This window comes from Terrabacter sp. Soil811 (genome assembly GCF_001429655.1).
In the GTDB taxonomy this organism is placed as follows: Bacteria; Actinomycetota; Actinomycetes; order Actinomycetales; family Dermatophilaceae; genus Terrabacter.
Window position 1 is genome coordinate 963,093 of sequence record NZ_LMSX01000001.1, and the last position, 115,040, is coordinate 1,078,132.

Annotated in this window: 101 protein-coding genes and 1 pseudogene (2 of these 102 cut by a window edge); 49 read left to right on the plus strand and 53 right to left on the minus strand. The window is 72.5% G+C overall.

Annotated elements, in window-relative coordinates:
* The 7 genes from ASH01_RS04515 to ASH01_RS04545 all read left to right on the plus strand — a co-directional run.
* On the plus strand, positions 1-1,283 hold the 3' portion of the coding sequence (locus ASH01_RS04515) for a M24 family metallopeptidase (protein WP_235509523.1). 148 nt of this gene lie to the left of the window's left edge; only the last 1,283 of its 1,431 coding nucleotides appear in the window; the start codon falls outside the window, past its left edge; the stop codon is at positions 1,281-1,283.
* Complete coding sequence (locus ASH01_RS04520) at positions 1,280-2,344, plus strand: thiamine pyrophosphate-dependent dehydrogenase E1 component subunit alpha (protein WP_056771817.1); 1,065 nt, start codon at positions 1,280-1,282, stop codon at positions 2,342-2,344. The genes ASH01_RS04515 and ASH01_RS04520 overlap by 4 nt, the downstream gene beginning before the upstream one ends.
* Positions 2,332-3,309 (plus strand): alpha-ketoacid dehydrogenase subunit beta, encoded by a 978-nt coding sequence (locus tag ASH01_RS04525; RefSeq protein WP_056771820.1) that lies wholly within the window; start codon positions 2,332-2,334, stop codon positions 3,307-3,309. The genes ASH01_RS04520 and ASH01_RS04525 overlap by 13 nt, the downstream gene beginning before the upstream one ends.
* Before the next feature lie 95 nt (positions 3,310-3,404).
* Positions 3,405-4,103 (plus strand): E3 binding domain-containing protein, encoded by a 699-nt coding sequence (locus ASH01_RS04530; RefSeq protein WP_056771823.1) that lies wholly within the window; start codon positions 3,405-3,407, stop codon positions 4,101-4,103.
* Positions 4,100-5,314, plus strand: coding sequence for a metabolite traffic protein EboE (eboE, locus tag ASH01_RS04535; protein ID WP_056771825.1), 1,215 nt, complete (start codon positions 4,100-4,102; stop codon positions 5,312-5,314). The genes ASH01_RS04530 and eboE overlap by 4 nt, the downstream gene beginning before the upstream one ends.
* Positions 5,311-6,330, plus strand: coding sequence for an alpha-hydroxy acid oxidase (locus ASH01_RS04540; protein WP_056771829.1), 1,020 nt, complete (start codon positions 5,311-5,313; stop codon positions 6,328-6,330). The genes eboE and ASH01_RS04540 overlap by 4 nt, the downstream gene beginning before the upstream one ends.
* Positions 6,331-6,413: 83 nt before the next feature.
* Entirely contained in the window at positions 6,414-7,910 is a 1,497-nt protein-coding gene (locus ASH01_RS04545; protein ID WP_056771831.1) for an NAD-dependent succinate-semialdehyde dehydrogenase, read from the plus strand.
* A gap of 22 nt (positions 7,911-7,932) precedes the next feature.
* On the opposite strand, the gene ASH01_RS23830 is transcribed toward ASH01_RS04545, so the two are convergent.
* Positions 7,933-8,061 carry a hypothetical protein gene (locus ASH01_RS23830; RefSeq protein WP_268807394.1) on the minus strand — a complete coding sequence of 43 codons (129 nt, stop codon included), beginning with the start codon at positions 8,059-8,061 and terminating at the stop codon, positions 7,933-7,935.
* Positions 8,062-8,082: 21 nt separating this feature from the next.
* Complete coding sequence (locus ASH01_RS04550; protein WP_082619392.1) at positions 8,083-11,829, minus strand: S8 family peptidase; 3,747 nt, start codon at positions 11,827-11,829, stop codon at positions 8,083-8,085.
* 232 nt (positions 11,830-12,061) lie between these two features.
* Between ASH01_RS04550 and ASH01_RS04555 the strand changes: the two genes are divergently transcribed.
* From ASH01_RS04555 to ASH01_RS04565, 3 genes are all read left to right on the plus strand, one after another.
* Positions 12,062-13,048, plus strand: a complete 987-nt coding sequence (locus ASH01_RS04555) for a helix-turn-helix domain-containing protein (protein ID WP_056771839.1) — start codon at positions 12,062-12,064, stop codon at positions 13,046-13,048.
* 117 nt (positions 13,049-13,165) lie between these two features.
* Positions 13,166-15,358, plus strand: a complete 2,193-nt coding sequence (locus ASH01_RS04560; RefSeq protein WP_056771842.1) for a glycosyltransferase — start codon at positions 13,166-13,168, stop codon at positions 15,356-15,358.
* On the plus strand, positions 15,355-16,695 hold the full coding sequence (locus ASH01_RS04565; protein WP_056771845.1) for a nucleotide disphospho-sugar-binding domain-containing protein: 1,341 nt from the start codon (positions 15,355-15,357) through the stop codon (positions 16,693-16,695). The genes ASH01_RS04560 and ASH01_RS04565 overlap by 4 nt, the downstream gene beginning before the upstream one ends.
* Positions 16,696-16,772: 77 nt before the next feature.
* On the opposite strand, the gene ASH01_RS04570 is transcribed toward ASH01_RS04565, so the two are convergent.
* From ASH01_RS04570 to ASH01_RS04615, 10 genes are all read right to left on the minus strand, one after another.
* Positions 16,773-18,083, minus strand: a complete 1,311-nt coding sequence (locus tag ASH01_RS04570) for a guanine deaminase (protein WP_056771848.1) — start codon at positions 18,081-18,083, stop codon at positions 16,773-16,775.
* Positions 18,080-18,913, minus strand: a complete 834-nt coding sequence (gene xdhC / locus ASH01_RS04575; protein ID WP_056771852.1) for a xanthine dehydrogenase accessory protein XdhC — start codon at positions 18,911-18,913, stop codon at positions 18,080-18,082. Before xdhC ends, ASH01_RS04570 begins: the two co-directional genes overlap by 4 nt.
* Before the next feature lies 1 nt (position 18,914).
* Positions 18,915-21,386, minus strand: a complete 2,472-nt coding sequence (gene xdhB, locus ASH01_RS04580) for a xanthine dehydrogenase molybdopterin binding subunit (RefSeq protein ID WP_056771856.1) — start codon at positions 21,384-21,386, stop codon at positions 18,915-18,917.
* On the minus strand, positions 21,383-22,849 hold the full coding sequence (locus ASH01_RS04585; RefSeq protein ID WP_056771859.1) for a xanthine dehydrogenase small subunit: 1,467 nt from the start codon (positions 22,847-22,849) through the stop codon (positions 21,383-21,385). Before ASH01_RS04585 ends, xdhB begins: the two co-directional genes overlap by 4 nt.
* Before the next feature lie 54 nt (positions 22,850-22,903).
* Positions 22,904-23,518 (minus strand): GTP cyclohydrolase II, encoded by a 615-nt coding sequence (locus ASH01_RS04590; protein WP_200961757.1) that lies wholly within the window; start codon positions 23,516-23,518, stop codon positions 22,904-22,906.
* A 68-nt stretch (positions 23,519-23,586) separates the two neighbouring features.
* Positions 23,587-24,282: a RibD family protein gene (locus ASH01_RS04595; protein WP_082619394.1), complete on the minus strand. Its 696-nt coding sequence runs from the start codon at positions 24,280-24,282 to the stop codon at positions 23,587-23,589.
* Positions 24,275-25,258 carry a lysylphosphatidylglycerol synthase transmembrane domain-containing protein gene (locus ASH01_RS04600; RefSeq protein ID WP_056771862.1) on the minus strand — a complete coding sequence of 328 codons (984 nt, stop codon included), beginning with the start codon at positions 25,256-25,258 and terminating at the stop codon, positions 24,275-24,277. The genes ASH01_RS04595 and ASH01_RS04600 overlap by 8 nt, the downstream gene beginning before the upstream one ends.
* 83 nt (positions 25,259-25,341) lie before the next feature.
* Complete coding sequence (locus ASH01_RS04605) at positions 25,342-26,403, minus strand: glycosyltransferase family 4 protein (RefSeq protein WP_082619395.1); 1,062 nt, start codon at positions 26,401-26,403, stop codon at positions 25,342-25,344.
* A complete protein-coding gene (locus ASH01_RS04610) occupies positions 26,391-26,789 on the minus strand; it encodes a 6-pyruvoyl trahydropterin synthase family protein (protein ID WP_056771865.1) in 399 nt (132 codons plus the stop codon). Before ASH01_RS04610 ends, ASH01_RS04605 begins: the two co-directional genes overlap by 13 nt.
* Positions 26,790-26,800: 11 nt before the next feature.
* On the minus strand, positions 26,801-27,793 hold the full coding sequence (locus ASH01_RS04615; protein ID WP_056771868.1) for a zinc-binding alcohol dehydrogenase: 993 nt from the start codon (positions 27,791-27,793) through the stop codon (positions 26,801-26,803).
* A 92-nt stretch (positions 27,794-27,885) separates the two neighbouring features.
* Here ASH01_RS04615 and ASH01_RS04620 point away from each other — a divergent pair, with 92 nt between their 5' ends.
* The 4 genes from ASH01_RS04620 to ASH01_RS04635 all read left to right on the plus strand — a co-directional run bounded on the left by ASH01_RS04620 (position 27,886) and on the right by ASH01_RS04635 (position 32,121).
* A complete protein-coding gene (locus ASH01_RS04620) occupies positions 27,886-28,680 on the plus strand; it encodes a CDP-alcohol phosphatidyltransferase family protein (RefSeq protein ID WP_235509524.1) in 795 nt (264 codons plus the stop codon).
* Positions 28,677-30,347 carry a hypothetical protein gene (locus tag ASH01_RS04625; RefSeq protein ID WP_056771874.1) on the plus strand — a complete coding sequence of 557 codons (1,671 nt, stop codon included), beginning with the start codon at positions 28,677-28,679 and terminating at the stop codon, positions 30,345-30,347. The genes ASH01_RS04620 and ASH01_RS04625 overlap by 4 nt, the downstream gene beginning before the upstream one ends.
* 96 nt (positions 30,348-30,443) lie before the next feature.
* Entirely contained in the window at positions 30,444-30,833 is a 390-nt protein-coding gene (locus ASH01_RS04630) for a hypothetical protein (protein ID WP_056771876.1), read from the plus strand.
* A gap of 94 nt (positions 30,834-30,927) precedes the next feature.
* The gene (locus ASH01_RS04635; RefSeq protein WP_156415413.1) at positions 30,928-32,121 is read left to right on the plus strand and encodes a hypothetical protein; all 1,194 of its coding nucleotides are present in this window, start codon (positions 30,928-30,930) and stop codon (positions 32,119-32,121) included.
* Here ASH01_RS04635 and ASH01_RS04640 read toward each other — a convergent pair.
* The 9 genes from ASH01_RS04640 to ASH01_RS04680 all read right to left on the minus strand — a co-directional run bounded on the left by ASH01_RS04640 (position 32,096) and on the right by ASH01_RS04680 (position 43,283).
* The gene (locus ASH01_RS04640) at positions 32,096-33,928 is read right to left on the minus strand and encodes a sensor histidine kinase (protein WP_156415415.1); all 1,833 of its coding nucleotides are present in this window, start codon (positions 33,926-33,928) and stop codon (positions 32,096-32,098) included. The two genes, ASH01_RS04635 and ASH01_RS04640, sit on opposite strands and share 26 nt — an antisense overlap.
* Positions 33,929-33,952: 24 nt before the next feature.
* Positions 33,953-36,427 (minus strand): sensor histidine kinase, encoded by a 2,475-nt coding sequence (locus ASH01_RS04645; protein WP_056771885.1) that lies wholly within the window; start codon positions 36,425-36,427, stop codon positions 33,953-33,955.
* 166 nt (positions 36,428-36,593) lie between these two features.
* The gene (locus ASH01_RS04650) at positions 36,594-37,007 is read right to left on the minus strand and encodes a nitroreductase family deazaflavin-dependent oxidoreductase (RefSeq protein ID WP_056771887.1); all 414 of its coding nucleotides are present in this window, start codon (positions 37,005-37,007) and stop codon (positions 36,594-36,596) included.
* 81 nt (positions 37,008-37,088) lie between these two features.
* Positions 37,089-38,258: an acyl-CoA dehydrogenase family protein gene (locus tag ASH01_RS04655; protein ID WP_056771890.1), complete on the minus strand. Its 1,170-nt coding sequence runs from the start codon at positions 38,256-38,258 to the stop codon at positions 37,089-37,091.
* A 75-nt stretch (positions 38,259-38,333) separates the two neighbouring features.
* Positions 38,334-39,554, minus strand: a complete 1,221-nt coding sequence (locus ASH01_RS04660) for an acyl-CoA dehydrogenase family protein (RefSeq protein ID WP_056771893.1) — start codon at positions 39,552-39,554, stop codon at positions 38,334-38,336.
* Positions 39,555-39,556: 2 nt separating this feature from the next.
* Positions 39,557-40,603: a phosphotransferase family protein gene (locus ASH01_RS04665; protein ID WP_056771896.1), complete on the minus strand. Its 1,047-nt coding sequence runs from the start codon at positions 40,601-40,603 to the stop codon at positions 39,557-39,559.
* 1 nt (position 40,604) lies between these two features.
* Positions 40,605-41,375 carry a 3-oxoacyl-ACP reductase FabG gene (fabG, locus tag ASH01_RS04670; RefSeq protein ID WP_056771899.1) on the minus strand — a complete coding sequence of 257 codons (771 nt, stop codon included), beginning with the start codon at positions 41,373-41,375 and terminating at the stop codon, positions 40,605-40,607.
* Positions 41,372-42,157 carry an SDR family NAD(P)-dependent oxidoreductase gene (locus tag ASH01_RS04675; protein WP_056771901.1) on the minus strand — a complete coding sequence of 262 codons (786 nt, stop codon included), beginning with the start codon at positions 42,155-42,157 and terminating at the stop codon, positions 41,372-41,374. Before ASH01_RS04675 ends, fabG begins: the two co-directional genes overlap by 4 nt.
* A gap of 115 nt (positions 42,158-42,272) precedes the next feature.
* Complete coding sequence (locus tag ASH01_RS04680; protein ID WP_082619397.1) at positions 42,273-43,283, minus strand: alpha/beta hydrolase; 1,011 nt, start codon at positions 43,281-43,283, stop codon at positions 42,273-42,275.
* Between the two features lie 112 nt (positions 43,284-43,395).
* Between ASH01_RS04680 and ASH01_RS04685 the strand changes: the two genes are divergently transcribed.
* The 13 genes from ASH01_RS04685 (at position 43,396) to ASH01_RS04745 (ending at position 61,533) form a co-directional block, all read left to right on the plus strand.
* Positions 43,396-44,973 carry an ATP-dependent DNA ligase gene (locus ASH01_RS04685; protein ID WP_056771903.1) on the plus strand — a complete coding sequence of 526 codons (1,578 nt, stop codon included), beginning with the start codon at positions 43,396-43,398 and terminating at the stop codon, positions 44,971-44,973.
* A gap of 154 nt (positions 44,974-45,127) precedes the next feature.
* A complete protein-coding gene (locus tag ASH01_RS04690; RefSeq protein ID WP_235508508.1) occupies positions 45,128-46,939 on the plus strand; it encodes a glycoside hydrolase family 3 protein in 1,812 nt (603 codons plus the stop codon).
* A gap of 26 nt (positions 46,940-46,965) precedes the next feature.
* Positions 46,966-48,288, plus strand: a complete 1,323-nt coding sequence (locus ASH01_RS04695; RefSeq protein WP_056771909.1) for an exo-beta-N-acetylmuramidase NamZ family protein — start codon at positions 46,966-46,968, stop codon at positions 48,286-48,288.
* A gap of 55 nt (positions 48,289-48,343) precedes the next feature.
* Complete coding sequence (locus ASH01_RS04700; protein WP_056771911.1) at positions 48,344-50,086, plus strand: serine hydrolase; 1,743 nt, start codon at positions 48,344-48,346, stop codon at positions 50,084-50,086.
* Positions 50,087-50,090: 4 nt separating this feature from the next.
* Positions 50,091-50,990 (plus strand): MurR/RpiR family transcriptional regulator, encoded by a 900-nt coding sequence (locus ASH01_RS04705; protein WP_020142469.1) that lies wholly within the window; start codon positions 50,091-50,093, stop codon positions 50,988-50,990.
* Between the two features lie 209 nt (positions 50,991-51,199).
* Positions 51,200-52,141 (plus strand): N-acetylmuramic acid 6-phosphate etherase, encoded by a 942-nt coding sequence (locus ASH01_RS04710; protein ID WP_056771914.1) that lies wholly within the window; start codon positions 51,200-51,202, stop codon positions 52,139-52,141.
* A gap of 68 nt (positions 52,142-52,209) precedes the next feature.
* Entirely contained in the window at positions 52,210-53,529 is a 1,320-nt protein-coding gene (locus ASH01_RS04715) for an ABC transporter substrate-binding protein (RefSeq protein ID WP_056771917.1), read from the plus strand.
* A 10-nt stretch (positions 53,530-53,539) separates the two neighbouring features.
* Positions 53,540-54,439, plus strand: a complete 900-nt coding sequence (locus ASH01_RS04720) for a carbohydrate ABC transporter permease (RefSeq protein WP_056771918.1) — start codon at positions 53,540-53,542, stop codon at positions 54,437-54,439.
* Positions 54,436-55,344 carry a carbohydrate ABC transporter permease gene (locus ASH01_RS04725; RefSeq protein WP_056771920.1) on the plus strand — a complete coding sequence of 303 codons (909 nt, stop codon included), beginning with the start codon at positions 54,436-54,438 and terminating at the stop codon, positions 55,342-55,344. The genes ASH01_RS04720 and ASH01_RS04725 overlap by 4 nt, the downstream gene beginning before the upstream one ends.
* 13 nt (positions 55,345-55,357) lie before the next feature.
* Positions 55,358-56,311, plus strand: coding sequence for a BadF/BadG/BcrA/BcrD ATPase family protein (locus ASH01_RS04730; protein WP_056771923.1), 954 nt, complete (start codon positions 55,358-55,360; stop codon positions 56,309-56,311).
* Between the two features lie 171 nt (positions 56,312-56,482).
* The gene (locus tag ASH01_RS04735; RefSeq protein ID WP_156415417.1) at positions 56,483-58,969 is read left to right on the plus strand and encodes a glycoside hydrolase domain-containing protein; all 2,487 of its coding nucleotides are present in this window, start codon (positions 56,483-56,485) and stop codon (positions 58,967-58,969) included.
* 149 nt (positions 58,970-59,118) lie between these two features.
* The gene (locus ASH01_RS04740; RefSeq protein WP_056771929.1) at positions 59,119-60,888 is read left to right on the plus strand and encodes an alpha-amylase family glycosyl hydrolase; all 1,770 of its coding nucleotides are present in this window, start codon (positions 59,119-59,121) and stop codon (positions 60,886-60,888) included.
* A 93-nt stretch (positions 60,889-60,981) separates the two neighbouring features.
* The gene (locus ASH01_RS04745; RefSeq protein ID WP_056771931.1) at positions 60,982-61,533 is read left to right on the plus strand and encodes a DM13 domain-containing protein; all 552 of its coding nucleotides are present in this window, start codon (positions 60,982-60,984) and stop codon (positions 61,531-61,533) included.
* Between the two features lie 169 nt (positions 61,534-61,702).
* On the opposite strand, the gene ASH01_RS04750 is transcribed toward ASH01_RS04745, so the two are convergent.
* Entirely contained in the window at positions 61,703-62,971 is a 1,269-nt protein-coding gene (locus ASH01_RS04750) for an NAD(P)/FAD-dependent oxidoreductase (RefSeq protein WP_056771934.1), read from the minus strand.
* 141 nt (positions 62,972-63,112) lie between these two features.
* On the opposite strand from ASH01_RS04750, the gene ASH01_RS04755 reads away from it, so the two are divergent.
* Both ASH01_RS04755 and ASH01_RS04760 read left to right on the plus strand, forming a co-directional pair.
* On the plus strand, positions 63,113-64,747 hold the full coding sequence (locus tag ASH01_RS04755; protein WP_235509525.1) for a PucR family transcriptional regulator: 1,635 nt from the start codon (positions 63,113-63,115) through the stop codon (positions 64,745-64,747).
* Positions 64,748-64,775: 28 nt separating this feature from the next.
* A complete protein-coding gene (locus ASH01_RS04760; protein ID WP_056771937.1) occupies positions 64,776-65,459 on the plus strand; it encodes a nucleotidyltransferase domain-containing protein in 684 nt (227 codons plus the stop codon).
* On the opposite strand, the gene ASH01_RS04765 is transcribed toward ASH01_RS04760, so the two are convergent.
* The gene (locus ASH01_RS04765) at positions 65,456-65,899 is read right to left on the minus strand and encodes a VOC family protein (protein ID WP_056771939.1); all 444 of its coding nucleotides are present in this window, start codon (positions 65,897-65,899) and stop codon (positions 65,456-65,458) included. The genes ASH01_RS04760 and ASH01_RS04765 overlap by 4 nt on opposite strands.
* Before the next feature lie 137 nt (positions 65,900-66,036).
* Between ASH01_RS04765 and ASH01_RS04770 the strand changes: the two genes are divergently transcribed.
* The gene (locus ASH01_RS04770) at positions 66,037-66,504 is read left to right on the plus strand and encodes a hypothetical protein (RefSeq protein WP_056771943.1); all 468 of its coding nucleotides are present in this window, start codon (positions 66,037-66,039) and stop codon (positions 66,502-66,504) included.
* Between the two features lie 99 nt (positions 66,505-66,603).
* Here ASH01_RS04770 and ASH01_RS22365 read toward each other — a convergent pair whose 3' ends face one another.
* Positions 66,604-66,795: a BldC family transcriptional regulator gene (locus tag ASH01_RS22365; RefSeq protein WP_045191048.1), complete on the minus strand. Its 192-nt coding sequence runs from the start codon at positions 66,793-66,795 to the stop codon at positions 66,604-66,606.
* Between the two features lie 443 nt (positions 66,796-67,238).
* Between ASH01_RS22365 and ASH01_RS04775 the strand changes: the two genes are divergently transcribed.
* Positions 67,239-67,433 (plus strand): DUF3073 domain-containing protein, encoded by a 195-nt coding sequence (locus tag ASH01_RS04775; protein ID WP_020142456.1) that lies wholly within the window; start codon positions 67,239-67,241, stop codon positions 67,431-67,433.
* Positions 67,434-67,686: 253 nt separating this feature from the next.
* Here the strand turns inward: ASH01_RS04775 and purM are convergent, their stop codons facing one another.
* From purM to ASH01_RS04810, 7 genes are all read right to left on the minus strand, one after another.
* Positions 67,687-68,817: a phosphoribosylformylglycinamidine cyclo-ligase gene (purM, locus tag ASH01_RS04780; protein WP_056771946.1), complete on the minus strand. Its 1,131-nt coding sequence runs from the start codon at positions 68,815-68,817 to the stop codon at positions 67,687-67,689.
* Positions 68,818-68,886: 69 nt separating this feature from the next.
* On the minus strand, positions 68,887-70,449 hold the full coding sequence (gene purF / locus ASH01_RS04785; protein WP_056771949.1) for an amidophosphoribosyltransferase: 1,563 nt from the start codon (positions 70,447-70,449) through the stop codon (positions 68,887-68,889).
* A gap of 42 nt (positions 70,450-70,491) precedes the next feature.
* Positions 70,492-71,052 (minus strand): RNA 2',3'-cyclic phosphodiesterase, encoded by a 561-nt coding sequence (gene thpR / locus ASH01_RS04790; protein ID WP_056771952.1) that lies wholly within the window; start codon positions 71,050-71,052, stop codon positions 70,492-70,494.
* Positions 71,049-72,251, minus strand: a complete 1,203-nt coding sequence (locus ASH01_RS04795; protein ID WP_327191901.1) for a CaiB/BaiF CoA transferase family protein — start codon at positions 72,249-72,251, stop codon at positions 71,049-71,051. Before ASH01_RS04795 ends, thpR begins: the two co-directional genes overlap by 4 nt.
* Entirely contained in the window at positions 72,248-72,496 is a 249-nt protein-coding gene (locus tag ASH01_RS04800) for a hypothetical protein (protein WP_056771955.1), read from the minus strand. The genes ASH01_RS04795 and ASH01_RS04800 overlap by 4 nt, the downstream gene beginning before the upstream one ends.
* The gene (locus ASH01_RS04805) at positions 72,493-72,873 is read right to left on the minus strand and encodes a sterol carrier family protein (RefSeq protein ID WP_056771958.1); all 381 of its coding nucleotides are present in this window, start codon (positions 72,871-72,873) and stop codon (positions 72,493-72,495) included. The genes ASH01_RS04800 and ASH01_RS04805 overlap by 4 nt, the downstream gene beginning before the upstream one ends.
* A 43-nt stretch (positions 72,874-72,916) precedes the next feature.
* Positions 72,917-73,798, minus strand: a complete 882-nt coding sequence (locus ASH01_RS04810) for an LLM class flavin-dependent oxidoreductase (RefSeq protein ID WP_056771960.1) — start codon at positions 73,796-73,798, stop codon at positions 72,917-72,919.
* Positions 73,799-73,886: 88 nt separating this feature from the next.
* On the opposite strand from ASH01_RS04810, the gene ASH01_RS04815 reads away from it, so the two are divergent.
* Together ASH01_RS04815 and ASH01_RS04820 are read left to right on the plus strand one after the other, a co-directional pair.
* Positions 73,887-74,312, plus strand: a complete 426-nt coding sequence (locus ASH01_RS04815) for a VOC family protein (protein ID WP_056771963.1) — start codon at positions 73,887-73,889, stop codon at positions 74,310-74,312.
* Between the two features lie 111 nt (positions 74,313-74,423).
* The gene (locus tag ASH01_RS04820) at positions 74,424-75,242 is read left to right on the plus strand and encodes a spermidine synthase (RefSeq protein ID WP_327191902.1); all 819 of its coding nucleotides are present in this window, start codon (positions 74,424-74,426) and stop codon (positions 75,240-75,242) included.
* Between the two features lie 18 nt (positions 75,243-75,260).
* Here the strand turns inward: ASH01_RS04820 and purL are convergent, their stop codons facing one another.
* The 5 genes and pseudogenes from purL to ASH01_RS04845 form a co-directional block, all read right to left on the minus strand.
* The gene (gene purL, locus ASH01_RS04825) at positions 75,261-77,561 is read right to left on the minus strand and encodes a phosphoribosylformylglycinamidine synthase subunit PurL (protein ID WP_056771965.1); all 2,301 of its coding nucleotides are present in this window, start codon (positions 77,559-77,561) and stop codon (positions 75,261-75,263) included.
* Positions 77,558-78,253 carry a phosphoribosylformylglycinamidine synthase subunit PurQ gene (purQ, locus tag ASH01_RS04830; protein ID WP_056771968.1) on the minus strand — a complete coding sequence of 232 codons (696 nt, stop codon included), beginning with the start codon at positions 78,251-78,253 and terminating at the stop codon, positions 77,558-77,560. Before purQ ends, purL begins: the two co-directional genes overlap by 4 nt.
* A gap of 89 nt (positions 78,254-78,342) precedes the next feature.
* Positions 78,343-78,591, minus strand: a pseudogene (gene purS / locus ASH01_RS04835) (phosphoribosylformylglycinamidine synthase subunit PurS); the annotation flags it as partial.
* Positions 78,592-78,685: 94 nt separating this feature from the next.
* Positions 78,686-79,315, minus strand: a complete 630-nt coding sequence (locus ASH01_RS04840) for a hypothetical protein (protein WP_056772723.1) — start codon at positions 79,313-79,315, stop codon at positions 78,686-78,688.
* Between the two features lie 129 nt (positions 79,316-79,444).
* A complete protein-coding gene (locus tag ASH01_RS04845; RefSeq protein WP_056771974.1) occupies positions 79,445-80,014 on the minus strand; it encodes a GNAT family N-acetyltransferase in 570 nt (189 codons plus the stop codon).
* A 120-nt stretch (positions 80,015-80,134) separates the two neighbouring features.
* Between ASH01_RS04845 and ASH01_RS04850 the strand changes: the two genes are divergently transcribed.
* Positions 80,135-81,895, plus strand: a complete 1,761-nt coding sequence (locus ASH01_RS04850) for an HNH endonuclease (protein WP_056771977.1) — start codon at positions 80,135-80,137, stop codon at positions 81,893-81,895.
* Positions 81,896-81,899: 4 nt separating this feature from the next.
* On the opposite strand, the gene ASH01_RS04855 is transcribed toward ASH01_RS04850, so the two are convergent.
* The 4 genes from ASH01_RS04855 to purD are packed head-to-tail and all read right to left on the minus strand — an operon-like array spanning position 81,900 to position 85,299.
* Positions 81,900-82,364 carry a GNAT family N-acetyltransferase gene (locus tag ASH01_RS04855; RefSeq protein ID WP_156415419.1) on the minus strand — a complete coding sequence of 155 codons (465 nt, stop codon included), beginning with the start codon at positions 82,362-82,364 and terminating at the stop codon, positions 81,900-81,902.
* A gap of 23 nt (positions 82,365-82,387) precedes the next feature.
* A complete protein-coding gene (locus ASH01_RS04860; protein WP_056771980.1) occupies positions 82,388-83,293 on the minus strand; it encodes a phosphoribosylaminoimidazolesuccinocarboxamide synthase in 906 nt (301 codons plus the stop codon).
* A gap of 56 nt (positions 83,294-83,349) precedes the next feature.
* Positions 83,350-83,985, minus strand: a complete 636-nt coding sequence (locus tag ASH01_RS04865) for an RNA polymerase sigma factor (RefSeq protein WP_235509526.1) — start codon at positions 83,983-83,985, stop codon at positions 83,350-83,352.
* A 36-nt stretch (positions 83,986-84,021) separates the two neighbouring features.
* The gene (gene purD, locus ASH01_RS04870) at positions 84,022-85,299 is read right to left on the minus strand and encodes a phosphoribosylamine--glycine ligase (protein ID WP_056772728.1); all 1,278 of its coding nucleotides are present in this window, start codon (positions 85,297-85,299) and stop codon (positions 84,022-84,024) included.
* On the opposite strand from purD, the gene ASH01_RS22370 reads away from it, so the two are divergent.
* Positions 85,214-85,714 carry a mycothiol transferase gene (locus ASH01_RS22370; protein ID WP_082619432.1) on the plus strand — a complete coding sequence of 167 codons (501 nt, stop codon included), beginning with the start codon at positions 85,214-85,216 and terminating at the stop codon, positions 85,712-85,714. The two genes, purD and ASH01_RS22370, sit on opposite strands and share 86 nt — an antisense overlap.
* Positions 85,715-85,723: 9 nt before the next feature.
* On the opposite strand, the gene ASH01_RS04880 is transcribed toward ASH01_RS22370, so the two are convergent.
* Positions 85,724-86,356 (minus strand): GNAT family N-acetyltransferase, encoded by a 633-nt coding sequence (locus ASH01_RS04880; RefSeq protein WP_056771986.1) that lies wholly within the window; start codon positions 86,354-86,356, stop codon positions 85,724-85,726.
* A gap of 59 nt (positions 86,357-86,415) precedes the next feature.
* On the opposite strand from ASH01_RS04880, the gene ASH01_RS04885 reads away from it, so the two are divergent.
* Positions 86,416-88,734: a HelD family protein gene (locus ASH01_RS04885; protein ID WP_235509527.1), complete on the plus strand. Its 2,319-nt coding sequence runs from the start codon at positions 86,416-86,418 to the stop codon at positions 88,732-88,734.
* A 581-nt stretch (positions 88,735-89,315) separates the two neighbouring features.
* Complete coding sequence (locus ASH01_RS04890; RefSeq protein ID WP_056771991.1) at positions 89,316-90,893, plus strand: M4 family metallopeptidase; 1,578 nt, start codon at positions 89,316-89,318, stop codon at positions 90,891-90,893.
* Between the two features lie 65 nt (positions 90,894-90,958).
* On the opposite strand, the gene lysS is transcribed toward ASH01_RS04890, so the two are convergent.
* The 7 genes from lysS to ASH01_RS04925 all read right to left on the minus strand — a co-directional run bounded on the left by lysS (position 90,959) and on the right by ASH01_RS04925 (position 98,396).
* Positions 90,959-92,746 (minus strand): lysine--tRNA ligase, encoded by a 1,788-nt coding sequence (gene lysS, locus ASH01_RS04895; RefSeq protein WP_056771994.1) that lies wholly within the window; start codon positions 92,744-92,746, stop codon positions 90,959-90,961.
* Positions 92,747-92,805: 59 nt separating this feature from the next.
* Entirely contained in the window at positions 92,806-94,116 is a 1,311-nt protein-coding gene (locus tag ASH01_RS04900; protein ID WP_056771996.1) for an adenylosuccinate synthase, read from the minus strand.
* A gap of 268 nt (positions 94,117-94,384) precedes the next feature.
* Complete coding sequence (locus ASH01_RS04905) at positions 94,385-95,188, minus strand: Cof-type HAD-IIB family hydrolase (protein ID WP_056771999.1); 804 nt, start codon at positions 95,186-95,188, stop codon at positions 94,385-94,387.
* Positions 95,189-95,213: 25 nt separating this feature from the next.
* Entirely contained in the window at positions 95,214-95,621 is a 408-nt protein-coding gene (locus tag ASH01_RS04910) for a DUF3151 domain-containing protein (RefSeq protein WP_056751827.1), read from the minus strand.
* The gene (gene fbaA / locus ASH01_RS04915) at positions 95,618-96,646 is read right to left on the minus strand and encodes a class II fructose-bisphosphate aldolase (protein ID WP_056772002.1); all 1,029 of its coding nucleotides are present in this window, start codon (positions 96,644-96,646) and stop codon (positions 95,618-95,620) included. The genes ASH01_RS04910 and fbaA overlap by 4 nt, the downstream gene beginning before the upstream one ends.
* Positions 96,647-96,748: 102 nt before the next feature.
* Entirely contained in the window at positions 96,749-97,537 is a 789-nt protein-coding gene (locus ASH01_RS04920; protein WP_156415423.1) for a hypothetical protein, read from the minus strand.
* Between the two features lie 13 nt (positions 97,538-97,550).
* A complete protein-coding gene (locus ASH01_RS04925; RefSeq protein WP_156415425.1) occupies positions 97,551-98,396 on the minus strand; it encodes a GNAT family N-acetyltransferase in 846 nt (281 codons plus the stop codon).
* A 29-nt stretch (positions 98,397-98,425) separates the two neighbouring features.
* Between ASH01_RS04925 and ASH01_RS04930 the strand changes: the two genes are divergently transcribed.
* The gene (locus tag ASH01_RS04930; RefSeq protein WP_056772009.1) at positions 98,426-99,838 is read left to right on the plus strand and encodes an NAD(P)/FAD-dependent oxidoreductase; all 1,413 of its coding nucleotides are present in this window, start codon (positions 98,426-98,428) and stop codon (positions 99,836-99,838) included.
* 15 nt (positions 99,839-99,853) lie between these two features.
* Here the strand turns inward: ASH01_RS04930 and ASH01_RS04935 are convergent, their stop codons facing one another.
* Entirely contained in the window at positions 99,854-100,981 is a 1,128-nt protein-coding gene (locus ASH01_RS04935; RefSeq protein WP_056772012.1) for a M24 family metallopeptidase, read from the minus strand.
* Between the two features lie 79 nt (positions 100,982-101,060).
* Here ASH01_RS04935 and ASH01_RS04940 point away from each other — a divergent pair, with 79 nt between their 5' ends.
* Genes ASH01_RS04940 through ASH01_RS04955 form a run of 4 tightly spaced genes read left to right on the plus strand, consistent with a single transcriptional unit; the run spans position 101,061 to position 105,359 of the window.
* Positions 101,061-102,449 (plus strand): sensor histidine kinase, encoded by a 1,389-nt coding sequence (locus ASH01_RS04940; protein WP_056772015.1) that lies wholly within the window; start codon positions 101,061-101,063, stop codon positions 102,447-102,449.
* On the plus strand, positions 102,446-103,150 hold the full coding sequence (locus ASH01_RS04945; RefSeq protein ID WP_056772019.1) for a response regulator transcription factor: 705 nt from the start codon (positions 102,446-102,448) through the stop codon (positions 103,148-103,150). Before ASH01_RS04940 ends, ASH01_RS04945 begins: the two co-directional genes overlap by 4 nt.
* Positions 103,151-103,185: 35 nt before the next feature.
* Positions 103,186-104,112 carry an ABC transporter ATP-binding protein gene (locus tag ASH01_RS04950; RefSeq protein ID WP_056772023.1) on the plus strand — a complete coding sequence of 309 codons (927 nt, stop codon included), beginning with the start codon at positions 103,186-103,188 and terminating at the stop codon, positions 104,110-104,112.
* Complete coding sequence (locus ASH01_RS04955; protein WP_056772026.1) at positions 104,109-105,359, plus strand: ABC transporter permease; 1,251 nt, start codon at positions 104,109-104,111, stop codon at positions 105,357-105,359. The genes ASH01_RS04950 and ASH01_RS04955 overlap by 4 nt, the downstream gene beginning before the upstream one ends.
* A 2-nt stretch (positions 105,360-105,361) precedes the next feature.
* On the opposite strand, the gene ASH01_RS04960 is transcribed toward ASH01_RS04955, so the two are convergent.
* Positions 105,362-106,630 (minus strand): MFS transporter, encoded by a 1,269-nt coding sequence (locus tag ASH01_RS04960; protein ID WP_056772030.1) that lies wholly within the window; start codon positions 106,628-106,630, stop codon positions 105,362-105,364.
* 214 nt (positions 106,631-106,844) lie between these two features.
* Positions 106,845-108,017 carry a citrate/2-methylcitrate synthase gene (locus tag ASH01_RS04965; RefSeq protein WP_056772033.1) on the minus strand — a complete coding sequence of 391 codons (1,173 nt, stop codon included), beginning with the start codon at positions 108,015-108,017 and terminating at the stop codon, positions 106,845-106,847.
* Positions 108,018-108,135: 118 nt separating this feature from the next.
* Here ASH01_RS04965 and ASH01_RS04970 point away from each other — a divergent pair, with 118 nt between their 5' ends.
* Complete coding sequence (locus ASH01_RS04970; protein ID WP_056772036.1) at positions 108,136-109,314, plus strand: citrate/2-methylcitrate synthase; 1,179 nt, start codon at positions 108,136-108,138, stop codon at positions 109,312-109,314.
* A 1-nt stretch (position 109,315) separates the two neighbouring features.
* Here the strand turns inward: ASH01_RS04970 and ASH01_RS04975 are convergent, their stop codons facing one another.
* Positions 109,316-109,984 carry a TrmH family RNA methyltransferase gene (locus ASH01_RS04975; RefSeq protein WP_056772038.1) on the minus strand — a complete coding sequence of 223 codons (669 nt, stop codon included), beginning with the start codon at positions 109,982-109,984 and terminating at the stop codon, positions 109,316-109,318.
* A gap of 176 nt (positions 109,985-110,160) precedes the next feature.
* Here ASH01_RS04975 and ASH01_RS04980 point away from each other — a divergent pair, with 176 nt between their 5' ends.
* The 4 genes from ASH01_RS04980 (at position 110,161) to ASH01_RS04995 (ending at position 113,727) form a co-directional block, all read left to right on the plus strand.
* Complete coding sequence (locus ASH01_RS04980) at positions 110,161-111,075, plus strand: SPFH domain-containing protein (RefSeq protein WP_235508512.1); 915 nt, start codon at positions 110,161-110,163, stop codon at positions 111,073-111,075.
* Positions 111,072-111,698: a hypothetical protein gene (locus tag ASH01_RS04985; protein WP_056772040.1), complete on the plus strand. Its 627-nt coding sequence runs from the start codon at positions 111,072-111,074 to the stop codon at positions 111,696-111,698. The genes ASH01_RS04980 and ASH01_RS04985 overlap by 4 nt, the downstream gene beginning before the upstream one ends.
* A 258-nt stretch (positions 111,699-111,956) precedes the next feature.
* Entirely contained in the window at positions 111,957-112,685 is a 729-nt protein-coding gene (locus tag ASH01_RS04990) for a DedA family protein (RefSeq protein ID WP_056772041.1), read from the plus strand.
* Between the two features lie 91 nt (positions 112,686-112,776).
* Complete coding sequence (locus tag ASH01_RS04995; protein ID WP_056772044.1) at positions 112,777-113,727, plus strand: TIGR03086 family metal-binding protein; 951 nt, start codon at positions 112,777-112,779, stop codon at positions 113,725-113,727.
* A 19-nt stretch (positions 113,728-113,746) separates the two neighbouring features.
* Here the strand turns inward: ASH01_RS04995 and ASH01_RS05000 are convergent, their stop codons facing one another.
* Positions 113,747-114,496, minus strand: coding sequence for a LemA family protein (locus tag ASH01_RS05000; protein ID WP_056772048.1), 750 nt, complete (start codon positions 114,494-114,496; stop codon positions 113,747-113,749).
* 143 nt (positions 114,497-114,639) lie between these two features.
* Here ASH01_RS05000 and ASH01_RS05005 point away from each other — a divergent pair, with 143 nt between their 5' ends.
* The gene (locus tag ASH01_RS05005) at positions 114,640-114,933 is read left to right on the plus strand and encodes a DUF1905 domain-containing protein (protein ID WP_056772051.1); all 294 of its coding nucleotides are present in this window, start codon (positions 114,640-114,642) and stop codon (positions 114,931-114,933) included.
* Positions 114,930-115,040: the 5' end (the start) of a hypothetical protein gene (locus ASH01_RS05010; protein WP_056772053.1), read on the plus strand. Its footprint extends 570 nt past the window's final position; the window shows 111 of its 681 coding nt (coding positions 1-111); it begins with the start codon at positions 114,930-114,932; its stop codon lies off the right edge, out of view. The genes ASH01_RS05005 and ASH01_RS05010 overlap by 4 nt, the downstream gene beginning before the upstream one ends.

Below are 115,040 nucleotides of genomic sequence, written 5' to 3' on the forward strand. Positions count from 1 at the left end.
TCCGCTACATGACCGCGACCCACATCGGGACATGGGCGATGGACAAGATGATCCGTTTCGCCATTCTCCCCCGCGGGGGGGACCCCGTCCTGTGGGACTTCGGGTCGGCCGCCCGTCACCACCAGCTGCAGTCGACCTGGCTCGACGAGCCGCACGCGGCTGCGGGTCGGGGAGACCACTACGGCGCCCGCGCGGGCATCTCCACGCTGCGCGGCGCGATCTCCCCCGGGGCAGGGCGCGCCGCGGACGTGGCCGCCAAGGTCGCCCAGGTGATGCGCGACTTCGGGCTCGACGGCCAGGCCATCGGCGTCGACATCGTCGAGCCGCCGGTCCTCTTCGCGCTCGAGGCGGCGGGTTTCCACGTCGTCGACGGACAGCAGGTCTTCCTCGAGGCGAGGCGGATCAAGACCGGGGACGAGATCGGCCTGCTCACGCAGGCAGCGTCGATGGTGGACGCTGCCTACGAGAACCTCTACGAGTTCCTCCGTCCGGGCGTCCGTGAGAACGAGTGCGTCGGCCTGGTGAGCAAGACGCTCTACGACCTCGGTTCGGAGCATGTCGAGGGGGTCAATGCCATCTCGGGAGAACGGTGCTCACCGCACCCACACGTCTTCACCGACCGGCTGATCCGGCCCGGCGACCCGGCCTTCTTCGACATCCTGCACAGCCACATGGGCTACCGGACCTGCTACTACCGGACCTTCGCCGTGGGCAGCGCATCACGGGCTCAGCGCGACGCGTACACCATCTGTCGCGAGCTGATGGACCGGGCGATCGACATCGTCAAGCCCGGCGTGACGACGGCTGACGTCGTCGCCCTGTGGCCCACCGCGCAGGAGTTCGGCTTCGCCGACGAGGAGGCGGCCTTCGCGCTCCAGTACGGCCACGGCGTGGGCCTGTCGATCTGGGAGCGGCCGATCTTCAGTCGCCTCACCTCCTTCGACAGCCCGGAGACGCTGGAGGAGGGCATGGTCTTCGCCCTCGAGACCTACTGGCCAGCGGCCGACGGCTGGGGGGCGGCCCGGATCGAGGAGGAGGTCGTCGTGACCGCCACGGGCTGCGAGGTCATCACGAAGTTCCCTGCCGAGGAGCTGCTCGTGGCCGGCAAGCGCTACTTCACGACCGGCGGACACCTGCCGACGATGCGCGACAGCCAGTCCCACCTCAACCGCGCGCCGCGCGCCACCGACGCCGACTCCGACGCCGACTCCGACGCCGACTCCGACGCCGACGCCGACGCCAGCACGAGGAACAGCTCCACCCCGGCGGAGGTCGGCGCATGAGACTGCCCCTGGCGGAGCACCGTTACGGCGAGCACGGCGTCGTGCTCCCACCGGAGCGCAGCGACAGCAACGACGCCCTCGATGTCGACCTGGACACGCGGCGACAGCTCTACCGCTCGATGCGAGAGATGCGGACCTTCGAGAAGCGCGCCTACGACCTCTTCATGAAACAGCTGGTCAAGGGCACGAGCCACCTGTCGCTCGGCATGGAGGCGATCGCGGCGGGTTTCGGAGCCGCCATGCAGGAGGACGACTACACCTTCGCCACGTACCGCGGCCACGCACACACCCTCGCGAGGGGTGTGCCGATGACACCGGTGCTCGCCGAGCTGCTCGGACGGGCCAACGGCCTGATGGGAGGCAAGGGCGGTTCGATGCACCTCACGAGCGTCGAGCACGGGATGATGGGCTCCTACGCCATCATCGGGGCCCACCTGACGATCGCCAACGGAGCTGCGTGGTCCGCGCAGTACCGCGGGTCGGGCCAGGTGGCCGTCTGCTTCTTCGGCGACGGGACCACCAACATCGGCGCCTTCCACGAGGCCCTCAACTACGCCGCGGTGTACCGCCTGCCGGTCGTCTTCGTGTGCGAGAACAACCTCTACATGGAGTACACGTCCATCCGCGACATCACCGCCGTCGCGCACCCGGCGGCCGACCGGGCCGCGGCGTACGGACTCGAGTCGATCGTCGTCGACGGCAACGACGCCGACGCCGTCCACCTCGCCGCGCTCGAAGCCCTCGACCGGGCGCGCTCGGGCCGGGGCCCCTCGCTCGTCGAGGCCCTGACCTACCGCCACGGAGGGCACTCGCGCGCCGACCCCGGGAAGTACCGTCCCACCGGTGAGGTCGACGCCTGGAAGGCGTACGACCCACTCACGATCTACCGCGAGCGACTGGGGCGGCTCGGCGTGTCGGAAGCCGAGCTCGACGCCATGGACGCGACGGCTCTCGCGCTCGTCGATGCGGCCACCGAGGGAGCCATCGCCGGCGAGCTCCCCTCTCCCGAGAGCGCGTTCACCGATGTCTGGGCTGATGGAGGATGGTCATGGCGCAACTGAGCTACCGAGATGCCGTCGCGCGCGGCATCGCACAGGAGATGCGCCGCGACGAGCGGGTCGTCGTCGTCGGCGAGGACATCGCCGGGGCCGGCGGCGTCTTCAAGACGACGGTCGGCCTGCTCGACGAGTTCGGCCCGAAGCGGGTCATCGACACACCCATCAGTGAGCAGGCCATCCTCGGCGCGGCCATGGGCGCGGCGATGACCGGGCTACGACCGGTCGCGGAGATCATGTTCTCGGACTTCTTCGCCGTGTGCTGGGACATCGTGGTGAACCAGATCGCCAAGACGCGCTACATGACGGCGGGTCAGGTGACCATGCCGCTCGTCATCAAGACAGGCAACGGCGGAGGCCTGCGCTTCGGGGCCCAGCACTCGCAGTCGATCGAGAACTGGGCCATGGCCATCCCGGGGCTCAAGGTCGTGACGCCGTCGACCGCCGAGGACGTCGTCGGCCTGATGGCCGCGGCCATCCGGGACGACGACCCGGTGATCTTCTGCGAGCACAAGGGTCTGTATGCCGCCAAGGGCGAGGTGCCCGACGGCGAGATCATCGACACGCTCGGCACCGCCAAGGTGCGCCGCCCCGGTCGCGACGCGACCATCCTGGCGCTCGGCATGATGGTGCCGAGGGCGCTGGCCGCTGCGGAGGACCTGGCCACCCGCGGCATCGATGCCGAGGTCATCGACGTGCGCTCCCTCGTACCACTCGACACCCGGACGATCCTCGACTCGGTCGCCAGGACCGGCAGGCTCTTCACCGTCGAGGAGAACCCCCAGCTGCTCGGCTGGGGTGCCGAGATCGCGTCGCTCGTCGCCGACGAGGCGTTCTGGGACCTCGACGGACCGGTGCAGAGGATCACGACCCCGCACATCCCGCTGCCGTCCGCCGACTCCCTGGAGGACCTCGTCATGCCGTCCGCCGAGAGCGTCGCGAGGACCGTCGAGAAGGCGCTGCAGTCGTGAGCGTGCCGCCGTCGCTGGCGCCCTTCCTCCCCGGGGGTCGGCCGGCCCCTCGCGCTTCAGGTGGCCACCGCCCCCGGCAGGTGCACTCTCCCCGGGTGCGCCGTCTGGCGCACGACCGGGGCGTCCACGTCGGGGGACTCACCGGCACCGGTCCGCGCGGCCGGGTCACGACGGACGACGTGAACCGGGCGGCCTCGATGGCGGAGCTCCCGCTCGCCTCTCCGGTCGCCGCTTCCGGCACGGTGCGCGCTTGCTACACCGCGGTCACCGAGGCGGAGGTCACCCGTCTGACGACCTCACCTGACCTGCTCGCCTGCCTCGTCGAGTCGTCGGTCCGGACGGTCCGGTCCGTCCGCGCGGCGACGGCCGAGGTCGTCCGTACGACGGTGTCGGTGCACGGGCCGCCCGGGGGCGCGCCACGGACGGTCGTCAACGCCCACGACCTGGGAGTGCAGGGGATCCAGCGGGTCCTCGGAGCCGCAGACACACCCCTGAACGGCTCTGAGGGGCAGGCCTCCCGGCCCGAGCTGTCGGTCCACGACCTCCGGGGCACCGGCGTCCTGTTCGACGTCCCCGTGCTCGAGGACGGCGTGGTCGTCGCGCTCTCGTGCGGAGACGTCGTCGACCGGCCCACCGTCGTCGAGCTCCCCGACGGTGGACGCGGGATCGGGATCGGCTCCTTCGTGCACCTCGCTCTCACCGTCGACGAGCATCTGGCCGGTGCCAGCGCAGCCCGGCTGCTCGCCCAGGTGCGTCAGCGCCTCGAGGCCCACGAGAGCGGGAGGTCGTCGTGAACGCCCGCACCGAGCACCTCGCGTACTCCACCCTCGTGCACCCGGGCGACACCTGGCCGGAGATGCGCGACAGCCTCATGACCTACGCGCCGGCCGTGAAGCGGAGGGTGTCGCCCGACACGTCGTATGCCGTCTCGCTCCGTCTGTCCGCCTCGTCGGCGCAGACGCTGACCGACAACCCGGGCGAGCTGGAACGTCTGCGGGTCTGGCTGGGCGAGAACGACATGTACGTCTACACCGTCAATGCCTTCCCCTACGGCCCTTTCAAGGGTCGTGTCGTGATGGAGGAGGTGTACGAGCCCGACTGGTCGGATCCTGACCGGGTCCGCTACACCTGCCAGGTCGCCGACATCCTCGCCGAGGTCTGCCCGTCCCACGTGTCACCGTCCATCCAGACGTCGCCGCTCGCCTTCCGACCCAAGGTGCTGAAGACCGCGGACCGCGCCACGCTGACCGAGAACGTCCTCACCGTGGTGGCACACCTCGTCGACCTCGAGCGCAGGACGGGGCGGCGAGTCAAGCTCGCGCTGGAGCCGGAGCCTGCCTGCTTCCTCGAGACGACCCCGGAGACGGTGGACTGGTTCCGCGAGGACGTCTGGTCCTCGACCGGGACGGAAACCCTGTGCCGGCTCACGGGACTCCCCGTCAGCGAGGTCGCGGGGCTGGTCCGTCGCCACCTCGGCGTCGTCTTCGACATCTGCCACCAGTCCGTGCAGTTCGAGGACATCGCCCAGTCGCTGGAGCTGCTCTCCGAGGCCGGGGTCCCGGTCTTCAAGCTGCAGGCCGCAGCCGCGCTCCGCGTGCCGGACGTCACCGACTCCACCGTGGACGCCCTCGAGGCGTTCACGGACACGATCTACCTCAGCCAGACGACGGAGCGACGAGACGGGCGCCTCACGCGGTTTCTCCACCTCGCCGACGCCATCAGGGCCTGGCGCGCCGACCCCGCAGGGGGTCCTCGCGAGTGGCGGACGCACTTCCACGTACCGATCTTCCTCGAGGACCTGGACGGACTCAGCACGACGCGGGCCGGCATCGTGGCCGCGCTCGAGGTGCACGCCCGGACCCCGCTCTCGGACCACCTCGAGATCGAGACCTACACGTGGGACGTGCTGCCCGCGCACCTCAAGAACGGCGACATCGTCGACTACGTCTCGCGCGAGCTGGAGTGGATCCGCGCCGAGCTGGATCGGTTGGACGCGGGGCGATGATCGACCATGCCTCCCTGCGGGACCGGGCCGAGGCCGCCCTCCCGCGAGACGTGTTCGCCTACTTCGCCGCGGGCGCAGGGGACGAGACCACCCTCGCGCGGCAGGAGCGGGCCTGGGACGAGGTGCTGCTGCGGCCGAGGGTGCTGCGGGACGTGTCGGCGACCTCGGCGGCGTCTCAGGTGCTCGGACATCCGATCACCTCGCCCGTCCTCGTCGCCCCCACTGCCATGCACCGGCTGGCCCACCCCGAGGGTGAGGTCGGGGTCGCCCGGGCGGCCCGGGCGGCGGGCAGTCTCCTCGTGCTGTCGATGAGGTCGAGCACCCGGGTGGAGGCTGTCGCCGCCGCTGCCGGTCCCTTCTGGCAGCAGCTCTACGTGCTGCAGGACCGCGGCGTCACCGACGAGGTCGGCCGCCGTGCCGCCGCCGCCGGTGCGTTGGCTCTCGTGGTCACCGTCGACACCCCCCGCGTGGCTCGCAAGCGCGCCGGCCTCCCTGTCTCCCGTCCGAGCACCGGGATCATCGAGTCGCTCGACCACCGCCACGTCGCCGATCCACGGCTCATGCAGGCCGAGGACGTCGGCCCCCGCGATCTCGAACGACTCGCCGAGAACAGTGGGCTGCCCGTCGTGGCGAAGGGCGTGCTGACCGCGGAAGCCGCCCGGGACTGCGTGGCCGCCGGCGCTTCTGCGGTGGTCGTGTCGACGCACGGAGGGCGGCAGCTCGACGGGGTCGTCCCGGCGCCCCTGGCCCTTCCGGAGGTCGTCGAGGCCGTCGGCGACCAGGTGGAGGTCTACGTCGACGGGGGTGTCCGCACGGGATCGCACGTCCTCAAGGCGCTCGCCCTCGGAGCGCGAGCCGTGCTCATCGGACGACCGGTCATCTGGGCCCTCGCCACCGGCGGGTCCGACAGGGTGCGAGACCTTCTCGTCGACATGGCCTCGGAGGTCGAGGAGGCGCTTGCGCTCGCCGGCTGCCCGTCGTGCACCGACGTCGGGCCCGACCTCGTGCGCCGGTAGGACGAGCGGCGCTCCCGCACGGGCGTATGCCGTGCTGCGCTGCGCGAGCCGCCCTCCCTCTCCCCCACCTAGGAAGTGACGACATGACGACGACAGCGGTCACGGACCAGACCGAACGCGCTCTCTTGGCTCGGATCCCCACCGGGCTCTACATCGACGGCCGGTGGACCGAGGCTGCCGACGGTGGCCGGTTCGAGGTCGTCGACCCCTCCACCGAGACCGTCCTCGCCACCGTCGCCGACGCGCGACCCGACGACGGCGACCGCGCGCTCGCTGCGGCGCACGCCGCCCAGCCGTCATGGGGGCGCACTCCACCGCGCGACAGGGCCGAGATCCTCCGCCAGGCCTTCGAGCTCGTGACCATCCGCGCCGAGGACTTCGCGCTGACGATGACCCTCGAGATGGGCAAACCCCTCGCCGAGGCGCACGCCGAGGTCGGCTACGGGGCCGAGTTCCTCCGCTGGTTCAGCGAGGAGGCAACGCGGATCTCCGGCCGGTACTCCACGGCTCCCGACGGAGCCAACCGCCTCTTGGTCACGAGGCGACCGGTCGGGCCGTGCCTGTTCATCACACCGTGGAACTTCCCGCTCGCCATGGCGACCCGCAAGATCGCTCCGGCCATCGCCGCAGGCTGCACCATGGTCCTCAAGCCTGCCGAGCTGACCCCACTGAGCGCCCTGCTCCTCGCCGAGGTCCTCGAGGACGCCGGCCTGCCGCCGGGTGTCCTCAACGTCATCCCCACGACCGACCCGGGGTCGGTGAGCAGCCCGCTGCTGTCGGACGCGCGGCTGCGCAAGCTGTCGTTCACCGGCTCGACACCGGTGGGCCGGCGGCTCATCGCCGCCTCGGCCGACCAGGTGCTCCGGGTCTCGATGGAGCTCGGAGGCAATGCCCCCTTCATCGTCTTCGAGGACGCCGACCTCGACGCCGCCGTCGAGGGAGCGCTCGCCGCCAAGCTGCGCAACGGCGGTGAGGCCTGCGTCGCCGCCAACCGCTTCCTCGTGCACCGGAGTCTCGCCGACGAGTTCGGACAGGCCCTCGCAGCACGGATGTCCTCCGTCACGGTCGGTCGTGGCACCGACCCGGCCACACGCCTGGGTCCCCTCATCAACGCCGCGGCCGTCGCCAGGGTGGGCCGTCTCGTGGACGGAGCCGTCGCCGCGGGCGCCCGTCTCGCCCTCGGTGGCCGGGCACTCGACGGACCCGGCCACTTCTTCCCGCCCACTGTCCTCACCGACGTGCCAGCCGGCGCGGACATCCTCGACGAGGAGATCTTCGGGCCGGTCGCCTCGATCGTTCCCTTCGACACCGAGGACGAGGCCGTCCGCCTCGCGAACGCCACGCCGTTCGGACTCGTCTGCTACGTCTACACCCGCGACCTCGACCGAGGGCTCCGGATGGGCGAACGTCTGGAGACCGGGATGCTCGGCCTCAACACGGGCGTGGTGTCCAACCCGGCAGCTCCGTTCGGCGGCGTGAAGCAGTCCGGCCTCGGCCGCGAGGGAGGACGTGAAGGTATCGAGGAGTACCTCGAGACCTGCTACATCGGCGTGGCCGACCCGTTCGCTGCATTCGGATGAGGGTCGGTCCGCCGCCGCGCCCTCATTCCCCGGCGCGCGAGATGACCTCGGCCACGAGCCAGCCGGGTTCGTGGTCAACCTCCCAGCGGGCAGGTGCGCCGAGCCATGGGCGGATGCCGCCCACCTCCTGGGAGGGGACGGCATCCGCCATGTCGAGAAATCTGGCGCTTCGTCAGCGCACCGCGTAGGCCGACTTGACGACCTGCGTCACCGAAGCACCCTTGCTGTCGGTCACCTCGACTCGCGTGGTGACCGTCTTCCCGCTGGCACCCGTGTGGTCGACGACCGCGCTCCACGCCCCGGCGTTGCTGGACACCGCGGCGTCCGTCCACGTCGTGCCACCGTCGTAGGAGAAGGCGAACGTCGCCGAGACGATGTCACCAGGGGCGTAGCCGCCGTGACCGGTGACCCGGATCGGCAGCACCTGCCCCGCCGAGGCGCCGAGGGTCTTGCTGCCTTCCTCGGGCAGGCCGACCCGCGGGAAGAGCAGCGGGAGACCGACCGAGAACGTGTCGGGGTCGAGCGCGGAGCGGAAGCGCCACGTCGTCTTGACCTCGGTCGATCGGGCCCACTGACGCGCCGGGCTCCCGAACTTGCCGGTGTTCATCTCCAGCTCGTAGGCCGAGTCCTCGGCCGGCACCTCGAAGACGCCGTTGGGGGTGTAGCTGTAGCCGATCTCCTCGCCGTTGCGGCGCAGCGTGAGGTTGCCCTCGTCCCCGAAGCTGCCGGGGTTGGCCACGTGCCCGAAGTCGTCGCCCCACATCTGGGGGGCGAAGCCCATCAGGCCACCCTGCCGCTCGGCCGTCAGCTGCTCGAGGCCCTGGTCGTTCTTGATCGCAGCCGGGGCGACGATGCCGCCGTACCAGCTGTCGGTGCGGACGCTGCCGGACGGGTAGGTGCGCCAGGCCTCGGTCATCGCCTCTCCGAAGGGGAAGCTCGAGGTGAGGTAGTGCAGCCACTTCGTGCCGCCGTCGGTGTAGAACTCGGTGCGCTTGGTCGCGACGTGGACCGCCTCATAGGCGGAGACACCGAAGGTGACGCCGTTGTCACGACCGGCATAGACGTAGTCCAGGAGCGGCGTGTCGACACCCATGCCCTTGTAGTCCGCCTCCGTGCGGCCGAGCTTCTTGTCCTGGGCGACGAACGTCTTGTCGTCGGTCAGCGGGGTCGACTGGGTGAAGCCGAGGTTGTAGACGTACGGGCTGCTGGCCGTCGCCTTCCAGGAGAGCGTCAGCTGACCAACGGGGGCGGTGGCAAGGAGCGCCTGGAGCTGGTCGCCCTCGGCCATCGGAAGGGAGTAGGTCGCCACGCTGAGCGGCGTGAACCCGGCCACCGGCAGCCACTTGCCGGGAGCCGGAGCGTACGCGAGCAGGGCCCTGACACTGGCCGCGCGAGCCCGGTTGACCATCGACGGAGAGACGCCGGCGGTGCTGACCTTGACGAGCACGACCTTGCCCCCCACGCGGGCGGGGTCGAAGATCGAGCCGGTACCGCCGTCGACGAGACCCGCAGTGCCGACACCGTCGAGGCCCGGCGCCGCGTTCGGCGCCGCGATCGGGTGCAGCACCGGTCCTGCGACGACCGACAGGGACTCGACGGCAGGCGCGTAGCGGCGCGACCAGTCACCGAACTCCCAGGTGCCCTGCTGGGGGTTGCCCTGCACGTCGGCGTACACGGCGGTCGTCGTCGAGCCACTGCTGAGGGAGCCGGCGTGGATCCACGTGTCGTCCCACGTGCGGGAGAACGAGAGGACCGAGGCCTTGGGCTCACTGGGCCGGTCCGTCTTGACCGACAGCAGGTGCGCCTTCGTCGCGTCGAAGTCGACGGTCGTGTCGCCGGTGATCTTGATCTCCGGTCGGCCGAAGTAGGCGATGGAGCCGACGGTGTTCGGGGTCAGGTAGGTCGGGTCGGGGCTCCTGACGAAGCTCGACAGGAAGTAGGTGCCGGGACGCACCTGGAACGTCTGCTCCGCGGCGCCGTTGTTGAAGGCGCGCTGTGCCTTGATGGAGTCGATGTTGACCACGTCGACGCTCGAACCCAGGTTGGCGGGCTGACCGAGGCGGTCCTTCATCCGGACGGTGAGCCGCACCGTCTGGGGAGTGACGTACAGCGAGAAGGGCGTCGACACGTCGGCGCCGCCGGTGGCCAGGATGCGGCCCGTGACGTCGCCGTACTGCGCAGCCGCGAGCTTCGCGGTCGGGTCGACCTTCAGCGGGACCTTGACGGTGCCACCAGCGGGGATGGTCACCGACGACGCTCCGAGGACGGCCGGCGTCGACGTGACGGCGGAACCGTCGTCACCCGTGACACCGGCGACGGACAGCTTGAGAGTGACCGGCTGGTCGGTGACGTTGGTGTAGGGAAGGTCGATGGTCGTGACCTGGGCGCTCGTGTGCGGCCACGCGAACGTCCCGGCCTGCACCGGCATGGTGATCACCGGGGCCTTCGCCGCGGCGATCACATCCAGTCGACCCGCGCCCTGCGCGCGGACGTCACCGGGAACATCGGACTTCGCCGACGACACGAGGGCCGCCTTGAGCTGCTGCCCGGTCCAGGTCGGGTGCGTCTGCTTGACGATGGCGGCGGCACCGGCGACGTGCGGCGTCGCCATCGACGTGCCCGACATCGCGACGTACGCGTTGTCGCCCCGCCCGCCTGAGCGGGCGGCGGTGATGCCGACGCCCGGCGCCGAGATCTCCGGCTTGAGGGTGTGGTCGACCGCTGTGGGCCCGCGGCTGGAGAACCATGCCGGCACGTCCTGACGGTCCACGGCGCCCACCGTCAGCACGGCGGGAGCACAGCCGGGAGCCGAGACCGTGTTGTTCGCCGAGCCCGTGTTGCCCGCCGCAATGACGAAGAGGGTGGAGCTCGTGGTGGCGAGCTCCTGCGCAGCGGACGACATCGGGTCGTTGCAGGCGGCAGGTGCCCCATTACTCCCGAGGCTCATGGACACGACGTCGGCGCCCTGCGAGACCGCCCACTCCATGCCGCCGATGATCATCGAGTCGGAACCACCACCGTTGTCACCGAGCACCTTGCCGATGAGCAGCTGGGTCTCGGGCGCGACGCCCTTCTCGACGCCATCGCTCGCCGCGCCGGACCCGCCGACGGTGGAGGCGGTGTGCGTGCCGTGACCGTGCACGTCCGACAGCGCTCCACCCGCTGAGCCGGTGAAGTCCTTGGACGCCACGATCCGACCCTGCAGGTCAGGGTGCTCGGCGTCGGCGCCCGTGTCGAGGACGGCGACCTTGGTGCCGGCCCCCTTGAGGCCCTCTGCCCAGGCCTGGTCGGCGTTGACCTGCTTGGTCGACTGGTCGAGGGTGGCGTACGCCTTGGCGTCGAGCCAGATCTTCTCGATCTTGGCACCCGCCGCGGTGGACGGGTCCGTCGCGTCGGCGAAGAAGTGAGCGGCCTGCGCCTTGCCGGCCTTGAGCGCGATGCCGTCGATCGAGTGCAGCGTCTGGCCCTTCGCCGCGCCCTTCGGGGTGACCGGTGCCGAGCGGGCCCGGCTGAGGTCAGTGGTGTAGCGCGCGATGACCGGCACGCTGTCGGTGCTGGCGTCGTCGTAGCCCATGGCGACGAGCCCGGTCACGTTGAAGAGCTCCTCGTCCACCTTGCCCGAGGCCAGGGCGTCCACGGCATCGGCGGGATAGACGTAGACGTCCTTGCCGACCCGGCGCGTCTCGACAGAAGGCACGGTGCCGTCCTCGCGCGGCAGCACGGTGACGATCGGCGCGTTGGTGCCTGCCCCGGTGACGAGGACCTTGTCGCCCGTGATCAGGGTGACGGTCTTGGGGGCGTCGCTCGCCGCGTGGGAAGCGGACGATCCGACGATCGGGCGGGGTGTGGCACCTGAGTCCTGGCCGAAGGCCGAGGTGGGGGCGGCCGCGGTGGCGGCAACGATGGCAACCGTTGCCACCCCTAGGGTGTGACGCCAGATGGGGCGCATGCTGGTCCTCCGGGGAGTGTGGCGCGAGCCCGCTGTTCGGGTCACGCTGCGTGAGGGTGGCGCCCGGGGTGGGACTCCGGCGCCGCGAGCCACAGTGCCCGAGGAGCGAATCGTCGGGAAGAATGTGCGTGCGGCGGTTATGCGTCATGGCGCAGGTGCGCCACCCGCCCGAACGACGTAGGACGTACCGGAAGGAGCCGGCGTGGAAGCGCTTGCCGCGCTGGGCCTCGGCCCGGCGGAGTCCACGCTCTACCGCACGCTGGTCGGGCTGGGTGGCACGACCGTCGACGACCTCACCCATCGCTGCCAGCTCTCGAGCGCGGAGGTCGAGGAGAGTCTCGTCGGGCTGGAGCGCATGGGACTGGTGGCACAGTCGGCCGCCACGCCGGGCCGCTGGGTAGCGGCGCCACCGGGGATCGCGCTGCGCGCCCTCCTCAACGACCGCCGTCACGAGCTCGATCAGGCTGAGCTCGTGGCCGCACGGCTGGCGGAGGCGCACCGCACCGATGCTGCGGGGAGCGTTCACGATCTCGTCGAGGTGGTCGTCGGGGCCGGCGCGGTCGGACAGCGGTTCCACCAGCTGCAGCTGGGCGCCGTCGAGGAGGTCTGCGTCCTCGTCACCGACAACCCAACGGCCGTGACGGCGGCGGAGAACCAGGCCGAGGACATCGCGGCGGCCCGCGGCGTCCGGTACCGGGTCGTGCTCGAGCGCGACGTGCTGGAGCAGACGTCGCAGACCGAGCTGGTGGCGGTGATACGCCGCGACGAGGAGGTGCGGATCAGCGACCGTGTCCCGACCAAGCTCGTCATCGCCGACCGTCGCACCGCGATGGTGCCCCTTGACGCCGACTCCCCGGAGCCGGCGGCCCTCGTCATCCACTCGACCGGGCTCGTCCAGTCCCTCCTGTCGCTCTTCGACTTCGTCTGGCGCGAAGCCTGGCCGCTCAACTTCGTGTCTCCGGAGAGCGACGAGCTCGTGGAGACGGCCCCGGGTCCGGACGAGACCGACCTCCAGGTGCTCTCGCTCCTCATCGCCGGCGCCTCCGACGTCCTGGTCGCGCGGCAGCTCGACGTCGGGCTACGCACCGTCCAGCGCCGGGTCCGGTCGCTCATGGATGCCACCGGTGCCAACAGCCGCATCCAGCTGGGTTGGGCGGCACACGAGAAGGGCTGGCTCCGCCGACCGTAGCTCGACGGTCTCCGCCCCCGACCGCTGAGGCGGGTGCCGGTGCCGCCTGCTCGCCTGCTCGGCCAACGTTGGACAAGGGTTGTACATCTTTGCGATCGGACGCTTAAGGTCGGAGCCATGGACCCCCGCTCCGCGCTCGAGGCGGTCCGGACCGCTCCCACCCTCCTCGAAGCCATGCGGGCAGCGTCGACGCTCACCGATGTCACGGCGCAGGCGGACGGTGACGCCGTCCGTGACCTGATCTCGGCCACGCTCTCCGACGATCCCCTGACCGCCCTCGCCGCCGTCCACGCGCTCGGCGTCTGTGACGACCCCACCGCGGCACCAGCACTCGCACGCCTGGTGGCTGACGGGCGGCGCCACGTGGCGGAGCACGCGCTCGACGCGCTGCGGCACACGGCTCCCGTCGACGAGGCGCTGCCCCACCTCGTCAGCGCGAGCCGCGACGGCGGCTTCACTGGGATGCTGGCCCAGCGCACCCTCGAGAGCTGGGCGGTGCGGCAGCCGGACCGGGTGCGTGGTGCCGTGCTGACCCGCCTGGCGGCAACGGCCGACGACGACGGCCGCGCCAGACTGGCCGAGACACTGGGGCTGGTGCCCGGCGCAGCGACCACGACGGCGCTCGTGGCTCTCGCGGCAGACGACACCGAGGCGCTCCCGGTGCGCGCGGCCGCGACGGCCGCCCTCGGCGACGGACCCGCGGCCGACCACAGCGCCGAGGCGCTCCTCGTGTCGTTGGCCCGCACGGTCGGCCCTCTGGCCCAGACCGCCCGGCTCGCCCTCTTCGACCTGCGTCCGACCCCCGCACCGCCCGTGCCCGACGGGTTGACCGTCGTGCAGCTCTTCCTCCACTCCGACATCGACGGGCAGCTGCACCATTCCGGCCGGGGCGACACGGGCGGCATCGCCACGCTGCTCGTGCACCTCGGGGACGCCCTGCTGCGCGGCGAGCCCGCGATGGCTCGGGTCATCACCGTGTCGGGCGGCAGCCCCGAGCCGACCCAGTTCCCCTCAGGACGTCCGTCCGCCGCGCCCGGTGGCCACCTCGGCTCCTCGCTGCTCGCGAGGGGCCACCACTACGCCAAGGTGCCGCTGTCGGGTCCTGTGGGGGTGAGCCGTGCGTGGCCTGCGCGGGTCGCGGCGCGCCGCGGGATCCGGCGGGTCCTCCGGACCGCCGGTCGCGTCGACGCGATCCACCTGCGGATGGCCGACGTCGGGTCCATGGCCGCCGCAGAAGTGGCGGACGAGCTCGGCATCCCCGTCGTGCTGACCGTCGCGCCCGACCCCCAGGCCCTCATCGACGCGCGGGACCACGCCGGGACGTTGACCCGTGCCGGGTTCGACGAAGCCGATCTCGTGGAGCACCTGTGGTTCCGCGACCAGCTGCTGCGCGACCTCGCCGCGCGCGCCTCCCACCTCGTGCTCTTCCCGCGCCCACGGGTCGGCGACGACCTGCGGCGCTACCTCGGGATCGACATCGACGTGCAGCGAGACCGCCTCACCGTCGTCGGCGAGGGCATCGACGTGGCAGGTGTCGACCGCATCGTCGGCGAGACCCTCGATGGGTCGGGACGTCGCCGCGGGTCCGGCGTCGCATCCGCACTCGACGAGCTCGACACCCTCCTCGACACCCTCCCCGACGACCGCCGAGCCCTGCCGACCGTCGTGTCGGTCGGTCGGCTCAATCCCGTCAAAGGGATGGCGACCCTCGTGCGGGCCTGGCGCGACGACGCCCGGCTGCGCGAGCGCTGCAACCTGCTCGTCGTGGGCGGCGACCTCGACCACCCGAGCGACGAGGAGGCAGCCGAGCTGGCCCGGATCGACGCCGTCGTGCCTGCCGCCGAGGCGGCCGACCTGGGGCTGCTCGTGGCCGGGCACCGTCCCAACGCGACGACCATCGCGTGGCTCGCGCGGCTGCGCGGACGTCCGGGCGACACGGCGCCGCCCGGGGTCTACGTGAGCGCGAGCCTCAAGGAGGAGTTCGGCATCGCGATCCTCGAGGCGATGGCCGTCGGGCTCGTCGTCGTCGCACCAGACGGCGGGGGCCCGGCGACCTACGTCGCCCACGGGAAGACGGGCATCCTCGCCGACACGTCCAGTGCCGCCGGCCTCGCGGGCGCGACCCACGCCGCCCTCGACCTCGCAGCCGCACCGGCCGCCGACACCCGGAAGGCGCAGGCCCGGGACATGGTGCGCACGCGGTTCGGCATCGACACGATGGCCGCGTCGCTCGCCGGGGTCTACCGTGAGGTGGCGCCGCAGCGAGCGGGCGAGCCGCGCCTTTCCGACGCCGTGGAGGGAGCCTCGTGACGCTGCTCGTCATCAGCCCTGACTACGCCTCCCACCTCTACCCTCTCGCCACCCTCGCCACGGCCTGGCGTGATGCGGGTGAGCGCGTCGTCGTCGCCACCGGCACGGCCACCGATACCCTCGTCACCGCCTTCGGCTACGAGCGCGAGCACCTGCAGCTGGGACGCGGCTCGAACCCGGGCGTCATCCGGGCCGAGGAGCAACCGGCGGGCGAGGACGACTCGCTCCGTGGGTTCTTCGAGGCGACGCGGCTCGGCGCCGTCGAGACGCTGGCCTACCAGGCCCGGGCGCGCGGTGACGACCTCCTCTGGAACGCCGTGGGCGTGGCCCGGGCCGTGCACGACGTCGTCGACCGGGTGCGCCCGGACACGGTCGTCGTCGACCACCTCGCCTTCGGTGCGCGACTGGGTCTCGCCAGCAGGGGCACCAGCCACGCCGACGTCGTGCTGGGTCACCCGTCCGCTCTCACCGTCGGCGACGAGGTCTACGGCTACCCGCCTGCCTGGCCGCGTGCCTTCACGCCCGGGCCGGACGCGCTCGCCGAGCTGCGGCGCCTCTCGGAGCAGGTGCGCGACGACTTCACCGCGCAGTGGAACACCGCACTGGCGCAGCTGTCGCCGGGGGCCACGCCGAGCGTCGACGCCTTCGCCGAGACCGGCGACGTCCTCATGCTCAACTACCCCGCGGAACTGCACGACCACGACCGCACCGCCCTGCTCCCGCGCCACACCTTCCTCGGCTCCGCGGTGCGGGCCGAGGCCCCGGACGAGGAGGTCGAGGCGTGGCTCGGCCGCAGCGACCAGCCGGTCGTCTACGTCAGCCTCGGCAGCTTCCTCTCCGCCCGCTCCGACCTGCTCGCGACGATCGTCGAGGCGCTGCGCCCGCTGGACGTCCGCGTCGCCCTGGCCCACGGGTCGACGCCGCGTCCCCTGCTGGGTGCTCTCCCGGAGTCGTGGCTCGTACGCGAGATGCTCCCGCAGGTGACCCTGCTCGGTCACGCTTCCGTGGCCGTCTCGCACGGCGGCAACAACAGCGTCACCGAGTCACTGACAGCCGGCGTCCCCCTGCTCCTCCTCCCCCTCTCCACCGACCAGTTCGCCGGCGCCGCCGCCGTCGAGGTGCAGCGGCTGGGCGAGGTGCTCGACCCCAACCGCGCCGACGCCGCTGCGATCCGCTCGGCCGCCGAGCGCCTGATGGGTCCCGCGGACTCCGTGGACCGCGCGGGGCTACACCGGCTGGGTGCGTCGATGCGCGAGCATCCGGGCCCCCTTCGGGCCCGCGACGCACTGACGCGGCAGACCACGCCCGCAGGCGGGAGCGGTCCCGCAACGCTCTGAGCCTCACCCCGGCGCGTGGGGACGTCCACCCCGGCAGGTGGGGCGGCGGCATACACCCTCGGTCGGGCGGGGGCACGTCAGCGTGGGCGTGGGCTCCGCCACCGGCCGGCGGCGATCTGCTCGCCCCCGACCCACACGCCGCCGACGTCGGAGGTCGTCCCCAGCGCGAAGACCTTGGAGAGCGCGTCGTCGGGGGACGATGCGTTGTCGAGGCCCACGGCGAGCGGGTCGCCGGACTCGGGCAGCACCCAGACGGCGTCGAACTGCTTGCCGACCGAGAGGTCACCCACGTCGTCACCGAGCCCGAGCGCGTCGGCGCCCGCCCCGGTGCTGAGCCAGAGCAGGTGGGCCGAGGTCAGCAGCATCCCGTCCTGGCCGAGGAGCTGCTGGACGAAGTAGGCCTGCAGTCCCTCCTTGAACAGCGAGAAGCCGGTGCCGGCGCCGACGTCCGAGCCGAGGGCGACGCGAACCCCGGCCTCGACGTGACGACGGAGCGGGAAGAGCCCGCTGCCGAGCGCCGCGTTGCTCGTGGGACAGTGCGCCACGGCGGCGCCGCGCCCGGCGAGCGTGCTCAGCTCGCCATCGGTCGGGTGGACGTCGTGAGCGAGCACCGACCTCGGCGTGACGAGGCCGAAGCGGTCGTAGGTGTCCACGTAGGAGGCCCCGCCGAAGAGGGTGGCGACCTCGCTGATCTCGTGGAGGTTCTCGTTGAGGTGCGAGGTGAAGAGCGACCCCGGCACCTCGGCGAAGGTGGCGGCACAGGCCTCGAGCACCCCCTCGCTCGCCGAGAGGGAGAAGCGTGGTGTGACGGCGTAGCGCAGCCGGCCCTTGCCGTGCCAGCGGGCCGCGAGCTCGCGCGACTCGGCGTAGGCGCGCTCGGGGGTCGTGAGCAGCGGCTCGGGCAGCAGCCGGTCCGAGGTCACGAGGCCGGTCGCGACCCGCAGGCCCCAGTGGTCGGCCGCCTCGAACATCACGTCGACGGCCGGGGCCTGGTGGGCCCCGAAGACGAGTGCGGTCGTCGTCCCGGCGTCGACGAGCCCCGCCACGAAGTCACGGGCCACGCCCCGGGCGTGGTCGACGTCGGCGAGCCGCATCTCCTCCGGCAGGGCATAGCGGTCCAGCCAGTCGAGCAGCGGCAGGCCGAGCCCGCCGATGACGCGCACCTGGGGGAAGTGCACGTGCGTGTCGACGAGCCCCGGCAGGAGCAGACCCTCGCGCAGGTCGAGGACCGGCTCGTCGGGATGCTCCGCGCGCACCACGTCGAAGGGGCCGCGGGCCGTGATGACGCCGTCCCCGACGAGCAGCCCGCAGTCGTCGTCGGACCGGAGCATGCCTCCGGCGAAGGGGCTCGTCGGCGTGTCGAGGACGCGCACCCTGAAGATCGTCACGGACGGGTGCCCGGCGTCGGGCGCTCGAGCTGCCGCTCCCGCTCGAAGGCCGCGAGCAGGTCGACCGCGACCGCCACGGCGATGGTCGCCGGGCTCTTGCCGGCGAGCCCGGGCGCCCCGATCGGCGTCGTGATCCTGCCCAGGTCCTGCGCCGAATGGCCCTCTGCCGCAAGGCGTTGCTCGAAACGGCGCCACTTCACCGACGACCCGATGAGCCCGATCGAGCCCAGGTGCGAGCACCTCAGGGCGGCGTCGCACAGCGCGACGTCCTCGGCGTGGTCATGGGTCATGACGAGCACGTGCGTGCCGCGCGGGACCTGCCCGAGCACGAGCTCCGGCACGGGCGCGTGGTGGACGTGCACGCCGGCCACGGCGTCGGCGAGCCCCGCGAGTCGTCCCGCGGCCACGCGGTCGGCCCGGCCGTCGACGAGGTGCAGCTCGAGGTCGTGTCGGCTGAGGATGCGCGCCAGCTCGGCGCCGACGTGCCCCATCCCGAAGATCGCCACGGAGGGCACGACGGGCAGCGGCTCGAGCAGCAGCGACACCTCGCCACCGCAGCACTGCTGGCCGTGCTCGACCGGGGCGCGCTCGTTGAGCGCCAGGTCGAGCTGCTCGGGAGCGACCTCGCCCCGGGCGAGCATCGCGCGCGCCCGCTCGACGGCCGTCGCCTCGAGGTTGCCACCGCCGATGCTGCCCCACGCGTCGTCGGGCGAGACGACCATCTTGGCGCCAGGCTCGCGCGGGGCGTGGCCGCGGACGGCCGCGACCGTCACGAGCACGCCGGGGATCCGGTCCGCACGCAGCCGCTGGGCTGCCGAGAGCCAGTGCACGTCAGTCACCCCTCCCGGCGGCGACCTGCTCCGAGTGCGGGCGCAGCGGGTGCCCGTCGGGGTCCGCACGCTCGGGCGCGACGCCGACGCCCTGGCGCCCGCCCCGTACGACCGCCACCGTGTGCGGCGGCTGGCCGGCGCCTCGTGCCTGCTGGACGGCCCAGAAGACTGCCTCGGGTGTGGCCGGCGACGCGAGGTCGACCTGCGTGCCGGCGGGCCCGAACGCGGCGGCCGCCTGGCGCAGGGCCTCGCGGACGGAGATGGCGAGCATGAGCGGCGGCTCCCCGACGGCCTTGGACCCGTAGACGACGCCGTCCTCGGTGGCGCGCTCGAGCAGTGCGACGTTGAAGACCTCGGGCATCTCCGAGAAGCTCGGCAGCTTGTAGGTGCTCGCCGATGCCGTGGCGAGCCGGCCGCGTGTCGGGCCGGAGGACTCGTCCCACCGGAGGTCCTCGAGGGTGAGCCAGCCCGCACCCTGCACGAAGCCACCCTCGATCTGGCCGAGGTCGACGAGCGGAGAGAGCGAGTCACCCACGTCGTGCACGATGTCGACCCGGCGCAGCCGGTAGGCGCCGGTGAAGCCGTCGACCTCGACCTCGGCTGCCGCGGCGCCGTAGGAGAAGTACTTGAACGGCGAGCCCTGCATCCGGCTCGAGTCCCAGTGGAGTCCCTCGGTGCGGTAGAAGCCGGCCGCCCAGAGCTGGACCCGTTGGTAGTAGGCCTCACTCACGAGATCGGTCCAGGCCACCTCTGCTGCGCCTGTCGCCGCTCCCGACGCCGCTCGCGCGCACCCGTCCTCGAACCGCACGTCCTCGGCGGGGACGCCCAGCCGGGCGGCGGCCACGGCGCGGAGCCGCTCGAGGATCTGCTCACAGGCGTCCTTGACCGCTGCGCCGTTGAGGTCGGCCCCCGAGCTCGCCGCCGTCGCAGACGTGTTGGGCACCTTGTCGGTGCGCGTCGGCGCCAGCCGGACGAGCGACAGGGGGACGGCGAGCGACGTCGCGGCGACCTGCAGCATCTTCGTGTGCAGGCCCTGGCCCATCTCGGTCCCACCGTGCGTGATGAGGACCGAGCCGTCCTTGTAGACGTGCACGAGCGCCCCGGCCTGGTTGAAGGCGGTGAAGTTGAAGGAGATCCCGAACTTCACCGGCGTGACGGCCAGGGCCCGCTTCGTGTGCTCGTGGGACGCGTTGTACGCGGCGACTGCCGCCGAGCGCTCCGCGAGCTCGCCGGTCGTCAGCACCTGCTCCCAGCACGCGACGGCCCGCTCGGGGTGACGGACGACCTGACCGTACGGCGTGGCCTGGCCCTCCGCGTAGAAGTTGCGCCGCCGCAGCTCGACGGGATCGATCCCGAGCAGCGGGGCGCAGCGGCCGAGGACGTCCTCGATGACGAGCATCCCCTGGGGGCCGCCGAACCCGCGGAACGCCGTCTGGGACGTCTTGTGGGTCCGGGCGATCCGCCCGTCGACCCGGAGGTGGGGGATCCAGTACGCGTTGTCGACGTGACAGAGCGCCCGCGCCAGCACGGGCTCGGAGAGGTCGAGGCTCCAGCCGCCGTCGGAGGTCAGGGTGGCATCGAGCGCCTGGATGCGACCGTCAGCGTCGAACGCGGCGCGCCACTGCGCGTGGAAGCCGTGCCGCTTGCCCGTCATCGTCAGGTCCTGGGTCCGGGTGAGGCGCAGGCGCACCGGGCGCCCGGTCAGGACGGCTCCCAGCGCGGCGACGGCTGCGTAGCCGTGCGGCTGCATCTCCTTGCCGCCGAAGCCTCCTCCCATCCGCAGGCACTGGACCGTGACGGCGTGACTCGCCAGGCCCAGCACGTGCGCCACGATCTGCTGGGTCTCCGTCGGGTGCTGGGTGCTGCTCTGGACGAAGACCTGTCCGCCCTCGTCGACGTGGGCGAGCGAGCAGTGCGTCTCGAGGTAGAAGTGCTCCTGCCCGGCGAGGTCGAGCTCGCCGCTGAACACGTGCTCGGCCGCGACGAAGGCCTCGTCGACCTGCCCGCGCTCGAGCCGCGGCTGGCCGCCCTGGAAGCTGCCGGCCTCGATCGCCTCGCGGACGGTGACGACCGAGGGCAGCGGCTCGTAGTCCACCTCGACGGCCAGGGCCCCGAGCCGGGCCGCCTCGAGGGTGTCGGCCAGGACCCAGCACACGGCGTGACCGAAGAACATCACCTCGGACGGGAAGAGCGGCTCGTCGTGCTTGACGCCGGCGTCGTTGACGCCGGGCACGTCGGCAGCGGTGAGGACGCGGACGACGCCCGGAACCGTGAGTGCTGGGTCGGGGTCCAGCCGCGTCACGCGGGCGTGGGCGTGCGGTGCCTGGACGGGGTGGGCGTGCAGGACCCCAAGGGTCCGCACGCTGAGGTCATCGGTGTAGAGCGCGTCGCCGGTGACGTGAAGGGCGGCCGACTCGTGCGGGATCGGCTGTCCGACGACGGAATCCGCGGCCCGGCGCGACAGGGACGTCATGCGCCCACCCCGTCGGCAGACTGCTCGTTCGCATGGAGGCGAAGGAGTGAGGTCCCGAGCACCGCGATGCGGTAGGCCGCGCTGGCCCGGTGGTCGTCGAGCGGGGTGCCCTCCCCCCGCATCACCTCGGCGGCCGCCTGCACCGTCGCCGCGGTCCAGGCCCGGCCCTCCAGGGCTGCCTCGGTGGCGAGCGCCCTGACGGGGGTGGCCGCCACGCCGCCGAGACCGATGCGCGCCCGCCGGACGGAGCCGTCGACGACATCGAGGGCCACGGCGACGGCGACGCTGGAGATGTCGTCGTAGCGGCGCTTGGCGACCTTGTGGAAGGCCGTGGTCGGGCTGAGCGGCAGGGGGATCCGCACCGCACGGATCAGCTCGTCGGGGCGGCGCACGCTCTGCCGGTAACCGGTCCAGTAGTCGGCGAGCGGCACCTGCCGGTCCCCGTCCGGACTCGCCAGCACCATGACGGCCTCGAGCGCGAGCAGGGCGGGCGGCAGGTCACCGATCGGCGAGCCCGTGCCGAGGTTGCCGCCGAGGGTCGCCCCGTTGCGGATGAGCCGGGAGGCGAACTGGGGGAACACCTGGTCGAGCAGCGGGATCCGCCCGGCCAGCTCGCGCTCGACCTCGGTGAGGGTCAAAGCGGCGCCGATCTCGACGGCCTCGTCATCGACCTCGAGGCGGCGCAGCTCGGGCAGACGGTCGATGCCGATGACGAACGGCGCCCTGGTGCCACGGAGGTTGACGTCGACGCCCCAGTCGGTCGAGCCGGCGACGACCGCCGCGCCCGGATGTGCCGCGAGCAGCTCGAGCGCCTCGTCGAGGTCGGCTGCCCTGGCATAGGTGCCGGTCGCCCCCGAGAGTCGGGTCCCGACCGGAGGTGGCGGCGCGTCCGAGCGCCGCGAGGCGAGCGCGTCGTCGGCCGCCGGGGAGTCGAGCGCGAAGGCTGCGTCCCGGATCGGCCGGTAGCCGGTGCACCGGCACAGGTTGCCGGAGAGCGCCCCGAGCCGGAAGCCGTTGGGCCCCGACTCGTGCGCGTCCGCGTCGCTGCCCACACGGGCCGCGTCGTCCTGCCGGTCGGCCCGGTAGTACTCGGCAGCCATGGAGCAGACGAAACCGGGCGTGCAGTAGCCGCACTGCGACCCGCCTCGCACCGCCATCTCGTGCTGCACGGGGTGCAGGTGCTGGGGCGTCCCCAGTCCCTCGGCGGTGACGACCTCCTGGCCGTCCAACGAGGCGGCCGGCAGGAGGCAGGCGTTGACGGCCGTCCACTCGGTGCCCGACCCACCGTCGGGGCGGGCCACGAGCACCGCGCAGGCGCCACACTCCCCCTCGGCGCACCCCTCCTTGGCCCCGGTGAGCCCCTGCCCCCGCAGCCAGTCGAGGGCATTGGTCGCGGGGTCGGTGCCCGCCAGACCGCGCTCGGTGCCATTGACCGTCACCGAGAGGCGCTGCCCCGGCGTCATCCGAAAGTCCCGTCGTCCACGGACCCATGATGCACCGCCGGGTGCTGCGGTCAATCAGGGCTGGACGTTCAGGTCGAGGGTGTGCGCGCCACGCACGACCTTCGTCGCGAGGTAGTGGGCGTTCGCGTCAGACAGGTGGACGCCGGTCGGGACGCGACGGGCCACGGTGACCCCGAGCGCCCGCAGCTGATCCGCCTTGTCGGGGTTGTTGCTGAGCAGCTCGACGCGGCTCACGCCCAGCGCACCGAGCATCTGCGCCGCCACGGTGTAGTCCCGCTCGTCCTCGCCGTAGCCGAGCGCGACGTTCGCCTCGTAGGTGTCGAGGCCCGCGTCCTGGAGCACGTAGGCGTCGAGCTTCGGGTAGAGCCCGATGCCGCGGCCCTCCTGCCGCAGGTAGAGCAGGAACCCGCCGCTCGCGTCGAGGCGCTCGACCGACTCGCGCAGCTGGGCGCCGCAGTCGCACCGCCCGCTGCCGAAGACGTCACCGGTCAGGCACTCGCTGTGCAGCCGGGTCGGCGTCGGGTCACGGTCACAGGCCCCTGGACCGGGGGCGTCCGCACGGTTCCCGAGACCCAGCGCGACGTGCTCGCGCCCGTCGGCGAGACCGTCGAAGGTGAAGACGCGCGCCGTCGTCGCGAAACCGTCGGCGAAGGTGACCGGTACGAGCACGTGGGTGCGGATGCGGGCCGGTGGGGGTCCCGGAGCAGCCGCCGGTGCGCGACTCGGCGCCCCGGGGATCACGCGCTCTCCCGGAAACGCGGCGACAACGCATACCTCAGCAGGACCACGTCGCCGATCTGGCGCACCTCGGCGAGCGTCGCCCGACGGCCGGCGTTCCAGGGGTAGCGCCCGTCACCGACGAACCGGCACGCCGCCGAGTCCCCGACGAAGAAGGGCGCCACGACGAGCTGGAGCTCGTCGGCGAGGTCGTCGGTGAGCAGCTGCGTGTGCACGGTGCCGCCGCCCTCGACCATGAGCCGCCGCACCCCCCGGTCGCCGAGGTCCTCGCAGACGCGGCGCATCGTCGCGGGACGACCGGCATCGACGACGGCCGCAGCCGCACCGAGCCGTCCGCGCGCCTCGGGCACGACGTCGCTGGGGCAGTAGACGATCTTGTCCGCACCGTCGGCCGCGAAGAAGCTTGCGGCGCAGTCGAGCTCGGCCCGTCTCGTGACCGTCACCTTCGTCGGCGACGGGGTGAGACCGCGGGCCACCCGTGCAGCCCGCCGCTCGGGCGAGCGGACGAGCAGGCGCGGGTTGTCGTGACGGATCGTGCTGGCACCGACGAGGATCGCGTCGCTCGCGGCTCGCTCTCCGTCGACACGGTCGAAGTCGGCGTCGTTGGACAGCATGAGCCGGGCCGAGGTGCCGGCACTGAGATAGCCGTCGATCGACATGCCACAGCTGAGCAGGGTGTAGGGGCGGTCAGCCACGGACGGCTCCTTCCGGTGGGAGCGCGGTCGGGGTGCGGGGGCCTCCGCGCCGTGACACGACGAGCAGCGCCGCACCCGGCAGGGCAGCGACGAACGACATCACGCCGTAGACGACGGCGGTCGCGACTCCCCCGGCGACGCCGAGCCCGGCCACGCCGAACACCCAGGCCGCCACCCCTTCACGCGGTCCCCAGCCGGCGACGTTGAGCGGCAGCGCCATCGCCACGAGGACGACGAGCGCGAGCGGCACGAGGTCGGCCACGGGCGCCTCCACCCCGGCACTGCGGGCGGCCAGCACGAAGGTCGCGACGTGCCCGACGACGACGAGCGCCGAGACCACGACGACGCCCGGCCACGTATGCCGTCCCAGGAGTCCGTGACGCACGTCGGCGATCGCGACCCGAAGGACCCGCGAGACCTGCGCGAGGGGCCCGGGTGGCACGGCCGGGGTGCGACCCCAGGGACGCCGCCGGGTCGCCACGACGCCGACCAGAGCGGCGGTCCCGGCGACGAGAACCATGGTGGCCACGGGGGATCCGCCCGGCTGCAGGCGCGACGGCAGCAGCAGCACGGCGCCCAGCGTCAGCCCGAGGAGGACGACCTGACCGGCCGAGCGCTCCCACACGACCGACCGCACGCCGCGGCTGACGTCGCCGCCGTCACGCCCGTGTCGGACGCCTCGGTGCACGTCGCCGAGCACACCCCCGGGCAGGGTCACGTTGAGGAACTGCGACCGGTAGCACGCGGCGACCGCCGAGCGCAGGGACAGCTCGGACCCGAGGCCCCGGGCCACGAGGACCCACCGCCACGCGCCGCAGACGGTCGTGACCACGGCGATGGCGGCCGCCGCCGCGACCGAACGGGCGTCGACGTGGCGCAGTCCGTCGACGAAGGCGCCACCACCGATGCGCCACACGAGGACGCCGAGGATCACGAGCCCCGCGAGGGGGCGCAGCCAGGACCGGTCGCGCTGCATCTCCTCCGCCCTTTCTGCCCAGGATCTGCCGAGTATCCGCCCGGGACCCCTGATGGTGACGACGTCCGGCTCCACGATCGGGTTCAGCGACCCCCTACCCGCTCGAGCACGGCCGACACGTGTCCTGCGGTCTCCGACCACGATGACAGGGTGTCGCGTCGCGCCAGGGCATTCCGGCGCAGCCGTTCCCGCAGGGCCCCGTCGGTGAGCCACGACCGGAGCGCAACCGCCAGCGCCTCGGGGCTGCCTGCAGGGACGAGCAGCCCGGGCCGCCCGTCACCCGCCTGCCCGACCGCCTCGCGGACGCCACCGACGTCGGTCGCGAGCACCGGGACGCCGCGCGCGAGTGCCTCGGTCACGACCATCCCGTACGTCTCGAGGTGGGAGGGCAGGACGAGGAGGTCGGCAGCGGCATACGTCCGCTCGAGGTCCGCACCGACGCGCGGTCCCACGAGGTGCACGCGGTCGCCGAGGCCCGCCGACGCGACCCGCCGACGCAGCCCGTCGACGACGTCCGGCTCGCGCGTCAGGGCGCCGACGAGGACGCACGACCACGGGAGGTCGTCCACGAGCGCGAGCGCCGCGAGGAGGTCGGCCTGCCCCTTGAGCGCGGTCACCGCGCCGACGCAGATCAGGCGCCCGCCGTCGGGACCGCCGGCCGCCACGCGCGCCCGGTCGACCCCGGGCCGGGCGACGTGCACGCCAGCGGGGGCGAGGGCGTACGCGTCGAGCAGGACGTCCCGCGTCCACCCGCTCGTCGTCACGACGGCCGCGGCCGCGGCCAGCACCCGGCCCTCAGCCGCGGCCGCGCTCGGGTCAGACACCCCGAGCGGCAGGTGGACGACGACGACGAGATGGACGCGGTCCGCCGCGGGCACGAGGACGGCGTCCGCGGCCGACGCGACGAGGCCGTCGACGAGCAGCACCGACCCCGTGGGGACGGCCGCGACGACATCGGCCAGGCAGGCCGTCGCTGCCGCGTCCGGGTGTGGCCACCGCCCGGGCACGGGGTGCTCGCTCGCCTGCCACCCGAGGGCACGCAGGCCGTCGAGCACCCTGCGGTCGTAGGTGTTCCCCCCGCTCGGGAGCAGGGGGTCGTCGATCCCGGCCGGGACGACGGCGTGGAACTCCCTCAGAGCTCGCACTCGTAGCTCGCCCAGGCGACGTGTGACTCGTGGAGGGTCACGGCGAGCGCGGTGACCCGGTCGGTGGCGCCGCCGAGGTCACCGGCGCGTATGCGAACCGCGACCCGCTCCGCGATGGTGCGGGCCAGCACCTCGGTCGAGGTGTTGACCCCCGCGAAGTCCGGCTCGTCGTCGAGGTTGCGGTAGCCGAAGGCACCGACGACCTCGCGGACGTGCTGGGTCGCGAGACCGATGTCGACGAGGATGTCGTCGTCGTCGAGCTCGGGACCGCGGAAGGTCACGTCGACGACGAACGTCGCCCCGTGCAACCGCTGCGCCGGACCGAACACCTCCCCCCGGAAGCTGTGCGCGATCATCATGTGGTCCCGGACGGTCACGCTGAACATCGGCTCCCCGCTCAGTGGGTGGGTCGGTAGGAGATCGTGTGGCAGATGGCCGGCAGGGAGCCGTCCGCGAGGCGCGGCATCAGCGCGGGCAGCTCCTCGAAGGGCGAGTCGCCGGTCAGCAGGGCGTCGAAGGCCGGGTCGCGCAGGAGGTCGAGCGCGAGCGCCAGCCGCTCGGCATACGTGTATCTCGAGCGCCTCGCTGCCGCAACGGAACCCACCTGACTGGCTCGGATCCGCAGCCGCGACGAGTGGAACGCTCCGCCGAGCGACAGCTCGACCCGCGCGTCGCCGTACCAGCTGAGGTCGAGCACCGTCGCCTCCGGTGCGAGGAGGTCGAGCGAGAGCTGGAGCCCGGCACCCGTGGCGCTCGTGTGGACGACGAGGTCGTGGTCCCCGCGCACGTCGACGAGGTCGGCCGGCCGTGCGAAGCCGACCCCGAGCGACCCCGCCACCGCCTCCCGCGACGGGTCCACGTCGACGAGGGTCACCCGGCACCCGGGGACCCCGGCGAGCAGGCGCGCGACGCAGCACCCGACCATCCCCGCACCGACGACGGCGACGCGGTCACCGAGCCGCGGAGCGGCGTCCCACAGCGCGTTGACGGCGGTCTCGACGGTGCCGGCGAGCACGGCCCGCCGAGCGGGCACGTCGTCGGGGACGACGACGACCGCCCCGACGGGGACGACGTAGGACGTCTGGTGCGGGTGCAGGCAGAAGACCGTCCTCCCGACGAGACCCGTCGGGCCCTCCTCGACGACGCCGACACCGAGGTAGCCGTACTTCACGGGACCGGGGAAGTCCCCCTCCTGGTGCGGGGCGCGCATGACGGCGTACTGGTCCTCGGGGACCTTCCCACGGAAGACGATCGTCTCGGTGCCGCGGCTCACGCCCGAGTGCAGCGCCCGCACGAGCACCTCGCCCGACCCGGGAGCGGGCACGGTGACCGGCCGGATCTCGCCCCTGCCGGGCTCGACCACCCAGAAAGCCCGCGCATCGGTGGACACGCGACCAGACTAGGGCTGTCCGTGAACTCCGGCGGTGACGACGGCGTCCTTGGATGAAACCTCTCAAGCCCGGTGGAGGCGCAGTGCGTCACGTGACCCCTCACGGCCCGGTCGTCGGGCTCGTCGGCGTGCTGACCCTGCTCGCCGTCCTGGGCCGGGCGACCGGCCTCGGCGCTGCCGGCTGGATCGTCGGCCTGGCCTCGGGGGTGGCCCTCTGCGCCCTGCTCACGGCCGGGCTCGTCCGGGCCTCGCGCCGGCGCCTCCTGCCCGCCGACCGTGTCACCCTGTCGAGGGCGGTGCTCGTGTGCGGCGTCGCGGCCCTCGTCGCCGACAGCGTGGCGGCGACCGTGGCGGGGACCGGGGCCACCGACGAGCCGACCGGCGTCCTCGTGGCCCTCGCCTCGGTGGCACTCGTCCTCGATGCGGTGGACGGCCGGGTCGCGCGCCGCACCGGGACCGTGCACCCGCTCGGCGCGCGCTTCGACATGGAGACCGACGCCTTCCTCATCCTCGTCCTCAGCGTGGCCGTCACCCGTGACCTCGGGTGGTGGGTGCTCGGCGTCGGGGTCGCCCGCTACCTCCTGCTGCTCGTCGCGCTCGCGGCCCGATGGGCACCGTGGCTGCGCGGACAGGTCCCGGCACGTCTGTGGCGCAAGGTGATCGCGGCCTACCAGGGCATCGTCCTCACGGTGGCCGCCGCCGGCATCCTGCCCGCTGTGGCCGCATCGGTCGCCGTGGCAGCCGGGCTCGGGCTGCTCGTCCTCTCGTTCGGCACCGAGGTCCTCACGCTGCGGCGGATGTCGGTGTCCCGACGCCACGAGGTCGAGGGCCTCGCTCCGCGGCCGGTCGTCGGGCAGATGGCCGTCGACGCGCGCGTGCTGCCGTGACGTCGCCACCCCGGGCCCGGACCGGCCGCCGCGTCGCCGGCCACGTCCTCACCACCCTCGCCGTCCTGCTCGTCTGGGTCGCGCTCGTCGCGCCGAACCCGGCGGTCGGCTGGTCGCCGACGCCGCTGGCGCTGCTCCGGATCCCCGTCGAGGGCCTGGTCCTCGTGGCCGGGCTCCTGCTCCTGCGCGGCGTGGCCGCGCGGTCCTTCACGATCGCGGTCGGGCTGGGCCTCGGGGTCCTCCTCGTCGTCCGGGTCCTCGACGCGGCCTTCCTCGCGACGCTCTACCGGACGTTCAACCCGCTCACCGACTGGCGCTACGCCGGGTCGGCCACCGACCTCCTCGGCGACTCGACGGGTCCGGTGACGGCGGTGGTGGCCGTCGTCGCGGCGGGGCTGCTCCTGCTCGGCATCGTCGTGCTGACGCCCCTGGCCGTGCGACGGGTCGGGCGGGTCGTCGATAGCCACCGGACCGGCGCGACGCGCGCCCTCGTGGCCGGGGCGGTCGCCTGGGGCGTCTGCGCCTCGCTCGGGCTCGGCGTCACGGCAGACCTGCCCGCCGCGTCGTCGAGCACGGCGGCCCTCGCCGGCCGCGAGTTCACGTCGGTGCGCGACGGCCTCCACGACCAGGACGTCTTCGCCGCGCAGATCACCGTCGACCCGTACCGCGACACCGCGCCGGGCGGTCTGCTGACCGCGTTGCGCGGCAAGGACGTCGTCGTCGTCTTCGTCGAGAGCTACGGCAAGGTCGCCGTCGACGAGAGCCCCGACGTGGCAAGGGCGCTCACGGCCGGGACGAACGGGCTGAGGGCCTCCGGCTACACGACGCGCAGCGCGTGGCTCACGTCCCCCACCTTCGGCGGGATCAGCTGGCTCGCCCACTCCACCCTCCAGTCCGGACTCTGGGTGAGCAGTCAGCAGCGCTACGACCAGCTCCTCGACACCGCGACGTCGCCCGACCGCCGCCTCACCCTCGCCGGTGCCTTCGCCCGCGCCGGGTGGCGCACCGTCGACGTCATCCCGGCCAACCGTCACGACTGGCCCGAGGGCAAGGCCTTCTACGGCTACGACACCGTCTACGACGCACGCACCCTGGGCTATGCCGGGCCCGGTTTCGGCTACGCACCGATGCCCGACCAGTACACGCTGTCAGCCTTCGACCGGCTCGAGCTGCAGCGCCGCCCACCCGGTCGACGGCCGCCGGTCATGGCCGAGATCGACCTCGTGACGAGCCACGTCCCCTGGGCGCCGCTGCCGCGGCTGCTCGACTGGGCAGCGATCGGCGACGGCTCCCCCTACCTCGCCCAGGCGGGGCTCGCGACGCCACGCGACGTGGTGTGGAGCAGTCCCGAGAGGGTGCGGGCGGCATACGGCCAGACGGTCGCGTACTCCCTCGAGAGCGTCGTGTCGTTCCTGCGCGCGACCCACGACGACGACCTCGTCGTCCTCGTGCTCGGCGACCACCAGCCGGTCAGCATCGTCTCGGGCGACCACGCCGGGCACGACGTGCCCGTCAGCATCGTCGCCCGCGACCCGGCCGTGCTCGCGCGCATCTCCTCGTGGGGCTGGCAGGACGGGCTGCGACCCGGACCCGCCGCCCCGGTCTGGCCGATGGACCGCTTCCGCGACCGCTTCCTCGCCGCCTACGGGCCGACCGCCGGCGGCTGAACCGGCGCCCACGACGGAGCGTCTTCAGGGGAAGGGAGTCCAACACCGCGACGCCAACGGGACGCCGCGGCGCGACCCGGACGACAGGAGCGCATCATGAGACTCCGAGGCGTGGGAGCGGTGGCGTTGCTCGTCTCCGCCGGCGTGCACCTCTACCTGTGGTTCGACGGGGTGCGCAACCAGAGCGTGGGGCCGATGTTCCTCATCAACGTCGTGGCCGGCGTCGTCATCGCGATCCTGCTGCTCCGCTGGGAGCACTGGGTCCCGGCGTTCCTGACCGCCGGTTTCGGAGCCGCCACGCTCGGGGCGTTCATCATCGCGTCCACCGTCGGACTGCTCGGCGTGCACACCGTGTGGGCGGGCGGCTCGGTCTGGACGGCCGCGATCGCCGAGGTGGTCTGCATCGTCGTCGGCGGCCTCCTGCTGCTGCGCGGGCGGTCGATGGCGCCCCAGCTGGCGCAACCCGCCAAGCGGCACGCCGCCTGAGCCTCACCCGCATCGGGGGATGCGGGTGGCCCCGGCGCCACGGGAGGCTCGGAGGACAGGTCGGAGGCCTGTCCCGTGACACCCGGAGGTCGAGATGCCCGCACGACTTCGCTCGGTGCTGGCAGCCGTGCTCCTCGTCATCGGCGTCGTGCTCGTGCCGGTCGGGGCGACCGCGACGTGGCTGCGCACGACGGTGACCGACACGGACACGTATGTCGCGACGATCACCCCGCTCGCCACCGACCCGGCCGTCACGTCCTTCGTCGAGGACCGCGCCACCGCACGCGTCGTGGCTGCCATCAGCGACCAGCACCTCGTCGACCGTGCGCTCGCCGCGCTGGAGAACCGCGGGCTCCCCGCCGCAGCCACCCGGGCGCTCGGACTGCTCGCGGCACCGCTCGCGGCCCAGGTCGAGCAGGTCGTGCGCCGGGTCGTCGCCGCGGTCGTCGAGAGCGACCAGTTCGCCACGGCCTGGGTCGCGGCGAACCGGGTCGCGCACGCCCAGCTCGTCGCCGTGCTGTCACGGTCGCCCGACGGCGCCATCGTCGACAACGGGTCGACCGTGAGCATCGACATCGGCAACCTCGTCGAGCCCGTCGAGCAGCGCCTCGTCGCCGCAGGGGTCCCGCTCGTCGACAAGCTGCCGCCGATCACCGTGTCGGTGCCCCTGCTCCCCAGCAGCGACCTCGACACCGCACGCACCGCCTACAACGCCCTGCGCATCGGCGGCGTGGCCCTGCCGCTGCTGGCTCTCGCGTTCATCGCCGGAGGGGTCGCCATGGCGCGCGACCGCCGGCGAGCACTGGTACGCGTGGGGCTCGGTGCCGCTGTCGCCTGCGTCGTGCTCGTGCTGGGGCTGTCGTTCGCCCGGTCGCACGTGGCGAGCAGCCTGCCGCCCGGCGCCTCCGCTGCCGCGGTCTCCGTCATCGACACGGTCACCGAGGGCCTGCGCCAGCTCGTGCGCGTCGTCGTCGTGGTCGCTCTCGCCGTGGTGCTCGTCGCCCTCGTCGTCGGCCCGTCGCGCGGGGCCCGCCGGGTGCGGTCCCTGGCCGTCACCGGGTGGAACGGTGCCCGCGGCGGGATGGACCGCGCCGCCGGCACGCCGCTCGCGATCCCGGTCGCCATCGGTGTCGCCGTCGTCTGCGTGCTCGTCGTCGTCTTCGCCGGCGACCTCGGAACGGGCTGGACGATCGTGCTCGCCGCCGTGGCCGCGCTCGCGCTCGTCGTCGCCCTGCTCGCCGGTCGGGCCCCCGCGCCCGAGGTCAGAGAGCCGGCAGCAGGAGCGTGATGCTCGTCCCCCGGCCGAGCTCGGACTCGACGTCGATGCGCCCGCCGTGCCTCGTCACCACGCGCTGCGCGATGCTGAGGCCGAGACCCGTGCCCGGCACCTGGAGGGTCTCCGGGTTCGTGCCGCGGAAGAACTCCGTGAAGAGGCTCTCCTGGTCCTCGGGTGAGATGCCGAGTCCGTCGTCGATGCACTCGAGCACGACCCGGTCGCGTCGGCTCGCGACGGAGACCGCCACCTTCCCGCCGGCCGGGGTGAACTTCACCGCGTTGCTCACGAGGTTCTGCACGACCCGCTCGAGGTCGCCAGCACTGCCCCGGACGAGCGGCAGCCGCTCCTCGAGGTCGAAGGTCAGACTGACCTGCTGGGTGTCCGCGCGCGGACGGAACATGTCGACGACGTCACGCGACACCTCGCCGAGGTCGACGTCGGCCTCGGGCATGGGCCGGTCGGGGTCGCTGACCCGCGACAGCGTCAGCAGGTCGTCGACGAGGCTCTGCAGCCGCTCGGTGTTGCGCTCGATGACCCCGAGCGACCAGTCGCCGTTGCCGTCCGGCTCCTGCCGGAGCAGCTCGACGTGCCCGACGATCGAGGCGAGGGGGTTCTTCAGCTCGTGCGACACGGTCGAGAAGAGCTGCGTCTTGCTGCGGTCGGCCTCACGCAGCTCGGCCGCGACCCGCCGCTCGACGGCATACAGCCGGGCGTTCCGGATGGCCCGCCCGAGGTCACGGCCCATCTCGAGCGCGGCCTGCGCCTCGGCGTCGGTCCAGTCGGGGTCACCGGGCCCGCGCGTGCAGGCGATGTAGCCGAAGCAGCTCGACCCCGAACCCATCGGCGCGATGAGCAGCGAGCGCGCGGCGGCGTCGGACAGGAAGACGCGCACCTGCGCGATGTCGTCGTCGCTCCAGAGGCGCGCCGGCTCGACGTGGCCGTCGGCGCCGACGACCGCGACGACACCGGCACGCCAGCAGCGGGCGGCCATCCGACGGGCGATCGCGACGAGCGAGACGGGCGTGTGCACGCGCTCGCCGCTGCGCGCCGAGACGCTCTCACGCTCGTCGTCGTCCTCGCCCGCGAAGGCCCGCAGCCACAGGCCCGCCGACGCGAGGCCGGCTGAGATCGGCATCGCCGCGACGTCGACGACCCGGGCGGGGTCGAGGTCCTCCTGCGCGATGCGCGCCACCGTCTGCACGGCCTCACCGAGACGGACCCGCTCGGACAGGGCGTGGCGCTGGCGGGCGGCCGAGATGGCGATGCCGGTCTGGTTGGCGAAGAGCTCGAGCACGGCCCGTTGCGTCACGTCGGGGCGACGCCCGCTGAGCGGCAGGTCGACCGAGAGGATGCCGAGCAGCTCCCCGACGGCGTCGAAGAACGGTGCGATGAGGGTGTCCTCGGGGTTCCACGCATCGGGGTCACCGGCAGGGGTCGGCGCGGTCCAGTCGGCCGACACCCAGCCCTCGGCCGACCCGTCGGGCAGCTCGCCGGCGGGGACGAAGCGCAGGCTCCCCCACCTCTCGGCCACGGCGAACTCGGCCTCGAGGACCGGACGCGGCGTCCGCCTGCCGAGCAGCTCGACGCGCGCGTCGTCGTCGCCGGCCACGGCCACGACCTCGATGTCGCCCGAGGGCACGACGAGACTGATCGCCGCCACCTTGAAGCCGACCACGTCGGCGGCGCCGTCGACGACCATGTCGAAGAGGATCGACAGGTCGTCCTGTGCGCTGACCCGGTTCATCAGCTCAGTGAGCCGACTGAGCGCCAGCACCTCCCACACCACGCCGTCGCGCACCCTGTCCCCTGTCTGCGTCATACCCCTGGATCGTGGCCGCCGCCACTAGGAATCATCCCGATGGTCACGATATGTCCGAGAGGCCGCTTTCGTGGGCGGACCGGCAGAACCCGCAACGGGAAGACACACCGTGAACGTCGATCCCTCGTCGGGGGCCGAGGCGACCGACACCGACCCGCCGTGCCCCTCGGCGATGGCGCGCACGATCGACAGCCCGAGACCGGAGCCCTGGATGGCCCGCTCGTTGGCCGCACTCGAGCGGAAGAACCGCGCGAAGACGCGCTCGTGGTCGGACTCCGGGATGCCCATCCCGGAGTCGGAGACGACGAGGCGGACCGTGTCCGGACGGCGGTCGTCGGGGTGCGCGGCGAGCGCGACCCGGCCGCCGTCCGGGGTGAACTTCACGGCGTTGGAGAGCAGGTTGGTGACCATCCGCTCGAGCGCGGCCGGGTCGCCCTCGATCCACAGCGGTCGCGGCGACACCTCGACCTCGCGCACGAGGTCGCGCTGCGCCGTCACCGTCTCGACCGACGTCCACGCGCTGGCGACGACGTCGGACAGGTCGCACCGGCGCGGGGCGAGCTCGAGACGTCCGGCCTCGATGCGGGAGTTGAGCAGGAGGTCCTCGATGAGCGAGAGCAGGCGACGGCCGTTGCGGTCGACGCGGGCCACGAGCTCGAGCTGGCGGTCGGTGAGAGCGCCGGCGGCGCCGTCCTCGAGCATCTCGGTGTAGCCGAGCACGCTGGCGAGCGGAGTGCGCAGCTCGTGGCTGACCGCCGACACGAAGTCGGACTTCGTCCGGTCGAGCTGGGTCAGCTCCTCGACCGCCTCACGCTCCCGGTCGAGCGCGACCTGCAGGGTGACCTCGACCTGCCGGCGTCTCGTGACGTCCTCGGCGACGCCGAGGTAGCCCGTGAGCTGTCCGCCCTCGTCGCGGATGCCGCTCATCGTCAGGGACACCGTGCGACGGGTGCCGTCCTTGCGGACATAGGTCCAGTCACGGGTCTCGGTCGCGGCGCCGCCCCGGACGCGGTGCACGAGCACGTCGAATCCGGGCTCGACGCCGAGCTCCTCGGCCCGGCGGTCGATCTCGGCGGGGTCGTGCAGCAGCGACCAGTCCTTGCGGCTCACGACCTCCGACGCGCGCCAGCCGAGCACGGTCTCGGCACCGCGGTTGAAGAGGGTGATGACGCCGTCGAGGTCGGTGCCGATGATCGCGGTGGCGGTGGCGGCCTCGAGCACGGCCTCGACGAAGGTCCGGGCCGCACGCTCGTCGGTGACGTCGACGCCGGTCTTGACGAGGTGGGTGCGGTGCCCGGTGTCGTCGGTGAGGTACGCGTTGGTCCACACGATGTGACGCACCCCGAGTCCCGTGACGCGCCAGTCCTGCTCCTCGTGGAGCGGCACGGCACCCTCGCCGATGCCGGCCATCTGCGCGGAGACGCGCTCGTGGTCGTCGACGGGGAAGACCTCCGCGGCCGGACGTCCGACGAGCTCGGCCTCGGGTGCACCGAGCAGCCGCGCCGCCGTCGCGTTGAGGCGGGCGATGGCCCCGGCGCGGTCGACGACGATGATCGCGCTGGCGGCGGTGTCGAGCACGACGCTGCTGAGCTCGACCTCGCTGCGCAGGTCGGCGAGGGCAGCGCGGCGCTGCGTCGAGGCGACGGCGAGCGAGAGGGCGGTGACGGCGGCCGTCACGAGGAACGCCTGGGTGAGCGCGCCGACCGTCTCGGGCCGGAGTCCGCCGACCCGCGCCGCCGCAGCGAAGGGTCCGCCGCCGATGCTCGTCAGCGTGACGGCCAGGACACCGACGACGAGCAGCTGGATCGCGACCGTGCGCAGCCCGAGGCGCAGGGCGCCCCAGACGAGGACGGGGATGGGCAGGAACGCGAGCGGCAGCGCCTGGTCGGGATTGAAGACCCAGGCCGTGAGCCCGACGACGACGACCCACTGGACGAGGTCCTCGAAGCCCGGGCGGCGGGTGCGGCGCGTGCCCACGGCGATGCCGAGGGGAGCGAAGACGAGCACGGCGGCGGCGTGCGAGGCGGTGACGGCGGACGCGGTCGCGAGGAACGGGCCGCCGACACCGATGCTCACGGTGAGCCCGGCGAACAGGCCGAAGACGAGGGCTCCGGCGAGCGTCGCCGCGAGGAGGTTCCAGAGATCCTCCATCGACGCGAGCGCGGGTCGCCGGCCGCCGCGGGTCAGCAGCCCGTAGACGACCGCCACCTCGGCGGCATTGGCCACGCCGAAGCACAGGGCCACGAGGGGCGAGCGCCCTCCGTAGGCGTTGGCGGCCGCACTGGAGACGAGGACGCCCACGACGAAGAGCCAGGCCCGTGCGCCCCGTGCCGTCGCGACCAGGAACGACACCGCGAGACCGGCGGCCGGCCACCAGACGGCCACGGTCGACCCGGGCGGGGCGAAGCGCACCGCGGTCGCCCCGAGGACGAAGACGCCGACGAGCGCCAGGGCCGCCGCCACCCACCAGCGCGCGCGGCCGAGGGTCGGGCGGGTCACGAGGGTGCCCTGTTCGGGGCCAGCGTCCCGGAGCTCGTCGGTCGACGCGCGGCGTCACGTGCAGCCTTTTCCGCTGACCTCATTGACTCATGATGTCGCAGAGACGGCGACAATCCGGCAAAAGGGACTTTTCGTACCCCGTGTCGTCGGCCGGAGTGGCCGGTCGTCACCAGCCGGACTGCATCGCCGAGTGCTCGGGGGCCGGGGTCCGGGTCAGCTGGAGGAAGCCGCCGGGCATGTCGCGGCGGTCGATCGCCCGCCGGGTCATGCCCTTCGCCGCGGCGAGGGCGACGGCCTTGTCGACGAATGTCGGCTCGGTGCAGGTGAACTCGCGGCCCTTCCAGCGGATCGTGCAGCCGCCGGCCGCGCGGACGTTGCGGACCCAGTCGGTGCCTCGTCCCCACGGGAGGGCGATGATGAAGGTCGACGGCGTGGGGATGACGGCGATGGGGGTCGCGTAGTCCTTGCCGCTCGAGCGGCCTTGGTGGCGCAGCACCGCCCAGAGCGGGAAGAAGCGGTGCCCGGCGAGCCGGACGGCGACCTTGTTGAACTGCTTCGCGCTTGCGGGTGGGCCTGCCATCCCCACAGCATCCTCCCCACCGGCCCCGACGGGGCTCGTTTGGTCGAGGGCGTATGCCGCCGGGTCGGGTGCGGCCGCGCGTCAGCCCAGGTGCCCACGCACCGACACGTGCCCCTTGAGCAGGTTGCGCGCGATGGTGCGGCGCTGGATCTCGTCGGTGCCCTCGTAGATGCGCAGCAGGCGCAGCTCGCGGTACCACCGCTCGACGGGTAGCTCGCGGGTGTAGCCCATGCCGCCGTGCATCTGGAGCACGCGGTCGACGATCTCGTTGGCCTTGACGCCGCCGTAGAGCTTGGCCATCGACTGGGACTGGCGCGAGTCGAGGCCGCGGTCGACCTGCCAGGCGGCGGCGAGCACGAGCCAGCGCAGCGCCTCGATCTCGACGGCGGAGTCGGCGACCATCCACTGGATGGCCTGCCGCTCGGCGATGGGCTGGCCGAAGGTGACCCGGTTGCGGGCCCACTCCATCCCCATCTCGACGAGCCGCTCGCACGAGCCGAGCGCGCGCGCGGGCAGCATGTAGCGCCCCTTGCCGATCCAGCGCATCGCGAGGTCGAAGCCCTTGCCCTCCTCGCCGAGGATCGCGGAGTGCGGCACGCGGACGTCGTCGAAGACGAGCGCGGCCGGGCCCCACTCGCCCATCGTGTCGATGGGGGTGCTCGTCCACCCGCGGTCGCGGTCGACGAGGAAGCACGTGACGCCGCCGTCGGCGCCCTTCTCCTTGTCCGTCACGGCGAAGACCATGACGAAGTCGGCCTCGTTGCCGCCGGTGATGAAGGTCTTCTCGCCGTTGATGACCCACTCGTCGCCCTCGCGTCGGGCACTCGTGCGGATGGCGCGGGCGTCGGACCCGGCCCCGGGCTCGGTGATCGCGAAGCACGACCTCCGGGTGCCCTCGATCGTCGGGCGGAGGTAGGTGTCCTGCTGCTCCTCGGTGGCCGAGAAGAGGATGTTGTCGGCCTCGCCGGCGAAGCGGAACGGCACGAACGACCGGCCGAGCTCGATCTCGATGAGCGCGGCGACGACGGCACCCTGGCCCATCCCGCCGTGACTCTCGGGTGTCTGGATGCCGAAGAAGCCGGACGAGCGGGCCTTGTCCTGAAGGGCTTTCAGCTCCTCGGCCGTGAGCCCGCGCTCGCCCCGCCGCTCCCGCTCGAGCACCTGCGGCTCCAGCGGCACGATCTCCTTGCGCACGAAGGTGCGCACCCAGTCGCGGATCTCGCGCTCCTCGGCGCTGAGGTCGAAGTCCATCGTCGGTCCCTTCGTCGTGCGGTCGGGTGGGTCGTGCCGTGGGGCGCCCGGCGGGCGTATGCCGTCCGGCGGGGGTCAGCGGGCGGCATACCTCCGCAGCTCGGCCTTGGCGAGGGCGTTCTTGTGCACCTCGTCGGGGCCGTCGGCGAAGCGCAGCGTGCGGATGCCGGCGAAGGCGGCCGCGAGCTCGGTGTCCTGGCTCAGCCCGGCGGCGCCGTGGGTCTGGATGGCCTTGTCGAGGATCCACTCGACGGTCTTGGGCGTCGCGATCTTGATCGCCTGGATCTCGGTGTGGGCGCCCTTGTTGCCGACGGTGTCCATGAGCCACGCGGTCTTGAGCACGAGCAGGCGCAGCTGCTCGATGCGCACGCGGGACTCGGCGATCCAGTCGCGGACGACACCCTGCTCGGCGATGGGCCGCCCGAAGGCGACGCGCTCGGAGGCGCGGCGGCACATGGCCTCGATGGCGACCTCGGCGAGGCCGATCGAGCGCATGCAGTGGTGGATCCGGCCGGGGCCGAGGCGGGCCTGGGCGATGGCGAAACCGGTGCCCTCCTCGCCGATGAGGTTGCTCGCGGGCACGCGGACGTCCGTGAAGCGCAGCTCGGCATGGCCGCCGTGGTCGTGGTCGTCGTAGCCGAAGACCTCCATGCCGCGGACGACCTCCACGCCGGGGGTGTCGCGCGGGACGAGGACCATCGACTGCTGGCGGTGCCGGTCGGCGTCGGGATCGGTCTTGCCCATGACGATGAGGACCTCGCACTCGGGGTTCATCGCGCCGGTGATCCACCACTTGCGGCCGTTGATGACGTAGTCGTCGCCGTCGCGCCGGATGCTCGTGGCGATGTTGGTCGCGTCGCTGCTCGCGACGTCGGGCTCGGTCATCGCGAACGCCGAGCGGATCTCGCCGCGCAGCAAGGGTTTCAGCCACCGCTCCTGCTGCTCGGCGTTGCCGAACTGGGCGAGCACCTCCATGTTGCCGGTGTCGGGGGCGGCGCAGTTGAGGACCGCGGGCGCGAGGCGGATGGAGCGGCCGGTGATCTCGGCGAGCGGGGCGTACTGGAGGTTCGTCAGGCCGGCGCCGTGCTCGCCGGGGAGGAAGACGTTCCACAGCCCGAGGTCGCGGGCCTCCTGCCGGAGGTCCTGGAGCACGGGCGCGGTACTCCACGCCCAGCGGTCGGGCATTGCCGATACCTGCTCGTCGAAGACGGGCAGCGACGGCACGATGCGCTCGTCCATGAAGCCGAGCAGCTCCTGGCGCAGCTCCTCGGTGCGGGAGTCGAATCCGAAGTCCATGGTCAGCTCTCCTTGACGGCGGCGAGGCCGGCGGTGACGAGGGGGACGGTGGCCTCACCGATGCGGGCGAAGCCGCTCCCGACCGTCTGGCCCTGGGTGTAGCGGTAGTGGATGCCCTCGAGGATCACCGCGAGCTTGAAGTAGGCGAGCCCGAGGTGGAACGAGAGGTGCCCGAGGTCGCGACCGCTCGCGGCGGCATACCGCTGGCGCAGCTCGGGACCGCTGATGAAGCCCGGCGTCCGCGAGACGTCGGAGACGGCGACGCTGTCCATCATGAGCGGGAGGGTCTGGTAGGCCTCGAGCAGGGCGACGTCGGTGAGGGGGTCACCCAGCGTTGCCATCTCCCAGTCGAGCACCGCCGAGACCTCGTCGTCGCTCGTGACGAGGAGGTTGTCGAGGCGGAAGTCGCCGTGGACGATCGTCGGGTCACCCTGTGCCGGAACGGATCCCGCGAGCCTCTCGTGCAGCTCGTCGATGCCCGGGAGGTCCCGGCTGCGGGAGGCGTCGAGCTGCTGCTTCCAGCGCCGCACCTGCCGCTCGAGGAAGCCGTCGGGGCGACCGAAGTCGCCGAGACCGACCGACCCGGGGTCGACGGCGTGCAGGGCGACGAGGGTGTCGACCATCCGCTCGCTGACCGCCCGCACCCGTGCGGCGCCGAGGGGCTGGAGCTGTGCCTCGAAGCGGTAGGGCGTGCCCTCGACGCGCTCCATGACGTAGAAGGGCGCCCCGACGACGTCGGGGTCGTCGCACACGGCATACGTCGTGGGGACGGGGACGGCGGTGTCGCGCAGGGCGGTGATGACGCGGTGCTCGCGCACCATGTCGTGCGCGGTGGCGAGCACGTGGCCGAGCGGCGGCCGGCGCACGATGACCGTGCGGGTGCCGTCACCGACCTCGTAGGTGAGGTTGGACTTGCCGCCCGCGACGACCCTCCCGCTGAGCGGGCCCGACAGCAGGTCGGGCGCCGTGTCGTCGAGGAATCGCCGGAGCCGGTCGAGCGGCAGGCCGGGCGGGTCCCCGTCGGGGGCGGCGTCGCGGGCGTCGGTCACGTCAGTCCTTCGGTCCGCCGGCGACGTAGATGACCTGGCCGGAGACGAAGCCGGCCTCGTCGCGCACGAGGAAGGAGGTCGTGGCGGCGATGTCCTCGGGCTGGCCGACGCGGGCCACCGGGATCTCCTTGGCGGCGCCCTCGAGGAACTGCTCGAAGGTGATGCCCATCCGCTCGGCCGTCTGGCGCGTCATGTCGGTGGCGATGAAGCCGGGGGCGATGGCGTTGGCCGTGACGCCGAACTTGCCGAGCTCGATGGCGAGGGTCTTCGTGAAGCCCTGGAGGCCCGCCTTGGCGGCGGAGTAGTTGGCCTGCCCGCGGTTGCCGAGCGCGGAGGTCGAGCTGAGGTTGACGATCCGGCCGAACTTCGCGTCGATCATGTGCTTCTGCGTCGCCCGCGTCATGAGGAAGGAGCCGCGGAGGTGGACGTTCATGACGGCGTCCCAGTCGTCGGCGCTCATCTTGAAGAGCATGTTGTCGCGGATGATGCCGGCGTTGTTGACGAGCACCGTCGGGGCACCGAGCTCGGACGCGACGCGGTCGACGGCCGCCTGCACGGCCGCCTCGTCGGACACGTCGACACCCACGGCGAGACCCGTGCCACCCGCGGACTCGATCTCGGACACCACTGCAGCGCAGGCGGACTCGTCGAGGTCGAGGACGGCGACGGCATACCCGTCGGAGGCGAGGCGCTTGGCCACGGCGGCGCCGATGCCGCGCGCGGCCCCGGTGACGATGGCGGTGCGCTGGGAGGTGTTCGGCTGGTCGGTCATGCGTTCTCCTGCTGGTCGGCGGTCTGGTGGTCGAGCTTCTGCTGGAGCCGGTTCATGCCGGCGAGCCAGGCGTCGGGGTGGGCGGCGCGCTGCGCGTAGTAGCCGCTCACCTCGGGGTGCGGGAGGACGTAGAACTCATCGCCCGCGAGCGCCCGGAACGCGGCGTCGGCGACCTCGTCGGCGGTCAGCGTCGCGTCGAGGGTGAGCAGGTCCTTGAGCGGGCCGGAGCCGTCGAGCATCCGGGTCTGCACGCCCTGGGGGCAGATCGCCTGGACGACGATCCCGCGGTGGCGGTAGGTCGCGCTCAGCCACTCGGCGAAGGCGACGGCGCCGTGCTTGCTCACGGAGTAGGGCGCGTCGCCGAGCATCGTCAGCAGCCCGGCGGCCGAGGCGGTGACGACGAGGCGCCCGCCACCGGTGTCGAGCCAGCGCGGCACGAGGTGCCGGGCGGCACGCACGTGGGCGAGGACGTTCGTCTCGAGGGTGCGCGTCCACTCGTCGTCCGAGGCGTCAAGACCCTTGAGGGTGCCGATCCCCGCGTTGGCGAAGAAGACGTCGACGTGCGCCAGGCGGTCGTATGCCGTGTCGACGAGGTGCTGCACGCCGGCGTCGGTCGACGTGTCGCCCGGGACCGCGAGGGCGCCCAGCTCGTCCGCGACCGCCTGGAGCTCGGCGGCGTCGAGGTCGGCGACGACGACCTGCCAGCCCTCGCGGGCCAGGCGGGTGGCGATGGCGCGGCCGATCCCCCGGGCTGCTCCGGTGACGACGGCGGTGTCGGGCATGGTGCTCCTCGCGATGGACTAAGCGCTTGCTTACCTTGACGACAAGAGCCCCTCCACGTCAAGTGCCGCCCCGCCCCACCCCTCGACCGTCGAGGGGCCAGAGTTCGCGCGGTCCTCAGCCGGCGACGCGCTCGATGAAGGCGACCGCCCGGTCCAGTGCCTCGCGCCCGTCCGCGGTGTCGAGGTCGAACTGGAACTCGTGCCCGAGCCGCGGCTCGTGGCCGTCGTCGAAGAGCAGGGCGTCGTGGTCGACGCCGTGCCGGTCGAGTGCCTCGACGAGCGCGACCGTGTGCGGGAGGAGAGGGTCACCGTTCCCGGCCGAGACGAAGGCCGGGGGGAACGACGACGTGACGTGCACCGGAACCGAGCCCTGACGGGTCGTCCGTTCGTCGTGGCGCCGGGTCGAGCCGAGGTAGGACCAGATGGCCGTGTCGATGAGCCAGCTGCCCAGCCGGGTCGAACCCTGCGCGAGGCTGAAGTCGTAGGCGCCGCAGAAGAGCACGAGACCCTTGAGGGACGCCGGCGGCACGTCCACCTCGATGCCGACGTCCTTCGCGTAGGCAGCGTCGCTGGCGAGCAGCGCGACCTGCGCAGCGATCTGGGCGCCGGCCGAGTCGCCGGCGAGGACGATGCGCGCCGGGTCGACGCCGAGCCGGTCGGCGTGGTCGACGAGGTGGTCGAGCGCGGCGGCGACCTGCTTGACGGGCGTGGGATAGCGCGAGCCGGGGGCGATCGAGTAGTCGACCCCGACCGTCGTGAACCCGCGGCCGGCGAGCACCCGGAGGTAGTTGGCGACGTCGCCCTTCGACCCGGACACGAACGCACCGCCGTGCACCCAGACCACCGTGGGCAGCGGCTCGGTCCGAGGTGGCCGGAAGACGTCGAGCCGCCCGTCGGGGGAGGAGATGTCATACGCCTCGTCGACGACCTCGACGAGGTCGCCCGGGACGTGCTTCTCCAGGGCGGCGCTCGCGTGCGCGGCCCCACGGTCGAAGACCGCCCGGATGAGCAGCGCCGACGGCCAGGGCGTGGTCCGGGCGGTCACGAGCAGCGCGCCGACCGCGGTTGCCGTGCCGAGCGCGACCCTGCGCACGAGACCGCGAGTCCGGTCGACGATGCCACTCATCCTGCGAATCTAGTCCGGGCACCCGCAGACCTTGGCCCCTCGACACCTGGCCACCCACAAACTGTGGCCTCTCGACGGTGGGGATGTGGGTGGGAGCGGGCAGGATCGGGGCATGCAGCTCTCCGACGTCGTCGCCACCTCGCACACCGTCGCCGCCACGTCGTCGCGCACCGCGAAGGTCGAGGCGCTGGCGGCCTGCCTGCGGCGTGCGGCGCAGGACGGTCCCGACGTCGTCGAGGTCGTCACCGCCCACCTGTCGGGCGCGCTCCCCCAGCGGCGCATCGGCGTCAGCTGGCGCGGCCTGCAGGGCCTGCCCGAGCCGGCCGACACCTCGACCCTGACCGTCGAGGAGGTCGACGCCGCCGCCACCGCGATCGCCGCCATCGGCGGGTCCGGGTCCGGCGCCGCCCGCTCCTCCGCCGTGCGCGAGCTATTCCGACGCGCCACCGCCGACGAGCAGGCCTGGCTCCGCGGACTCATCACCGGAGAGACCCGGCAGGGCGCCGGCGACGGCGTCATGCTCCAGGCCGTCGCCAGGGCCGCCGACGTCCCCGACGCCGCGGTGCGCCGGGCCGTCATGCTCGCCGGCTTCGCGGGGCCGGTCGCCCGGGCCGCCCTCACCGGGGGCACCGAGGCCCTCGAGGCGCTCACCCTCGAGGTCGGCCGCCCGCTGCGCCCGATGCTCGCCGGCTCGGCCCCCGACGTCGCCGCAGCGCTCGCCACGCTGGGAGGCGAGGTCGTCGTCGAGACCAAGCTCGACGGCATACGCCTCCAGGCCCACGTCGACAACCGCACGAGCCCGGGCACCGTGCGCCTCTTCACCCGCACGCTCGACGAGGTCACCGACCGGATGCCCGAGATCACCGAGGCGCTCGCAGCCCTCGACGTCGAGACCCTCGTCCTCGACGGCGAGGTCATCGCCCTGGCCGACGGCGGCCGGCCCCAGCCCTTCCAGGTGACGGGCGCCCGCACGGCGAGCAGCGCCGACGTCGACCGGCTGCGCGAGGAGGTGCCGCTCACGCCCTACTTCTTCGACGTGCTCCACCTCGACGGCGAGGACCTGCTCGACGAGCCCGCGCACGTGCGCTGGGAGCGCCTCGCCGCGACGGTGCCGCCGGCGTGGCGGGTGCCGCGCGAGCGCACCGCCGACCCCCAGCGCGCCCAGCAGTTCTTCGCCGACCTCGTCGCGGCCGGGCACGAGGGCGTCGTCGTCAAGGACCCCGCGCTGCCGTATCTCGCCGGCCGCCGCGGTCCCGGATGGGTCAAGGTCAAGCCGCGGCACACCCTCGACCTCGTCGTGCTCGCGGTCGAGTGGGGTAGCGGTCGGCGCCGGGGGTGGCTGTCCAACATCCATCTCGGCGCCCGCGACGCCGACACCGGTGAGCTCGTCATGCTCGGCAAGACCTTCAAGGGGATGACCGACGAGATGCTCGCCTGGCAGACCGAGCGGTTCAGCGGCCTGGCGCTCGACCCGACGGACGTCGAGGCGGGGCGCTCGGACCAGCAGTGGGGTGTCGTGCCACTGCGCCCCGAGCAGGTCGTCGAGATCGCCTTCGACGGCGTGCAGAAGTCGTCGCGCTACCCCGGCGGCATGGCCCTGCGCTTCGCCCGGGTGCTGCGCTACCGCGACGACAAGCCGGTCTCCGAGGTCGACACCGTGCAGACCGTGAGGTCCCTCGCCGGCTGGTGAGCGAGGCCGGCGGGTGGGGCCGGTGGGCCGGTCCCCGCCCGGCGCGTCGTGAGATGGCACGCCGCTATCTGTTGCCTACGCCACGGTACGTAGGTAAGTTCCGGCGCGACGGCAGATTGCGTGAATTCTTCACATTCCTGGAGGCACCATGTCCATGTCCGAACTCTCACGTCGCTCCGTGATCGCGGGCGGCCTCGCCGCAGCAGCGGCCGGTGCGGCAGCCGGAAGCGCCCGCGCCGCCGCGGGCTCCTCGCCTGCAGCGACCGCCGGCGAGACGGGCTGGGTGACCGCGACGATCGCCCGGATGTCCTTGGAGGAGAAGGTCGGTCAGCTCTTCATCCAGAACGTCTACGGCAAGGACGCCACGACCCCCGACAGCCGCAACGTCCCGCTCTACGGCGTCGCGAGCCCGGCGGAGGTCGTGCAGAAGTACCACCTCGGTGGTGTCATCTACTTCGCCTGGACCGACAGCGTGCAGAACCCCGACCAGATCGTCGGCCTCTCCAACGGCCTGCAGAAGGCGGCCCTGACGCAGTCGAGCAAGGTCCGGATCCCCCTCCAGATCGCGACCGACCAGGAGCAGGGCGTGGTGACACGCATCGGGCCGCCCGCCACGCAGTTCCCCGGCTCGATGGCCCTTGGGGCGGGCCGGAGCGCCGCCGACGCCCGCACGGCCGCCGCGATCACCGGCCGCGAGCTGCTCGCCATGGGCGTCAACACGAACTTCGCCCCCGACTGCGACGTCAACGTCAACCCGCTCAACCCCGTCATCGGCACGCGGTCCTTCTCGTCCCGGGCCGCCCTCGCCGCCGAGCTGGCGGCCGCGCAGGTCGCCGGCTACCAGCGCGACGGTGGCGTGGCGTCGTCGGCCAAGCACTTCCCCGGCCACGGTGACACCGCAACCGACAGCCACGTCGCGTTCCCGATCATCACCCACACGCGCGAGCAGTGGGAGTCGATCGACGCGCCGCCCTTCAAGGCCGCCATCAACGAGCAGATCGACATGATCATGACGGCGCACCTGTCGTTCCCGGCGCTCGACGACTCGGGCAACCCGGCCACGCTGAGCAAGCCGATCATGACGGGCGTGCTGCGCGGGGAGCTCGGCTACGAGGGCGTGATCGTCACCGACTCGCTCGCCATGCAGGGCGTCCGCGACCTCTACGGCGACGCCGAGGTGGCCGTCCGGGCCCTCCTCGCCGGCGTCGACCAGCTGCTCATGACCCCCGCGATGGACGACGCCTACGCCGCCGTCATCGCCGCGGTCCGCGGCGGCCGCATCCCGCGCAGCGAGCTCGACGCGAAGGTACGCCGCGTGCTGGGCCTCAAGTACCGCCGCGGCATCGTGGCCCGACCGTACGCCGACCCCGCCGCGCTCTCGTCGGTCGTCGGCACGCCTGCGCACCTCGCGTCGGCGAGCTCGGTCACCGACCGCACGACGACGCTCGTCAAGAACGACGCCAAGGCCCTCCCGATCGCCCCGGCCGGCAAGAAGGTCCTCGTCACCGGCTACGGCGTCTCGACGACGGCGACCCTCGCGGCAGCGATGACGGCCAAGGGCGCGACGGTCCAGACCGTCCAGACCGGCACGTCGCCCACCGACACGGTGGTGGCCTCCGCCGTCGCGGCGGCCGCCGACAAGGACGTCGTCGTCGTCACGACGATGAAGGCCTGGGACACGAGCGTCACGGACACCCGTGGCGGGCAGCAGAAGCTCGTCAAGGCGCTCCTCGCCACCGGGAAGACCGTCGTCGTCGTCGCCGTGCGCGACCCCTACGACATCGCCTACTTCACGAGCGCCCCGACCTACCTCGCGACGTACTCCTACAGCCCCGTCGCGATCGAGGCGGTGGCGCGTGTCATCACGGGCGACGTCGCGCCGACGGCCTCGCTGCCCGTCGACATCCCCGTGGCGGGCGACCCGGCCACGGTGCTCTACCCGTTCGGCCACGGCCTCACCTACTGACACCCGCCACGACAGGGAGCGACCAGATGACCAACCTCAACCGCAGGCAGCTGCTCACCGCCGGCGCCCTCGGCGCCGTCGCCATCCCCGCCACAGCAGCGGGTTCCGTTGCTGCGCAGGCCGGCCCGACGGCATACGCCAGCAACTACCCCAACAACCCCGTCACGACGGGCGCGCAGAGCGCCGCCGCCTCGAGCTGGTCGGCGCTCTCGGGCCAGAAGGTCGGGATCATCACCAACCCGACCGGCATCCTCACCAACCTGCGCACCATCGTCGACGAGATGCACGAGTCCGGCGCCGTCGACATCGTCGGCGTCTTCGGGCCCGAGCACGGCTTCCGCGGCACCGCGCAGGCCGGCGACTCCGAGGGCAACCACACCGACCCGCGCACCGGGCTCATGGTCTACGACGCCTACGGCGCCAACGCCGCCAAGATGACGACGCTCTTCCGCACGGCCGGCGTCGAGACCGTCGTCTTCGACATCCAGGACGTCGGCTCGCGCTTCTACACCTACATCTGGACGATGTACACGGCGATGCGCGCGGCCGTCGCCGTCGGCGCCCGCTTCGTCGTGCTCGACCGCCCGAACCCCATCGGCGGCACGGCGATCGGGCCGATGATGACCACGCCGTGGACCTCCGGCGTCGGCGCCAAGGAGATCGTCCAGGCGCACGGCATGACGGTCGGCGAGCTGGCCCGCTACTTCGACGGCGAGTTCCTCACGGCTGACGCGGGCGGCCGCCTGCGCGAGCTGTCCGTCATCGAGGTCAAGGGCTGGCGCAGGGACGTGCCGTATGCCGTCACCGGGCTCCCGTGGGTCATGCCGAGTCCCAACATGCCGACTCCCGACACCGCGCTCGTCTACCCCGGCACGGGGATGTTCGAGGGGACCAACCTCTCCGAGGGCCGCGGCACGACCCGGCCGTTCGAGCTCATCGGCGCGCCCTACGTCGACTTCCGGTGGGCCGAACGCCTCGCCGCCCTGGACCTTCCGGGCGTGGGCTTCCGCGAGGCCTACTTCTCCCCGACGTTCAGCAAGCACACCGGACTCGTCTGCGGCGGCGTCCAGCTGCACGTCACCGACCCGTCCGCCTTCGACCCGATCCGCTCGAGCGTCGAGATGCTCGTCGCGGCCAAGGCGCTCTACAGCGATTTCGCCTGGCGCTACGACTCCTACGACCCGGCGCGACCCTACTGGATCGACAAGCTGACCGGCTCCCAGCGGCTCCGCACCCAGATCTCGGCCGGCGCCCCCGCCGCCGAGGTCGTCGGCGCGTGGCGCGACGAGCTCGCGGCCTTCGACGCGCGGCGCCAGCAGTACCTCCTCTACCGCGGCCCCTCGAACTGACCTGTCCACCGGCTCACCACCCGCTGCACGACCTGTTGCACGATCTAGGAGTGACATGCGCCTGCGCACCCTCGTCCCCGCTGCCCTCGGCAGTCTCGCCCTCGCGGGCAGTCTCGTGACCGCGGGACCCGTCGGCTCCGCGACGGCCGACGACTTCAGCAAGCCCGACCGCGGTTTCGCGCCGCCCAACACCGTGCTGTCCGACGCGAGCCCCGCGTCACTGGGGCTCGACCCGGCCCCGATCGCCGAGGCCGTCGACCGGATCCACGCCCACGAGCAGGTCGACGCGAGCGGACACCCGCTCTTCGCCGGCGCCGTCGGGATCATGGGCCACGAGGGACGCATCGTCGAACGCGACGCGAGCGGCTGGGCGCTCCGCTACGCCGACGCAAGCACCGAGCTGCCCCGCGACCAGTGGGAGCCGATGCGCACCGACACGATCTTCGACCTCGCCTCGGTGTCCAAGCTCTTCACCTCGATCGCCGTCGTCCAGCTCATCGAGGAGGGGCGCGTCTCCCTGGAGAGCCCGGTGGCGGCATACCTCCCGGAGTTCGCCGCGGGCGGCAAGGGGGCCGTGACGGTGCGCCAGCTGCTGACGCACACGTCCGGCTTCACCTCGTGGCTGCCGCTGTGGAGCAAGTGGCCCGACAAGGCCTCGCGCATCAAGGCCGTCATGGACCAGCCGCTGACCAACGCGCCGGGCACGACCTACCTCTACAGCGACCTCAACCTCATCACCCTCGGCGTCATGGTCGAGAAGCTGCGGGGCGAGCCGCTCGACACCGTCGTCCACGACCGGATCACGGCGCCGCTCGGGATGAAGGACACCGGCTACAACCCGACCGACAAGGCCCGGACGGCGGCGACCGAGTACCAGACGGCGCCGCCGCGCGGCATGGTCCGCGGCGAGGTCCACGACGAGAACGCCTGGTCGCTGGGCGGGGTCGCCGGCCACGCCGGGGTCTTTTCCACCGTCGACGACCTCGCGATCCTCTCGCAGGCGCTGCTCAACGGCGGCTCCTACCGCGGCGAGCGCATCCTCAGCCGCAAGAGCGTCGAGGCGCTCATCACGAACTTCAACGGCGCCTTCCCCGGCGACTCGCACGGCCTCGGCTTCGAGCTCGACCAGCGTTGGTACATGGACGCGTTGTCGGGCCCCCGCACCGCGGGCCACACCGGCTACACGGGCACGTCGATCGTCATCGACTTCACGTCGCGGTCGTTCGCGATCCTGCTCACCAACCGCGTGCACCCCTCTCGCAACTGGGGATCGATCAACCTCGCCCGTCGCGAGTGGGCCCATGGGCTCGCCGCGTCGATGGGCATCCGCCCGCGCCACGGCGACACGGCCTGGTTCACGGGGTCCGACAACGCGACGACCACCACCCTGACGACACCCGCCCTCCCCGTCGGTCCGGGAGGTGCGCGCCTCGGCTTCGACCTCTTCCTCGACACCGAGGAGACCGACCTGCTACACCTCGAGCGCTCCACCGACGGAGGCGCGACGTGGACGGCCCTGCCGTTCGACGTCGTCGACCGCGGGCAGACCGAGACGGCCGACGGCGTCATCTCCGGCGCCGGCACGCGGCGCTGGGTGCAGGTGCGGGCCGACCTGCCGGCCGGGTCGCAGCTGCTGCGCTGGCGGCACACGACCGACGGGGGCTACCTCGGTCGGGGCGTCGCCGTCGACGACGTCGTCGTCCGGGGACCGGGCGGCGTCCTGCTCGACGGCGAGAAGACACCAGGCGCCTTCACGGCGGACGGTTGGCGGCTCGCCGGCCGCGACGCCGTAGCGTAGGCCCATGCCCAGGACCGAGGACGGGGCCTCGTCCCCCGCAGGTGCCGCGAGCGCGTCGCTGCTCATCCGCCTGCGGGGGATCAAGCCCTCGCTGTCGCCCGCCGAGGACCGTGTCGCCGACATCGTCCTCGCCGACGCGCGCCGCGCCGCCGGCCTGACCATCAGCGAGCTGGCCACGGCAGCACGCACGTCCGAGACGACGGTGCTGCGCTTCTGCCGTCGGCTCGGGCTGCCCGGCTACCCGCAGCTGCGGCTCGCGCTCGCCGAGGAGTCGGCCCACCCGCGCACCATGAACCGCGGCGGCACCGACATCAGCGCGAGCGACACCATCGACGACATCATCGCCAAGGTGGCCTTCAGCGACGCGAGCGCCGTCGAGGAGACCGCCCAGCAGCTCGACCGCGACGCCCTCGCCTCGGCGGCGGCAGCCATCGCCCGGGCCGGTCGCGTCGACATCTACGGCATCGGCGCGAGCTCGATCGTCGGCACCGACCTCCAGCAGAAGCTGCACCGCATCGGCATCGTCGCCTTCGCGTGGAACGACCCCCACATCGCCCTGACGAGCGCGACGCTGCTCGGCCCGGGCGACATCGCGGTCGGCATCTCGCACTCCGGCACGACGACCGAGACCATCGAGGCGCTGGCGGCGGCGCGCTCGACGGGTGCGCGGACGCTCGCGATCACGAACTTCCCGCTGTCCCGGCTGGCCTCCGGCGTCGACATCCTCCTGACGACGGCGGCACGCGAGACGAGCCTGCGCTCCGGCGCCACGGCGAGCCGCATCGCCGCCCTGACCGTCGTCGACTGCCTCTACATCGCCGTCGCGCAGCGCAACCTGCGCAAGGCCCGCAAGGCCGTCGCCGACACCCGCGAGGCCGTCGCCGGCCACCACGTCACCGACTGACACCGAGGCCCTTGACCAACTCGAGTGAGCGCCCAGTCACAGTCGAGTGAGCGCCGAGCCACAGGCATACGTCCCGGAGTCGGCGACGCGTGGGACGCGGCGCTCAGTCGAGTGGGACGAAGCGCTCACTCGAGGACTGGGGACCGTGACGCGAATGTTACTCATTTACGGCATTGACGCTGGCGACGTAGGAAACTAACCTCGCACGGGTGAGCAGCGAGGTGACCGTGGACGCCCCCACCGAGGAGCGCCATCCGGGGACGACGTCCATCGACACGCACACCTCCCTCGACATCCTCCGGGCCCTCAACGCCGAGGACGCGACGGTGGCCGGTGCCGTCGGTGAGGTCCTCCCCGAGCTGGCCCTCCTCGTCGACCGCGCGGTCGAGTCGCTCCGCGCCGGCGGGGCCGTCCACTACTTCGGCGCCGGCACGTCCGGACGCCTCGCCGTGCTCGACGCCGCCGAGCTGCGCCCCACCTTCAACGCCCCGGCCGGGCTCGTCGTGGCCCACCACGCGGGTGGCCCCGGCGCCCTGCTCGAGGCCGTCGAGAACGTCGAGGACGACGTCGACCTCGGTCGCGAGGAGGCCGAGGCCCTGCGTCCCGGCGACATCGCCATCGGCCTCACGGCCTCCGGGCGTACGCCGTTCGTGGCCGGCGCTCTCGCGCGGGCTCGCGAGCTCGGCGCCGTCACGGCCCTCGTCACCGCCAACCCGGACGCCGAGGTCGCCGTCCACGCCGACCTGCTGCTCGCCGTGCGCACTGGACCCGAGGCGCTGACCGGCTCGACCCGCCTCAAGGCCGGCACCGCCCAGAAGCTCGTCCTCAACTCGTTCTCGACCGCCGTGATGATCCGCCTCGGCCGCACGTGGAGCAACCTCATGGTCGACGTCGTCGCGACGAACGCCAAGCTCCGCGGCCGCGTCGTCCGGATCCTCCAGGAGGCCACCGGCGCCGACGCCGAGCAGGCCCGGCGGGCGCTCGACGACGCCGACGGCGAGCTCAAGCCCGCACTGCTCTCGATGCTCGCGGGCATCGACGCCGCCACGGCCCGCAACGCGATCGCGGCCCACGACGGCTCCGTGGCCCACGCGCTGACGTCCCTCGGCGGCCAGGTGGCCGCACCGGCCGCCCCGACCCCCGAACGCTGAACCCACCACCCTCCCACCCACCCGTGCCGACCCCCAGGCACCCAGCAGAACCCGACAGGAGCACCACCATGACGTTCGCCTCACGCCTCCCCGGCTCGTCGCGGCGCGCACGCCGCACGGTCCTCACGATCGCCGCGCTCTCCGGAGCGCTCGTCGTGACCGCCTGCTCGCCCTCCTCCTCGGGCTCCTCGAGCGGCGGTGACGACGGCAAGGTCACCCTGACGGTGTGGTCGTGGCGCGTGGAGGACGAGGCGGCGTACACCAAGATCTTCGACGCGTACGAGAAGGCCCACCCCGGCGTCACCATCGACTTCAAGGCGTTCAAGGCGACGGAGTACAACAAGATCCTCGCGACCGGCCTCGCCGGCTCGAGCGGCCCCGACGTGCCCCAGGTGCGCTCCTACGGCCAGCTCCAGGGCACCGTCGCGAGCAAGTCGCTGCTGCCGCTCGACGGCAAGGTCGACCTCGCGGGCTGGGACGAGAACGTCGTCGCGAGCGCCAAGGGCAAGGAGGACGGCAAGACGTACTCGGTGCCACTCGCGCGCCAGACCGTCCAGATGTTCTACAACCAGGGCCTCTTCGAGAAGAACGGCATCAAGGCCCCCACCACGTGGGCCGAGTTCATCGCCGCCAACGACAAGCTCATGGCGGCCGGCGTCACGCCGATCGCCATCGGCGCCAAGGACGACTGGACGCTCCCGATCGTCCACGAGGTGCTCGCTGCCCCGCGCTTCGGCGGCAAGGCCTTCCAGGGCGAGGTCCTCTCGGGCCAGAAGACCTTCACCGACCCTGACTGGGTCGGGTCGGTGCAGGTCGTGGGCGACCTCGAGAAGTACATGCCCAAGAACGCCACCGGCGTGGCCCAGACCGACGCGCAGACGCTCTTCTCGGCCGAGAAGGCCGCGATGATCCCCGGTGGCAGCTTCGACCTGTCCGTCTTCCAGAAGGCCAACCCGGCCATGAAGATCGGCATCTTCCAGGTGCCGCCGGCCCCGGGCTCGCCGAGCGGGTCCGAGGCGACGACGGCAGGATGGGCCGATGGCAACTTCGCCGTCTCCGCCAAGTCGAAGCACCCGACCGAGGCCACGGAGCTCGTGAAGTGGATGACCACGAAGGAGTTCGGCCAGATGGTCAACGACGACATCAAGCAGATCTCGGCCGTGCCGGGTGTCGAGCCGACCGACCCGCTGCTCAAGCAGATGAGCGAGAACTACACGAAGTCCGGCTCGCCGTACCTGCTGCTCACCGACTTCCGCTACGGCGCACCCACGGGCACCGACCTGCTCGGCAAGGGCCTGCAGGAGATGCTGCTCGGCTCCAAGGACGCCACCGCGGTGAGCCAGGACCTCGAGACCGGCGTCAAGACCTGGTTCAAGCCGAGCGCGTGACGGTTCCTGCATGAGGCGCCGCACCGGCCTGGTCTTCGTCGCTCCGGCGCTCGCGCTCTTCGCGGTGTTCGTGCTCTACCCGATGGTGACGGCGTTCTCCTACGCCTTCTTCCAGTGGCAGGGCACGACCCGCGGAGCGTTCGCGGGCCTCGAGAACTTCGTGACGCTCTTCACCAGGGCCCCGTTCACGACAGACCTCCCGCGGGCGCTGCTGCACAACGTGCTCTTCTTCATCGGCACGATGCTCATCCAGAACACCTTCGGGCTCACGATCGCCTACCTGCTCTACACGCGTCCGCGCAGTCGCCGGATGCTGCAGACGCTCTACGCGATGCCCTACCTCGTCAGCCCGATCGTCATCGGCTACCTCTGGACGCTGCTCCTGTCGCCGACGTTCGGGCCGGTCAACACGCTGCTGACGAAGGTCGGCCTCGAGTCATGGGCCCTCCCGTGGCTCGGTGACCCGAAGACGGCCATCTGGGTCGTCATCCTCGTCAGCGTGTGGCAGTGGATCGGCTTCCCCGTGCTGCTCTACGGCGCCGCACTGGGTGGCGTCCCGGAGGAGCTGACCGAGGCGGCCCGCGTCGACGGCGCGAGCAACCGGCAGGCGTTCTTCAAGATCACGCTGCCGCTGCTCGTGCCCGCCATCGGCACGGTGTCGGTCCTGACGTTCATCTTCGCCATGGAGGCCTTCGCGCTCCCCTACGCCTTCGGTGGTTCGACCGGAAACCCCGCGGGCGCAACGGACTTCGTGTCGCTGCTCTTCTACCGCACGGCGTTCGACTCGGGAGCGACCGACGCCATCGGCAGCTCCTCGGCCCTCGCCACGCTGCTCTTCCTCATCATCTTCGGTGGCGCCTACGCCGCCACGGCCGTGCTGCGCCGTCACGAGCGGAGGATCACCGCATGACCACGGCCGTCGTCACCACCGAGGCGCCGCAGGAGCAGGTCGCGGCCCGTCCGGCCCAGGGCAGCCGCCGGCGCCCACCGCGGGTCAACCGTCCCGTGGGCGGCGCGGGTGCCAGCGTGCTCCTCTGGGGGTATGCCGCCCTGGCGCTCGTGCCGCTGCTGCTCATGGTGAGCAACAGCTTCCGCACCAACGCCGACCTCATCACCGACCCGCTCGGCCTCCCCGCTCCCCCGACGACGGCCAGCTACGTCGAGGCGTGGACCACCGGCAACTTCGCGACGTACTTCGGGAACTCGCTCCTCGTCACGGTCGGCGCGGTCGCGATCTCGACCGCCGTCGCGACGATGGCCGCCTACGCGCTGGCCCGCGGGCGGTCGCGGATCTTCCGCTGGCTGGAGGCGCTCTTCCTCTCCGGCCTGATGCTGCCGATCCACCTCGCGATCCTGCCGATCTTCTACCTCTTCGACGGGCTCGGGCTCATCGACTCGCGGCTCGGTCTCATGCTCATGTACGCCGCATCGGGCATCCCGTTCTCGATCTTCGTCCTCACGACGTTCTTCCGGCAGCTGCCCGAGGAGCTCGAGGAGGCGGCGGCGCTCGACGGCGCGAGCAGCTGGCAGACCTTCTGGCGGATCATGGTCCCGCTCGTGCGCCCGGCCCTCGCGACCGTGGCCGTCTTCCGGTTCGTGCCGATCTGGAACGACTTCCTCTTCCCGCTCGTGCTGCTGCGCAGCGAGGACAAGTACACCCTCCCGGTCGGGCTGACGAGCTTCTTCGGCGAGAACGCGACGAACTACTCGGCCGTCTTCGCCGGGCTCGTCATCACGACGGTCCCGCTCATCGTGCTCTTCCTCGTCGCCACGAAGCAGATCGTCGCGGGCTTGACCGCCGGCATGGCGAAGTGATCGGCTCGCTCGCGTGAGCGGGCAGCGGGTCGTGGCCGTCGACGTCGGCGGGTCGGGCCTCCGACTGCAGACGTGTGCCGTGTCGCCCGGCCCCGTGCTCACGGCACCGGGCGTGCGGGTCGGGGCGGGCGGCATCGACGTCGCAGCGCTCGTGTCCGACGCCCGCGCCCTGCTGGGAGCGCGCCCAGACGACGAGGCCCGTCGTGGCACAGCGGCTCCCGCGGTCGTCGTCTGGTCGATGCGCGGCCTGCTCTTCCTCGCCGACCGGTCGGAGGTGCTGCGCACCGTGGCGCAGGGCCTGGGCGCCGAGCGCACCGTCGTCGTCAGCGACGCCGTCGCCAACCTCGTCGGCGCGACGGGCCGGATCGGTCCCGGCGCGGTCGTCGCGGCGGGCACCGGGGCGGTCGCGTTCGGCACCGACTTCGAGCAGCAGTGGCGCCGGGTCGACGGGTGGGGGCACGTGCTCGGCGACGCCGGGTCGGCGGCGACCCTCGGCATGGCCGGACTCCGCGCCGCACTGCGCGCCCACGACGGGCTCCCCGACGGGTCGCCGCTCCTGCTGGCAGCGGCCAGCGACCTGCTCGGCCCTCCGGAGGGCTGGCCGCGGCTCGTCATGACGAGCCCCGACGCCCCCGAGCGCCTCGCCGCCGTCGCCCCGCTCGTCACGGCGGCCGCCGCCGACGACGACGTCTCCCACGCCCTCTGCGCCCGCTCCGGCGCCGACCTCGCCGACTCGCTGCTGCGCGCGGCGGAGGGCCTGACCGACCCGGTCCTCACGGCGACCGGCGGCCTCCTCAGCGCCCGACCGGTCGCGGACGCTCTCGACGACCGGCTCGCCCGGGTCGGCGCGGGCGCCCGGCGCTCAGCGGCCCGCGGTGGTGCCCTCGACGGCGCCCTCCACCTGGCCCGGCACCTGCGCGACACGGGAGCGGTCCCCGAGCACCCGGCATACCTCCTCACGACGTGATCGGCGGGCCGGCACCCCGCCCGGGCAGCTGACGAGCCCGGAAGGGCCCCAGCGGTGCGGCGAGCCGGTACCCTCCGACGGGGGTGGTCCGATTCACCCGAATTGTGCCGTGCCTCCGCCGGGATCCACGTGCCGTCCGGACCACCGCCGTGACGCTCGAGAGGTTCTGACATGCCCGGTTCACCCCGCCGACTCACGGCACTCGTCGGTGCTGCCGCACTGGCGTTCGGTGCAGTCTCCAGCGCGAGCGCCGCTGCCCTGACGGCGGCTCCAGCACCGGCGACTCCCGCGACAGCGACTCCCGCGACAGCGACCCCCGCGCCGGCCTCGGCCGTGACACCCACGGGCACGCGATCCGTGGACTACCGCGGCGTCCACCTCTCCGTTCCGTCCGACTGGGCCGTCGTCGACCTCGACGCCGACCCCACCCGCTGCGTCCGCCTCGACGTGCGGGCCGTCTACCTCGGCCGACCGGGCTCCCAGCAGGACTGCCCCGCGCACCTCGTCGGGCGCGCCGAGACGATCTGGCTGCACCCGGGCTCCGACCGCGCCAGCACGGCGACGACCTCGAGGACGACCGCCCTCGGCACGCTCCGGGCCCACACCGGCACCGACCGCGTCGCCGGCACCAAGGTGGCGAGGTTCACGGCACAGGACGTGCAGGTCGACGCCACGTGGGGCGCGAGCGAGTCGAGGGTCGACGACGTCCTCGCCACCGCGACCGCGAGCTCGGCGGTCACGCGCACGGCCCCGGTCGCAGCCGCCGGCACGACGGCAGCCACCCCGTCCGCCTCGTCCTCGTCGGTTACTGCCTCCACGGCCACCGCCTCCCCGGGCACGACCTCGACCGCCGCGACCTCGGGGCCACACCCCTTCTCCGGGATGGCGTTCGACGCGTGCGCCGCCCCGAGCGTCGCGACGATGCAGTCCTGGCTGGCCTCCCCCTACCGTGCCGTGGGCATCTACATCGGCGGCTCGATGCGGGCCTGCGGCGACGGCAACCTCTCCTCGACGTGGGTGAGCCAGGTCAGCTCGATGGGCTGGGGACTCATCCCGATCTACGTCGGGCCACAGGCACCCTGCGTCGACCAGACCGGCCTCAGCACCATCGACCCGACGCAGGCTGCCGCGCAGGGCAGGGCCGCCGCTGCCGATGCGGCCGGGCGCGCGGCCTTCTTCGGTCTCGGCGCCGGCACGCCCGTCTACTACGACATGGAGGCGTACGACCCCACCGTCTCCGGCTGCACGGCCACGGTCCTGTCGTTCCTGACGGCGTGGACGCAGGAGCTGCACGCCCGCGGCTACACGTCCGGTGCGTACGGCAGCAGCGCCTCGCTCATGGTCGACCTGTCCACGGCGATGGGCACGACGGGATTCACCGCACCCGACAACGTGTGGTTCGCCAGCTGGAACGGGCTGCAGACCCTGTCCGACTCGACGAGTCACCCCGAGTTCCGGGACAGCTACTGGGCCGGCGGCCAGCGGCTCCACCAGTACGCCACCGGCAGCGAGACGTGGGGCGGGGTGAGGATCGACATCGACGCCGACTGGGTCGGCGGCCGCGTCACGGGCGCGCCGGTCCCGATCAGCTACGGCTCCGACACGACGGGCCCAGGCAGCCCGTCGTTCGTCTTCACCGGCAACATGTCCTACTGGAAGCCCAACCAGGGCCAGGGTGTGCAGGGACGCGCCTACTCCACCTACGCCAACGGCAGCACGGAGGAGAACGGCGCCACGTGGTCCCCGGCCCTCTCCGCCGGCCTGTACAGCGTGAGCGCCTACGTCCCGACCACCCGCGCCGACGCCAAGGTCACGTATGCCGTCACCGACGCCCGCGGGTCCGCGACCACCGTCGTCGACCAGTCCACGGCGGCGGGCACGTGGTCCCCGCTCGGCACCTACCTCGCCCGCTCCGGGACCTCGGTGCGGGTCCACGCCGGCGACAACGGACCCAGCCCCACGACCGCCCAGGTCGGCGTCGACGCCATGCGGTTCTCCCTCGTGGCCACCGCGCCGTCGGCCCCGACGTCGGTGTCGGCGGTCCCCGACAACGGCCGCGCGACCGTCCGCTGGACCGCGGCCACGTCGAACGGCAGCCCGGTGACGGGCTACACCGTGACGTCCTCGCCCGCGGGGGCGAGCGCGACGGTGTCCGGCTCCGCCACGTCGGCCACCCTCACCGGGCTGCGCAACGAGACGGCCTACACCTTCACGGTGACGGCGACGAACGTCATCGGTGCCGGCCCAGCCTCGACCCCGTCGGCGGCCGTGCGGCCCTCGTCCTTCTCGCACCTCGTCCCAGTGACGCCCACTCGCCTGCTCGACACCCGCGTCGGCACGACRKCCAACCCCGTSCGCACCGCGATCGCCGCCGGCGCCTCGCTCACCATCAAGGTCGCCGGCGTCACCGGGTCACCCGTGCCCGCCGGAGCGACCGCCGCCGCGATCAACCTCACCGCCACCTCACCCCGGGCGGCCGGCTTCCTCAGCGCCGACTCGACCGCCACCACCGGCAGCTCCACCGCCAACTTCGCCGCCGGCCAGACCGTCGCCAACCTCCTCGTCGGCCGCCTCACCACCTCCGGCACGCTGACGATCGTCAACCACTCCGCCGGCACCGTGCAGGTCATCGCCGACGTCACCGGCTACCTGCGCTGACGCGGCGAGTCGACCGAGCGAGCCGAGCCGAGCGAGCCGAGCGAGCCGGGCTGAGCGAGCCGGGCAGGCCGATCGGGTACGTCACGGGTCGGCTCGAGCAGCCAGGTCTACGCTCGGGCTGCCCCCCTCACGACCCGACTGGAGCCCGCATGTCCGAGCACGACGCCCATCGCCCCGGACTCGGGTCGATGCCCCACGAGGGCGGGACCGCCTTCCGTGTCTGGGCCCCGAACGCCGACGCCGTCGCAGTGACGGGCAGCTTCACCGACTGGTCGGGTGACGGCCACGCGATGGTCTCCGAGGACAACGGTCACTGGTACGCCGACGTGGAGGGCGCCGGGCCCGGCGACGAGTACCAGTTCGTCATCACGAACGGCGACCAGCGCCTCATGCGGATCGACCCGCGCGCTCGCGTCGTCACGAACTCGTCGGGCAACGCCGTCGTCTACGACCGCGACGCCTTCGACTGGGGCGGTGACACGTTCGGCTGCCCGCCGCACGACGAGCTCGTCATCTACGAGACCCACATCGGATCGTTCGTCGCCACCCAGGGTGACGTCGGTGACCTCGGTGGCCTGGCGGGCAAGCTCGGCTACCTCGCCGAGCTCGGCATCAACGCCATCGAGCTGATGCCGGTCGCCGAGTTCGCCGGTGACTACTCCTGGGGCTACAACCCGTCCAACCCCTTCGCCGTCGAGAGCGGCTACGGCGGCGCCGACGCGCTCAAGGCCTTCGTCAAGGAGTCCCACCGGCACGGCATCGCCGTCATCCTCGACGTCGTCATCAACCACTACGGCCCGAGCGACCTGTCCCTCTGGCAGTTCGACGGCTGGAGCGAGGACGGCAAGGGCGGCATCTACTTCTACAACGACGAGCGCTCGTCGACCCCATGGGGTGACACCCGCCCCGACTACGGCCGCGAGGAGGTGCGCGCCTACCTCCACGACAACGCCCTCATGTGGCTCGAGGAGTTCCACCTCGACGGGCTCCGTTTCGACGCGACCCTCTACGTGCGCACCATCGACGGTCTCGGCAGCGGCGACCTCCCCGAGGGCTGGGACCTCATGCGCTCGATCACGACGACGATCCGTGAGCGGCATCCCGACAAGATCCTCATCGCCGAGGACCTCCAGTCCGACCCGGCGATCACCTCCTCCGACGAGGGCGGCGCGGGCTTCCACGCCCAGTGGGACACGAGCTTCGTGCACCCGGTGAGGGGGCTGCTGACGGCCGTCGACGACGCGGAGCGCTCGATGACCCAGCTCGCGGACGCCCTGCGTGGCAACGACGAGCCGTTCCGGCGCATCGTCTACACCGAGAGCCACGACGAGGTGGCCAACGGCAAGCTCCGGGTCCCCCACGAGGTCGACGGGGATGACCCGAGCGGCTGGGCGGCGCAGAAACGCGCGACCCTCGGCTTCGCCATCGCCCTGACGACGCCCGGCATCCCGATGCTCTTCCAGGGCCAGGAGTTCCTCGAGGACGAGTGGTTCCGCGACGACGTGCCGCTCGACTGGGAGCGGGCCGAGCAGTTCCGCGACATCGTGCGGCTCGGCCGTGACCTCATCCACCTGCGCCGCGACGTCGACGGCGTCTCTCGCGGCCTGCGTGGCGAGGGCTTCGAGGTGCTCCACCTCGACGACGAGGCCAAGGCCCTCGCCTGGGCACGGCGCTCCGGCGACGACGTCGCCGTGGTCGTCGTCAACGCGAGCGCCGAGGCGCGCGACATCACGACGGGTATGCCGTCCGCCGGGCCGTGGGTGGTCCGCTTCAACTCCGACGCGGCGACCTACAGCGCCCTCTTCGCGGGCCACGAGACCCACGACGTGGACGCGGTGGACGAGCCCCTCGACGACCAGCCGGCGAGCGGCACCGTCTCGGTAGGCGCCTACACCCTCGTCGTGCTCACCCCCGCCTGACGCACGCGTCCCGGGGCGTGGCCCGTAGGGACGTCAGCACCTCGTAAGGCTCTCGTCATGGTCCGGCCACGCCGGAGCCGGTGCACTGGAGCCATGACACGACGCCCTTGGATCGCCGCCGCCGTCACCGTCGCCACGGTCGGGCTCGTCACCGGCCTCGTCCTCTTCCAGCCGTGGCGGCTGCTCACCCGCAGCGTCGTCGACGAGCCGGTCCCCGTGGCCGTCGCGACCGCCACGACGGCCGGCGGGGGCACGGGGCCGACCACACGGCATACGCCCCCGGCCGCACCAGCGGCTCCGCACGTCGTCGGCCAAGGGCGCTTCGTCGACGGGGAGCACGCCACCTCCGGCACGGCCCGGGTGCTCGAGCTGGCCGACGGCACGACGATCCTGCGGCTCGAGGGCTTCTCGACGAGCGACGGGCCGGACGTCGTCGTGTGGCTGACCGACCAGCCTGCGGGAGGGGACGACTGGCATCGCTACGACGACGGCCGGTTCGTCCCGCTCGGCGACCTCAAGGCCACGGACGGCAACCAGAACTACGCCGTCCCGGCAGGCACGGACCTGTCGGGCCTGACCTCGGTCGTCATCTGGTGCGACCGGTTCGACGTCGCCTTCGGATCGGCACCAATCCGGTCCGCATGACGTCTCCGAACCACGGTTGACGGCTGCCGCCGCACTGAGGGGTCCGGTGGCAGCCGTCTCCGGCGGGCGCTGACGCGCCGCCGATGCGCGGGGGGACGCGCACGGAGGCCCACCTGACGAGTGTCGTCAGGTGGGCCTTGTCCGTGTCTCCCGGTGCTGCCGGGGGCGCTCAGCGGAGCGGGTTGAAGGGCGCGAGCTGCTCGGGCGCGCGGCCGGTGACCATCTGCTCGGCGAGCAGGCGGCCGGTGACCGGGCCGAGGGTGATGCCCCACATGCCGTGGCCGCCGGCGACGAAGACCTTGGGGTTCTTCGAGGCGCCGATGAGCGGGAGCCCGTCGATGGTGCAGGGACGCGAGCCCACCCACTCGTCCTGGCGGTGGTCGAGGTCGGCTCCCTGGAGCAGCGGGCGCGCCGACTCGACGATGGCCTTGATGCGGCGGGGGTCGAGCGCGGCCTCCGGCTGGCGGAACTCCATCATGCCGGCGACGCGGAGGCGGTCACCGACGGGCGTGCAGGCGACGCGCGCAGCCGGGAAGTAGACGGGGCCGTTGGGCAGGTCGTCGACGGCGACGCTGAAGGAGTAGCCGCGGCCGGCCTGGACCACACGCGTGACGCCGAACTCCCGCGCGAGCTTGCCGAGCCACGCGCCGGTCGCGACGACGACCGCGTCGTAGTGCTCGGCCTGGCCGAAGTCGTTCGTCACGCGCACGCCGGCCGGGGTGTCGGTGATGCGCGAGACGGCACTGCCGGTGACGATCTTGCCGCCGCGGGCGGTGACCGAGTCGGCGAGCGCGGCGACGTAGGCGCCCGGGTTGATGAAGCGCTGACCGTGCAGCACGATCGCGGCGCCGATCTCGTCGGACAGGGCCGGCTCGATGGCACGGGCCTCGTCGCCGCTCAGGACGTCGAAGGTGATGTCGCCGCCGGAGGCGTGGATGTGCTCGATCTCCTCGAGCAGGGTCTGGCGCTCCTCGGCCGTGCGGTAGGCGGCGGTGAAGGACTTCGCCTCGTAGGTGTCGGCGTCGACCCCGCCGGCCTTGAGGAGGTCGAAGCTCTGGAGCGACAGGTCGTTGACGGGCACGAGGGCCCCCATGGCCTTCTTCCACGCCGTCATGGTGCTGTGGCGCGTGAAGCCGGTGACGAAGCGGAGGAAGTCCGGGCGCGCGCTCGGCGGCACGTAGACGGGCGAGCTCGGGCTGAGGACGGCGCGCAGGCCGTACTTGAGCACGGCGGGTTCGGGCAGCGGCGTCGCGATGCCGGGCGTCAGCCAGCCCGCGTTGCCCCAGGACGCGCCGGCGGCCACGCCGTCGCGGTCGATGACGGTGACCTCGACGCCACGCTCCTGGAGGAACCAGGCGGTGGCGAGACCGACCATGCCGGCGCCGACGACGGCGACGCGCTCGGGGACGGGGGTACCGGCGGGGGTCACAGCGGCCATGCGATCGACTCCTGGGTCTGGTGCTCGGGTGGTGCCTTGCCTCCATGGTGGGGCCGCGCGTGAAGGGGCCCATGGTGCTGCGCTGCCACTGTTTGCGAACCTTGTTGTGCTGGGAGCACCACACCGGGCCACAATGGTCGTATGCCGTCCGCCCCGTCCCGCGCGACCCGACGGTCCGCGACCCGCACCTCGTCGACGACCCCGGTCGGCCTGCCCATCGCTCAGCTCGTCGGCACCCTCGGCGGCGGCCTGCTCACGGTGGTCGTCGACGTCGGAGGTCCGACGGTCGACGACGTCACGCTCGCCGAGCCCGGCTCGGGCGTCTTCGGCCAGGCCGGTGACCTGCTCCTCGGCGTCGGGGTCGAGCGGCCGGCCGAGGCGGCCGCCCTGCTCGAGGGCGCGGCGGCCGTCGACTGCGGCGCCGTCGTGCTGCGGCGGGCCGCGGCCCGCAACCAGCAGGTGCGCGCCGCGGCGGCCCGCTTCCGCGTCAGCCTCGTGGAGCTCGCCGACCACGCGTCGTGGGCGCACGTCGTGTGGCTGCTGCGCGGTGTCCTCGACCGCGCGGCGAGCGGACCGGCGGTGCGCGCGGAGGGCCCGGTGCTCGACGAGCTCTTCGCCCTTGCCGACGCGTGCGCGGCTCTCGTCGCGGCTCCCATCACCATCGAGGACACCCAGTCGCGGGTGCTCGCCTACTCCTCGACCCAGGACGTCGCCGACCCGGCGCGCGTCTCGACCATCGTCGGCCGGCGGGTGCCCGACGAGGTCATCGCCAACCTCCGCGGGCGCGGGGTGTTCCGCCGGCTCGCGCGCTCCGACGAGCCCTTCTTCGTCCCGGCCGGGCGCGGCCTGCGGGCCCGCGTCGTCGTACCGGTGCGGGCCGGCACCGAGTGGCTGGGCTCGATCTGGGCCGTCGTCGACGAGGAGCCACCCGAGCAGGTCATGGGCTCGCTCGCCCAGACGGCGTCGGTCGTGGCCCTGCACCTGCTGCGCCTGCGGTCGCAGGCCGACCTCGCCCGACGGGTCTCGGCCGACCGGCTCCGGGCCGTGCTGAGCGGCGACACGCTCGAGGCCGAGGGCTGGCTGCCGGCGCCGCCGTGGCGGGTCGTCGTCCTCGCCGGTGCGCACCGGCCGCGCACCGACCCGACCGGTGAGGGCGCGCCCCGTGACACCGAGCACGAGCTCGACGTGTGGGAGTCCGCTGCTCGGCGCCGCTCGTGGCGCCAGCCGCTCCTCGCGATCTTCGACGGCGTCGCCCTGACCCTCGTGCGAGACGTGCCCGGCGACGCGTCCCCCGGCACGTGGGAGTGGCTGCTCGGCGTCGTCGAGGAGGTCGCGGGTGTCACGCCGACGGCCACGGCGAGCGCCGGCGGCCGGGTCTCGCGCACCGTCGACCTCGACCGCTCGCGACGCGAGGCCACCGAGGTGCAGCGCCTGCGCGACGTCGGCCGCGTCTCGGGCACGACCACGACGGTCGAGGACGCCTGGGCGGCCGTCACCAACGCCCGCGCCCTCGGAGGCATCTGGACCGAGGAGCTGCTCGGTCCGGTCGCCGCCCTGCGCGAGCACGACGAGGCCCACCACACGGCCTACCTCGAGACGGTCGCGGCGTGGCTCGACCACCCGGGCGACCCGCGGGCGGCCGCGGCGCGGGTCCACGTGCACCCCAACACGCTCCGCTACCGGATGCAGCGCCTGTCCGGCGTCGTCGAGCTCGACCTGCACGACCCCGAGACGCGTCTCGCCCTGCGCCTCCAGTTGCGCGCACTCGGCCACTGAGGCGAGCCGCCGGCGCTAGCGTGGCGTCGTGGGCGAGCAGGAGGCGGACGAGCAGGACGAGGTGACGACCGGCGGGCAGCAGTGGCTCGCACCGGACGAGTTCCAGCGGATCTACGGTCCGCAGCACCCGTGGACCCCCGCCGAGGTCCGGGACCTCCTCGCCGGGCTCGACGTGCCCTGGTGGGTGGCCGGCGGCTGGGCCCTCGAGGCCTTCACCGGCGTGGCCCGCGACCACGAGGACATCGACGTCTCGGTGCTCCGCCGCGACGTCGGCGCGATCCGAGCCCACCTCGAGCCGCACTGGCACCTGTGGTCCGCCGGCGACTCAGGCCTGCTGCACCTGCGGCCCGGACGGGAGGTGCCCGAAGACTCCGGCCAGATCTGGGTCCGCGAGCACGCGCTCGCCCCGTGGCGCGGGGAGATCCTGCTCAACCCGGACGTCGACGGACGGTGGCAGTTCAAGCGCGACCCCTCGCTCGTGGTGTCACTGGACGATGCCACGTGGGAGCGCGACGGTGTGCGCTACCTGCGCCCCGAGCTCGTCCTCGCCCACAAGGCCGCCTCGCCACGCCCCAAGGACGACGCCGACCTCGAGGCCGCGCTCCCCCTGCTCGGTGCCGCCCAGGTGGCGGTGCTCCGGCGAGTCGTCGACGCCCAGCCGGCCGGCCATCCGTGGCGGGCTCGCCTGGACGGGGTTCGAGGCGGCGCCTAGGCAGGCGCCTCGCCCAGGTGGACCGTGCCGTCGGCGTCGACCCGGAAGTTCGGGTTGTGCACGAGATCCCAGCGGAAGCCGTCCGGGTCGGCCACGCACGCACTGACCCCACCCCACTCGCGCTCGGTCGGGGCGGAGACGGAGGTCGCGCCGGCAGCCAGCGCGGCGGCATACAACGCCTCGACCTGGCCGACCTCGGTGACGTTGTGGCCCAGCGACACGGGTGGCGCCGAGGAGCCGTGCGCGACGTCGCCGTACTCGCTCGGCATCTGCGCGACGTCCCACAGGGCGAGGAGCACGCCGGGGGCACCCTGGACGAAGGTGATCTCCGGCAGGTGGAGGACGGAGCGGAAGCCGAGCCCGTCGACGTAGAACGCGCGGGAGCGCTCGACGTCGCGGACGCCGAGGGTGATGGCGGTGATCTCGGGTGGGTTCGTCATCCCGCCACGATAGGACCGGCCACCGACGTCGCCGAGCCGTAAGGACCGGATAACCACCTCGTCATGGAGTGCACGACCGGGACGGGATTGACTCGGTGGTGAGCCGGTCAGGGTGACCGGACGAAAGGTGGAAAGCCATGTCTCACAAGCTGACTCGCAGGACCATCCGGTCTCTCTGTGTCGCCGCGGTCGCCCTCCCCGCCCTCGCCGCGGGCACCTCCGCCCAGGCGGGCGGCGTGTCGGGGCCGGCGTTCTACGTCGACCACGAGCTCTACCGTACGGTCGCGACGCCGACCGACCTCAGCGGCACCGGCGCACCCGCGCAGTCGTGGGACACGATCTACAGCTTCGGCGCCGTGCAGCGCAGCGTCGCCACCGCGGCCCCCGGCGACCCCGGCTACAACGGCGGACGCTGGCAGGTGCACGCCGTCTCGCTGACGAGCACGTATGCCGCGGTGCTGGCGGCCGGCGACCGCGACGGCAACGGCGTGCTCGACGCCGCGGACGAGGTGCAGGCGGCCATCGGCGCCGGAGCCCTCGTCGACGGCGGCGTCGTGAAGTACTTCGTGTGCACGGTCAACCCCGTCCCCCACGGCCGGGCCTGACCACCACGTCCAACCACCGGGTAGCAGTCGGGGGAGGAACACCGTGTGGTGCGCCTCCCCCGACGATCTGACCGGTTTACCCCCAACTTTCCGTCGAGATCAGTGCCCGCCACCCAGAAGGTCGCGCACCTCTGACTCGCGATACCTCCGGTGCCCACCAAGGGTCCGGATCGAAGTCAGCTTTCCTGCCTTGGCCCACCGCGTGACCGTCTTCGGGTCCACACGGAACAGGGCCGCAACCTCGGCAGGAGTCAGTAGCTTCTCGGTCTCGTGTCGATCCTGAGTCGTCATTGTCATATCCCCACCACCCTGTCGCTAGGTGCAGCGACACGCATGCGCCCCAATCGGGGCTCAGTAAAGCAAGGGTAAAGTCTCGGCCAGTCTAATGGCGGTTAAACACTGAAAAGAGTCAAATCGTCCCGCTTCCGAGACACAAGGTGTATACGCCCGACCGGCCGCCCGGAAGCGTACCCCCCGACCCCTGACGGTCCCTGGCGGACCCCCGAGCAACCCCCGAGCAACCCCCGAGCGACCTCCGGCCGGTCGGCCCGCTTCGAGCAGGTGCGACGCGCCGCCGATCAGGGGGTGGGGCGGGCGCAGGATTTGCCTCACTCATGTAGCGTTAGCACCACGAGAACACACACATTCCCGGGGCCGCTACGCGGACATCGAAGAACCACCCGGTTCTCCGAGGAGCGATGCCGTCCCGGCACGACGCACGAGGGGGTCACGCCATGGGGCGCGGCCGAGCCAAAGCCAAGCAGACCAAGGTCGCACGGCAGCTCAAGTACTACACACCTGACACGGACTTGAGCGCGCTGGAGCGTGAGCTGCACGGGCCGTCGCAACGCGACGTGTCCAACCAGCCACGATCCGTCGACGACGACGAGTACGACGAATACGGGAAGTGGGCCTCGGGCGGGCGCTGAGCCTGCCTTCCTCTTCCGTCTGCACCTCGTGCGTCGGGTGTTCACACCCGGCGCGCGATCGGTGCTGCCCTCGAGGCGCCTGAGGCTCCCGCCCACGCGGCGAGAGCGTCGGGGTGACGCATCGATGCCCGCACACCCTCCGGGTGCTGCGGGCTTCGTCATGCCCGCGTCCGTGGGGCGTATGCCGTGTGCCGCGGTACTCCCGTCGGGTCGGGTGTGCCGCCCGGCCGGGTAACCGCGTGCCGGCCCGGGCTCAGGCGGTCGGGTGCTGCCCGACGACCTGCACGGCGCCGCCGTCGACGCCCTTGGCGCCGCGCACGATCTCGGCGTCACCGGCGACGAGGCCGTCGGCGTGCGCCCGCTCCTCGGTGGCGACCTCACCGAGACGCCACGCACGGATGCCGCGGGCCTCGCTCAGCTCGATGGCGCGCTCCGCCTGGGCCTCGGGGAGCACGGCGACGAAGCCGATGCCCTGGTTGAGGGTGCGCTCGATGTCGGCCTGCGGCACGCGGCCGAGGTCCTGCACGGTGCGGAAGACGGCAGGCGGGGTCCACGTCGAGCGGTCGACCCGGGCGAAGGTGCCGGTCGGGAGGACACGGGCGAGGTTCGCGGCCAGGCCGCCGCCCGTGACGTGGCTCAGGGCGTGCACGTCGACACCCTCGGCGGCGATGAGCTCGAGCAGCGGCTTGGTGTAGATGCGGGTCGGCTCGAGCAGCTCCTCGCCGAGGGTGCGGCCGAAGTCGTCGACGTGGCGGTCGAGCTGCCAGCCAGCGCTCGCGATGACGCGACGCACGAGGCTGTAGCCGTTGCTGTGCAGGCCACTGCTCGCGAGGGCGACCACGACGTCTCCGTCGGCGACGCGCTGGGGACCCAGCACGGCGGCATACTCCACGACGCCGGTGGCGGCGCCGGCGACGTCGTACTCGTCGGGTTCGAGCAGGCCCGGGTGCTCGGCGGTCTCGCCGCCGACGAGGGCGACCCCCGCCTCCTCGCACGCGCGGGCGATGCCGCCGACGATGGCGGCGATGCGCTCCGGGACGACCTTGCCCGTCGCGATGTAGTCGGTCATGAAGAGCGGCTCGGCGCCGCACACGACGATGTCGTCGACGACCATGCCGACGAGGTCGAAGCCGATGGTGTCGTGCACGTCGAGGGCCTGGGCGATGGCGACCTTGGTGCCGACGCCGTCGGTGCTCGTGGCGAGGATCGGGCGGGTCATCCGGGCGATCGCGCTCGCGTCGAACATGCCGGCGAACCCGCCGAGGCCACCGACGACCTCTGGTCTGGTGGCGCGCCGCACCGATGCCTTCATCAGCTCGACGGCCTTGTCACCTGCCTCGACGTCGACTCCGGCCGAGGCATACGTGATGGGGGCATCGCTCACGGGCCCCAGCCTACCGGCGCCAGAGGGACGCCCGGTCCGGCGTCCAGCCGACCGCCCGCCGGAGGGCGGTCAGGGGTGCTGGAGGGCGTTCTCGCCGCCGAGGCCGACCCCGAGGGTCACCCCGTCGACGTCGACCGAGCGGTCGTGGCCGGTGCGCACCGTCAGCGGCAGCGTCTCGAGGACGTGCTTGCCGATGCGACCGTCCTCGGGCAGCTCGATGGGGTACTTCCCGGTGAAGCACGCGGAGCAGAGCTCGTCGGCGGGCTGGTTCGTCGCGCCGATCATGCCCTCCTCGGAGATGTAGCCGAGGGAGTCGGCGCCGATCGAGGCCCTGATCTCCTCGACCTTGAGGCCGGTCGCGATGAGCTCGGCCCGCGTCGCGAAGTCGATGCCGTAGAAGCACGGCCACTGCACGGGCGGCGAGCTGATGCGCACGTGCACCTCGGCCGCGCCGGCCTCGCGGAGCATGCGGATCTGCGCCCGCTGGGTGTTGCCGCGCACGATCGAGTCGTCGACGACGACGAGGCGCTTGCCGCGGATCGTGTGCTCGAGCGGGTTGAGCTTGAGCCGGATGCCGAGCTGGCGCAGGGTCTGCGACGGCTGGATGAAGGTGCGGCCGACGTAGGCGTTCTTGACGAAGCCCTGGCCGAACGGGATCCCCGACTCCTGCGAGTAGCCAACAGCCGCAGGCACGCCCGACTCCGGGACACCGATGACGAGGTCGGCGTCGACGGGGTGCTCGCGCGCCAGCACGCGCCCCATCTCGACGCGGGCCTCGTGCACGACCCGGCCGCGGATGACGGCGTCGGGGCGGGCGAGGTAGACGTACTCGAACACGCAGCCCTTGGGCTGGGGCTCGGCGAACGTGTGCGAGCGCAGGCCGTCCTCGTCGATGACGATGAGCTCACCGGGCTCGACCTCGCGGATGACGGCGGCGCCGATCGTCTGCAGGGCCGCGGTCTCGGACGCGACGACCCAGCCCCGCTCGAGGCGGCCGAGCGCGAGGGGACGCACGCCCCACGGGTCGCGGGCGGCATACAACGTCGTCTCGTCCATGAAGACGAAGGAGAACGCGCCCTTGAGCTTGGGCAGCAGCTCGAGGGCGGCCTGCTCGGGGGTGCGGTCCTCGTCGGCCGCGAGCAGCGTCGTGACGAGGGCGGTGTCGGAGGTGTTGCCGCGGGCGAGCTCGCCGGTGATGCGGGTGCCGCCGAAGTGCTCGTCGACGAGGGCCTTGAGCTCGACCGTGTTGATGAGGTTGCCGTTGTGGGCGAGGGCCAGGGTGCTGTGGCCGGTGCCGCCGAGCGTCGGCTGGGCGTTCTCCCACGTCGAGCCGCCGGTCGTGGAGTAGCGCGTGTGGCCGATGGCGATGTGGCCGCGGAGCGAGCTGAGCGCGGTCTCGTCGAAGACCTGCGACACGAGGCCCATGTCCTTGTAGACGAGGATCTTCTCGCCGTCACCGGTCGCGATGCCGGCCGACTCCTGACCGCGGTGCTGCAACGCATAGAGCCCGAAGTACGTCAGCTTCGCGACGTCCTCTCCGGGAGCCCAGACGCCGAAGACCCCGCAGGCGTCCTGCGGGCCTTTCTCGCCGGGGATGAGGTCATGGTTCAAACGACCGTCGCCACGTGCCACAGCGCCAGTGTCGCACACGCCGGTGGGCGACTCGTCCGCGGTTCACGACCGCAGCGGCAGCTCGGCGAGCACCTCGTAGCGCGGCCGCCGCCCCCGCCCCTCACCGAGGTGGGACTCGACGAGCGCGAGGTGGTCGACCCGCCAGGCCGGCCCCTCCCAGGCGTCGAGCGCGCGGATCCAACGGGTCGCCTCGGTGGGGCGGTGGAAGCGGCCGAGCGTCAGGTGCGGGTGGAAGCGCGTCCCGTCGGGCGTCGCCCCCGCCGCCGTCGACGCACGGCGTATGCCGCCCGCCACCGCTCCGAGGTCACCGCGGACCTGCTCCACGCCCGCCCAGAGCACGCGGGCGGCGTACAGGTTCGGGAAGGCGCCGGCCCCCGCGAGCTGCAGGACGAGGGGATTGCGCCGTGCTGCGGAGCGCCCGAGCGCCTCGGAGAGGTCGTCGAGGCGGGCCTCCGGGACGGCGCCGAGGAAGGCGAGGGTGACGTGCCACTGGTGGCGGTCGGTCCAGCGGATCTCCGGACCCGCCTCGCGCCGTGGCTCGACGTGCGCCTCGAGGTCGTCGAGCACGTCGTCGGGAGGGACGACGGCGACGAAGAGCCTCACGGCGTGGAGGCAGCGCCCGAGGCGATGAGGGCGTCGACGTCGTCGATGCCCCACGCGGCGAGGGCGGCGCGGGTGTCGGCGCCGGGTGTGGACGGTGGGGTGCCGAGTGCGGCCGGGGTGCGCGAGAAGCGGGGCGCCGGGGCCGGCTGGACGAGGCCGTGGTGCTCGACGTAGGTGCCGCGCGCGGCGAGGTGCGGGTGGCCGGGTGCCTCGGCGTAGCTGAGGACCGGCTCGACGCACGCGTCGGTGCCCTCGAGGGCAGCCGTCCACTCGTCGCGGGTGCGGCTGCGGAAGGTGTCGGCGAGCAGGGCGCGCAGGGCGGGCCACGTGCGCGGGTCGAGGCGGTCGGGCGCGGTGTCGGTGAGGCCGGTCAGGCGCAGCAGCTCGGCATAGAACGCGGGCTCGAGTGGACCGACCGCGAGCCAGCCACCGTCGCTCGTCTCGTAGACGTCGTAGAAGGGGGCGCCGGTGTCGAGGAGGTTGGTGCCGCGGCGGTCGGACCACAGCCCGGCGCCCACGAGGCTCATGACGAGCGAGGAGAGGTGGGCGGTGCCGTCGACGATCGCGGCGTCGACGACCTGTCCGCGGCCGCTCGCGCGGGCCTCGAGGAGGGCGGCAAGGACGCCGACGACGAGGTAGAGGGCTCCTCCCCCGAAGTCGCCGACGAGGTTGACGGGGACCTGCGGAGGTCCGCCGGCGCGGCCGATGGCGTGCAGCGCGCCGGTGATGGCGACGTAGCCGATGTCGTGCCCGGCGGCGTGGGCGAGCGGGCCGTCCTGCCCCCACCCGGTCATCCGGCCGTAGACGAGGCGTGGGTTGCGACCGAGGCAGTCGGTGGGCCCGAGCCCGAGCCGCTCGGCGACACCGGGCCGGTAGCCCTCGAGGAGCACGTCGGCCTGCTCGACGAGCGCGAGGGTCGTCGCGAGACCGTCGGGATGCTTGAGGTCGAGGGCGACGGAGGGGCGGCCGCGGCGCAGCAGGTCGGCCTCGGGCGACAGCGGGACGGGCAGCGAGCCCTCACCGGGCCTGTCGATTCGGATGACGTCGGCGCCGAGGTCGGCGAGCAGCATCGCCGCGAAGGGCGCGGGGCCGATGCCGGCGAGCTCGACGACGCGGATGCCGGCAAGGGGTCCCGTGCGGGCGGCAGGTGCGCCCTGGGCGTCCGGCACGCCCTCGGCGTGGCCGAGCGGCGGGGTCACGACTGGTCGCGACCCGACCGGTCGAGGAGGATGCCGAGGACGCCGGCCAGGCCGGTGCCGATGAAGGCGCCGAGGGCGCCGATGTAGAGCGCGCCCGTGGTCGTCGTGTAGCCCTGCACCTCGTCACCCACGATCGAGATGGCGGCACCCACGATGAAACCCAGCACGGCGCCCGTGATGAGGAAGCGCTTGAAGTTGGGGATGCGGGGACGCTCGGGGCGGGTGGTCGGCGAGGGCTGGGTCACGAGTCCAGCCTAAGCGAGGTGAGCGGAAGCAGGCCGTCGAGGTGGGCCCGCTGACCGCTGGCCCGGACCCGCGCCCCGTCGAGGGCCGCCTCCCAGGCCAGGTCACCGACGGCGAGGCGCAGCCACGTCGCCGCGTCGGTCTCGATGACGTTGGGCGGCGTGCCGCGGGTGTGGACCGGGCCCTCGATGCACTGCACCGCGCCGTGCGGGGGGACGCGCACCTCGACGGTGCGGCCTGGGGCGATGGTCGCGAGCTCCTCGAGCGTGTAGCGGACCGCCGTCGCCGTGGTGCGGCGGTCGGCCTCCCAGCCCGCCTCACGGCAGGCGACGAGGGCGGCATGTCCCTCGGCGACGGGCGTACGGCGGCGTGGCGGCATACCTCGCAGGCTATCGGCGTGCGCCGACGGCCGACCGACGCCCTCAGCGCAGGCGGGGGATGACGTCGGCGACGACCTCGTCGAGGACCTCGCGGGTGGTGTGGAAGGGCTCCGTCGTGCGCGGCCAGTGGGTGATGACGTCGGTGAAGCCGAGGGCCGCGGCGCGGCCCACGGCGTCCTCGAACGCGGCAGCGCTCGACAGCGAGAAGGTCGGAGCCGAGTCGAGGTTGAGGTAGCGGCCGAAGCCCGCGGCGTCGCGGCCGGCGACCTCGAGGGCGGCGTCGACCCTCCGGCTGTGACCGGCCACGAGCTCCCACCACTCGTCGTCGGTGTCGGCGGTGCCGCCGTAGGTCATCCAGCCGTCGCCGCGGTCGACCGCCAGGCCCATCGACTTGGGGCCGTTGGCCGCGATGACGAGCGGCACCCGGTTGCCGGTGTCGCCGCCGCGAACCGGGCCGGGGAGGGTGCGCACGTCGCGGGCGGCATAGAAGCGGCCGTCGACGGTGACGTGGTCGTCACGCAGGAGGCGGTCGAGCAGGTCGGTGAACTCGGTGAAACGGGCGACGCGGTCACGGAGCGTGAGGTCCTCGCCCATGATCCGTGAGTCGAGGTCGCCGCCCGTCCCGATGCCGAGGAGGAACCGTCCGCGCGAGATGTCGTCGAGGGCCAGCACCTCGCGCATGAACTGCACCGGGTGGTGGTTGTTGGGCGACGACACGAACGTGCCGAGACCGATGCGCTCGGTGACGGCAGCGGCCGCGGCGAGCGTCGGCACCGCGGCGAACCACGGCGACTCGGGCAGGCCGCCCCACGTCACGTGGTCGAAGGTCCAGGCGTGGTCGAAGCCCATCTGCTCGGCCGCGCGCCACATCGGCTCGGCCTCGGACCAGGGGTGCTCGGGCAGGATCGCCAGACCGAATCGCATCCCCTGACGGTAGTCCAGAACCGTTGTCGCCGACGGTGCCGGGCCGTAGCGTCGGAAAGGACAACCCACGCCCGCCGAAGGAGCAGCCATGTCCAATCTCGTCGTCCACTTCGAGATCCACGGCTCGGACCCCGCGCGCCTCGCCGACTTCTACGAGCGGCTGCTCGGCTGGTCCTTCCAGCAGTTCGGCGACATGCCCTACTGGGCCATCGACACCGGCGACGAGGCGGCGAGTCAGGGAGGCGTCGGCCACGGCATCAACGGCGGCCTGACGCAGCGCCAGGGCCCCGCACCCGAGATCGGCGGGGCCGTCAACGGGGCCAACCTCGTCATCGCCGTCGACGACGTCGACGGCCTCTTCGCCCAGGGCCTCGAGCTGGGCGGGTCCGAGGCCCTCGCGCCGGCCGACATGCCAGGCGTCGGGCGCCTGGCCTACCTCCACGACCCCGACGGCAACGTCTTCGGCCTCATCTCCCCGGTCCTGTCCGACGGCACCACCGCGATGGGGTCGTGACGCCACTGCCACCTACGCTGGTCGCGTGACGCCAGCCCGAGGATCCGACCCCGCTGCACCGTCGTGGGCCGCCCCACCGACTGCTGCCCGCACTCTCGCCCTGGATCTCACGTGAGCGCGGGATCGACTGCGGCACAGCACGTCTGGCTCGAGTGGGACGAGCGCGGCGGCGTCACGGTCCACATGGACGGATCGCCGCAGTCGCACGTCCAGCCCGACGACCCGACCCTGCTCGTCTTCGAGTACATCCAGCACCTGGCGCTCGCCATCGACACCATGCCGCCGGGCCCGCTCGGCGTCACGCACGTCGGCGGCGCCGGACTGACGTTGCCGCGCTGGGTGGAGGCGACCCGTCCGGGCTCGCCCCAGATCGTCCTCGAGCCGGACGAGGCCCTGACCGAGCTCGTCCGTCGCGAGGTCCCCCTCCCCCGGCGCCACCGCATCCGCGTCCGCCCGGTCGACGGCCTGACGGGCGTGCGCGCGCTCAGGGACGACTCCGCCGACGTCGTCGTGACGGACGCCTACGCGGGAGGGCGCGTGCCTGCGGAGCTCGTCGGGACGGCATACGCCCACGAGGTGGCGCGCGTGCTCAAGCCGACGGGCATCGCCCTCTGGAACCTCGCCGACGAGCCCGGGATGCGCTGGGTCGCAAGGGTGGTCGCGACGGTGGCCACGTCGCTGCCGCACGTCGCGGTGATCGCGACGCACGAGGTGCTCAAGGGCCGACGGTTCGGCAACTCGGTGCTCGTCGCCAGCGCGTCGCCGTTGCCGGCGGAGGCGCTGAGGCGTGACGTCGCCAGGGCCAACCTGCCGACCGGACTGCGTGAAGGCGCGGCACTGACGCGGCTGGTCGCGGGCGCAAAACCCTTTGACGACAGGGGAATGCAGAGCCCGCCACCTCCCGAGGCCGGGAAGTGGCGGGCGCGTTGACGAGCTGAGGCCGGGAGCTCAGGAGCCGAAGACCGCCGGGAGCGTGAACTCGTGCGCCGACGTGAGCTCGGCGACCGAGACGGAGAAGTGGCCGACGACCTCGAGGTCGCGCCCACCGGTCACGCCGATGCGCGCGTGCGGCACGTCACGGAGCATCGACTCGAACTCGGCCGCGTGACCGGCCGGCACCGCGACGAGCGCGCGGGCGCTCGACTCGGAGAAGAGCGCCGTGAAGGCGTCGAGGGGGTTGCCCTCGGCGTCCGCACCGATCGCGTCGAGTCCGTCGACGGTGACACCGACGCCGTGACGCATGCACGCCTCGGCGAGGGCGATGGCGAGACCACCCTCGGAGAGGTCGTGCGCGGCCTCGACGATGCCGGTGCGCGCCGCCTCGACGAGGACCCGACCGAGGGCCTGCTCGGCCGCGAGGTCGACCTTTGGCGGGAGCCCGCCGAGGTGCTTGTGGACGACGTGCGCCCACTCGGACCCGTCGAGCTCGTCACGCGTCGTGCCGAGGAGGTAGACGTGCGCGTCGTCGCTGCGGAAGCCCGAGCCGGAGCGCTTGGAGACGTCGTCCATGACCCCGAGCACGCCGATGACGGGCGTCGGGTGGATCGCGACGTCGCCGGTCTGGTTGTAGAACGACACGTTGCCGCCGGTGACGGGGATGCCGAGGAAGCGGCACCCCTCGGCGATCCCGCGGATGGACTCACGGAACTGCCACATGACGCCGGGGTCCTCCGGCGAGCCGAAGTTGAGGCAGTCGGTGACGGCGAGCGGGGCGGCGCCGGCGGTCGCGACGTTGCGGTAGGCCTCGGCGAGCGCGAGCTGCGCACCGGCATACGGGTCGAGCTTGGCGAAGCGGCCGTTGCAGTCGGTCGACACGGCGACGCCGCGGCCCGTCTCCTCGTCGACGCGCACGACGCCCGAGTCATCGGGCTGCGCGAGAGCGGTGTTGCCGAGCACGTAGCGGTCGTACTGGTCGGTGATCCACGACTTGTCGCAGAGGTTGGGCGAGCCGAGCAGCGTCAGCAGCTGCGCCCGGATCTCCTCGCCCGTCTGCGGCTTGGCCAGCTCGGCCGTGCCCGCGGCGTTGAGACCGTCGAGGTATGCCGGCCGGGCCAGCGGGCGGTTGTACGTCGGGCCCTCGTGGGCGACCGAGCGCGGCGGCACGTCGACGATGACCTCGCCGTGCCAGGTGATGACGAGGTGGTCGCCGTCGGTGACCTCGCCGATGACGGTGGCCTCGACGTCCCACTTCTCGGTGATGGCCATGAACTCGTCGAGGTGCTTCGGCTCGACGACGGCCATCATGCGCTCCTGCGACTCCGACATGAGGATCTCCTGCGGCTGCAGGCTCGCGTCGCGCAGCGGGACGAGGGAGAGCTCGACCTGCATGCCGCCGTCACCGTTGGAGGCGAGCTCGCTGGTGGCACAGGAGAGCCCGGCACCGCCGAGGTCCTGGATGCCGTCGACGACGCCGGCCGCGTAGAGGTCGAGACAGCACTCGATGAGCACCTTCTCGGCGAACGGGTCGCCGACCTGGACGGCGGGGCGCTTGGTCGGGCCGCCCTCGTCGAAGGTCTCGGACGCGAGCACCGAGACGCCGCCGATGCCGTCGCCGCCGGTCTTGGCGCCGAAGAGGATGACCTTGTTGCCGGGACCCGACGCCTTGGCGAGGTGGATGTCCTCGATGCGCATCGCGCCGACGCAGAGGGCGTTGACGAGCGGGTTGCCCTGGTAGCAGTCGTCGAAGACGACCTCGCCGCCGATGTTGGGCAGGCCGATGCAGTTGCCGTAGCCGCCGACGCCCGCGACGACGCCCGGCAGGACGCGCTGGGTGTCGGGGTGGTGCAGGTTGCCGAAGCGGAGCGGGTCCATGACGGCGATGGGGCGCGCACCCATCGACATGATGTCGCGGATGATGCCGCCGACGCCCGTCGCGGCGCCCTGGTAGGGCTCGACGTAGGACGGATGGTTGTGCGACTCGACCTTGAAGGTCACGGCCCAGCCGTCACCGATGTCGACGACGCCGGCGTTCTCACCGATGCCGACGAGGAGCTTCTCGCGCATCTCGTCGGTGGTGTTCTCGCCCCAGAGGGAGAAGTGGATCTTGCTCGACTTGTAGGAGCAGTGCTCGCTCCACATGACGGAGTACATCGCGAGCTCCGCGATGGTCGGACGGCGCCCGATGATCTCGCGGATGTTGGCGTACTCGTCGACCTTGAGGCCGAGCTCGGCCCACGGCTGCTCGACGTCGGGCGTGGCCGCGGCGTGCTCGACGGTGTCGAGGAGGGGCGCGGTCTGGGTGTCGCTCATGCGGTGGCTGCGCTCTCGAGGGTCTGCTTGATGATCGAGGTGAAGAAGCCGCGACCGTCGAGGCTCGGGCCGTAGCCCTCCTCGACGGCGTGCTCCGGGTGCGGCATCAGGCCGACGACGTTGCCGCGCTCGTTCGTGATGCCGGCGATGTCGCGGTAGGAGCCGTTGGGGTTGCGCCCCTCGGCGTCGGGGACGTAGCGGAAGACGACCCGGCCCTCGCCCTCGAGCGTGTCGAGCGTCTTCTCGTCGGCGACGAACCCGCCCTCGCCGTTCTTGAGGACGATCGTGATCTCCTGGCCGGCCTCGAAGTCGGACGTCCATGCGGTGGAGGCGTTCTCGACGACGAGCCGCTGGTCGACGCAGTTGAACTTGCGGTGGTCGTTGCGGATCAGCGCGCCGGGGAGCAGGTGGCTCTCGGTGAGCACCTGGAAGCCGTTGCAGATGCCGAGGACGGGCAGGCCGCCCCGGGCCGCGGGCACGAGGGCGTCCATGACCGGCGCGAAGCGTGCGATGGCGCCGCACCGGAGGTAGTCGCCGTAGGAGAAGCCACCGGGCAGGATGACCGCGTCGACGCCCTTGAGGTCTGCGTCGCCGTGCCAGAGCGGGACGGCCTCGCCGCCGCACTCCCGGACGGCACGCGCCGCGTCACGGTCGTCGAGCGAGCCGGGGAACGTGACGACGCCGATCCTCACTGCTCGCCATCCTCCGCCTCGTCGGGCTCGCCGTCGGCGTCCTCTGCGGGAGCGTCGGCCTCGTCGGCAGCGCTCTCGTCCGCCGCGCTCTCGTCGAGCACGTGCACGGAGACGACGTCCTCGATGACCGGGTTGGACAGCAGGGTCTCGGCGGCCTCACGGGCCGCGGCGAGGTGCTCGTCCGTGACGTCACCGTCGACGGTGAGCACGAAGCGCTTGCCCTGACGGACGTCGGTGAATCCGTTGAACCCGAGCCGCGGCAGGGCGCCACCGACGGCCTGCCCCTGGGGGTCGAGGATCTCGGGCTTGAGCATGACGTCGACGACGATGCTTCCCATCAGTGGTGCTTCTCCCTGCGCTGGATGGGGGATGGAGGCGTCCCGAGGGACGGCCAGAGTCTATCGGGCGCCGTGCGGGCCCCCGGACAGCGTCTCAGCGCGACTGCAGGGCGTCGAGCGCGACGGCCATCGCCATGCCGACGCGCCAGTCGATGGGCTTGCCGTCGGCGAGCGCCGGGAGGGTCACGTGGTAGACGTCCTTGACGCCGGCCTTCTTCGTCGAGCTGAGCGCGACCGACCCGTCCTGGGCGGCGAAGTCGAAGTGGAAGAGGAAGGGCACGGGGATGTCGCCGACGACGGGGACGATGTCCCAGAGCCGGCGCACGACTGCGACCTTGGCGTTGCGCTCCTTGCCGACGAACTCGCGTCCGTCGGGGAGGCCGAGCGTCCACGTCGAGTTCACGAGCGAGGCCTTGAACTGCTTCTTGAACCAGCCGATCGGCTGGCCCTGGCTGTCGGTGACGTCGTATCCGGAGCTCAGGTCGATGCGCTTGCGGGCCTTGAACCCGAAGAGCGGGTGGGTCTTGGCCGAGTCGGTGTAGAAGGTCACCTGCTCCTTGGCGGCCATCCGCTTCTGCTCGGCGAAGCACAGCAGACCGAGCTCCTTGCCGAACTCGTCCTGACGGACGATCTCGTAGCGGTTGACCATCATGGTCAGCTTCTGGCGGAGGAGGTAGCGCTCGGCAGGGGCGTCGGACGTGGCGTCGGCGACGGGCTCGGTCATGAGCCCAGCGTCCCACAGCGGCACCGCGCGACAGCGTGCGTATGCCGTCGGGCTCGGGAGGTGCCGACGCTCGCCGGGTGCCGGAAACGCATACGACAGCGGCCCTCTGGGCTGGGTGGGACGGACGGCTCAGACGGGTGCGAGCCGGGCGTGGAGGTGCATGTCGTGCCATCCGTCGGGGTGGAGCAGGGCTGACCGGCGGGTGCCCTCGAGATCGAAGCCGTTCCTGACCGCCACACGACACGACGGCTCGTTGAGGACCGAGTGCATGAGCTCGATGCGGTGGAGCCCGAGCTCGAAGAGCCAGTCGGTCATGGCGGTGAGCGCACGTCCGGCCACGCTGCGACCGCGACCCTCGGGCAGCACCCAGTAGCCGACCTCGGCGACACCTTCGTCCAGGTGCAGGACCGGGAGACCGACCCTGCCGACGACGACACCTGCTTCGACGACGGCCCACTCGGCCCCGGTCTCAGCCTGCCAGCGGTGCCACGCCCGCCCGCGGACCCACTCGAGGGCCTCCTCACGCGTCAAGGTGCGACGGTGCCAGCGCTCGATGGCCGGGTCGGCATACGCCCGGACGAGCACCTCGGCGTCGGCCTCGACGAACGGTCGCAGGCTGAGCCCCGCGCCTGCGTCGATGACCGGCTGGGGCTGACCACTGACCGCGCCGGCAGGGACGGCCACAGGAAGCGACGACATGCGCCCATCCTCGCAGGCGGCACCGACAGAGGCACCGAGGCGGGAGAAGCATTGGAGCACAAGTCAATTCGATGTGGACAAGCATTGTCGGTCGCACGATCTCCATCTAGAATGGAACACATGTTCGGACGTGCGACGGATGCAGACGTGTGGAGAGCCGACCCGCTCGGCGACTCCGTCGACACGTCCGCCGCCACGTCCGCCCTGCTGCGAGAGGTGGCAGGCCTCGACGGTCGTGACCTCGACGACGCCGACCTCATCTCGGCCATCGACGCCCTCGAGCGGGCCAAGGCCGCGTGCGCGGCGGCCCAGGCACGGTTGACGACGCGCTTCGTCGAGTCGCAGGCACGCACCGCGACGCGTCTCCGGGCGGACGCGCAGGCGTGCTCCGACGCCGGCGACTTCGACGGCTGGGTGGCGGCACGCGACCGGGCGCGCACCCTCGAGCTCGAGCCGGTGCCGTTCGAGACGCCGGGCCGTCGCCGTGGTCCGTCGCGGTCCGATCGCCGGATGACGCTGTCGCGCACCGGGGTGTCGGCGCAGGTCGGACTCGCGCGACGGGAGTCACCGTCCCGGGGCGCTCGACTGGCGAACGCGTCGGTCGCCCTCGTGAGGCACCTGCACCACACGCTGGAGGCGCTGGGCGCCGGCGTCCTCAACGAGCGTCGCGCCGAGATCGTCGTGCGCTGCACGAGCCACCTCGACCCCGAGCTCAGGACGAAGGTCGACAGCGAGGTCATCGGGGCGCACCTCGACCTGTCCGACCCCACTGCGCCGGGCGGGGTCGGCTCCTGGGGTGACCGCGAGCTCGAGCGTCGCCTCCGCGCGTGCGCCGACCGCGTCGACGCGGCGGCCGCGGTCGAGCGGTGCCGCATCGCCGAGGGCGAGCGGCGGGTCACGATCCGACCGGTCCCCGACGCCATGGCTCTGGTCACTGCCCTGCTCCCCGTGACCCAGGCCGTCGCGGTGCATGCCGCCCTGACGCGGGCCGCCCTGTCCGGCAAAGCAGCAGGCGACGAGCGCGGCAAGGGCCAGCTGATGGCCGACGCGCTCGTCGAGCTCGTCACCGGACAGTCCGTGGCCGACGACGTCCCGGTCGAGGTGCAGGTCGTCATCACCGACCGGGCGATGCTCGCCGGAGACGAGACCCCCGCCCATGTGCCCGGCTACGGCCCGGTCCCGGCCGGCTGGGTCCGCGAGCTCCTCACCCGGCATTCCGAGACGGAGACGGACGACCGTGCGCACCCCGCCACGACCGCGCTTCGCGCCGGACAGTCGCGCCCCGGACAGTCGCGCCCCGGGCAGGCCGACGCCCCGTCGGGGGTCCCGCCTGACTGCCGCGGCTCCAACGGCTCGGAACCACGCCATTCCCCGAACGAGCACACCGCCAAGATCTGGGTGCGTCGACTCTTCACCCACCCGTCCAGCGGGACCCTCGTGGCGATGGACAGCGCCCGGAGACTCTTCCCGGCAGCCCTCCGCCGTTTCGTCCTCGCGCGTGACGGCACGTGCCGCACGCCCTGGTGCGACGCGCCCATCGCGCACGCCGACCACGTCGAGTCGCACGCCGACGGCGGTCCGACGAGCGCGGCCAATGGCCAGGGCCTCTGTGTGCGCTGCAACCTCGTCAAGGAGGAGCCGGACTGGTTCTCGGAGGTGCTGCACGACGGACTCGGTCTCACCGACGCTCGCCCGCACACCCTGCGCACCACGACGCCGACCGGGCACCGCTACGGCTCGACTGCTCCCCCGCTGCTCCCGATGCCGCCACCTGCCGCTACACGGCCACGAGCGGACCGGCGGGCGCGCGACGGGCAGGCCGAGGTCATCCGGCTCGAGCTCTACCGGCGCGCCGACCTCGCGGTCGAGCTCACCGGTTGACACGTCAGAGCACGAGCTTCATCCTCGGCGCACTCGTCAGGACAAAGCCGAGCCGTTCGTAGAGCCGTCGCCCGTCGGGAGTCGCGCTGAGATCCACGCGGTCCGCATCGATCGATCGGGCCCACTCGACCACGTCGCCGACGAGGAGGGTGCCGATCCCGTGCCCGCGCTGCTCCGGCACGGTGATGACGTTGGCGAGCCGCGCCGTGCGGCCGCGAGCGCAGTGCGGGTTGGGAACCCCGAGCTCGAGCGTGCCGATCGCCGTCGCGACGATGACGCCGTCCACCTCTACGACCGGGAACCGAGCCGTGGCACCGTCATCGACGACGCGGACGAACCACTCCCGCGCCGATTGCGCCCAGCCCTCACCCAAACCGCCCTCGTCGACGACCTCGTCGCCGTACACGAGCGCCCACAGCGAGAGCAGGCGCGCGAGATCGGACTCGGTGGCCGGACGGAGACGTCCCACCGACGCGCCGGCCCGGTCGCCGGTCAGAAGGTCTCTCCGGTCAGGCGCTCGTAGGCCTCGACGTACTTCGCCCGCGTCTGGTCGACGACGTGCTGGGGCAGCTCGGGCGGAGGCCCACCCGCCTTGCGGTCCCAGCCCGACTCGGGCGAGGTCAGCCAGTCGCGGACGAACTGCTTGTCGTAGGACGGCTGCGGGTGTCCGGGCTCCCACCGCTCCGCCGGCCAGAAGCGCGACGAGTCCGGGGTCAGCACCTCGTCGGCGAGCACGAGCCCGCCCGTGCCGTCGGACGACAGGCCGAACTCGACCTTCGTGTCGGCGATGAGGATGCCGCGCTCGGCGGCGATCTCGTTGCCCCGCGCGAGGATCGCGCGCGTCAGGCGCGACACCTCGGCCGCGACCTCGGCACCGAGCTCCGCCTCGACCTCGTCGGGCGCCATCGGCAGGTCGTGCTCTCCCACGGGCGCCTTGGTCGTGGGCGTGAAGACCGGGTCGGGCAGCCGCGAGCCGTCGACGAGCCCGTCGGGCAGCACGACCCCGGAGACGGATCCCTTCTCGCGGTACTCCTCGAGCCCCCCGCCGGTCAGGTAGGCCCGCGCGATGGCCTCCACCTTGAGCATGTCGAGCCGGCGCACGAGCACCGCACGTCCTGCGACGGCGTCGGGGACCTCGGTCGAGATGACATGGTTGGGCACGAGGTCGGCGAGCTGGTCGAACCACCACAGCGACAGCCGGGTCAGCACGGCGCCCTTGTCGGGGATCTCCGGGGACATCATCCAGTCGTAGGCCGAGAGCCGGTTCGAGGCGACGAGCAGCAGCTGGTCCTCGACCACCTGGCCGTCGTCACCGACCGGCGCGTAGAGGTCACGCACCTTGCCGGAGTAGATGTGCTCGTAGCCAGGCAGGTCGATCGGTAGGTCGGTCACGCGCACAGCCTGCCACCTGCCCAACTGATCGGGCAGGGTGCGCTCGGGGGGAACGGGCAGGTTCACGACAGTGCCTCCTTGAGGGCATGGATCTCGATCACGGTGGACAGGCTCTGACGGGCCCGGTGGAGACGGGACTTCACGGTCCCCTCGGAGACACCGAGCGCGCCGGCCGCCTCGGCGATGGAGCAGTGCGACCAGACGACCAGCTCGATCGCCTCGCGCTGGACCTGCGGGATGAGCCTCAGGGCTCGGCGCACCTCGCTCATCTGCAGCTCGTCGTCGACCCGCTCCGCCGTCGATCCGGCGTGGTCGGGCGAGACGGCACCACCGGATTCGGCCTCGATGCGCCCGTGCAGCAACCGCTGCCGCCGCGCCGTACGTGCGACGTTGGCGCACTCCTGCCCCGCCATGACGAGCAGCACGGCCCGCGCCGTCTCGGACCGCAGCGCGTCCACGGTGCCGGCACGAGCCCGTCGCCAGACGGCGGTGAAGGTCGCCTGCACCACGTCCTCGGCGGCCGCCCAGGACGCCGTGCGCCGGAACGCGAAGTTGTAGACGGCGTCGCAGTGTCGCCGGTACAGCTCGGTCAGCGCCGCATCGTCGGCTCCCGCCAGCCGCGACCACAGCACGCGGTCGTCCGCCGCCATGGCGGCAGCGGACCTCGGCTCTCCTCGGCTCGTGGTCGTGGTGCTCATGCCAAGGAGAGTCCGGCTCGGCCGGAACGGTTCGCCTCAGCCGACCGTGATCTCGCCGCGCTCGGCGCGGAGCGCGATGTCGGAGCGGTGGTGCGACCCCTCGAGCTCGATGACCGCGACGGCGTCGTATGCCGCCTGGCGCGCCTTCGACAGGGACGGCGCCACCGCGACGACGTCGAGCACACGCCCGCCTGCCGAGACGAGCGCACCCGACCCGTCGAGCGCCGTGCCTGCGTGGAGGACGACGGTGCCGGGCACCTCGGCCGCGGCGTCGAGCCCGGTGATGAGGTCGCCGGTGCGGGGTGACGCGGGGTAGTCCGAGGCGGCGATGACGACGACGACCGCGTGGTCCGACGACCAGCGCAGCCGGCCGAACTCCCCGAGCCCACCCGTGGCCGCGGCGAGGAGCAGCTGCGCGAAGGGCGTCTCGAGGCGGGCGAGCGAGGCCTGCCCGTCGGGGTCGCCGAAGCGCGCGTTGAACTCGATGACCCGCGGTCCCCGCGACGTCAGGGCCAGGCCGACGTAGAGCACCCCGACGAAGGGCGTGCCACGGCGGCGCATCTCGTCGATGGTCGGCTGGGCCACGCGCCGCACGATGTCGTCGGCGAGACCGTCGGGCGCCCAGTCGAGGGGCGAGTAGGCGCCCATGCCACCGGTGTTGGGCCCGGCGTCGTCGTCGCCGACGCGCTTGAAGTCCTGGGCGGGCGCGAGCGCGACGACGGTCTCGCCGTCGCTGATGCAGAAGACCGACACCTCGGGCCCGTCGAGGAACTCCTCGACGACGAGCCGACCGTCGGGCTTGGCGAGGCAGGCTCGCGCGTGCTCGACGGCCACCTCACGCGAGTCGGTGACGACGACGCCCTTGCCGGCGGCGAGACCGTCGTCCTTGACGACGTGCGGTGCGCCGAGCGCGTCGAGGGCGGCCTCGACCTCGTCCATCGTCGTGCAGACGTGGGCCAGGGCGGTCGGCACGTCGGCCGCGGCCATGACCTCCTTGGCGAAGGACTTGCTGCCCTCGAGACGGGCGGCCTCCGCAGAGGGCCCGAAGACGGCGAACCCGGCCGCACGGCATACGTCGGCGACGCCCGCGACGAGCGGGGCCTCGGGTCCAACGACGACGAGGTCGACGTCGTGCTCACGGGCCAGCGCGGCGACGGCAGCGCCGTCGAGGATGTCGACGGGGACGCACAGCGCGGTCGCGTCGATGCCCGGGTTCCCCGGCGCGGCGATGACCGCGTCGACCTCGGGGTCGGCAGCGACAGCCTTGACGAGAGCGTGTTCACGGGCGCCGGAGCCGAGGACGAGAACCTTCACGGCGCCCACCCTATTGGCTCACCGGGCCGGCCCTGCCACGCTATCTCGATGCCCGACACCCATCCGGCACCGGACCTCCTCGGACTCGTCCAGCACCTCGCCCACGTCGAGTTCGGATACCGACCTCTACCGCGCGGCCTGGCGGCACGGCGAGGGCACCATCGCCCTCGGTCTCGACACCAAGGGTCGCGTGCCGCACTGGCCGGAGGAGCGCGCCCATGTCGACGTCCGCTTCGTGCTCGGTCACCTCGTCGCCGAGACCGCACGGCACGCGGGGCACGCCGACATCCTGCGTGAGCAGCTCGACGGGGCGGTCGGACGCTTCCGCGACCGCGACAACATGCCCGGGGTCGACGCCGCCTGGTGGGCCGCCTACCTCACGCGCGTCCAGGCCGCCGCAGACGCGCACCGCTGAGGCCGCCCCTCAGCCGAGCCGCTCGAGCAGTCCGGCCCGCACCCGGGGCCACTCGTCGACGAGGATCGAGTGGACCGCCGAGTCGCGCCACGAGCCGTCGGCCCGCCTCACGTCGCGCCGCGTGATCCCCTCGAACGTCGCGCCGAGCTTGAGAATGGCGGCCCGCGAGCGCGCGTTGACGACGTCGGTCTGGATCTTGACCCGCCCGAAGCCGCACGTCTCGAACGCGTGCGCGAGCAGCAGGAACTTCGCCTCCGGGTTGACCTGCGTGCCCCACCAGCGCGAGCCGTACATCGTCCAGCCGAGGTGCACGTGCTCGCGGTCGGTGTCGACGTCGCCGAGCGAGCTCGACCCGACGACGGTGCCCGCCGGGCCGAGGTCGCCGTCGGCGACGAGCCTGATCGTGTATGCCGTCCGGCCCGTCCCGTGGGCACCGCGCGCCGCGACGGCGGCCGCCACGAGGGCCTCGGTCTCGGCCACCGACGTGTGCGGTCGCATCATCACGAAGCCCTGCTCGTAGCACCGCGGGTCGGAGTAGACGGCGAACAGTCCGGGGGCGTCGTCGGGGGTCGTGACGTCGAGGCGGACGAAGCGGCCGACGAGCGGCGCGCCGGTGGGCGGGACACAGACCTCGATGGGCATGAACTGACAGTAGACTTGATGGTTCCCGCGCCACCCGGCGCGTCCCTCAGAGTCCTTGGATGTCAGTGAGCACTTCGAACGCATCGTCCCAGCGGACCAGCGCGCCCGGATCGCGGGGCGCCTCGCCGGTGTCGACCAAGAGCATCCCCGACGAGCTCGCGCGCGAGATCGCGGTCGAGCAGGCCCACGTCGACCGCGTCCACGAGGAGCTGGAGAAGGCCGGCGTGCGCGCCGACAGCGTCCAGGCCGAGGGCCTGGCTCGCAGCCACTTCGGCCGTCAGGTCGAGGTCGGCGACGCGGAGGGCGCGGCCCTTTTCGAGCGCGACGCGCTGATGTTCCACGCCGCCAAGCGACGCACCGCCCTCGACACGCAGTACGAAGGCCTCGTCTTCGGGCGCCTCGACATCGACCACGCGATGCTTCGTGCCGCAGCAGTCGAGTCCAACGGCAACGGCCACCGCCCCGCCGACGGCAGCTCGGGCGGGGACCGCGAGATCCGCTACATCGGCCGCCTCGGCGTCCGCGACGACGACTACGAGCCGCTCGTCATCGACTGGCGCGCCCCGGCCGCCTCTGCCTTCTACCGCGCGACCCCGACGCAGCCGATGGGCGTCCTGCGCCGCCGCGTCCTACGCAGCCGCGGCACCGTCGTCATCGGCATCGAGGACGACCTCATGGTCCCCGAGGCTCCCGACGACCTCGTCATCGTCGGTGACGGTGCACTCATGGCCGCCCTGACCCGCAGCCGCGGCGAGCGGATGCGCGACATCGTCGCCACGATCCAGGCCCACCAGGACGAGGCGATCCGGGCCAGCGCCCGCGGCATCACCGAGATCACGGGTGGCCCGGGCACCGGCAAGACCGTCGTCGCGCTGCACCGCGCGGCCTACCTGCTCTACTCCGACCGCCGCCGCTTCGAGTCCGGCGGCATCCTCGTCGTCGGCCCGTCCGGCGCCTACACCGCCTACATCGAGCGTGTGCTCCCCTCGCTCGGCGAGGACAGCGTCATCCTGCGCGCCCTCGGCGACGTCCTCGACGTCGTGCACACCGAGCGGTTCGACGCGCCGGCCGTCGCGCGCACCAAGGGCTCGACCCGCATCCGGCCCCTGCTCGGCGCCGCCGCCCGTGGCCGCGTGCCGGGCACGCCGACCGAGTTCCGCGCCATGGTCGCGGGCCGCCCGGTCCGCCTCGAGATGCGCGAGCTCGACCGCGTGCGCGCCCAGGTGCTGCGCCAGCACCAGCGCAACACGGGCACGGCCGCCGCCCAGGACGCCCTCGGCGAGGCCGCCTGGACCTCCCTCGGCATCACGGGCGACCGGGAGGCCAAGGAGGAGTTCCTCGACAAGTGGGAGGACCACCTCGACGTCGAGGCGTTCATGCAGGTCTGGTGGCCGCAGGTCGACCCCCGCGAGGTTCTCCTGTGGCTCGGCGACCCCGAGCTCGTGCGCCGGCACGCCCGCGGCACCCTGCGCGACGACGAGATCGAGCCCCTGGCCGCCTCGTTCCGGCTCGCGCTCGAGACCGGCACGTGGTCGGTGGCCGACGTCGCGCTCGTCGACGACATCGCCGCCCGCGTCGGCCCGGTCCAGGAGGCCCCCAAGGAGGAGCGCGGCTTCTACGAGATCGAGGAGCTCGAGGACCTCAGCCAGTACGGCGTCACCGAGGTGCAGCCCGTCGTCAGCGCGGCGCGCGACGCCGGTGCCCCGCGTGTGCTCACCGACCCGCGCGACAAGCTCCTCGCCGGCCGCATCGGCAAGCCCGACGAGTACGCCCACGTCCTCGTCGACGAGGCCCAGGACCTCTCGCCCATGCAGTGGCGGATGATCGGCCGTCGCGGTCGGTATGCGTCGTGGACCGTCGTCGGAGACGCCGCCCAGGCGTCGTGGCCCGACGCCGCCGAGGCCGCCGCCGCGCGCGAGGAGGCCTTCGGGTCGCAGGTGCGCCAGCAGTTCCACATGGACACCAACTACCGCAACGCGCGCGAGATCTTCGACTACGCCGCCGAGGTCGTGCGCCGCGAGGTGCCGGACGCAGACATCCCCCAGGCCGTCCGCGAGACGGGCATCGACCCCGTGGAGGGCGTCCTCGGACCGGACGCCCTGGCCTCGGTCCGTGCCGCCGTCGAGTCGCTGCTCGAGCAGGTCGAGGGGGCCATCGCCGTCATCACCCCGGCCGTGCACGCCACCCTTCTCGAGCCGGTGGCCCAGCTCGGTGAGGGACGCGTCCAGGTCATCGACCCGATGTCGACGAAGGGCCTCGAGTACGACGCCACCGTCGTCGTCGACCCCGACGAGATCACCCGCGAGTCGCCCGGCGGGATCCGGGTGCTCTACGTCGCCCTGACCCGTGCGGCGCACCGGATGACGATCCTGGCCTGACCCGCGCGGAGCGGTGGCGGTCCTCGCCCTCCGGCCTCCCGGACGAACCGACGTGATCGGTTCGTCCTGATGTCGGGGCCGTTCGGCGCAGACTTCGCCGTCTCGACGTTGCCCTGTCGTCCAATGTGGACCGGCAGCCTCGCCCGGGCGCAGGAAGGCTCGTTCCGGCCAGTTTTCTTTAGGTAAAGACTTGTTCAAGGATTCTGCGAACCGTCGACTGTGCCTCCACCCGGGGGGATGATTGCTTCAACGTCAAGGCGCGCGAACCTACCCTCCCCGCCGCCTCCTCCCCCCTGAGGCCCTTGGCGTTCGGCGAAGTCCCGCCCCCAATGTGGACGACGCACCGGGCGAGGGACGAGATGCAACCCCCCTGCATCTCGCCCCTCGCCCGCTTCCATGCCCGGGCCGTCCCACCCGCTTCCTGAGAGAAGTCTGGGAACAGCCATCGGTCCGGTTCATTTCTTGTTCAAGCACCGGCAAACATTGACCCTGCCCTCTGGCGTCGCGCCCTCAAACCGACAAATGTGGCGGAACGGTCATCCGACCGCCCTCGGGGGCACCTCGGTAGCCAGGAGTACGCCTTGAAGAAGAGCTTCATCACGACGTCGGTCGCCACCGCAGCGATCGCCGCCACCGCCCTTGCGACGATCGCCACGAGCGGCGCACAGGCAGCCACCCGGTCCGCCTCGGGAGCCGGCCTCGACCGGGCCGTCGCCGCGGCCAGGGCCCACGGTTCGGCCTTCGGCCTCGACCGGGACCAGGGCCTCACGTCCCGCAGCGTGGCCACCGACAAGGACGGCACCACGCACGTCCGCTTCGACCGCACGTTCAAGGGCCTGCCCGTCGTCGGTGGCGACCTCGTCGTCCACACCGACGAGGCGGGCGCCTGGAAGGGGGTCAACGCCGCGTCCACGTCGGTCCGGGTCGCGTCCACGACCCCCACCGTCGCCCCGGCCACGGCGGCCGCCACGGCTGCTCGCACCGTCGACTACACCGTGAGCGCATCGAAGCCGACCCTGGCCGTCTACGCGATGAGCGGCCCCGCCCGCCTCGTGTGGAAGACCCAGGTCGACGGTGTCGGCGCCCACGGTGAGCCGGCCGGCACGGTCGTCTTCGTCGACGCGCGCTCCGGCGCCGTCGTCGACCACTGGGCGACGGAGGTCAACGACGCCGGCACGGGCAACAGCCTCTACCTCGGCACCGTGACACTCCAGACCACCGCGTCGGGCGGCCAGTGGCAGATGATCGACGCGACCCGCGGCGGGGCCCGCACCGAGGACGGCAACAACGGGTCGACGACCTCGACGACGGGCACCCTCTTCACCGACGCCGACAACGTCTGGGGCACCGCCGGCTCCACCACGAACCGGCAGACCGCCGCCGTCGACGCGGACTTCGGCGTCGGCGCGACGTGGGACTTCTACAAGAACACGTTCGGCCGCAACGGCATCAAGAACGACGGCAAGGGCGCCCGCAGCCTCGTCCACGTCGGCACGAACTGGGTCAACGCATCGTGGAGCGACACGTGCTTCTGCTTGCGCTACGGCGACGGTGACGGCGCCAGCTACGGCCCGCTCGTCTCGCTCGACGTGGCCGGCCACGAGATGACGCACGGCGTCACCTCGGCGACGGCGGGGCTGACCTACGCTCGCGAGTCCGGCGGCCTCAACGAGTCGACCTCGGACGTCATGGGCACCATGGTCGAGTTCACCGCGAACACGAGCGGCGACCCGGGCGACTACCTCATCGGTGAGCGCTTCGCGAAGAACGGCGCGGGCCCGCTGCGCTACATGGACAAGCCGAGCAAGGACGGCGCGTCCGCGGACTGCTGGAGCAAGCGGGTCGGCACTCTCGACGTGCACTACTCGTCGGGCGTCGGCAACCACCTGTTCTACCTGCTCTCCGAGGGCAGCGGCGCCAAGACGATCAACGGCGTCAGCTACAACAGCCCGACCTGCAACGGCGGCGCGGTGACCGGCATCGGTCACGACGCAGCGGCTGCGATCTGGTACCGCGCCCTGACGACGTACTGGACCTCGTCGACGAACTACGCCAGTGCCCGCGCCGGCATGCTCTCGGCCGCCACCGACCTCTACGGCGCCGGCAGCGCCCAGTACGCCGCCACCGCCACCGCCTGGTCGGCCGTCGGCGTCAACTGACGCGCACGCCTCTCTGAGTCGAAAGAGCAGCTCGCCCAGCTCGGGCGAGCTGCTCTTTCGCTGCCTCAGTGGCCGACGAGGCTGCGGACCCGGTCGGCGCCCACGGCCAGCAGCAGCGTCGGCAGGCGGGGGCCGGTGTCCTTCGACACGAGCAGCCGGTAGACGAGCACGAAGAAGGCGCGCTGGGCGGCCGACAGCTCGGGGTCCTTGACCTTGGCCTCCGGGTCGATGCCGCGCTGGATCTTCGGCACGCCGTAGACGAGGTGGGTCAGGCCGTCGAGCGACCAGTGCCCGTCCAGACCCTCGGCGAGCAGGCGCAGCGACTCCTGCTGCTGCTCGTCGAGGCTGCCGAGCAGCTCGGCGTCCGGCTCGGTGCGCACGATGGTGCGGTCCTCGGCGGGCACGTAGCCGAGCATCCAGCGCTCGGCGCAGTCGAGCCGGGGCCGCAGGTCGTCGGTGGAGGCCACGGGGTTGTCGGGCTCGAGCTCGCTGAGGATGCGGACGGCCTGCTCCTCGTCACCCTGCGTCACGTCGATGACCGACGCGATGGTGCGGAAGGACATCGGTCGCGGCGTCGAGGGCAGCGGACCCGCGGCCGTCGACGTGGCGCGCAGGTGCGCGGCGAGGTCGCCTGCCTGGGCCGAGCCGTCGGCGACCTTGCGGCCCAAGGCATCCCACTCGTCGTAGAGGCGCTGGAGCTCCGGACCGAAGGCGACGTCGAAGCTCTGGTTGGGCCGGCGCCGAGCGTAGAGCCAGCGCAGCACGGGCGCCTCCATGACCTCGAGCGCGTCGGTGGGGATCGGCACGCCGCCCTTGCTCGAGCTCATCTTGGCCATCCCGGCGATGCCGACGAAGGCGTACATCGGCCCGACGGGCCGCTCCCAGCCGAAGATCGGCGCGAGGTCCTTGCCGACGACGAAGCTGCTGCCCGGGCTCTGGTGGTCGACCCCCGACGGCTCGAACATCACGTGCTCGTGCCCCCAGCGCATCGGCCAGTCGACCTTCCACACGAGCTTGCCGTTCGTGAAGGTGTCGAGGTCGACGGTCTCGGTGTGCCCGCACTTCGTGCAGTCGTAGGTCAGCTCGTGGCTGTCGTCGTCGTAGGCCGTGACGGTCGTGAAGTCGGTGCCGCACGAGGAGCAGAAGGGCTTGAACGGGTAGTAGCCGGCCTTGCCCTCGCTGCCGTCGTCCTCGGACGCCGCGCCGGAGCCGCGCTCGGCCTCGGTCGCCGCGGCGGCCTGCTCCTCGGTGAGCTTCGCCGCCTTGCTGCCGCCACCACCGCCGCCGCCCTTGCCCTTGCCAGTGGACTTCTGGCGCGCCGCCTCGACGGCCTCGAGCGTGCGGTACTGGTCGAGCACCTTGTCGATGGCGAAGCGCTCACGCATCGCGAGCAGCACCTGGTCGCGGTAGACGCCCGCGCGGTACTGCTCGGTCTGGCAGATCTGGCGCACCTCGATGCCCGTGGCCACCATGGCCTCGAGGAGTGGCGCCTTGAAGTGGTCGGCCCAGCTCGCGTGAGCGGAGCCCGCGGGCGCCGGGACCGAGGTCAGCGGCATACCGAGGTACTGCTCCCACGAGTCGTCCACTCCCGCAAGGTTCTTCGGCACGCGGCGGAAGCGGTCGAAGTCGTCCCAGCTGAGGATGTGCTCGCAGTCGATCCCCCGCCGCTTGATCTCGTCGGCGACGAGGTGCGGCGTGATGAGCTCGCGGAAGTTGCCGAGGTGGATCGGTCCGGACGGGCTGATGCCCGACGCGCAGACGATCGTCTCGCCGGGGTGGCGCTCCTGCGCCTCGGCGATCACGTCGTCGGCCAGACGCGTGACCCAGTCGAGCGGGGTGACCTCTTCAGTCATGGGTTTCCTTCAGTTACAGAGGCTTTCGTATGCCGTGTGCGTGCGACCGCGCGACCGCGTCAGTTCGCGACGGCCGGCTTGAGCGGGAAGCGCTCGATGATCTCGTCGCGGCCCGGGCCGACACCGATCGCCGAGACGCGGGCGCCGATGAGCTCCTCGACGCGCAGCACGTAGGCCTGGGCGTTGGCGGGCAGGTCCTCGAAGCTGCGGCAGCCGGTGATGTCCTCCCACCAGCCGTCGAGCTCCTCGTAGACCGGCGTCGCGTGGTGGAAGTCGGTCTGGTTGACCGGCATCTCGTCATGGCGCACGCCGCCGACGTCGTAGGCGACGCAGACCGGGACCTTCTCGAGGCCGGTGAGGACGTCGAGCTTGGTGATGACGAAGTCGGTGACGCCGTTGATGCGGGTCGCGTAGCGGCCGACCACGGTGTCCATCCAGCCGCAGCGGCGCGGGCGTCCGGTCGTCGTGCCGTACTCGGCGCCCGTCTTGCGGAGGAACTCGCCGCTGTCGTCGTGCAGCTCGGTCGGGAAGGGACCCTCGCCGACGCGGGTCGTGTAGGCCTTGAGGATCGCGATGACCGAGTCGATCCGGGTCGGAGGCACGCCGGAGCCGGTGCACGCGCCGGCCGACACGGCGTTGCTCGACGTGACGTAGGGGTAGGTGCCGTGGTCGACGTCGAGCAGGGTCGCCTGCCCCGCCTCGAAGAGCACCGTGTCGCCGCGGTCGAGCGCCTGGGTCAGCACGAGGCTCGTGTCGGCGACCATGGGAGCGAGGCGGGCGGCATACGACAGCAGCTCCTCGACGACGTCGTCGACGGCGGAGGCGCGGGTGTTGTAGATCTTCGCGAGCACCTGGTTCTTCAGCTCGAGGGCGGCCTCGACCTTCTGGCGCAGGATGCCCTCGTCGTAGAGGTCCTGGATGCGGATGCCGACGCGGTTCATCTTGTCGGCGTAGGTCGGGCCGATGCCGCGGCCGGTGGTGCCGATGCGGCGCTTGCCGAGGAAGCGCTCGGTCACCTTGTCGATGGTGCGGTTGTAGCTCGGGATGACGTGCGCGTTGGCGCTGACGAGCAGCTTGCTCGTGTCGACGCCGCGCGCCTCGAGACCGTCGAGCTCCTCGAAGAGGACGCCGAGGTCGATGACGACGCCGTTGCCGATGACCGGCACGCAGTTGGGGCTGAGGATGCCGGAGGGCAGCAGGTGCAGCGCGTACTTCTCGCGCTTGCCGTCCTTCTCGATGACGACGGTGTGGCCGGCGTTGTTGCCGCCGTTGAACTTGACGACGTAGTCGACGCTGCTGCCCAGCAGGTCGGTCGCCTTGCCCTTGCCCTCGTCACCCCACTGCGCTCCGACGAGCACGATTGCCGGCATCGGTCTGCCTTCCGGTTGTGGTCCAAGCCAACCGCAAGGTTATCGGTTCGAGACCCGTGCCCCGGACGCGGCTTCTCCGCCCCGGCCGAGTTGGGGTGGCGGATCGGGCCACCCGACCCCGATTCCTCCGCCCCGGCGGAGAAAGGTGAGGCGGATCGGGCCACCCGGCCCCGATTGCTCCGCCCCGGCGGAGTTGTGGCGACGATCGCCTCGCCACCCAGCGTGCAGCGCGCAAGCGACGGGCCGATCCGGTCCAGCTGCGCACCGGTCAGTGCGAGGCGAGCCAGTCCTCGAGGTAGGCGGCGACGCCGTCCTCGCGGTGGTGGCCCGTGACGACCGTGGCCGCGTCGAGGGCCGGGTCGACGGCGTTGGCGACGGCGACCGCGGTGCCCGCCACGGCGAAGGCCGAGACGTCGTTGTGGTTGTCGCCGAAGAAGACCGTGTCGGAGACGTCGACGCCGAGCTCGTCGGCGAGGGCGCGGAGCCCGTCACCCTTGGAGCAGGCGGCGTTGGCGATCTCGAGGTAGGTCGCCTTGGAGCGGTAGGTCACGAGGCCGGCTCGACCCGTGAGCGCCGCCTCCAGCTCGTCGACGAGCGCCGGGACGCCCATCGCCATGACCTTGTGCGGCGGCTGCACGTCGACGCGACCGCTCGACACGTAGTCGTGCGCCGACTCCGGGCTCGGGTCGACGGCGGTGATCGTCGCCTCGCGCTCGGTCCACTCGTCGGGACCCCAGGCGTACCAGTCGTCCCCGGCGAAGAAGCTCGCGTGGAGCGCGAGCCGCTCGCACACGGCATACGTGGCCCTCGCGTCGGCGGGCGTGATCGCGACGTCGGTGACGACCGAGCGGTCGGCACGCAGCACGAGCCCGCCGTTGTACGCGATGAGCGGGGTGGGCTCGACGCCGCAGAGACGCTCGAGACCCTCGAGGGACGCGGGCATGCGCGAGCTGCAGAGCACGAACGTGTGGCCGGCCTCCCGCACCGCCCGGATGGCGGCCACGGTGCGGGAGGACAGCGTGCGTCGGTGGTCGAGCAGCGTGCCGTCGACGTCGGAGCAGAAGAGCGTCATGCGGTGCAGTGGCCGAGCAGGCCGGTCAGAGACCGAGCTCGCGCGCCGCCTCGGCCGAGCTGTCGCGCAGGAACTGCGTGCAGCGGGCCTCCTCGTCGCTCTCGCCGATGGCGCGCGCCGCCCGGGCGAGGGCCGCGAGGGCACGCAGGAACCCGCGGTTGGGCTCGTGCGACCACGGCACCGGACCCTGGCCGCGCCAGCCGGACTTGCGCAGCGAGTCGAGCGCCCGGTGGTAGCCGGTGCGGGCGTACGCGTACGCCTCGACGTCGCGGTCACCGTCGGCGAGCGCGTCCTCGGCGAGGACGGCCCACGCGAGCGAGCTCGCGGGGTATGTCGCCGCCACCTGCACCGGGTCGACCCCGGCGTCGAGCTTCTCGGCGGCCGGGTCGACGGCGAGCCGGGTCTCGGGGATGCCGAGCAGGTTGTCGCTCACTGGTGCGTGCCCGCCGAGCGCAGCGCGTCACAGGCCTCGACGACGCGCTTGGCCATGGCCTCCTCGGCCGACTTGCCCCAGGCGCGGGGGTCGTACTGCTTCTTGTTGCCGACCTCGCCGTCGATCTTGAGCACGCCGGCGTAGTTGCCGATCATCCAGCCGGCGATGTCGCGCGTGAAGGCGTACTGCGTGTCGGTGTCGACGTTCATCTTGATGACGCCGTTGTCGACGGCGGCCGAGATCTCCTCGGGCAGCGAGCCCGAGCCGCCGTGGAAGACGAGGTCGAAGGGGCGTGCATCGCCCGTCAGGCCGAGCTCCGTGGCGGCGGCGTGCTGGGCCTGCAGGAGGATCTCGGGACGCAGCTTGACGTTGCCCGGCTTGTAGACGCCGTGGACGTTGCCGAAGGTGAGGGCCGTCAGGTAGCGGCCGTTCTCGCCGGAGCCGAGGGCCTTGATCGTCGCGATGGCGTCCTCGGGGGTCGAGTAGAGCTTGTCGTCGATGGCCCCCTCGACGCCGTCCTCCTCGCCGCCGACGACGCCGACCTCGATCTCGAGGATGACGTTGGCGGCCTTGGCGAGGGCGAGCAGCTCCTGGGCGATCTGGAGGTTCTCGTCGAGCGGCACGGCCGAGCCGTCCCACATGTGCGACTGGAACCACGGCGTGCCGCCGGCCTGGACGCGCTCGGTGCTCGCCGCGAGGAGCGGGCGCACGAAGGTGTCGAGCTTGTCCTTGGGGCAGTGGTCGGTGTGCAGCGCGATGTTGACGGGGTAGTTCTTGGCCACCTCGTGCGCGTAGGCCGCGAAGGCCAGCGAGCCGCTCACCATGTTCTTGATGCTCGGGCCGGAGAGGTAGTCGGCCCCACCCGTCGAGACCTGGATGATGCCGTCGGAGCCGGCGTCGGCGAAGCCCTTGAGCGCGGCGTTCAGCGTCTGTGAGCTCGAGACGTTGATGGCGGGGTACGCGAAGGAGCCGGCCTTCGCGCGGTCGAGCATGTCGGCATACACCTCGGGGGTGGCGATGGGCATTGCTACTCCTGCTGTCTGGTGAGCGGGTTCACGATCCGCCGTGAATCCTGCCACGTATGCCGCCGCGTGCCCACGGGTGCCCACCCACCGGTGAGCGCCCGCTCAGAGAAGGCGCGCGACGAGCACTGCGAGGGCCCTCTGCTGCTCCCCCGGCTGCCACCCGCTGCCGTCGAGCGTGGCCCACACGAGGTGGGCTCCGCGGCGCAGCAGGACCACCTCGGCGGACCCGGCGCCGTACTCCGAGGGGACCGTCCCGATGCGGGCGCCGACCCCGGCCACCCGGCTCGGCGACGCCTTCGCGCAGGTCGTGAACGCGGCGTCGAGATAGGCGACGAGGCCTCCCGGGTCGCCTGCGGCGAGGTCGACGAGGCTGAAGGTGACGACCTTCGTGCCGGCCGAGCTCTCGGGCGGGGCCTGGTTGCCGGCCTGCTTGGGCATCGTCAGGAGGTAGCCCTCGACGACGCGTCGCGCCCGGCTCGCCGGGATGAACGCATCGTTGAGCAGGCCGGTCCACGGCACGAGGCCGTCGCACTGCGGTCGGGAGGGCAGCTCGCCGGGACACTGCGCCCGGTCGGCGGCGTCGGGACCCGGCACCGCCTCCTTGGGGGCGGAGAACGCGCTCGTCTCGGCGCCGGGGAAGACGGCGTCGAGGGGCACACGGCCCGTGCCGGTGAGCGGCCGCGTCGTGGTGCACCGCGGGGCGGCCTCGATGAAGGTCATCCCGGGATCGGGCTGGGCCGTCCCCGTCGTCGACGTGGCGCTGCGGACGGCGGGGTCGGCGCTCTCCGTGGTGCACGCGCCGAGGAGCGTGGTGGCCAGCGCCCCGACGGCCAGGGCGGCCAGGGCGGCCCGAGCGGCCGTGGCTGCGCGCCGCCGTGGCGCCCGCGTCACCACCGTCGCCCCGTCAGGCCCTGGGATCGAAGACGTACGGGGTCGTCGTCGCGACGCGGTGCAGGCCGAGGCGACGGAGGATCGGCTCGGAGTCGGGCGAGGCGTCGACGCGGACGTACTCCTTGCCGCGGTCGAGGCCGAGGCGGGCCCGGTGGAGCAGCGTGGCCCGGTAGAGCCCACGGCCCCGCCACTCCGGCAGCGTCGAGCCACCCCAGAGGCCGGTGAACCCGCTCGCGTCGTACTCACCACGGGCCGCGCAGAGGACCGGCCCCTCGCGGGACTCCTCGACGACGACGACGTCCATCGAGTCGGGCCGGGCGACCCACTCGGGATAGAGCGACTCGGTCACCCAGGCGTGGTCGTCGCCCCACACCGTCTCGGACATCGTGCGCATCCGGGCGAAGTCCTCGAAGCCGTCGGCAGCACGCACGACGACGCCCTCGGGCAGCGCGAGGTCCTGCGCCGCGAGTGGGCCGGCCTCGCCGAGGATCAGCGCCTCGTCGTCCTCGCGGACGAAGCCTGCAGCCTCGAGGCGCGCGCCGAGGTCGCTCGGCTCGTCGTAGTCGTAGGTCTTCCACTCGACCTTCTGGCCGCGCTGGGCGAAGAAGTCACGCACCCGGAGGACGAGACCGTCGGGGTCGTCACCGAGACCGTCCGGGCTCTCGACCATCGCGAAGTGGCCGGCCGGGTCGAGGTCGTAGTGCTTGCGCACCGGGCCGTCGAGCTCGAGCGGGCGCTCGGCCGTCCCGAGCGGGACGGGGGCGCGCGTCTGGTCGTGGAAGACCCGGAGCAGCTGCTCGGGCAGGGGCGCCGACGCCGGCGCGGCATCGCTCTGGAACGAACGGGGGTTCACAGGCACCAGCCAAGCATGGTCTGATCCGTCTCGTCATGCCTGTTTCCCCGCTCTCGCCCCGCGCCGCCACGGCTCTCGCCGACGCGCGCCCCGTCCCCTTCTGGACCGACCGTCCCGAGCGGCCCGACCCGCGGGCGCCCCTGACGGGCGCAGCGCCCCGCACCGACCTGCTCGTCGTGGGCGGCGGGTTCACCGGGCTGTGGGCCGCGATCCAGGCCAAGGAGGCCGACCCGTCGCGCGACGTCGTCGTCGTCGAGGCCGGCCGGCTGGCCGACGGCGCGTCCGGGCGCAACGGCGGCTTCATGGCGCCCTCGCTGACCCACGGCCTCGCCCAGGGCGTCGGCTGCTGGCCCGACGAGATGGAGACCCTCGACCGGCTCGCGGCCGAGAACGTCGCGGGCATCGAGAGGACACTGACGGCCTACGGCATCGACGCCGACCACCACGTGCCCGGCGAGCTGACGCTGGCCCTCACCGAGCACCAGGTCCCTTCCGTCCGCGAGTCCTTCGAGCTGCACCGCGCCCACGGCGTCCCGGTCGAGCTGCTCGACGCCGCGCAGGCGCGGGCCCGCGTCGACTCACCGCGCTACCTCGCCGGGATGTACGACCCCGAGGTCGCGCTCGTCGACCCCGCGCGCCTCGTCTGGGGGCTGGCCCGCGCGGCCGAGTCGCTCGGCGTGCGGCTCCACGAGCACACGCGTGCAACGGGATTCGAGACCGAGGGCGACGGCGTGAGGGTGACGCTCGACGACGGCTCGATCCACGCGCGACGCGTCGTCATCGGCACGAACGCGTCGCAGGGCGTGCTCAAGCGCTTCAGCGCGTGGGTGCTTCCGGTCTACGACCACGTCCTCATGACCGAGCCCCTGACGCCGGCCCACCTCGACGCCATCGGCTGGAAGGGGCGCGAGGGACTGACCGACGCGGGCAACCAGTTCCACTACTACCGAAGGACGCTCGACGACCGGGTGCTCTTCGGCGGCTACGACGCGAACTACCACTTCCCCGGACGCATCGACCCGGCGCTCGAGCAGTCGGATGCCTCGCACGGGCTGCTCGCCGACCACTTCCTCGACCTCTTCCCGCAGCTCGAGGGCATCCGTTTCACGCACCGCTGGGCCGGCGTCATCGACACGACGTCCCGTTTCACGCCGGTCTTCGGCACGGCGCTCGGCGGGCGGATGGCGTATGCCGTCGGCTACACCGGGCTGGGCGTCGCCTCGACCCGCTTCGGCGCGGCTGTCGCCCTCGATCTCGTCGACGGCAAGGACACCGAGCTGACCCGCCTCGGGATGGTGCGGCGCAAGCCGATCCCCTTCCCGCCCGAGCCGATCCGGTATGCCGCCGTGCGGGCCACGCGGTCCTCGCTCGCCGCCGAGGACCGCACCGGCCGGCGCAACCTGTGGCTCCGCGCGCTCGACCGGATCGGCGTGGGCTTCGACTCCTGACCTGCTCCGGGCTCGTCAGAGGACGACGAGGTCGGTGGGTCTCGTGTTGAAGCGCTCGACACCGTGGTCGGTCACCGCGACGATGTCCTCGATGCGCGCGCCCCAGCGGCCCGCGAGGTAGACGCCCGGCTCGATGCTGAAGGTCATGCCCGGCTCGACCGGGAGGTCGTTGCCGGCGACGATGTAGGGCTCCTCGTGGCCGTCGAGCCCGATGCCGTGGCCGGTGCGGTGGATGAAGTGCTCCGCGAGACCGGCCGCCGCGAGCACCTCGCGGGCGGCGCGGTCGATGGCCTCGCACGTCACGCCGGGACGCACGGACTCGACGGACGCCTGCTGCGCCGCCTGCAGCGCGGCATACGCCTCGGCCACGTCGGGCTCGCGGGGCGACCCGACGGCATACGTGCGCGTGCTGTCGGAGCCGTAGCCCGAGGGCAGCGGGCCGCCGATGTCGACGACGACGACGTCACCGTCCTCGATGACGCGGTCGCTGACGGAGTGGTGCGGGCTCGCGCCATTGGGTCCCGACCCGACGATGACGAATTCAGCTGTGGCGTGGCCCTCCTCGACGATCGCAGCGGCGATGTCGGCCGCCACGTCGGCCTCGGTGCGGCCCGCGCGCAGCCACTCCCCGACCCGGGCGTGCACGCGGTCGATGGCGGCGCCGGCCGCGCGCAGCTCCGCGAGCTCGGCCGCGTCCTTGCGCATCCGCAGCTCGCGGAGGACCGGGCCGGCGAGCTGCTGGTCCGCCGCCCCGGCGTCACGCAGCCGCAGCAGGTGCAGGGCCGGTGTCATGTCGGACACCGCGACGCGACCGGTCGGCACTCCGCCGAGCGCCAGGGCGTAGGGGTCCTCGCCGTCGACCCACGTGCGCACCTCGACGCCGAGCTCGCCGAGCGGCACGTGACCGAGACCGGCGTACTCGAGCGCAGGAGAGACGAAGACGGGGGCGACCGCGGCGTCGCTCGGCACGACGAGCGCCGTGAGCCGCTCGAACGACGAGCCCGCGATGCCGGTGAGGTAGCGCAGGTCGGAGCCGGGTGACACGACGGTCGCCGCGACGCCTGCATCTGCCGCGTGGTGTCGCAGCCGGTCGAGCCGGGAGCGCATCGTCGGGACGTCGAGGACGGAGGAGGTGACACCCATGCGCCCGAACCTACCGCCGCCAGGCCCTCCACCTCGAGGGGGAACCGGCACGGGCACCGGTCTGCCTAGGCTGGCCCCCATGGACGGCCGGTGGACTGCCCTCGTGGCGCGGGTGAGGGCCTACTTCGGTGTCGACACCGACTGGGAGCGGGTCCCCGACGACTCGCCGCGCCAGCGGCGTGCCGACCTCTGGGTCGCCCTCGGCTTCCTCGTCGCGGGGTCGCTCGGCGTCGAGCTGCTGCGCAGCATCGACTCACTCGGCGCGCAGCAGGACTCGTGGGTCTGGCCGCACGTCGCCGTGGCCCTCGGCACGCTCCCGCTCATCTGGCGTCACCGGTGGCCCCTGCTCGTCGCGGCCGGGCTGTCGCTGCACCTCTTCGTCTTCGGCCTGCTCATGCCGGCGGTCGCGGTGTCGATGCCGATGCAGGTCGTCTACTTCCTCGCCCTCTTCACCGGCGTCGCCTGGGCACGTGACCGGCAGGCGATGCTCGGGGTCGTCGCGGGTGTCGTGCTGCTGATGTTCGGCTGGCTCGCCTGGCAGCTCGCGGTGGGCAGCGGCGTCGAGGAGGCGATGAGCCGCGGCGACGAGCCCCTCGTCCACCAGGGCCTCTTCAGCCCGGCCGGCGCCTACGTCGTCTACACCCTGCTCATCAACGTCTTCTACTTCGGCGGCGCCATCATCGGCGGTCAGGCCGCCTGGCGCGCCGCGCTCCAGCGCGACCGGCTCGCCGCCCAGGCCCGCACCATCGACGCCCAGGCCACGAGCCTCCAGCGGCAGGCCGTGGTCGAGGAACGGCTGCGGATCGCCCGCGAGCTGCACGACGTCGTCGCCCACCACGTCTCCGTCATCGGGATCCAGGCCGCCGCCGCCCGTCGCGTGCTGCGACGCGACCCCGACGCCGCCGAGGGCGCCCTGCGGTCGGTCGAGACGTCGTCGCGGGACGCCGTGGCACAGATGCGGGGGCTGCTCGGCACGCTGCGCGCCGACGACCACGAGGGGACGTCGGACGGGTCTGGACCGGGGGGCCGCACCCGGGCGCCCGAGCCCGGGCTCGCGGACGTGACGACCCTGGCCCGTGAGGCCTCGACCCACGGCCTCGAGGTCGAGTGCCACGTCGTCGAGGACGTGCCCGGCGCGGCCGCCTCCGTCCCGGCACCACTCGGGCTCTCGCTCTACCGCACCGCGCAGGAGGCGCTCGCCAACGTGCGGCGGCACTCGACGGCCTCGTCCGCGACGGTCTTCGTCCGCGTCGACCGGCGACCCGAGCACGGCTTCGCGCACGGCTACGCCGAGGTCGAGGTGCTCGACGGCGGGCGACCGCGGTCGGGCACGTCGGGGACCGGCCTGGGTCTCCTCGGCGTCCGCGAGCGCCTGTCGACGCACGGCGGCGTGAGCGAGATCGGGCCCCGGGTCACCGGCGGCTACCGGGTCCGCGTGCGCATGCCGCTGCCCGAGGAGGCCTCGTGAGGGCACCCGTCCGCGTGCTGCTCGTCGACGACCAGCTGCTCGTCCGGTCCGGCTTCTCGCTCATCCTCTCGGTGGAGGACGACATCGAGGTCATCGGGCAGGCGAGCGACGGAGAGGAGGCCGTGCGGCTCACCCGCGAGCTGCGACCCGACGTCGTGCTCATGGACGTGCAGATGCCGGTCATGGACGGCATCGAGGCGACCCGGCGCATCGTCGCCGACGACCTGGCCAGGGTCGTCATCCTCACGACCTTCGACCGGGACGACTACGTCTTCGCCGGCCTCGCCGCCGGGGCGAGCGGCTTCCTGCTGAAGAACGCCGACGCCGACCACCTCATCGAGGCGGTGCGGGCCGTCTCGGGGGGCCACGCCCTGCTCGCCCCCGAGGTGACGCGGCGCGTCATCGAGCAGATGACGAACGGGCCGGTCGTCGACGCCCAGGCCGCCCCCCGGCGGGACGACCGCGACCCGCGGCTCGACGACCTGACGCCGCGCGAGCTCGAGGTGCTCGGTCTCGTCGGTCGAGGCCTCTCCAACGCCGAGATCGCCGCCCGGCTCTTCGTCGGTGAGGCGACGGTCAAGACGCACCTGTCCAACGTCTTCGCCAAGCTGCACCTGCGCGACCGCGTGCAGGCGGTCGTGCTGGCCTACGAGGCAGGTCTCATCCTCCGGGGGGACCCCGAGGATCAGCCGAACGGCTGATCCTGTGCACCCCCGCGCGGCCTAGCGTGGGTGGCATGAGCGAACACGGGGACCGCCTGACCAGACCACGCGCCACGGCCGACATCGAGCTGCGGCACCTGACCCGCGCCTTCGGCGAGATCCGGGCCGTCGACGACATCAGCTTCACGGTCGGGGCCGGCCGGCTGACCGGCTTCGTCGGCGGCAACGGCGCCGGCAAGACCACGACGATGCGCATGGTCATGGGGGTCCTGTCGCCCAGCGGCGGCGAGGTGCTCTGGGACGGTCGCCCGATCACCGCCCTCGACCGGCGGCAGTTCGGCTACATGCCCGAGGAGCGCGGGCTCTATCCCAAGCAGGCGGTGCTCGACCAGCTCGTCTACCTCGGACGGCTCCGCGGCCTGAGCGCCTCGGCGGCCAAGGCCTCGGTGACGACCCACCTCGAGCGCCTCGGTCTCGCCGAGCGCGCCAAGGACCACGTCGAGAAGCTCTCGCTCGGCAACCAGCAGCGGGTCCAGATCATCGCCGCGCTCATGGGCCGGCCCCGGGCGCTCGTGCTCGACGAGCCGTTCAGCGGCCTCGACCCCGCCGCCGTCGACAACATGGCCGACCTCTTGCGCGAGCACACCGCACGCGGCGTGCCGGTCCTCTTCTCCTCCCACCAGCTCGACCTCGTCGAGCGGCTCTGCGAGCGCCTCGTCGTGCTCGCCAAGGGTCGGGTCGTCGCGTCGGGCAGCCCGGACGAGCTGCGCGCGACCTCCATCTCGCGGCACCGGCTCGTCCTCTCGGTCGATGCCGGGTGGGTGCGCGGTGTCGGTGGCGTGCACGCCGTCGACGTCGAGGGACACACGGCCCTGCTCGAGATCGTCGAGCACGGCGCCGAACGGGCTCTCCTCGAGGAGGCCCTGAGACGCGGCGAGGTGCACGAGTTCTCGCCGCAGCGACCCACCCTGGCCCAGATCTACCGTGAGGTGACGGCATGACCACCCTCCAGCACCGACCGGACCCCGACACCGCCGGCGCCGGCGAGGCCTCCGGGCCCGCCGACGAGCAGACGTCCGGGGGCGGGCGTCCGTGGCTCATCGTGGCCGTGCGCGAGGTCGTCGTCCGCGTCACGAACCGCACGTTCCTCTTCTCCACGCTCTTCACCCTCGTCTTCATCGCCGGTTTCGCGGCCTTCTCGGCGTGGCAGGCGGGAAAGACGACCACCTACACCATCGCCGTGTCGTCGGCCGAGGGCACACGCCTCGTCGAGCAAGCCGCGTCGACCGCGCGCTCGACGAGCGACACCGTCGTCATCACCCCGAGCACGGTCCCGGGCGAGGACGCGGCGCGCGCCGCCGTCGACCGGGGCGACGTCGACGCGTGGCTGCACGAGACGTCGGCCGGCTGGACGCTGACGTCCGGCGACGACGTGGAGGTGTCGCTGCGGACACCCCTCGAGGGAGCCGTGCGCGACGCCGCGCTCGACCGCAACGCGGCTGCGGCCGGCACGACGGTCGAGGCCCTCGAGCGCGGGGCGACCCTGGGCGCCGACCGCTTCGACGGGCAGACGACGAACCGCGGCTTCGTGCAGGCCGCCACCTTCGCCTTCGCGCTGCTCTTCTTCATGGGCGCCTTGATGTTCGGCCAGCAGATCGCCGCGAGCGTCGTCGAGGAGAAGCAGTCGCGGCTCGTCGAGATCATCGCGACGGCGATCCCGCTGCGCGCCCTGCTCGCGGGCAAGGTCGTCGGGAACTCCGTCATCGCGATGGGCCAGGTGGTGCTCTTCGCCGGGGTCGGGCTCGTGGCGGTGTCGTTCACCGAGTGGTCGTCGCTGCTGCCCGCGCTCTCGACCGCGGTCGTGTGGTTCATCCTCTTCTTCGCGGTCGGCTTCTTCGCCCTGGCCTGTCTCTTCGCCGTCGCGGGCGCGCTGGCCTCGCGCACCGAGGACCTCCAGTCGACGACCTCGCCCCTGACGACCCTGCTCATGCTCGTCTACTTCGCAAGCTTCGCCCTGAGCGGCACGGCCCTCAAGGTCGCCTCTTTCGTGCCGATCGTGTCCGTCGTGGCGATGCCGGGGCGGATCATCGCGGGCGACGCCGCCTGGTGGGAGCCCGTCGTGTCCCTCCTGCTCATGGCGGCCTTCTCCGCGGTGGCCGTCGTCATCGGCGAGAAGGTCTACCGACGGTCGCTCATGCAGACCCGGGGCCGGATGTCGTGGAAGCAGGCCCTGCGCACGGCGGACTGACCTCAGGCGCGGCCCTGCGCCCGGCGCTGCACCGGGCGCTCACCTGGCGCCGTCACGTGGCGGTACGGCGAGCTCCAGAGCAGCAGGGCTGCGACCGCGAGCCCGACCACCCCGATGGCGATGGCGACCCGGTTGCCCCACGTCGCGGCGACGAGGCCCCCGAGGGGAGCCGCGACGGCGATCGAGCCCCAGTTGAGCGACCGGATCGTCGCGTTCATCCGTCCGCGCAGCCGGTCGGGTGTCACGAGGTTGCGGTAGCTCATGTCGAGCGGGTCGCGCAGCCCCATCGCCAGGCCGAAGAGCGCGTTCGCGACGAGCGGCCACACGATGGCATACGGCCCGGCCTGCGCGAGCAGCAGGAGGGCGTATGCCGCCGGGCTCAGCCACTCCGTCGTCGTGATCACCCGGCCGGTGCCGAAGCGCACGCCGAGTCGCGGGGACAGGCCCGCTCCGAGGACGCCGGTCACGCCGGTCGCCGCGAGGACGAGCCCGACCGCGAGCGGGTCGAGGTGCAGCTCGGTCGTGGCGAAGTAGACGAGGACCGTCGTGACCATGGCGTTGGCGAAGAACCAGAGGTGCAGCGAGATGGCGTACGGGCGCAGCACCCTGTGCCGGTAGACCCAGGCCGCGCCCTCGCGCAGCTCGCGCCACACGTGCCGCTCGGGGGTGCGCTCGGGAGCCCGCTCCTCGACGCGGACCGTCATGAGCACGACGGCCGACACGGCATACGACACGGCGTCGACGAGCACCGCGACGGGCGCGGACAGCAGCCGCACCAGCGCACCGCCGACGAGCGGACCGAGCGACTGCGTCGCGGCGTAGGTCTGGGCGAGCCGGGCGTTCGCCGAGGCGAGGCGCGTCTCCGGCACGACCGTCGGCAGGAACGACAGGTGGGCGGCGCTGAAGAACATCGAGGCGGAGCCGGCACAGAAGACGAGGACGGCGACGAGCGGCACCGTCAGGTGGCCGGTCAGGGCGAGCACCCCGATCGTGCCGACGAGCAGGGCGCACAGCAGGTCGGCCGCGACGAGCAGCGGCCGGCGCCGCACCCGGTCGACGACGACGCCGGCGAGCATGCCGAAGAGGAGGTAGGGCAGCCACGTCGCCGCCCGGACGATCCCCAGCTCGGTCTGGTCGGCGTGGAGGGTCTCGATGAGGAGCAGCTGGAGGGCGAGCGCCGATACGAACGTGCCGAGGTTGGAGACGGCGTCGGCGACCCAGAACCGGACGAATGCCGCATTACCGGGCGATTCGACCGACGTTCGTGACACCCCGAGCCCCCTCCTTACGCGATGCCTACCCTTCCTTGACACCACCTTGTCGAGTCCTGACCTGAACGTCGACCCGAGACTCCGATTCTGTCCTACCGTGGACGTGACGTTCGGAGGGCTCCGGGCGACCACCAGCGACCGGATGCTCCCCCGGTCGCGCCGAGCAGGCCCCGGCAACCGGATGCGTCGGGGCCTGCTCGATGCCCTCCCCCGGTCAGGCCGGTTGCGGGGCGCGCGTGCCGGTGGGCACCGGCTGGGGCGGCGGCGGCCCGACGTAGCGTGCGGCCGGCCGGATGATCTTCGGGTCGCGGCTCTGCTCGAGAACGTTGGACGTCCAGCCGACGACGCGCGCGACGCAGAAGGTCGGCGTGAACATCGACGGGTCGAGCCCCACGAGCTTCATGACGACGCCGGCGTAGAACTCGACGTTGGCGTGCAGCTCGCGCCCCGGCTTCAGCTCGGCCAGCGCACGCTCGATGGCGTCCTCGACCCCGACCGCGAGGTCGACGAGCGGGTCGTCCCAGCCGCGGGCGATCTGTTTGAGCATCTCCGAGCGCGGGTCGCGCGTGCGGTAGACGGCGTGGCCGAAACCCATGATCCGGTCGCCGGACCCGATGCGGTCGCGCACCCAGCCGTCGGCCCGGTCCAGGGTGCCGATCTCGTCGAGGGCCTCGAGCGCCCGGCTCGGCGCGCCGCCGTGCTTCGGGCCCGAGAACGAGCCGATGGCCCCGACGAGGCAGGCCGCGAGGTCGGCGCCGGTGCTCGCGATGACCCGCGCGGTGAAGGTCGAGGCGTTGAAGCCGTGGTCCATCGTCGCGACGAGGTACTGCTCGACGGCGCGGGCGTCTCGCGCCGAGGGCAGCCGCCCCGTCACCATCCGCAGGTAGTCCTCGGCGTGGCCGAGGGTCGGGTCTGCCGGCACCGGCTCGAGCCCGTGGTGGAGACGGTGCGCGGCCGCGAGGATCGTCGGCGTGACGGCGACGGCCGCCAGGGCGGCCGCGGCCTTCTCGTCCTCGTCGCAGTCGTAGAGCGGACGCAGGCCGGCGATGCCGCCCCACGCCGACAGCGTCGTGCGCAGCACCTGGAGCGAGTCGGTGGTCGTCGCGCAGATGGCGGGGAGCAGGTCGCCGAGGCCGGGCGGCAGGACGCGTAGTCGCCCCACCTCTGCGGTGAAGGCCGCCAGCTCCGCGTCGTCGGGCAGGTGGCCGCGCTCGAGCAGGTGCCAGGCCTGCTCGAAACCGACCTGCTCGGCGAGCTCGACGGCGGAGTACTGCCGGTAGTGGAAGAAGCCCTCGTCGCCGCGGACGTCGCCGAGCTCGGTGTCGGTGACGACGACCTTGGCGAGACCCTTCGGGACCGTGATGAATCCGGTGGGAGTGGTGGACATGGGGTCCTCCTTTCAGGTTCACTCGTCACTCTCAGCGATGTTGATCAACATCGTCAATGTTGATCTCGTCAACGGTTGACCCGATCAACCCCATCGACCAGACCCGCCCGGAGGCGACGTGACGACCGCACGAGGCACGGGGATCACGACGACGGAGGCCGCCCAGCGACTCGGCGTCAAACGGGCGACCCTCTACGCGTACGTCAGCCGCGGGCTGCTGCGGAGCGAGCGCCGGCCGGGCCAGCAGGAGAGCCTCTTCGACCGGGCGCAGATCGACGCCATGGCCTCGGCGACCCGTCCCCCGGGCGGACCGCAGCCCGTCCTGCGCTTCCGGAGCATCGCCACCGCCGTGAGCCGACAGGCAGAAGGGGAGCTCTTCTACCGCGGCCGCGCGTTGAGCGACGTCGTCGCCCTGCGGTCGCTCGAGGAGGCAGCGGGGGTCGTGCTGGGGACGACGGTGCCGCAAGGCTTCTCGGGGTTGCCGGAGACGGCCGTCATCGACCTGACGAGTCTGCCGCTCGAGCGGCGGATGCCCGTGGCCGTGCAGCTGCTCGCGGCGGCCGACCCCTTCTCCTCGGACACGGACCCCGAGCGGGTCCGGCACGCGGCGCTGCCCGCGGTCCGGGCCGCGGTCGCCCTGGCGGGGGCCTCGTCGCTCGGTCAGGCGGCCCGCGCCCGGTCCGGCGACCTCACGGCCCTGACGCTGACCGCCCTCGGCGGCGACCCGACGGCCGGCGGCGACGTCGCCGTGCTCCGGGTGCTGCTCGTGGCCCTCCTCGACCACGGCCTCACCGCCTCGACCGTCGCCGCGCGCGTCGCGGCCTCGACACGCGCCGGGCTCCACGACTGCCTGTCGGCCGCGTACGCCGCGATGGCCGGCCCGCTCCACGGCGCGGCCCCGGTGGCCGCCCACGCGCTGCTCGCCGAGGGCGTCGACCCCGCCGTGCTCGTGGCGCGGTCGCTGCGCGAGCGGAGCGTGGTGGCCGGCTTCGGACACTTCCTCTACCCCGAAGGCGACCCGCGCGCCGACGTCGTGCTCGAGGCCCTGTGGCGTCGGCGCGGCACCACCCGGCTGCGGCGGCGCGTCGACGCGCTCGCGGCGCTCGTCGCAGAGCGCACGGGAGCGCTGCCCAACATCGACCTCGCGAGCGCCGCCGTGCTCCACGCCCTCGGCCTGCCCGCCGAGTCGGGCGAGGTGGTCTTCCAGGTCGCGAGGTCGGTCGGCGTCGCCGCCCACGTCATCGAGGAGTATGCCGAGGAGCCCTTGCGCTGGCGCGGTCGCGACCCGCAGGGCTGAGCTACACCCGCTGGTCGAAGACGTGCCGGCGCACCCAGGCGTGCATCGCGATGGCCGCGGCCGCGCCGGCGTTGATCGAGCGGGTCGAGCCGAACTGCTCGATGTGGAGCACGGCCGTGCACTCGGCCCGCATCGGCTCGGACAGCCCGGGGCCCTCCTGGCCGAAGACGAGGACGCACCGGCGCGGCAGGTCGAACGTCTCGATGGGCACCGAGCCGGGCAGGTTGTCGACACCGACGAGGGCAAGCCCCTCGCCCCGCGCCCACGCGGCGAGCGCGGCGGCGTCCGGGTGGTGGTGCTCGTGCTGGTAGCGGTCGGTGACCATGGCCCCGCGTCGGTTCCACCGCCGCTTGCCGACGATGTGGAACGCGCGGGCGCCCATGGCGTTCGCCGTGCGGATGACCGACCCGATGTTGAAGTCGTGGCCCCAGTTCTCGACGGCGACGTGGAAGTCGTGGCGTCGGGCGTCGAGGTCGGCGACGATCGCGTCGTGGCGCCAGTACCGGTAGGCGTCGACGACGTTGCGCCGGTCGCCGTGCTCGAGCAGCTCGGGGTCCCAGTGGTCGCCGGACGGGCGCGGGCCCTGCCACGGGCCGACCCCGACCGCGACGGTCGGGCCGTTCGGTGCGTCCGGCCCGTTCGGGGTCTCACCCCCTTCAGGCGATGCCACGGGTCCCCTTCCGGTTCAGTCTGGAGTCACATCGGATGCCCGGAAGACTAACGACCGGGCGAACGGCCGGACGACCCACCGGGGCGGTCCGGTGGCGACAGGAGACCTGCCATGCGTTCCACGACCCCGGCGACCGGCTCGGTCACCACGCTCGCCGCGACCGGCCGGAGCCGGTCATGAGCACCGCCGCCACCGTGATCCTCGTCGTGCTCCTCGTGCCGATCCTCGCGATCTTCGCGTGGATGGTGGTCACGGCCTCGATGATCAAGGTGCCGGCCGGCGCCCTCGGCCTCGTGCTCAAGAACGGCCGGGCGACCGACCACTCCCTGACGCCCGGCCGGCACTGGGTGCCGCTCCTGCGCAAGACGATGGTCGTCGAGTACCCGTCGGTGGAGATGGCCTACCGCGCCGGCGAGGACGCGTCGTCGGCGGTGTCGCAGCTCGACCGCACCGGCCCCAGCCTCAGCTGCGCCCTCGGTGACCGGGCCCTGGCCGACGTCGCGTACACGGTGCGCTACGCGATCATCCCCGAGCGGCTGCGCACGGTCCACGAGCGGTTCGGGCCCGAGGGCGTCCACGGACTGGTCCGGGACGAGAGCGGCCGGGCGATCAGCCGGGCCCTGAGCGACCCCGCCGTCACGGTCGAGACCCTCTTCGGGCGCGCCCGCTCCGACACCGAGACCCGGCTCGCGGAGGCCGTCACCGCCGCGCTGGAGGAGCACGGCCTCCGCGTCACCGGCTTCGTGCTCGGGCCGGTCGACCTGGGCCGGACGGGGGAGGTCATCCAGGCCACGGTGCGCGCCACGTTCGAGCTCGCTCTCGAGGAGGCCGAGGCCGCCACGCGGATCGCCCAGGCCCAGAACGACGGCCGGCTCGAGCAGGAGATCACGACCGCACGCGAAGACGCCTGGCGCTACCGCGAGACCGACCTGTGGCGCGACCTCGTGCAGCGTTCGGACGGCGTTCAGGTGGGCCGTCGCCGTCCCGGCTACGGTCCCGGCCGGATGGGGCTCACGGTCCGCGAGGACCCTGCCGCTGGCCAGGGCGCCGCCGCGGCGGCCGACCAGCCTCCGGGCACTGAGCAGCAATGAACCGCGAGGGCTCCTTCGTCGACCGTCTCATCGAGATGGTCACGGTGCTCGTCCTCGGGCTCGCCACGGTCGGGACGGCCTGGTGCGGCTACCAGGCGTCCCAGTGGAGCGGGGCGCAGAGCACCGCGACGAGCACCTCGACCGACCAGCGCGTCGAGGCCAGCCGGCTGTTCGGCGTCGCGACCCAGAAGGTCAGCTACGACAGCAGCATGATCGCGCAGTACGCGCAGGCGGTGCAGGCGAAGAACACCCAGCTCGTGGCGTTCTACCGCGCGACCCTGATCCGCGAGGAGCTGCTCCCGGTCATCGACCGGTGGGAGGCCGAGATCCGGGCCGGCGGCACCCCGACGAGGCTCGTCGACGACACGAGCTACATGGACGACCAGCTCGGGCCCTACCAGGCGGCCACCGCGAAGGCGGACGCCTCGGGCAAGCAGGCGCTCCAAGCCGGGGAAACGGCGCACGACTACGTCATCAACACCATCCTGCTCGCGGTCGCACTCTTCTTCTCCGGCGTCCTGTCGAGCTTCCGCTACCGGCCGGCGCGCCTGCTGCTCGTCGTGGCCGCCATCGCGACCGTGGCCGTGGCCGCCGTGAACCTCGCGGACCTGCCCATCGCCTGACGACGCGGCCGCACGCGCAACGGGATCAGGAGGAGGACGGCACGCGCGCCGTCGTGGGCGCCGCAGCGTCCTCGACCCCGAGTGTCCGGCAGGTGCCGCCACTCCTCCTTCGCTCCCGCGTCCATCGTGAACCGGGTCCGCGCGCCGACGGAAGGGACGTCGTCCCATCGATATCCCTTCGAGACCCGCTCGAGACCCCACAGCGCGCTGACAGCGCGGATTCAGGCGCTCCCGGGCACACGGCATACCCTGTCACCCATGCACGCACTCGCCTCCGTCCTGCCGGCCATCGCGCCGGCCCTCGGCCCCAAGTGGATGGACCCCACCTACCTGCTCCAGCAGTACGGCGAGGCCTTCTTCTGGATCGCCGTCGCCATCGTCTTCATCGAGTGCGGCCTCCTCTTCCCGATCCTGCCCGGCGACTCCCTCCTCTTCGCGGTGGGCCTGTTCATCGCCACCGGCCAGGTGCACGTCAACCTCGGCGTGGCGATCGTGATCCTGTGCGCGTCGGCCTTCCTCGGCAACGTCGTCGGCTACGAGATCGGTCGGGCCCTCGGCACACCGCTCTATGCACGCGACGGCAAGGTGCTCAAGAAGAAGTACTTCGACCAGACGACGGACTTCTTCGACCGGCACGGCAACAAGGCCCTCGTCATCGGGCGGTTCGTCCCGATCGTGCGCACCTACATCACCGTCGTCGCCGGCGTCAGCCGGATGGAGCGCCGCCGCTTCTTCACGTGGAGCGCCGTCGGCGCCGTCCTGTGGGCGGCTGGCATCACCCTGCTCGGCTACTTCCTCGGCCAGGCCTTCCCGTGGCTCACCGACAAGCTCGAGGTCGCGATCCTGCTCGTCGTCGCCGTGTCGCTGCTGCCGATGGTCTACGAGTTCGTCAAGCACCGCCGCCGGGCCAAGGCCCTCGCCGCCGAGACCGCCGACGCCGCGGGCGACATCGCGGGCCACGCGACGGGCAGCGATCGCGCCTCCTGACCGCGCCTCCTGACCGCGTCTTGACGTGATGTCCTGACGCGCCTCCCGAGCCCGGGGCACACTGGTGCTGCAGGGGCGATGGGAGGACGTGATGGAGGCAACGACCGAGACCCCGCACACCGGGTCCGACCTCGGCGGCGCGTACCGCCGCAGCGTGCAGTGGTGGTCGCAGCAGGTCGCCTCGGTGGCCGACGACCAGTGGGGCCTGCCGACGCCGTGCAGCGAGTGGACGGTGCGGGACCTCGTCAACCACGTGACGGGCGAGGACCTCTGGACCTCGCCGCTGATGCGCGGCCGCACCATCGCCGACGTCGGCAGCCGCCTCGACGGCGACCTCCTCGGTGAGGACGCCCGGGACGCCGCGGCGTCGGCCGCGACCGAGGCCCTCGGCACCGTCGCCGAGAGGCTCCCCTCGCACGGCACCGTGCAGCTGTCCTACGGCGAGGAGTCGATGGACGAGTACGTCCGCCAGCTCGTGGCCGACCACCTCGTGCACGGCTGGGACCTCGCCGCGGCGATCGGGCAGGACCGCGCGCTCGATCCGGGGCTCGTGGCCGACGTGGTGACGTGGTTCGACCGCATGGAGGAGGCCTACCGCTCCGGCGGGGCCGTCGGACCGCGTATGCCGTCCGGCGGCGACGCGCAGACCGACCTCCTCGCGCGCTTCGGACGGGATGCCACGTGGGGTCCGAACCATGCGGGTTTCACCGCCTTCGTCGCGGCGTTCGGACGGGGCGACGTCGACGCGATCATGTCGCTCATGACCGACGACTGCGTCTTCGAGGCCACCGGACCAGCGCCGGACGGTCTACGCCATGAGGGCGCGACCGACGTGCGCTCGGTGTGGGAGTCGCTCTTCACCGAGACGGGCAGCCCGCTCTTCACGGCCGAGGAGTCCTTCGTCGCCGGCGACCGCGGGGTGCTGCGCTGGCGCTTCTCCTGGGTCGCCCCGGACGGCTCGCCCGGCCACGTGCGCGGCATCGACGTCGTGCGCCTGCGCGACGGCAAGGTCTGCGAGAAGCTCTCGTACGTCAAGGGCTGACGCCCCGGACACCCTCCGGTCAGGCGCCGGACGTGCCCGGGCCGGCAGAGTCGGCCGAGTCGGACGTCGGGTCGGGCTGGGTGGCACCGGGGGCCTGGGCCTGCGGCAGCGCGCCGGGCGCGCCACCCGGCTGGGTCGACGAGCCGCCGACGGCACCGGGCTGGGTGGACGCCGAGACGGCCGGGGTGCCGGAGCCCCCGACGGCGCTGTCGCCCCCGAAGGCGACGCTCGGGGCGACGGCCTCGGTCGCGGGGGTCTCGAAGTACTCGGCGCGCTTGACGCCCGCCAGGTTGGCGACGATGTTCGAGGGGACGGACTCGACCTTGGTGTTGAGCTCGCGCACGAGGGCGTTGTAGTAGCGGCGCGAGCTCGCGATGCGGTCCTCGGTGCTCGTCAGCTCCTGCTGGAGGGCGAGGAAGTTCTGGTTGGCCTTGAGGTCGGGGTAGGCCTCGGCGACGGCCATGAGGCGACCGAGCGCCTGGCTCAGCTGGCCCTCGGCCTGCGCCGCCGCAGCGGGGGTCGACGCGCCCGACATCGCGGCGGACCGGGCCTGCATGACCTCCTCGAGCGTGCCGCGCTCGTGCGACGCGTAGCCCTTGACCGTCTCGACGAGGTTGGGGATGAGGTCGTGGCGACGCTTCAGCTCGACGTCGATCTGGCGCCAGCCCTCCTCGACCTTGTTGCGCAGGCCGATGAGGCCGTTGTACATGACGACGCCGACGACGGCGAGGAGCACGACGAGGCCGAGCAGGATCCAGACGATGATCATGGGTTCTCCCGATAGAGGGCGGCGGGTCGGTGTGCCGATCGAGCCGATCCTAGTGCTGGGCGCACGCGTGCGGACCGGGTCGCGGGTGCGACGCAGGCGCTGCTCGCCCCGTTCCTGTCGGTGCCGGGCCCTAGCGTGGACGCATGACGACGCTCCGGTTCACGGCCGACCTGTGGCGCTGGGAGGCGCAGACGGGATGGTTCTTCGTGACGGTCGGCGACGACGCGTCGGCACGCATCCGCGAGGTCCCGCGGCCGCCGCGGGGCTTCGGCTCGGTGCGCGTCCGGGCGACCGTCGGAGCCACGTCGTGGACGACGTCCGTCTTCCCGGACGCGAGCCGGGGCGCCTACGTGCTGCCGGTCAAGAAGGCGGTCCGCCACGCCGAGGGTCTCGGCGAGGGCGACCCCGCCGACGTCGTCCTCGAGGTCCTCGAGTGAGCGGCCTCGACGCACCGGCCCGCAACCGGGTCGACCCCTTCGGCGACGTCGTCGCCGCCCCAGGGCGCGGCGACCTCATGGGCAACCGGGGCCGCCTCCACGACGGC

Excerpts from the sequence above, each read along its gene's own strand:
- ASH01_RS04520 (WP_056771817.1), top strand. The coding sequence starts at position 1,280 with ATGAGACTGCCCCTGGCGGAGCACCGTTACGGCGAGCACGGCGTCGTG.
- ASH01_RS04525 (WP_056771820.1), top strand. The coding sequence starts at position 2,332 with ATGGCGCAACTGAGCTACCGAGATGCCGTCGCGCGCGGCATCGCACAG.
- ASH01_RS04540 (WP_056771829.1), top strand. The coding sequence starts at position 5,311 with ATGATCGACCATGCCTCCCTGCGGGACCGGGCCGAGGCCGCCCTCCCG.
- ASH01_RS04545 (WP_056771831.1), top strand. The coding sequence starts at position 6,414 with ATGACGACGACAGCGGTCACGGACCAGACCGAACGCGCTCTCTTGGCT.
- ASH01_RS23830 (WP_268807394.1), bottom strand. The coding sequence starts at position 8,061 with ATGGCGGATGCCGTCCCCTCCCAGGAGGTGGGCGGCATCCGCCCATGG.
- ASH01_RS04560 (WP_056771842.1), top strand. The coding sequence starts at position 13,166 with ATGGACCCCCGCTCCGCGCTCGAGGCGGTCCGGACCGCTCCCACCCTC.
- xdhB (WP_056771856.1), bottom strand. The coding sequence starts at position 21,386 with ATGACGTCCCTGTCGCGCCGGGCCGCGGATTCCGTCGTCGGACAGCCG.
- ASH01_RS04585 (WP_056771859.1), bottom strand. The coding sequence starts at position 22,849 with ATGACGCCGGGGCAGCGCCTCTCGGTGACGGTCAATGGCACCGAGCGC.
- ASH01_RS04600 (WP_056771862.1), bottom strand. The coding sequence starts at position 25,258 with ATGCAGCGCGACCGGTCCTGGCTGCGCCCCCTCGCGGGGCTCGTGATC.
- ASH01_RS04610 (WP_056771865.1), bottom strand. The coding sequence starts at position 26,789 with ATGTTCAGCGTGACCGTCCGGGACCACATGATGATCGCGCACAGCTTC.
- ASH01_RS04630 (WP_056771876.1), top strand. The coding sequence starts at position 30,444 with ATGAGACTCCGAGGCGTGGGAGCGGTGGCGTTGCTCGTCTCCGCCGGC.
- ASH01_RS04635 (WP_156415413.1), top strand. The coding sequence starts at position 30,928 with ATGCCCGCACGACTTCGCTCGGTGCTGGCAGCCGTGCTCCTCGTCATC.
- ASH01_RS04640 (WP_156415415.1), bottom strand. The coding sequence starts at position 33,928 with ATGACGCAGACAGGGGACAGGGTGCGCGACGGCGTGGTGTGGGAGGTG.
- ASH01_RS04650 (WP_056771887.1), bottom strand. The coding sequence starts at position 37,007 with ATGGCAGGCCCACCCGCAAGCGCGAAGCAGTTCAACAAGGTCGCCGTC.
- ASH01_RS04655 (WP_056771890.1), bottom strand. The coding sequence starts at position 38,258 with ATGGACTTCGACCTCAGCGCCGAGGAGCGCGAGATCCGCGACTGGGTG.
- ASH01_RS04660 (WP_056771893.1), bottom strand. The coding sequence starts at position 39,554 with ATGGACTTCGGATTCGACTCCCGCACCGAGGAGCTGCGCCAGGAGCTG.
- fabG (WP_056771899.1), bottom strand. The coding sequence starts at position 41,375 with ATGACCGACCAGCCGAACACCTCCCAGCGCACCGCCATCGTCACCGGG.
- ASH01_RS04675 (WP_056771901.1), bottom strand. The coding sequence starts at position 42,157 with ATGCCCGACACCGCCGTCGTCACCGGAGCAGCCCGGGGGATCGGCCGC.
- ASH01_RS04680 (WP_082619397.1), bottom strand. The coding sequence starts at position 43,283 with ATGAGTGGCATCGTCGACCGGACTCGCGGTCTCGTGCGCAGGGTCGCG.
- ASH01_RS04685 (WP_056771903.1), top strand. The coding sequence starts at position 43,396 with ATGCAGCTCTCCGACGTCGTCGCCACCTCGCACACCGTCGCCGCCACG.
- ASH01_RS04690 (WP_235508508.1), top strand. The coding sequence starts at position 45,128 with ATGTCCGAACTCTCACGTCGCTCCGTGATCGCGGGCGGCCTCGCCGCA.
- ASH01_RS04695 (WP_056771909.1), top strand. The coding sequence starts at position 46,966 with ATGACCAACCTCAACCGCAGGCAGCTGCTCACCGCCGGCGCCCTCGGC.
- ASH01_RS04700 (WP_056771911.1), top strand. The coding sequence starts at position 48,344 with ATGCGCCTGCGCACCCTCGTCCCCGCTGCCCTCGGCAGTCTCGCCCTC.
- ASH01_RS04705 (WP_020142469.1), top strand. The coding sequence starts at position 50,091 with ATGCCCAGGACCGAGGACGGGGCCTCGTCCCCCGCAGGTGCCGCGAGC.
- ASH01_RS04715 (WP_056771917.1), top strand. The coding sequence starts at position 52,210 with ATGACGTTCGCCTCACGCCTCCCCGGCTCGTCGCGGCGCGCACGCCGC.
- ASH01_RS04720 (WP_056771918.1), top strand. The coding sequence starts at position 53,540 with ATGAGGCGCCGCACCGGCCTGGTCTTCGTCGCTCCGGCGCTCGCGCTC.
- ASH01_RS04725 (WP_056771920.1), top strand. The coding sequence starts at position 54,436 with ATGACCACGGCCGTCGTCACCACCGAGGCGCCGCAGGAGCAGGTCGCG.
- ASH01_RS04740 (WP_056771929.1), top strand. The coding sequence starts at position 59,119 with ATGTCCGAGCACGACGCCCATCGCCCCGGACTCGGGTCGATGCCCCAC.
- ASH01_RS04745 (WP_056771931.1), top strand. The coding sequence starts at position 60,982 with ATGACACGACGCCCTTGGATCGCCGCCGCCGTCACCGTCGCCACGGTC.
- ASH01_RS04750 (WP_056771934.1), bottom strand. The coding sequence starts at position 62,971 with ATGGCCGCTGTGACCCCCGCCGGTACCCCCGTCCCCGAGCGCGTCGCC.
- ASH01_RS04755 (WP_235509525.1), top strand. The coding sequence starts at position 63,113 with ATGCCGTCCGCCCCGTCCCGCGCGACCCGACGGTCCGCGACCCGCACC.
- ASH01_RS04765 (WP_056771939.1), bottom strand. The coding sequence starts at position 65,899 with ATGACGAACCCACCCGAGATCACCGCCATCACCCTCGGCGTCCGCGAC.
- ASH01_RS04770 (WP_056771943.1), top strand. The coding sequence starts at position 66,037 with ATGTCTCACAAGCTGACTCGCAGGACCATCCGGTCTCTCTGTGTCGCC.
- ASH01_RS22365 (WP_045191048.1), bottom strand. The coding sequence starts at position 66,795 with ATGACGACTCAGGATCGACACGAGACCGAGAAGCTACTGACTCCTGCC.
- ASH01_RS04775 (WP_020142456.1), top strand. The coding sequence starts at position 67,239 with ATGGGGCGCGGCCGAGCCAAAGCCAAGCAGACCAAGGTCGCACGGCAG.
- ASH01_RS04805 (WP_056771958.1), bottom strand. The coding sequence starts at position 72,873 with ATGCCGCCACGCCGCCGTACGCCCGTCGCCGAGGGACATGCCGCCCTC.
- ASH01_RS04810 (WP_056771960.1), bottom strand. The coding sequence starts at position 73,798 with ATGCGATTCGGTCTGGCGATCCTGCCCGAGCACCCCTGGTCCGAGGCC.
- ASH01_RS04815 (WP_056771963.1), top strand. The coding sequence starts at position 73,887 with ATGTCCAATCTCGTCGTCCACTTCGAGATCCACGGCTCGGACCCCGCG.
- purL (WP_056771965.1), bottom strand. The coding sequence starts at position 77,561 with ATGAGCGACACCCAGACCGCGCCCCTCCTCGACACCGTCGAGCACGCC.
- ASH01_RS04840 (WP_056772723.1), bottom strand. The coding sequence starts at position 79,315 with ATGACCGAGCCCGTCGCCGACGCCACGTCCGACGCCCCTGCCGAGCGC.
- ASH01_RS04845 (WP_056771974.1), bottom strand. The coding sequence starts at position 80,014 with ATGTCGTCGCTTCCTGTGGCCGTCCCTGCCGGCGCGGTCAGTGGTCAG.
- ASH01_RS04850 (WP_056771977.1), top strand. The coding sequence starts at position 80,135 with ATGTTCGGACGTGCGACGGATGCAGACGTGTGGAGAGCCGACCCGCTC.
- ASH01_RS04865 (WP_235509526.1), bottom strand. The coding sequence starts at position 83,985 with ATGAGCACCACGACCACGAGCCGAGGAGAGCCGAGGTCCGCTGCCGCC.
- ASH01_RS22370 (WP_082619432.1), top strand. The coding sequence starts at position 85,214 with ATGACCGCGTCGACCTCGGGGTCGGCAGCGACAGCCTTGACGAGAGCG.
- ASH01_RS04880 (WP_056771986.1), bottom strand. The coding sequence starts at position 86,356 with ATGCCCATCGAGGTCTGTGTCCCGCCCACCGGCGCGCCGCTCGTCGGC.
- ASH01_RS04885 (WP_235509527.1), top strand. The coding sequence starts at position 86,416 with ATGTCAGTGAGCACTTCGAACGCATCGTCCCAGCGGACCAGCGCGCCC.
- lysS (WP_056771994.1), bottom strand. The coding sequence starts at position 92,746 with ATGACTGAAGAGGTCACCCCGCTCGACTGGGTCACGCGTCTGGCCGAC.
- ASH01_RS04900 (WP_056771996.1), bottom strand. The coding sequence starts at position 94,116 with ATGCCGGCAATCGTGCTCGTCGGAGCGCAGTGGGGTGACGAGGGCAAG.
- ASH01_RS04905 (WP_056771999.1), bottom strand. The coding sequence starts at position 95,188 with ATGACGCTCTTCTGCTCCGACGTCGACGGCACGCTGCTCGACCACCGA.
- fbaA (WP_056772002.1), bottom strand. The coding sequence starts at position 96,646 with ATGCCCATCGCCACCCCCGAGGTGTATGCCGACATGCTCGACCGCGCG.
- ASH01_RS04930 (WP_056772009.1), top strand. The coding sequence starts at position 98,426 with ATGCCTGTTTCCCCGCTCTCGCCCCGCGCCGCCACGGCTCTCGCCGAC.
- ASH01_RS04935 (WP_056772012.1), bottom strand. The coding sequence starts at position 100,981 with ATGGGTGTCACCTCCTCCGTCCTCGACGTCCCGACGATGCGCTCCCGG.
- ASH01_RS04940 (WP_056772015.1), top strand. The coding sequence starts at position 101,061 with ATGGACGGCCGGTGGACTGCCCTCGTGGCGCGGGTGAGGGCCTACTTC.
- ASH01_RS04950 (WP_056772023.1), top strand. The coding sequence starts at position 103,186 with ATGAGCGAACACGGGGACCGCCTGACCAGACCACGCGCCACGGCCGAC.
- ASH01_RS04955 (WP_056772026.1), top strand. The coding sequence starts at position 104,109 with ATGACCACCCTCCAGCACCGACCGGACCCCGACACCGCCGGCGCCGGC.
- ASH01_RS04965 (WP_056772033.1), bottom strand. The coding sequence starts at position 108,017 with ATGTCCACCACTCCCACCGGATTCATCACGGTCCCGAAGGGTCTCGCC.
- ASH01_RS04980 (WP_235508512.1), top strand. The coding sequence starts at position 110,161 with ATGAGCACCGCCGCCACCGTGATCCTCGTCGTGCTCCTCGTGCCGATC.
- ASH01_RS04985 (WP_056772040.1), top strand. The coding sequence starts at position 111,072 with ATGAACCGCGAGGGCTCCTTCGTCGACCGTCTCATCGAGATGGTCACG.
- ASH01_RS04990 (WP_056772041.1), top strand. The coding sequence starts at position 111,957 with ATGCACGCACTCGCCTCCGTCCTGCCGGCCATCGCGCCGGCCCTCGGC.
- ASH01_RS04995 (WP_056772044.1), top strand. The coding sequence starts at position 112,777 with ATGGAGGCAACGACCGAGACCCCGCACACCGGGTCCGACCTCGGCGGC.
- ASH01_RS05000 (WP_056772048.1), bottom strand. The coding sequence starts at position 114,496 with ATGATCATCGTCTGGATCCTGCTCGGCCTCGTCGTGCTCCTCGCCGTC.
- ASH01_RS05005 (WP_056772051.1), top strand. The coding sequence starts at position 114,640 with ATGACGACGCTCCGGTTCACGGCCGACCTGTGGCGCTGGGAGGCGCAG.